The organism is Cupriavidus necator N-1, assembly GCF_000219215.1.
Taxonomy (GTDB): domain Bacteria; phylum Pseudomonadota; class Gammaproteobacteria; order Burkholderiales; family Burkholderiaceae; genus Cupriavidus; species Cupriavidus necator.
The window spans coordinates 670,232-782,344 of record NC_015726.1; the positions used below are offsets into that span (position 1 = coordinate 670,232).

General features: G+C 67.5%; 101 protein-coding genes and 1 pseudogene (2 of these 102 only partly in view). 37 read left to right on the forward strand and 65 right to left on the reverse strand.

What is annotated here, in order from left to right; translation table 11 throughout:
* Nucleotides 1-252, reverse strand: partial view of a phosphate acetyltransferase gene (locus CNE_RS03235; RefSeq protein WP_041228301.1) — the beginning only. It extends 711 nt beyond the left edge of the window; the window shows 252 of its 963 coding nt (coding positions 1-252); the start codon lies at nucleotides 250-252; its stop codon lies off the left edge, out of view.
* 355 nt (nucleotides 253-607) lie between these two features.
* Here CNE_RS03235 and CNE_RS03240 point away from each other — a divergent pair, with 355 nt between their 5' ends.
* The 5 genes from CNE_RS03240 (at nucleotide 608) to CNE_RS03260 (ending at nucleotide 5,949) form a co-directional block, all read left to right on the forward strand.
* Nucleotides 608-2,992: a DUF3141 domain-containing protein gene (locus CNE_RS03240; protein ID WP_013955710.1), complete on the forward strand. Its 2,385-nt coding sequence runs from the start codon at nucleotides 608-610 to the stop codon at nucleotides 2,990-2,992.
* Nucleotides 2,993-3,033: 41 nt separating this feature from the next.
* A complete protein-coding gene (gene fabI / locus CNE_RS03245; protein WP_013955711.1) occupies nucleotides 3,034-3,813 on the forward strand; it encodes an enoyl-ACP reductase FabI in 780 nt (259 codons plus the stop codon).
* A gap of 89 nt (nucleotides 3,814-3,902) precedes the next feature.
* Nucleotides 3,903-4,697 (forward strand): TOBE domain-containing protein, encoded by a 795-nt coding sequence (locus CNE_RS03250; protein ID WP_013955712.1) that lies wholly within the window; start codon nucleotides 3,903-3,905, stop codon nucleotides 4,695-4,697.
* Nucleotides 4,698-4,792: 95 nt separating this feature from the next.
* On the forward strand, nucleotides 4,793-5,392 hold the full coding sequence (locus CNE_RS03255) for a LysE/ArgO family amino acid transporter (RefSeq protein ID WP_013955713.1): 600 nt from the start codon (nucleotides 4,793-4,795) through the stop codon (nucleotides 5,390-5,392).
* 17 nt (nucleotides 5,393-5,409) lie between these two features.
* Nucleotides 5,410-5,949: a class IV adenylate cyclase gene (locus tag CNE_RS03260; RefSeq protein ID WP_013955714.1), complete on the forward strand. Its 540-nt coding sequence runs from the start codon at nucleotides 5,410-5,412 to the stop codon at nucleotides 5,947-5,949.
* On the opposite strand, the gene CNE_RS03265 is transcribed toward CNE_RS03260, so the two are convergent.
* The 5 genes from CNE_RS03265 to CNE_RS03285 all read right to left on the reverse strand — a co-directional run bounded on the left by CNE_RS03265 (nucleotide 5,919) and on the right by CNE_RS03285 (nucleotide 9,574).
* Complete coding sequence (locus CNE_RS03265) at nucleotides 5,919-6,641, reverse strand: ATP-binding cassette domain-containing protein (RefSeq protein WP_013955715.1); 723 nt, start codon at nucleotides 6,639-6,641, stop codon at nucleotides 5,919-5,921. The genes CNE_RS03260 and CNE_RS03265 overlap by 31 nt on opposite strands.
* Nucleotides 6,642-6,652: 11 nt before the next feature.
* Complete coding sequence (modB, locus tag CNE_RS03270) at nucleotides 6,653-7,363, reverse strand: molybdate ABC transporter permease subunit (RefSeq protein WP_013955716.1); 711 nt, start codon at nucleotides 7,361-7,363, stop codon at nucleotides 6,653-6,655.
* Nucleotides 7,364-7,381: 18 nt separating this feature from the next.
* Nucleotides 7,382-8,155 carry a molybdate ABC transporter substrate-binding protein gene (gene modA / locus CNE_RS03275; protein ID WP_013955717.1) on the reverse strand — a complete coding sequence of 258 codons (774 nt, stop codon included), beginning with the start codon at nucleotides 8,153-8,155 and terminating at the stop codon, nucleotides 7,382-7,384.
* A 211-nt stretch (nucleotides 8,156-8,366) separates the two neighbouring features.
* Nucleotides 8,367-8,561, reverse strand: a complete 195-nt coding sequence (locus CNE_RS03280; protein WP_013955718.1) for a DUF1059 domain-containing protein — start codon at nucleotides 8,559-8,561, stop codon at nucleotides 8,367-8,369.
* 71 nt (nucleotides 8,562-8,632) lie between these two features.
* Complete coding sequence (locus tag CNE_RS03285) at nucleotides 8,633-9,574, reverse strand: 2-hydroxyacid dehydrogenase (protein ID WP_013955719.1); 942 nt, start codon at nucleotides 9,572-9,574, stop codon at nucleotides 8,633-8,635.
* 177 nt (nucleotides 9,575-9,751) lie between these two features.
* Here CNE_RS03285 and CNE_RS03290 point away from each other — a divergent pair, with 177 nt between their 5' ends.
* Both CNE_RS03290 and CNE_RS40745 read left to right on the forward strand, forming a co-directional pair.
* Nucleotides 9,752-10,312: a nucleoside 2-deoxyribosyltransferase gene (locus CNE_RS03290; protein WP_193351047.1), complete on the forward strand. Its 561-nt coding sequence runs from the start codon at nucleotides 9,752-9,754 to the stop codon at nucleotides 10,310-10,312.
* Between the two features lie 7 nt (nucleotides 10,313-10,319).
* Nucleotides 10,320-10,496 (forward strand): annotated as a pseudogene (locus CNE_RS40745) (IS110 family transposase); the annotation flags it as partial.
* A 281-nt stretch (nucleotides 10,497-10,777) separates the two neighbouring features.
* Here the strand turns inward: CNE_RS40745 and CNE_RS03295 are convergent.
* From CNE_RS03295 to CNE_RS03320, 6 genes are all read right to left on the reverse strand, one after another.
* Nucleotides 10,778-11,383, reverse strand: a complete 606-nt coding sequence (locus CNE_RS03295) for a PqiC family protein (RefSeq protein WP_013955722.1) — start codon at nucleotides 11,381-11,383, stop codon at nucleotides 10,778-10,780.
* On the reverse strand, nucleotides 11,380-13,035 hold the full coding sequence (locus CNE_RS03300; RefSeq protein ID WP_013955723.1) for a PqiB family protein: 1,656 nt from the start codon (nucleotides 13,033-13,035) through the stop codon (nucleotides 11,380-11,382). Before CNE_RS03300 ends, CNE_RS03295 begins: the two co-directional genes overlap by 4 nt.
* Nucleotides 13,022-13,774 (reverse strand): paraquat-inducible protein A, encoded by a 753-nt coding sequence (locus CNE_RS03305; protein WP_013955724.1) that lies wholly within the window; start codon nucleotides 13,772-13,774, stop codon nucleotides 13,022-13,024. The genes CNE_RS03300 and CNE_RS03305 overlap by 14 nt, the downstream gene beginning before the upstream one ends.
* Nucleotides 13,771-14,460: a paraquat-inducible protein A gene (locus CNE_RS03310; protein WP_013955725.1), complete on the reverse strand. Its 690-nt coding sequence runs from the start codon at nucleotides 14,458-14,460 to the stop codon at nucleotides 13,771-13,773. The genes CNE_RS03305 and CNE_RS03310 overlap by 4 nt, the downstream gene beginning before the upstream one ends.
* Nucleotides 14,460-15,617, reverse strand: coding sequence for an AI-2E family transporter (locus tag CNE_RS03315; protein WP_013955726.1), 1,158 nt, complete (start codon nucleotides 15,615-15,617; stop codon nucleotides 14,460-14,462). The genes CNE_RS03310 and CNE_RS03315 overlap by 1 nt, the downstream gene beginning before the upstream one ends.
* Nucleotides 15,618-16,198: 581 nt before the next feature.
* On the reverse strand, nucleotides 16,199-17,338 hold the full coding sequence (locus CNE_RS03320; protein ID WP_013955727.1) for an HPP family protein: 1,140 nt from the start codon (nucleotides 17,336-17,338) through the stop codon (nucleotides 16,199-16,201).
* Between the two features lie 136 nt (nucleotides 17,339-17,474).
* On the opposite strand from CNE_RS03320, the gene CNE_RS03325 reads away from it, so the two are divergent.
* Nucleotides 17,475-19,232, forward strand: a complete 1,758-nt coding sequence (locus CNE_RS03325) for a chloride channel protein (RefSeq protein ID WP_013955728.1) — start codon at nucleotides 17,475-17,477, stop codon at nucleotides 19,230-19,232.
* Between the two features lie 8 nt (nucleotides 19,233-19,240).
* Here the strand turns inward: CNE_RS03325 and CNE_RS03330 are convergent, their stop codons facing one another.
* The gene (locus CNE_RS03330; protein ID WP_013955729.1) at nucleotides 19,241-19,660 is read right to left on the reverse strand and encodes an Lrp/AsnC family transcriptional regulator; all 420 of its coding nucleotides are present in this window, start codon (nucleotides 19,658-19,660) and stop codon (nucleotides 19,241-19,243) included.
* Between the two features lie 163 nt (nucleotides 19,661-19,823).
* Here CNE_RS03330 and CNE_RS03335 point away from each other — a divergent pair, with 163 nt between their 5' ends.
* Nucleotides 19,824-20,702 (forward strand): dimethylarginine dimethylaminohydrolase family protein, encoded by an 879-nt coding sequence (locus CNE_RS03335; protein WP_013955730.1) that lies wholly within the window; start codon nucleotides 19,824-19,826, stop codon nucleotides 20,700-20,702.
* On the opposite strand, the gene CNE_RS39055 is transcribed toward CNE_RS03335, so the two are convergent.
* Nucleotides 20,617-21,804: an RNA-guided endonuclease InsQ/TnpB family protein gene (locus CNE_RS39055; RefSeq protein ID WP_269148703.1), complete on the reverse strand. Its 1,188-nt coding sequence runs from the start codon at nucleotides 21,802-21,804 to the stop codon at nucleotides 20,617-20,619. The two genes, CNE_RS03335 and CNE_RS39055, sit on opposite strands and share 86 nt — an antisense overlap.
* Nucleotides 21,805-21,893: 89 nt before the next feature.
* Between CNE_RS39055 and CNE_RS03345 the strand changes: the two genes are divergently transcribed.
* A complete protein-coding gene (locus tag CNE_RS03345) occupies nucleotides 21,894-22,979 on the forward strand; it encodes an ornithine cyclodeaminase (RefSeq protein ID WP_013955732.1) in 1,086 nt (361 codons plus the stop codon).
* Between the two features lie 48 nt (nucleotides 22,980-23,027).
* Here the strand turns inward: CNE_RS03345 and CNE_RS03350 are convergent, their stop codons facing one another.
* The 9 genes from CNE_RS03350 to CNE_RS03385 form a co-directional block, all read right to left on the reverse strand.
* On the reverse strand, nucleotides 23,028-23,624 hold the full coding sequence (locus CNE_RS03350) for a helix-turn-helix domain-containing protein (RefSeq protein WP_013955733.1): 597 nt from the start codon (nucleotides 23,622-23,624) through the stop codon (nucleotides 23,028-23,030).
* Between the two features lie 139 nt (nucleotides 23,625-23,763).
* Complete coding sequence (locus tag CNE_RS40925) at nucleotides 23,764-24,069, reverse strand: hypothetical protein (protein WP_148271559.1); 306 nt, start codon at nucleotides 24,067-24,069, stop codon at nucleotides 23,764-23,766.
* A gap of 49 nt (nucleotides 24,070-24,118) precedes the next feature.
* On the reverse strand, nucleotides 24,119-25,438 hold the full coding sequence (locus CNE_RS03355) for a sigma-54-dependent transcriptional regulator (RefSeq protein WP_013955735.1): 1,320 nt from the start codon (nucleotides 25,436-25,438) through the stop codon (nucleotides 24,119-24,121).
* Nucleotides 25,428-27,377, reverse strand: a complete 1,950-nt coding sequence (locus CNE_RS03360; protein ID WP_013955736.1) for a sensor histidine kinase — start codon at nucleotides 27,375-27,377, stop codon at nucleotides 25,428-25,430. The genes CNE_RS03355 and CNE_RS03360 overlap by 11 nt, the downstream gene beginning before the upstream one ends.
* Nucleotides 27,378-27,543: 166 nt before the next feature.
* Nucleotides 27,544-28,854 carry a dicarboxylate/amino acid:cation symporter gene (locus tag CNE_RS03365; RefSeq protein ID WP_013955737.1) on the reverse strand — a complete coding sequence of 437 codons (1,311 nt, stop codon included), beginning with the start codon at nucleotides 28,852-28,854 and terminating at the stop codon, nucleotides 27,544-27,546.
* A gap of 543 nt (nucleotides 28,855-29,397) precedes the next feature.
* Entirely contained in the window at nucleotides 29,398-30,696 is a 1,299-nt protein-coding gene (locus CNE_RS03370) for an MFS transporter (protein WP_013955738.1), read from the reverse strand.
* Nucleotides 30,697-30,779: 83 nt separating this feature from the next.
* A complete protein-coding gene (gene hutU, locus CNE_RS03375) occupies nucleotides 30,780-32,474 on the reverse strand; it encodes a urocanate hydratase (protein WP_013955739.1) in 1,695 nt (564 codons plus the stop codon).
* A gap of 188 nt (nucleotides 32,475-32,662) precedes the next feature.
* Nucleotides 32,663-33,409: a histidine utilization repressor gene (hutC, locus tag CNE_RS03380; protein WP_013955740.1), complete on the reverse strand. Its 747-nt coding sequence runs from the start codon at nucleotides 33,407-33,409 to the stop codon at nucleotides 32,663-32,665.
* Nucleotides 33,410-33,455: 46 nt separating this feature from the next.
* Nucleotides 33,456-36,839 carry a diguanylate cyclase gene (locus CNE_RS03385; RefSeq protein WP_013955741.1) on the reverse strand — a complete coding sequence of 1,128 codons (3,384 nt, stop codon included), beginning with the start codon at nucleotides 36,837-36,839 and terminating at the stop codon, nucleotides 33,456-33,458.
* 405 nt (nucleotides 36,840-37,244) lie between these two features.
* On the opposite strand from CNE_RS03385, the gene CNE_RS03390 reads away from it, so the two are divergent.
* From CNE_RS03390 to CNE_RS03400, 3 genes are all read left to right on the forward strand, one after another.
* Nucleotides 37,245-37,493 carry a GNAT family N-acetyltransferase gene (locus CNE_RS03390; protein ID WP_041227771.1) on the forward strand — a complete coding sequence of 83 codons (249 nt, stop codon included), beginning with the start codon at nucleotides 37,245-37,247 and terminating at the stop codon, nucleotides 37,491-37,493.
* Between the two features lie 195 nt (nucleotides 37,494-37,688).
* On the forward strand, nucleotides 37,689-38,087 hold the full coding sequence (locus tag CNE_RS03395; protein ID WP_013955743.1) for a nuclear transport factor 2 family protein: 399 nt from the start codon (nucleotides 37,689-37,691) through the stop codon (nucleotides 38,085-38,087).
* Nucleotides 38,088-38,186: 99 nt separating this feature from the next.
* Nucleotides 38,187-39,074: a c-type cytochrome gene (locus CNE_RS03400; RefSeq protein WP_013955744.1), complete on the forward strand. Its 888-nt coding sequence runs from the start codon at nucleotides 38,187-38,189 to the stop codon at nucleotides 39,072-39,074.
* A gap of 9 nt (nucleotides 39,075-39,083) precedes the next feature.
* On the opposite strand, the gene CNE_RS03405 is transcribed toward CNE_RS03400, so the two are convergent.
* Entirely contained in the window at nucleotides 39,084-40,172 is a 1,089-nt protein-coding gene (locus tag CNE_RS03405; RefSeq protein WP_013955745.1) for an acyltransferase family protein, read from the reverse strand.
* 333 nt (nucleotides 40,173-40,505) lie between these two features.
* Here CNE_RS03405 and CNE_RS03410 point away from each other — a divergent pair, with 333 nt between their 5' ends.
* Complete coding sequence (locus tag CNE_RS03410) at nucleotides 40,506-40,970, forward strand: (2Fe-2S)-binding protein (protein WP_010813052.1); 465 nt, start codon at nucleotides 40,506-40,508, stop codon at nucleotides 40,968-40,970.
* Between the two features lie 16 nt (nucleotides 40,971-40,986).
* The gene (locus CNE_RS03415) at nucleotides 40,987-43,245 is read left to right on the forward strand and encodes a xanthine dehydrogenase family protein molybdopterin-binding subunit (RefSeq protein ID WP_013955746.1); all 2,259 of its coding nucleotides are present in this window, start codon (nucleotides 40,987-40,989) and stop codon (nucleotides 43,243-43,245) included.
* A 36-nt stretch (nucleotides 43,246-43,281) separates the two neighbouring features.
* On the opposite strand, the gene CNE_RS03420 is transcribed toward CNE_RS03415, so the two are convergent.
* The gene (locus tag CNE_RS03420; protein ID WP_013955747.1) at nucleotides 43,282-44,085 is read right to left on the reverse strand and encodes an anti-sigma factor family protein; all 804 of its coding nucleotides are present in this window, start codon (nucleotides 44,083-44,085) and stop codon (nucleotides 43,282-43,284) included.
* On the reverse strand, nucleotides 44,072-44,704 hold the full coding sequence (locus tag CNE_RS03425) for an RNA polymerase sigma factor (protein ID WP_013955748.1): 633 nt from the start codon (nucleotides 44,702-44,704) through the stop codon (nucleotides 44,072-44,074). The genes CNE_RS03420 and CNE_RS03425 overlap by 14 nt, the downstream gene beginning before the upstream one ends.
* A 174-nt stretch (nucleotides 44,705-44,878) precedes the next feature.
* On the opposite strand from CNE_RS03425, the gene CNE_RS03430 reads away from it, so the two are divergent.
* The 3 genes from CNE_RS03430 to CNE_RS03440 all read left to right on the forward strand — a co-directional run bounded on the left by CNE_RS03430 (nucleotide 44,879) and on the right by CNE_RS03440 (nucleotide 46,621).
* On the forward strand, nucleotides 44,879-45,757 hold the full coding sequence (locus CNE_RS03430; RefSeq protein WP_013955749.1) for a metallophosphoesterase family protein: 879 nt from the start codon (nucleotides 44,879-44,881) through the stop codon (nucleotides 45,755-45,757).
* Nucleotides 45,758-45,769: 12 nt separating this feature from the next.
* The gene (locus CNE_RS03435; protein WP_013955750.1) at nucleotides 45,770-46,144 is read left to right on the forward strand and encodes a cupredoxin domain-containing protein; all 375 of its coding nucleotides are present in this window, start codon (nucleotides 45,770-45,772) and stop codon (nucleotides 46,142-46,144) included.
* Between the two features lie 189 nt (nucleotides 46,145-46,333).
* A complete protein-coding gene (locus CNE_RS03440) occupies nucleotides 46,334-46,621 on the forward strand; it encodes a helix-turn-helix domain-containing protein (RefSeq protein ID WP_013955751.1) in 288 nt (95 codons plus the stop codon).
* Nucleotides 46,622-46,699: 78 nt separating this feature from the next.
* On the opposite strand, the gene CNE_RS03445 is transcribed toward CNE_RS03440, so the two are convergent.
* From CNE_RS03445 to CNE_RS03455, 3 genes are all read right to left on the reverse strand, one after another.
* Nucleotides 46,700-48,241 carry an MltF family protein gene (locus CNE_RS03445; protein ID WP_013955752.1) on the reverse strand — a complete coding sequence of 514 codons (1,542 nt, stop codon included), beginning with the start codon at nucleotides 48,239-48,241 and terminating at the stop codon, nucleotides 46,700-46,702.
* Nucleotides 48,242-48,423: 182 nt separating this feature from the next.
* Nucleotides 48,424-48,834: a hypothetical protein gene (locus tag CNE_RS03450; protein WP_013955753.1), complete on the reverse strand. Its 411-nt coding sequence runs from the start codon at nucleotides 48,832-48,834 to the stop codon at nucleotides 48,424-48,426.
* A gap of 297 nt (nucleotides 48,835-49,131) precedes the next feature.
* Nucleotides 49,132-50,883, reverse strand: a complete 1,752-nt coding sequence (locus CNE_RS03455) for a SulP family inorganic anion transporter (protein ID WP_013955755.1) — start codon at nucleotides 50,881-50,883, stop codon at nucleotides 49,132-49,134.
* Between the two features lie 347 nt (nucleotides 50,884-51,230).
* Here CNE_RS03455 and groES point away from each other — a divergent pair, with 347 nt between their 5' ends.
* Both groES and groL read left to right on the forward strand, forming a co-directional pair.
* Nucleotides 51,231-51,521, forward strand: a complete 291-nt coding sequence (gene groES / locus CNE_RS03460; protein ID WP_010813047.1) for a co-chaperone GroES — start codon at nucleotides 51,231-51,233, stop codon at nucleotides 51,519-51,521.
* Between the two features lie 45 nt (nucleotides 51,522-51,566).
* Nucleotides 51,567-53,210: a chaperonin GroEL gene (groL, locus tag CNE_RS03465; RefSeq protein WP_013955756.1), complete on the forward strand. Its 1,644-nt coding sequence runs from the start codon at nucleotides 51,567-51,569 to the stop codon at nucleotides 53,208-53,210.
* Nucleotides 53,211-53,326: 116 nt separating this feature from the next.
* Here the strand turns inward: groL and CNE_RS03470 are convergent, their stop codons facing one another.
* From CNE_RS03470 to CNE_RS03545, 16 genes are all read right to left on the reverse strand, one after another.
* The gene (locus CNE_RS03470; protein ID WP_013955757.1) at nucleotides 53,327-54,112 is read right to left on the reverse strand and encodes a metallophosphoesterase; all 786 of its coding nucleotides are present in this window, start codon (nucleotides 54,110-54,112) and stop codon (nucleotides 53,327-53,329) included.
* 210 nt (nucleotides 54,113-54,322) lie between these two features.
* Nucleotides 54,323-55,297, reverse strand: coding sequence for a type II secretion system F family protein (locus tag CNE_RS03475; RefSeq protein WP_013955758.1), 975 nt, complete (start codon nucleotides 55,295-55,297; stop codon nucleotides 54,323-54,325).
* Between the two features lie 77 nt (nucleotides 55,298-55,374).
* Nucleotides 55,375-56,352 (reverse strand): type II secretion system F family protein, encoded by a 978-nt coding sequence (locus CNE_RS03480; RefSeq protein ID WP_013955759.1) that lies wholly within the window; start codon nucleotides 56,350-56,352, stop codon nucleotides 55,375-55,377.
* A 45-nt stretch (nucleotides 56,353-56,397) separates the two neighbouring features.
* Nucleotides 56,398-57,768: a CpaF family protein gene (locus tag CNE_RS03485; RefSeq protein ID WP_013955760.1), complete on the reverse strand. Its 1,371-nt coding sequence runs from the start codon at nucleotides 57,766-57,768 to the stop codon at nucleotides 56,398-56,400.
* 61 nt (nucleotides 57,769-57,829) lie between these two features.
* Nucleotides 57,830-59,023, reverse strand: coding sequence for an AAA family ATPase (locus CNE_RS03490; protein WP_013955761.1), 1,194 nt, complete (start codon nucleotides 59,021-59,023; stop codon nucleotides 57,830-57,832).
* A gap of 23 nt (nucleotides 59,024-59,046) precedes the next feature.
* Nucleotides 59,047-59,505: a TadE/TadG family type IV pilus assembly protein gene (locus CNE_RS03495; protein ID WP_013955762.1), complete on the reverse strand. Its 459-nt coding sequence runs from the start codon at nucleotides 59,503-59,505 to the stop codon at nucleotides 59,047-59,049.
* Entirely contained in the window at nucleotides 59,502-60,011 is a 510-nt protein-coding gene (locus CNE_RS03500; RefSeq protein WP_013955763.1) for a TadE/TadG family type IV pilus assembly protein, read from the reverse strand. Before CNE_RS03500 ends, CNE_RS03495 begins: the two co-directional genes overlap by 4 nt.
* Nucleotides 60,012-60,020: 9 nt before the next feature.
* Nucleotides 60,021-61,283: a pilus assembly protein TadG-related protein gene (locus CNE_RS03505; RefSeq protein ID WP_013955764.1), complete on the reverse strand. Its 1,263-nt coding sequence runs from the start codon at nucleotides 61,281-61,283 to the stop codon at nucleotides 60,021-60,023.
* A 24-nt stretch (nucleotides 61,284-61,307) separates the two neighbouring features.
* On the reverse strand, nucleotides 61,308-61,643 hold the full coding sequence (locus CNE_RS03510) for a hypothetical protein (protein ID WP_013955765.1): 336 nt from the start codon (nucleotides 61,641-61,643) through the stop codon (nucleotides 61,308-61,310).
* 34 nt (nucleotides 61,644-61,677) lie between these two features.
* The gene (locus CNE_RS03515; RefSeq protein WP_013955766.1) at nucleotides 61,678-63,531 is read right to left on the reverse strand and encodes a type II and III secretion system protein family protein; all 1,854 of its coding nucleotides are present in this window, start codon (nucleotides 63,529-63,531) and stop codon (nucleotides 61,678-61,680) included.
* Between the two features lie 66 nt (nucleotides 63,532-63,597).
* Nucleotides 63,598-64,440, reverse strand: coding sequence for a Flp pilus assembly protein CpaB (cpaB, locus tag CNE_RS03520; protein ID WP_013955767.1), 843 nt, complete (start codon nucleotides 64,438-64,440; stop codon nucleotides 63,598-63,600).
* A gap of 44 nt (nucleotides 64,441-64,484) precedes the next feature.
* Nucleotides 64,485-65,903, reverse strand: coding sequence for an ATP-binding protein (locus tag CNE_RS03525; RefSeq protein ID WP_013955768.1), 1,419 nt, complete (start codon nucleotides 65,901-65,903; stop codon nucleotides 64,485-64,487).
* An 86-nt stretch (nucleotides 65,904-65,989) separates the two neighbouring features.
* Complete coding sequence (locus CNE_RS03530) at nucleotides 65,990-66,523, reverse strand: A24 family peptidase (RefSeq protein WP_013955769.1); 534 nt, start codon at nucleotides 66,521-66,523, stop codon at nucleotides 65,990-65,992.
* Nucleotides 66,524-66,578: 55 nt separating this feature from the next.
* On the reverse strand, nucleotides 66,579-66,752 hold the full coding sequence (locus CNE_RS03535) for a Flp family type IVb pilin (RefSeq protein WP_013955770.1): 174 nt from the start codon (nucleotides 66,750-66,752) through the stop codon (nucleotides 66,579-66,581).
* Between the two features lie 93 nt (nucleotides 66,753-66,845).
* Nucleotides 66,846-67,034: a Flp family type IVb pilin gene (locus CNE_RS03540; RefSeq protein ID WP_013955771.1), complete on the reverse strand. Its 189-nt coding sequence runs from the start codon at nucleotides 67,032-67,034 to the stop codon at nucleotides 66,846-66,848.
* A 1,370-nt stretch (nucleotides 67,035-68,404) separates the two neighbouring features.
* A complete protein-coding gene (locus CNE_RS03545; RefSeq protein WP_013955774.1) occupies nucleotides 68,405-69,874 on the reverse strand; it encodes a hypothetical protein in 1,470 nt (489 codons plus the stop codon).
* A 388-nt stretch (nucleotides 69,875-70,262) separates the two neighbouring features.
* Between CNE_RS03545 and CNE_RS03550 the strand changes: the two genes are divergently transcribed.
* The gene (locus tag CNE_RS03550; RefSeq protein ID WP_238553035.1) at nucleotides 70,263-71,801 is read left to right on the forward strand and encodes a glycosyltransferase family 87 protein; all 1,539 of its coding nucleotides are present in this window, start codon (nucleotides 70,263-70,265) and stop codon (nucleotides 71,799-71,801) included.
* Between the two features lie 64 nt (nucleotides 71,802-71,865).
* Complete coding sequence (locus CNE_RS03555; protein WP_013955776.1) at nucleotides 71,866-72,888, forward strand: glycosyltransferase family 2 protein; 1,023 nt, start codon at nucleotides 71,866-71,868, stop codon at nucleotides 72,886-72,888.
* An 18-nt stretch (nucleotides 72,889-72,906) separates the two neighbouring features.
* Here the strand turns inward: CNE_RS03555 and CNE_RS03560 are convergent, their stop codons facing one another.
* The 4 genes from CNE_RS03560 to CNE_RS03575 form a co-directional block, all read right to left on the reverse strand.
* Nucleotides 72,907-73,296, reverse strand: coding sequence for a GtrA family protein (locus tag CNE_RS03560; RefSeq protein ID WP_013955777.1), 390 nt, complete (start codon nucleotides 73,294-73,296; stop codon nucleotides 72,907-72,909).
* Complete coding sequence (locus CNE_RS03565; protein WP_013955778.1) at nucleotides 73,293-74,027, reverse strand: class I SAM-dependent methyltransferase; 735 nt, start codon at nucleotides 74,025-74,027, stop codon at nucleotides 73,293-73,295. The genes CNE_RS03560 and CNE_RS03565 overlap by 4 nt, the downstream gene beginning before the upstream one ends.
* A gap of 26 nt (nucleotides 74,028-74,053) precedes the next feature.
* Nucleotides 74,054-75,430: a sigma-54 dependent transcriptional regulator gene (locus CNE_RS03570; RefSeq protein ID WP_013955779.1), complete on the reverse strand. Its 1,377-nt coding sequence runs from the start codon at nucleotides 75,428-75,430 to the stop codon at nucleotides 74,054-74,056.
* 1,294 nt (nucleotides 75,431-76,724) lie between these two features.
* A complete protein-coding gene (locus CNE_RS03575) occupies nucleotides 76,725-77,699 on the reverse strand; it encodes a LysR substrate-binding domain-containing protein (protein ID WP_013955782.1) in 975 nt (324 codons plus the stop codon).
* A gap of 81 nt (nucleotides 77,700-77,780) precedes the next feature.
* On the opposite strand from CNE_RS03575, the gene CNE_RS03580 reads away from it, so the two are divergent.
* Nucleotides 77,781-79,049 (forward strand): MFS transporter, encoded by a 1,269-nt coding sequence (locus CNE_RS03580; protein ID WP_013955783.1) that lies wholly within the window; start codon nucleotides 77,781-77,783, stop codon nucleotides 79,047-79,049.
* 85 nt (nucleotides 79,050-79,134) lie between these two features.
* On the opposite strand, the gene CNE_RS03585 is transcribed toward CNE_RS03580, so the two are convergent.
* Entirely contained in the window at nucleotides 79,135-79,698 is a 564-nt protein-coding gene (locus CNE_RS03585) for a methyltransferase family protein (RefSeq protein WP_319609834.1), read from the reverse strand.
* A 178-nt stretch (nucleotides 79,699-79,876) separates the two neighbouring features.
* Here CNE_RS03585 and CNE_RS41470 point away from each other — a divergent pair, with 178 nt between their 5' ends.
* Nucleotides 79,877-80,053, forward strand: coding sequence for a hypothetical protein (locus CNE_RS41470; RefSeq protein WP_013955784.1), 177 nt, complete (start codon nucleotides 79,877-79,879; stop codon nucleotides 80,051-80,053).
* Between the two features lie 7 nt (nucleotides 80,054-80,060).
* Here the strand turns inward: CNE_RS41470 and CNE_RS03590 are convergent, their stop codons facing one another.
* From CNE_RS03590 to hemL, 4 genes are all read right to left on the reverse strand, one after another.
* Nucleotides 80,061-80,564, reverse strand: coding sequence for a TPM domain-containing protein (locus tag CNE_RS03590; protein ID WP_013955786.1), 504 nt, complete (start codon nucleotides 80,562-80,564; stop codon nucleotides 80,061-80,063).
* An 18-nt stretch (nucleotides 80,565-80,582) separates the two neighbouring features.
* Nucleotides 80,583-81,446, reverse strand: a complete 864-nt coding sequence (locus CNE_RS03595; RefSeq protein ID WP_013955787.1) for a TPM domain-containing protein — start codon at nucleotides 81,444-81,446, stop codon at nucleotides 80,583-80,585.
* Nucleotides 81,447-81,459: 13 nt separating this feature from the next.
* The gene (locus CNE_RS03600; protein WP_013955788.1) at nucleotides 81,460-82,086 is read right to left on the reverse strand and encodes a LemA family protein; all 627 of its coding nucleotides are present in this window, start codon (nucleotides 82,084-82,086) and stop codon (nucleotides 81,460-81,462) included.
* Nucleotides 82,087-82,186: 100 nt separating this feature from the next.
* A complete protein-coding gene (hemL, locus tag CNE_RS03605; RefSeq protein WP_013955789.1) occupies nucleotides 82,187-83,479 on the reverse strand; it encodes a glutamate-1-semialdehyde 2,1-aminomutase in 1,293 nt (430 codons plus the stop codon).
* Nucleotides 83,480-83,709: 230 nt separating this feature from the next.
* Here hemL and CNE_RS03610 point away from each other — a divergent pair, with 230 nt between their 5' ends.
* From CNE_RS03610 to CNE_RS03635, 6 genes are all read left to right on the forward strand, one after another.
* Nucleotides 83,710-83,880, forward strand: a complete 171-nt coding sequence (locus CNE_RS03610) for a rubredoxin (RefSeq protein ID WP_010813017.1) — start codon at nucleotides 83,710-83,712, stop codon at nucleotides 83,878-83,880.
* 331 nt (nucleotides 83,881-84,211) lie between these two features.
* On the forward strand, nucleotides 84,212-84,703 hold the full coding sequence (locus CNE_RS03615) for a response regulator (RefSeq protein ID WP_013955790.1): 492 nt from the start codon (nucleotides 84,212-84,214) through the stop codon (nucleotides 84,701-84,703).
* 43 nt (nucleotides 84,704-84,746) lie between these two features.
* The gene (locus tag CNE_RS03620; RefSeq protein ID WP_010813015.1) at nucleotides 84,747-85,118 is read left to right on the forward strand and encodes a response regulator; all 372 of its coding nucleotides are present in this window, start codon (nucleotides 84,747-84,749) and stop codon (nucleotides 85,116-85,118) included.
* A 55-nt stretch (nucleotides 85,119-85,173) separates the two neighbouring features.
* Nucleotides 85,174-85,731, forward strand: coding sequence for a chemotaxis protein CheW (locus tag CNE_RS03625; protein ID WP_013955791.1), 558 nt, complete (start codon nucleotides 85,174-85,176; stop codon nucleotides 85,729-85,731).
* Between the two features lie 106 nt (nucleotides 85,732-85,837).
* Complete coding sequence (locus CNE_RS03630; RefSeq protein ID WP_013955792.1) at nucleotides 85,838-88,051, forward strand: methyl-accepting chemotaxis protein; 2,214 nt, start codon at nucleotides 85,838-85,840, stop codon at nucleotides 88,049-88,051.
* 145 nt (nucleotides 88,052-88,196) lie between these two features.
* Nucleotides 88,197-94,064 carry a hybrid sensor histidine kinase/response regulator gene (locus CNE_RS03635; protein ID WP_013955793.1) on the forward strand — a complete coding sequence of 1,956 codons (5,868 nt, stop codon included), beginning with the start codon at nucleotides 88,197-88,199 and terminating at the stop codon, nucleotides 94,062-94,064.
* 148 nt (nucleotides 94,065-94,212) lie between these two features.
* On the opposite strand, the gene CNE_RS42845 is transcribed toward CNE_RS03635, so the two are convergent.
* From CNE_RS42845 to CNE_RS03660, 5 genes are all read right to left on the reverse strand, one after another.
* Nucleotides 94,213-94,656 carry a hypothetical protein gene (locus CNE_RS42845; RefSeq protein WP_404997191.1) on the reverse strand — a complete coding sequence of 148 codons (444 nt, stop codon included), beginning with the start codon at nucleotides 94,654-94,656 and terminating at the stop codon, nucleotides 94,213-94,215.
* 578 nt (nucleotides 94,657-95,234) lie between these two features.
* Nucleotides 95,235-96,542: an MFS transporter gene (locus tag CNE_RS03645; protein WP_013955795.1), complete on the reverse strand. Its 1,308-nt coding sequence runs from the start codon at nucleotides 96,540-96,542 to the stop codon at nucleotides 95,235-95,237.
* Between the two features lie 61 nt (nucleotides 96,543-96,603).
* The gene (locus tag CNE_RS03650) at nucleotides 96,604-97,362 is read right to left on the reverse strand and encodes an SDR family oxidoreductase (protein ID WP_013955796.1); all 759 of its coding nucleotides are present in this window, start codon (nucleotides 97,360-97,362) and stop codon (nucleotides 96,604-96,606) included.
* 61 nt (nucleotides 97,363-97,423) lie between these two features.
* On the reverse strand, nucleotides 97,424-97,666 hold the full coding sequence (locus CNE_RS03655) for a hypothetical protein (protein ID WP_013955797.1): 243 nt from the start codon (nucleotides 97,664-97,666) through the stop codon (nucleotides 97,424-97,426).
* Nucleotides 97,659-99,095, reverse strand: coding sequence for an aldehyde dehydrogenase family protein (locus CNE_RS03660; protein ID WP_013955798.1), 1,437 nt, complete (start codon nucleotides 99,093-99,095; stop codon nucleotides 97,659-97,661). The genes CNE_RS03655 and CNE_RS03660 overlap by 8 nt, the downstream gene beginning before the upstream one ends.
* 203 nt (nucleotides 99,096-99,298) lie before the next feature.
* Between CNE_RS03660 and ppa the strand changes: the two genes are divergently transcribed.
* Nucleotides 99,299-99,826: an inorganic diphosphatase gene (gene ppa, locus CNE_RS03665; protein WP_013955799.1), complete on the forward strand. Its 528-nt coding sequence runs from the start codon at nucleotides 99,299-99,301 to the stop codon at nucleotides 99,824-99,826.
* A gap of 124 nt (nucleotides 99,827-99,950) precedes the next feature.
* On the forward strand, nucleotides 99,951-100,523 hold the full coding sequence (locus CNE_RS03670; protein ID WP_013955800.1) for a cytochrome b: 573 nt from the start codon (nucleotides 99,951-99,953) through the stop codon (nucleotides 100,521-100,523).
* A 16-nt stretch (nucleotides 100,524-100,539) separates the two neighbouring features.
* Here the strand turns inward: CNE_RS03670 and CNE_RS03675 are convergent, their stop codons facing one another.
* The gene (locus tag CNE_RS03675) at nucleotides 100,540-101,787 is read right to left on the reverse strand and encodes a GNAT family N-acetyltransferase (RefSeq protein WP_013955801.1); all 1,248 of its coding nucleotides are present in this window, start codon (nucleotides 101,785-101,787) and stop codon (nucleotides 100,540-100,542) included.
* A 189-nt stretch (nucleotides 101,788-101,976) separates the two neighbouring features.
* Here CNE_RS03675 and CNE_RS03680 point away from each other — a divergent pair, with 189 nt between their 5' ends.
* Nucleotides 101,977-104,025, forward strand: a complete 2,049-nt coding sequence (locus CNE_RS03680; protein WP_013955802.1) for an NAD(+) synthase — start codon at nucleotides 101,977-101,979, stop codon at nucleotides 104,023-104,025.
* Nucleotides 104,026-104,092: 67 nt separating this feature from the next.
* On the opposite strand, the gene CNE_RS03685 is transcribed toward CNE_RS03680, so the two are convergent.
* On the reverse strand, nucleotides 104,093-104,419 hold the full coding sequence (locus tag CNE_RS03685; protein ID WP_013955803.1) for a DMT family transporter: 327 nt from the start codon (nucleotides 104,417-104,419) through the stop codon (nucleotides 104,093-104,095).
* 3 nt (nucleotides 104,420-104,422) lie between these two features.
* Nucleotides 104,423-105,412, reverse strand: a complete 990-nt coding sequence (locus CNE_RS03690; protein ID WP_013955804.1) for an SLAC1 anion channel family protein — start codon at nucleotides 105,410-105,412, stop codon at nucleotides 104,423-104,425.
* Nucleotides 105,413-105,660: 248 nt separating this feature from the next.
* On the opposite strand from CNE_RS03690, the gene CNE_RS03695 reads away from it, so the two are divergent.
* The 3 genes from CNE_RS03695 (at nucleotide 105,661) to glnK (ending at nucleotide 107,715) form a co-directional block, all read left to right on the forward strand.
* Nucleotides 105,661-106,074 carry a hypothetical protein gene (locus tag CNE_RS03695; protein ID WP_013955805.1) on the forward strand — a complete coding sequence of 138 codons (414 nt, stop codon included), beginning with the start codon at nucleotides 105,661-105,663 and terminating at the stop codon, nucleotides 106,072-106,074.
* A 92-nt stretch (nucleotides 106,075-106,166) separates the two neighbouring features.
* Nucleotides 106,167-107,126: a GlxA family transcriptional regulator gene (locus CNE_RS03700; RefSeq protein ID WP_013955806.1), complete on the forward strand. Its 960-nt coding sequence runs from the start codon at nucleotides 106,167-106,169 to the stop codon at nucleotides 107,124-107,126.
* A gap of 250 nt (nucleotides 107,127-107,376) precedes the next feature.
* Nucleotides 107,377-107,715: a P-II family nitrogen regulator gene (gene glnK, locus CNE_RS03705; protein WP_006162803.1), complete on the forward strand. Its 339-nt coding sequence runs from the start codon at nucleotides 107,377-107,379 to the stop codon at nucleotides 107,713-107,715.
* 64 nt (nucleotides 107,716-107,779) lie between these two features.
* Here glnK and CNE_RS03710 read toward each other — a convergent pair whose 3' ends face one another.
* The 3 genes from CNE_RS03710 to trxB all read right to left on the reverse strand — a co-directional run bounded on the left by CNE_RS03710 (nucleotide 107,780) and on the right by trxB (nucleotide 110,198).
* Entirely contained in the window at nucleotides 107,780-108,421 is a 642-nt protein-coding gene (locus CNE_RS03710; protein ID WP_013955807.1) for a trimeric intracellular cation channel family protein, read from the reverse strand.
* Nucleotides 108,422-108,434: 13 nt separating this feature from the next.
* Nucleotides 108,435-109,109 carry a Smr/MutS family protein gene (locus tag CNE_RS03715; protein WP_013955808.1) on the reverse strand — a complete coding sequence of 225 codons (675 nt, stop codon included), beginning with the start codon at nucleotides 109,107-109,109 and terminating at the stop codon, nucleotides 108,435-108,437.
* A 123-nt stretch (nucleotides 109,110-109,232) separates the two neighbouring features.
* Entirely contained in the window at nucleotides 109,233-110,198 is a 966-nt protein-coding gene (trxB, locus tag CNE_RS03720; RefSeq protein WP_010813000.1) for a thioredoxin-disulfide reductase, read from the reverse strand.
* Nucleotides 110,199-110,432: 234 nt separating this feature from the next.
* On the opposite strand from trxB, the gene CNE_RS03725 reads away from it, so the two are divergent.
* On the forward strand, nucleotides 110,433-112,113 hold the 5' portion of the coding sequence (locus tag CNE_RS03725) for a DNA translocase FtsK (RefSeq protein ID WP_013955809.1). Its footprint extends 656 nt past the window's final position; the window shows 1,681 of its 2,337 coding nt (coding positions 1-1,681); it begins with the start codon at nucleotides 110,433-110,435; its stop codon lies off the right edge, out of view.

Sequence of the window (112,113 nt, forward strand, 5' to 3'; positions counted from 1 at the left end):
CGCGGTGTCGATGATCCGGGTGTCGCCCAGCGCAAGTCCATGCTCGGCGGCGACCTGCCGGATGCGCGCGGCGGGCCCGACCAGGATCGGTACGATCAGGCCCAGCTTCGCGGCCTCGAGCGCGCCGCTCAGCGATGAGACATCGCATGGGTGCGCCACCGCGGTGGGGATGGGCGGCAGCCCAGCGCAGCGCGCGAGCAGCGCGGCGTACTTGTCCGGCGCCTCGGCGGCGGGCGCGGCAAGTCCGGACATGGCAGACGTGGCAGTCGAGGCATCGGTCATGGCGATGTTCCGAGAGCGGATGCTGGGCGAGGATACTGGTCCGGCGCGGTGGCGTCGAGGGATGGCCGTCGGTCTCGCACCGGGTGCTCCGCGCACCGCCTTGCTGCAGTGCGCAAGCGCACTGCGCCAGTATAGGCGACGAATTTGTCGGGTTGATGACCGATGGATGCTGCGCGCGGCGAGGCTTTGGGGGGTGCCGGTCAGCGGGTTGCACGGCATCGCCGCGGCTGCTAGGCTTGTTTTAGCTGCAATGCAACAAGCGTCACTCCAGTGGCGCTGACAGTGCGCCAGCGCCCGGCAGCGGCGCCAATCAGGGGAAAGTGGAATGACCGCACGCATACCCGCCAGGCCGCCGCAAGGCAGTTCCGGCCCATCACCCTCCACCACGCAGGCCCCAGAAGCAGCCAATCCGTTCGCGGCGCTCGGCCAGCCGGCGTTGGAATACTTCACCGACGCCTGGCAGCGCACCGTGCTGCTGTTCGACATCCTGCGCGAGCGCGGCAACGAGACCGCCGAGCATGAGCGCGAGGGCATGCCGCCTGTGCTCGTGTTCGAGCAGGAACTGCTGGCCGACGGCCGCGAACTGCCCGAACCCGTCAACTACGCGCTGCTGCGCATCGTGCCGCCGGCCAACAGCCCGACCGACCCTGCCAAGCGCCCCTTCGTGGTGATTGACCCGCGCGCGGGCCACGGCCCCGGCATCGGTGGCTTCAAGGCCGACAGCGAGATCGGCATCGCGCTGCGCACCGGGCATCCGTGCTATTTCGTCACCTTCTTCCAGGAGCCCTGCCCGGGGCAGACGATCGAATCGGTGGCGCGCGCCGAGGCCGACTTCCTCAAGATCGTCGGCGAGCGGCACCCGGACGCACCCGGCAAGCCCTTTGTCATCGGCAACTGCCAGGCCGGCTGGGCACTGATGATCCTGGCCGCGGTCGCGCCCGAGCGCACCGGGCCGCTGCTGGTGGCCGGCGCACCGCTGGCGTACTGGTCGGGCGTGCGCGGGCGCAACCCGATGCGCTACAGCGGCGGGCTGCTGGGCGGCTCGTTTCTGGCCTCGCTGACCGCCGACATGGGCAATGGCCGCTTCGACGGTGCCTGGCTGGTGCAGAACTTCGAGCAGCTCAATCCGGCCAACACGCTGTGGAAGAAGCTCTACGACGTCTACGCCAAGGCGGACACGGAAGGCCCGCGCTTCCTGGAGTTCGAGCGCTGGTGGGGCGGCCACTTCCTGATGAACCGCGCGGAGATCGACTGGATTGTGCAGAACCTGTTCGTCGGCAACCGGCTGACCGCGGGCGAGGTGCGCAGCAGCGACGGCAAGACCGTGGTGGACCTGCGCAACATCCGTTCGCCGGTGGTCGTCTTCGCGTCCTGGGGGGACAACATCACGCCGCCGCAGCAGGCGCTGAACTGGATCCCGGACCTGTACTCCACCGATGAGGAACTGGTCGCCAACGACCAGGTGATCGTCTACTGCCTGCACGAGACCGTGGGGCACCTGGGCATCTTTGTTTCCGCCGGCGTCGCCAACCGCGAACACAGCGAACTGTTCTGCGCGCTGGACCTGATCGATGTGCTGCCGCCGGGCCTGTACGAGGCCAAGATCGAGGACGTGGCGCCTGACCTGCCACACCGGGACCTGATCGAAGGGCGCTACCTAGTGCGCTTCGAGCGCCGCAGCGTCAACGACATCCTGGCGCTGGACGACGGCCGCGAGGACGAACGCCCGTTCGAGGTGGTGCGGCGCGTGGCCGAGATCAACCAGCACATGTACGACACCTTCGTCTCGCCATGGGTGCGCGCGATGTCCAATGAACTGGGCGCGCAGTGGATGCGCACGCTGCACCCGGCGCGGCTGGAGCGCTCGCTGGCGACCGACATGAATCCGTGGATGGCGTGGATCGGGGCGATGGCGCCGATGGTGCGCGCGCATCGCGCGCCGGTGGCGCCGGACAATCCGTTCCTGACCATGGAAAAGGCCGCGTCGGCGCAGATCGTCAGCGCGCTCGACCAGTATCGCGATGTACGCGACGCGTGGTACGAGCGGACCTTCGAGGCAATCTACGGCTCGCCGGCGATGGCGGCACTGGTGGGCATGAGCGGGCAGGCGCCGCCGGCCAACGTGGAGTCGCCCGTCACCGTGGCGTTGCGCAAGGAGCTGGCGCAGCGGCGCCTGCACGATGCCGAGGCGGCGATCGGGCAGGGCGGCACGCTGGAGGCGTTTGTGCGCGTGCTGGCCTACGTGGCCGATCGCCCCAGCGCCATCGAGGAGCGGCCGTTCAACCTGCTGCGCCGCATTGCGCGCGAACAGCAGCAAGCCACCGAGCAATCCGGCGGCCAGGCCGACCTGGCCGCCTTCAAGACCGCAGTGCGCCAGCAGAGCTTTATCGTCAGGCTGGATCCGCAGCGCGCGATCCGGGCGCTGCCGGCCCTGGTGCCGGCCCGCGAGACCCGCCGCAAGCTGATGGTGGCGGCGCATCGCGTGATGACGGTCGGCGGCCCGCTGTCAGGCGAGCGGCTGGGGCGCTATCGCGAAGTCGCCGAAGTAATGGGCACGGGTCATCCGCCCGAGGCTGCCGACGCAGTTGCGCCGGTGGACGCGGCCGATACCGCGTCTGCCCTCAGCCATGCCGGGAACGGCAAGCCGCAGGCCGCGCGCGCCACCGGCAAGCGCAAGGCCGCGCCGCGCGCCACGCGGCCGCGCAGCTGAGGCTTGCGCACCGCATCGGGTTTGGTCCAACAGGAGCCGCCATGGTCAACGTATCCAATCCGCCGCTTGCCGGCGCCCGTGTGCTGGTGGCCGGCGTGGCCAATGCCGATTCGATTGCGTGGGGCTGTGCCAGGGCGTTCCATGAACTGGGCGCACAGGTCGCCATGACCTACCTGAACGACAAGGCTTACCCGCACGTGGCGCCGCTGGCCGAAGCCATTCAGGCGCCCATCCTGATGCCGCTGGACGTGGAAGACGCGCAGCAGATGACGGCGCTCTTTGCGCGTATCGAGAGCGTGTGGGGCGGTCTCGATTCGATAGTCCATTCGATTGCGTTCGCGCCCAAGGCCGACCTGCAGGGCGGCCTGCTCAATTCGTCGGCAGAGGGGTTTGGGCGCGCCATGGACATCTCATGCCACTCCTTCGTGCGCATGGCGCGCCTGGCCGTGCCGCTGATGCCGCAGGGCGGCACGCTGTTCGCGATGAGCTATGAGGGCGCCAACCGCGTCGTGCCCAACTATGACCTGATGGGCCCGGTCAAGGCGGCGCTGGAAGCCAGCTGCCGCTACCTGGCGCACGAGCTGGGGCCGCTGGGTATCCGCGTCCACGCGATCTCGCCCGGGCCGCTGAAGACGCGCGCGGCCTCGGGCCTGAAGGACTTCGACCTGCTGCTGGCCGACGCCGCCGGGCGCGCGCCGCTGGGCGAGGTGGTCGACATCATGGACGTGGGCTTTGCCACCGCCTACCTTGCCACGCCGTATGCGCGGCGCATCTCGGGCAATACGGTCTATGTGGATGGCGGCGTGCACATTATGGCCTAGTTGTCATGTGCTGGACCGATCCGCAATTCGGATTACCATAGCCGCGTCTCGAACTCCATTGCGGTGCCGGCCACCGGCACCCGACATCCATGCTTGAACTCCAGGGAGCCATCTGGTTCCGCTCCGGCTCACAAGACTGGGGCGGCAAGGACCGCATCGCGCTGCTCGCCGCCATCGGCGAACACGGCTCGATCACCGCGGCCGCGCGCGCGGTCGGCATCAGCTACAAGGCCGCGTGGGACGCCATCGATGCCATGAACAACAGCGCGGGCGAGCCGCTGGTGGTGCGCGCCGCCGGCGGCAAGGGCGGCGGCGGCACGCACCTGACTGCGCGCGGCGAGCAACTGATCCGCACCTATCGTGCGCTGGAAGACGAACACCAGCGCTTTGTCGCGCAGCTGTCGCGCCTGGGCGAGGGGGCGGCCGACGATATCCACCTGATGAGGCGAATGATGATCAAGACCAGTGCACGCAACAAGCTGTTCGGGCGCGTGGCCAGTGTGCGCGGCGGCGCGGTCAATGACGAGGTCGTGCTGGCACTGCCCGGCGGGCAGCAGATCGTGGCCACCATCACGCATGAAAGCGTCGAAACGCTGGCGTTGGCCGAGGGCACCGAGGCGTTTGCGCTGATCAAGGCATCGTCGGTGCTGGTGGGGCTGCCCGATCCGGGGATGCGGCTGTCGGCGCGCAACCAGTTGCCGGGGGTGGTGTCGCGCGTGATGCCTGGCGCGGTGAACGCCGAAGTGGTGATCGAACTCGACGGCGGCGGTACGGTTGCGGCGATCGTGACCAATGGGAGTGTGGAAGCGCTGGGGCTGGAAGTGGGGGTGGCTGCGGTGGCGGTGTTCAAGGCGTCAAGTGTAATCCTGGGTGTAGTGGCGTGAGGTAGTCCTGCGGCAGGAATGGGAAGATGGGCGGGCATCGGCTGCCCCCGGCGTGCAATAATAGCCACCCAAAAAAAACAGCCGTTCCACAACAAATGCACGCCGCTCTCGCCGGCTTCTCCCTCGGTCTTTCCCTGATTCTTGCCATCGGTTCCCAGAATGCTTTCGTGCTGCGACAAGGGTTGCGGCGCGAGCATGTGTTCTGGGTCTGCCTGGTGTGCGCGCTTTCCGATGCGCTGCTGATCCTGCTGGGTGTTTCCGGCTTTGCCGTGATGATCCGCGAGCTGCCCTGGCTGGGTGCGGCGATGCGCTATGGCGGCGCGGCTTTCCTGATCTGGTATGGCGCACGCAGCTTCCTGGCCGCGTGGCGCTCGAACGCGGTGCTGGATCCCAGCGACGCCGCGCCGCGGCCGCTTGGAGCCACGCTGGCGGTGTGCCTGGCGTTCACCTGGCTCAATCCGCATGTGTATCTCGATACGGTGATGCTGATCGGTTCGGTGTCGACGCAGTTCGCAGGGAACGCGCGCGAGTTCGCCGCGGGTGCCATGACCGCGTCGTTCCTGTTCTTCTTTTCGCTGGGCTATGGCGCGGCGCTGCTGCGGCCGGTGTTTGCGCGGCCGCGCGCGTGGCAGGTGCTGGAAGTGGTGATCGGCATCACCATGTGGGTGATTGCCGCGCGGCTGCTGCTGGGCTGAGCGCAGGAGAGAGACGCATGCCAAGAAACATCGAGATCAAGGCTCGCATTGACAGTATAGAAGCCTTGCTGCCGCATGCGGCAGCACTGGCCGACAGCGGTCCCGAATACATCCGCCAGGACGATACCTTCTTCCCCTGCGCCAACGGCCGGCTCAAGCTGCGCGAGTTCGCCCCCGACCGCGGCGAGCTGATCTTCTATGCGCGTGCCGACGAGGCGGGGCCGAAGGAGAGCTTCTACATCCTGTCGCCGACGCAATCGCCGGATACCTTGCGCGCGGCGCTGGCCGCGGCGCATGGCGAGGGCGGGCGGGTGCGCAAGCTGCGCACGCTGTACCTGGCTGGCCGCACGCGCGTGCACCTGGACCGGGTCGAGGCGCTGGGCGATTTCCTGGAACTGGAAGTGGTGCTGGCCGACGGCGAGCGCCTGGAGGACGGCGTGGCCGAAGCCCACGCATTGCTGGCGCGGCTGGGCATTCCCGCGTCGAACCTGATTGAAGGCGCCTACGTCGACCTGCTGCGCTCGGCTCAGGCCACCCGCGCCGACACCGGCGCGTAGACCGGCGGATGGTGGCGGCTGGTGCCGCTGCCGAAGATGCGGCCCTCGCGGATTTCCAGCACGTGGTCGCCCAGTGCCTCGACATCGGCGGGATCGTGCGAGATTACCAACATCGGCACATCCAGGCTGGCCTGCAGCGCGCGCAACTCCGCGCGCATGCGCGCGCGCAGCGCGGGATCCAGCGCGGAGAAGGGTTCATCCAGCAAGACGATGTCGGGCTGCGCCACCAGCGCGCGCGCCAGTGCCACGCGCTGCTTCTGGCCACCGGAGATCTCGGCCGGGTAGTTGCCGACGATGTCGGCCAGGCCGAAGGCGTCGATCCAGCGCTGCGCTTCCGGATGCACGGCACCGCGGCGCGGGTTGCGCCAGCCGCGCGACAGGCCGAAGCCGATGTTCTGGCCCACGTTCAGGTGCGGGAACAGCGCGTATTCCTGGAACAGGTAGGCCACACGGCGCTCTTGCGGGCGCACGTCGATACCGGCGTCGGCATTGAACAGCGTGCGGCCGTTCAGCACGATGCGGCCGCTGTCTGGCGCGAGCAGGCCGGCGATGGCGCGCAGCGTCAGGCTCTTGCCGGCGCCCGAGGGCCCGAACAGCGCAATGCGCCGGCTGGCCGAATCGAAATCGATATCCAGTGCAAAGTGGCGGTCGGCCGAGACCATCTGCTTGCGGATGCTGACGTGCATGCTCATGGCGACTCGGCTTAGCGGATGCGCGGGCGCAGGCGCCGGCGTTCATAGAGTTCAGCGGGGTTGCGCGTGGCGGCCGGCACAAGGCGCCCGGCGACCACCAGCAGCAGCACGCAGGTGACGGAGGTCACCAATACCAGCAGGTTGGCGGTGTTGTCGTCGCCGGCCTGCACCGCCTCATAGATGGCGACTGACAGCGTCTGCGTGCGCCCTGGCAGGTTGCCGGCGATCATCAGCGTGGCGCCGAACTCGCCCAGTGCGCGGGCAAAGGCCAGCAGCACGCCGGCGATGATGCCGCGCGCGGCCAGCGGCAGCGTGACGCGGAAGAAGATGCCGGCTTCTGGCACGCCCAGCACGCGGGCGGCGTTTTCCAGTTGATGATCCACGCCTTCAAAGGCGGCGCGCGCGGACTTGAGCACCAGCGGGAAGGCGACGATGGTGGAGGCCAGCACTGCGCCCTGCCAGGTAAAGACCAGTTCGATGCCCAGGCGCGCCAGCCACTCGCCGAATACGCCACGGCGCCCGACCAGCACCAGCAGGTAGTAGCCCAGCACCGTGGGCGGCAGCACCAGCGGCAGCGTCAGCACCGCATCGACCACGTCGCGCAGGGGCGAGCGCCAGCGCGCCAGCGCCCAGGCCGCGCCGACGCCGAGCACGGCATTCAGCGCGGTGGCCCAGCCGGCCACCTTCAGCGACAGCAGCAGCGGTACCCAGACGGCGTCCATGGTGCGCGCAACGCTCCGTCAGGGCTTCTGGAAGCCGAATCGTGACAGGACCGCCTGGCCTTCCGGCGAGGCGACGTAGTCGACGAACTGCGCCGCTTCCTTCTGCTGGCGCGTCAGGCTGGTGATGGCGATGGGGTAGGTCACCGGCGTGCGGCTTGGCACGCGCACGGCCACCTTGACCTTATCCGGCATCACCGCGGCATCGGTGGCAAAGACGAAGCCGGCCTCGACCTCGCCGCGCGCGACGTAGTCTAGGCTCTGGCGCACGTTCTGCGCCGGCACGCCCTTGGCGGCGACGGCGTCCCACAGCCCGGCCGCTTCCAGCGCGCCGCGGGTGTAGCGGCCCACCGGCACCGAGGCCGGGTTGCCGTAGGCGATGCGCTTCACTTCCGGGCGCGTCAGGTCCTGCAGCGAGGCGATGGCCAGCTTGCTGTCCGCGGGTACGATCAGCACCACCTGGTTGGCGGCGAAGTTGCGGCGCGAGGCCGGCGCGATCACCTTCTCGGCCTCGGCCTTGTTCATCGCTTCCTGGTCGGCCGAGGCGAACACGTCGGCCGGCGCGCCCTTGATGATCTGCTGCATCAGCACGTCGGACGCGCCGAAGTTCAGCACCACGTGCGTGCCAGGATGGGCGCGCTCGAACGACTCGGCCAGCGACTTGAAGGCGTTGGTCAGGCTGGATGCCGCGGACACCACCAGGTCGGCGGCAAAGGCGGGCGGCGCGGCCAGCGCCAGCGTGGCGACGGAGGCGGCCAGCAGGAACCCGCGGCGGCAGGAACGGAGGGCAGACATCGGAATCCTCGGGATTCGGCCAGCCGGCGTGTGCGGCAAGGCCTGTGCGGGTGGGCTGTCAGGCGCAATATACGTCTGTATATAGCGCTGCGTCAATGATGTGCCATGACGGCCGTCATGGGTATTCGAAGTGGTTTAAGTGCTGTATCAGGGACTGCGAATGAGCCCCAGGGGTGGGGGCCGGCGCCCCCGGGCGCCAGCCGTGCCGGTTTCACGCCGGCGGCATGCCTTCCTTGAACAATGACTTCAACTGGGTGCGCAACTCAGGGGTGTCCTGATGCTGGTGCACCGCTACCGCGTGCTGGACCGCGGCTTCGAGCAGTTCGTCTTCGCTGTCGGCGCTCATTGCCACCGTGCAGTGGGTGTCGCTCGGGAACTCGCGGCAATCGATAAACTTGCGTGCCATGATGCCTCCTGACGCCGGCCCGCAGAGTGGGCTGGGGCCGGTGCATCCAGTATAGGCACGCGGGTAGCCTTCTACAGCACTGGCGTCAGTACCCTGCCGTCAGCCAGGAACGCATCCAGGTTCTGCAGCGTCAGCGCGGTCATCGCGGCGCGCGTTTCATGCGTGCCGCTGGCCATGTGCGGCGCCAGCACGACATTGTCCAGCGCCAGCAGCGCGGGCGGCACGTTGGGCTCGTCCTGGAACACATCCAGGCCGGCGCCGCCCAGGCGCCCGTCAACCAGCGCCGCGACCATTGCCGCCTCGTCGATCACGCTGCCGCGCGACACATTGACCAGGATGCCCCTGGGGCCGAGGGCGTCGATGACCTCGCGCGATACCAGCCCGGCCGTCGACGGCCCGCCGACGGTGGCCACCACCAGGAAGTCGGCCCACGTCGCCAGCGCCTTCAGGTCAGGCTCGAAGCGCCACGGCGCGCCCTCGCGCAGGCGGCGGTTGTTGTACGCGATCTCCATGTCGAAGCCCTGCGCGCGGCGCGCGACGATCTCGCCGATGCGGCCCAGCCCCAGGATGCCGAGCTTCTTGCCCGACACGCGCGTGGTCAGCGGGAAGCCGCCCTGCGGCCAGCGCCCGGCGCGCACGAAGCGGTCGCCATGGGCGATGCCACGCGCCGCATCCAGCAGCAGCCCGAAGGCCAGGTCGGCAACACAGTCGTTGAGCACGTCGGGCGTGTTGCTGACCTGGATGCCGCGCGCGCGGGCCGCGTCCAGCGCGATCGCGTCATAGCCGACGCCGAAGCTGACGATGGCTTCCAGGCGCGGCAGCGCATCGATCAGCGCCACGCTGCAGCCGTGGCGCGCCGAGGTCACCACCACGCGCACCTGCTGGCCCTCGCTGCGCGCCCACGCGATCGGATCGGCCTGCTGCCACAGCGCGGCGGCGCCGTATTGTTGCTGCAGGGTGGCGTTGGTCTGCGGCGCGAGCGGGCCGACCTGGAGGATCTGGGGAGCAGGCATGGGATGCGGGATGCAAGGAGGGGACGGGCAATGGTAGCGCAAGGGTCCCCCATGCGCAGGAAGCGGGTAAATCGTGCGCGCGCAAGTTGTGCGATGTTCGTGCAGGCCGGTGGTATCGCGCCCGCGGGCGGCGGGTTATGCTGCGATCCTGATCCCTGTTGCACTACTTCACGTGCCATGAAAACCATCTACCTGGCTGGCTTCGATGTCTTTCGCAAGGATGCGCGCGCCTGGGGCGAGCACCTCAAGGCGCTATGCGCAGCGCATGGCTTCAGTGGCCTGTATCCACTCGACAAATCCGCGCCCGAAGGCCTGTCGGGTGCCGACACCGCGCGCTGGATCTATGACGCCAATCTCGCGCTGCTGCGGCGCGCCGACATGGTGATGGCCAACCTTGACGATTTCCGCGGACCGGGCGAGCCGGATTCCGGCACGGCGTTCGAGGTGGGCTTTGCGGTGGCGCTGCAGAAGCCGGTCTGGGCCTACAGCGCGGACGCGGGAACGCTGCGCGCGCGCGTCACCGTGGCCACCGACGAGGATGGCACGCCGCTGGATGCGCGCGGCTTCGTGGTGGAGGATTTCGGGCTGGGCAAGAACCTGATGCTGGCGTGTGCGGCGAAGCTGGTGCACGGTGGTGCGGCCGAGTGCCTGGCGGCGATGGCCGAGGCGATTCACCGGCGCGCCGCTGAAGCCGCCGCGCGCCGCGAGCGCGACACCGCGGTGTGGGGCGACGACTAGAGCCTGTGAACAGGCCTGGGACGCGCAGGTCCGGCTATGCCGGCGCTATCGCAAGCTGGCCGCGCGAGGCAAAAACGCGAACATCGCGGTAGTCGCGACGGCTCGCGAGCTGGCCGGCTTCATCTGGGACATCAGCCGGCTGTCCATGTCGTTGGCCGTATCGGAAGAGGCGCCCGCCGTGTAACACAGCGCTTCGTCAACCACCCGGCAACCCACTGGAAGAGTTTCCTGAAGGCGGCGTAGCCCGGGCATCCGAGTAACCCGCGAAGATACTACGCAAGGAATGTCATCCGATTTGCGACCATAGGTAGCGGCAGGCTCGTTGGACGGACCTCTGTAATGCGGTAGCCAACCCGCGAATATCAGTGTGATCCACCGTCGAGAATTACTGCTACGTCGCCCTCAGGAAATTCAGATCAAATGCACTGACCAGAAACCGAACCAATCCGATTGACAACGGAGTATCTAGGGCCGCAGCGACTGCACCCCGGCCGCGATATCGGCCGCCGTGCTGGCGACGATCTCGCGGTACGCCGCCACGACGCCATCGACCGCGCCGGGCGCGGGCAGCTCTGCCTGGGTGCGGCCGCTGACAACCTTGCCGTCTGGCAGCCGCCGCACGGTCCAGTTGATGGTGGCGCCGGCACGCTGGCCCAGGTCGGCATCCAGGCGCAGCACTTCCGTGGTGATCCGGTACAGCGGCTGCACGTCCGACATCCCCTGCTGATAGGTGTCGACCGCGCCCAGCGTGGCCTGCAGGCGTTGCGACAGCGCGTCGCGCAGCTCGTCGGGCAGCGGCGCGGACCAGCGCGCTAGGTCCAGCAGGCGCAGGCCCGCGTCGCCGCCATCGCGCACCACCAGTTGCGGGCGGTTGAGCCGCTCCGGCACGCGCACCGGCGCGACTTCCAGCCATAGCGTGTTGGTCGATGCCGGTGTCGTCGTGGCCGGCAGCGGCGCGACCGCGCCCTGCGCCAGCGTGTAGTAGCGCGGCTCGGGCGAGGCGCACCCGGCCAGCACGGCCGCGACCAGCGCGCCGGCGAGGAGGCTGGTGAGAGTAAGGCGCTTCATCATTCTTGCTCCGGCTTGCCGCGCAGCAGCGCTTCAGGGTGGCGTTCGAGGTAATCGGTCAGCGTGCGCAGCGACGTGGCGGTGCGCGTCAGCTCCTGCAGCATGCGGCGCGTGTCCTGCTGCAGCGGCGCGTCCGAGGCCAGCGTGCCGTTGGCCGCGGTCAGCGTCTTGCGCGCGTCCTGCAGCGCGGCCAGCACCTGTGGTGCAACGTCGCCGTTGAGCTGCTGCACCAGCTTGTCGGCGGTTGCCAGCGTCTTGTTCAGGCTAGCCACCGTGCTGCGCAGGTCCTGGCCGATCTGATCGAATGGCACCTTGTCGATGCGGTTGACGATGTCGCCGACCTGCGCCTGTATCTGATCGAAGGTGCCTGGGGTAGTGGCGAACTCAGGAATCGGCGCGTCCAGGTCGACCTTGGCCGGCGGCGCCTTCGGGAAGAAGTCGAGCGCCACGTAGAGCTGGCCGGTGAGCAGGTTGCCGGTGCGCAGCTGCGCGCGCATGCCACGCTGCAGCAGCCCCTGGATGATCTTGCGCGCGCGCTCGCGGTCTTCGACATCGCGTTCGCGGAAGCCCATGCGCGACGGGTACAGCTCCACCACCACGGGCATGCGGAACGCCTTCTTGTCGCGCTGGTATTCGATGCCGATCGAACGCACCTGGCCCACGATCACGCCGCGGAAGTCCACCGGCGCACCCGGCGACAGCCCGCGCACGGACTGGTCGAAATTGAGCACCGCCAGCGTGGGCGCCAGTTCCTCCGGCTCCTTCATCGCCTCGGCCTGGTCGTTGGCCAGTAGGAACTGCGTGTTCTCGGCCGCGGCGTCGGTGGCGGTGGTGTGGTCCGGCGCCTGGAAGGCGACGCCGCCCAGCAGCACCGTCACCAGCGACTGCGTCGACAGCTTGAGCCCGCCGGCATCGAGCTTCAGGTCGACGCCGCTGGCATGCCAGAAGCGCGTGTCGGCGGTGACCAGCTTGTCATAGGGTTTGTTGACGAACACGCGCAGCGTGAGGTCGCGCCCGTTGGGATCAAGCTGGTAAGCCACCACCTGGCCCACCAGCACGCGCCGGTAGTAGACCGGCGAACCGATATCGAGCGAGCCCAGCTCGGAGGCGCGCAGCACGAACTGCTTGCCGGAGGCATCGGTGGTGACCGCCGGCGGCACTTCCAGCCCCTTGAAGTCGCGCGCGGATTCCTGCGACTTGCCCGCGTCCACGCCGATATAGGCGCCCGACAGCAGCGTCTCCAGCCCGGACACGCCACTGGCCGCAAAGCGCGGACGCACCACCCAGAAGCGGGTGTCGGCCACGGCGAAGTTCTCGGCGTCCTTGGTCAGGTCAATCGACGCCACCACGTGCGAGCGGTCGCGCGCCAGCCGCACTGACTTGACCAGCCCGATGTCGACGTCCTTGTAGCGCACCGCCGTCTTGCCGGGCGTCAGGCCTTCGGCGGTGCGGAAGGTGACGGTGATCTCCGGCCCGCGCGAGGTCAGCGTATGCACCAGCAGCGAGATGCCGACCACCGCGGCCACGATCGGGATTAGCCACACCAGCGAGGGCAGCCAGCGCGCGCGGCGCCGGCGTTCGGGCCGCGGCAGGCCCGGCGGTGCCGGCGGGGGCGAACCCGCCGGCGTGGTGGCTTGGTTGTCAGTGTCGGGCATTGTCGTCTTCCAGCGAATCCCACAGCAGGCGCGGATCGAAGCTGAGCGAGGCCAGCATGGTCATGACCACGACCGCGCCGAAGGCCATGGCGCCGCCGCCGGGGATGATGGTGGCCAGCGCCCCGGCCCGCACCAGCGAGGCCAGCAGCGCCACCACGAAAATATCGAGCATCGACCAGCGGCCGATCACCTCTACCAGCCCGTACAGCCGGGTCTGCTGCCGGATCCGCCAGGTCGAGCGGAAATGCACGGACAGCAGCAGGAAGGTGAGGATCACCATCTTCAGCAGCGGCACGATGATGCTGGCGATCAGCACCAGCCCGGCGAGCATGTGCGAGCCGGACAGCCACAGGTAGATCACGCCGGACAGGATGGTGTCCTGCTGCGTGCCGAGGATGGACTGAGTCACCATCACCGGCAGCACATTGGCCGGAATATAGAGGATAAAGGCGGCGAGCAGGAAGGCCCAGGTACGCGCCAGGCTGTCGGGCTTGCGATGGTGCAGGGTGGCGCCGCAGCGCGGGCAGGGCTCGCCCTCCAGTGTGCGCGGGCTGACCAGGTCACAGGCGTGGCACGACAGCAGGCCCAGCCGGCTGGCGGTCGGGACCTGCGGCAGCGGGTTGCGCTCGTCGTCGTCGGTGAGTTCGGCCACCACCTCGCGCGCCAGCTGGCGCGGGCGGGCCAGGCGGCCGCCCGGCTGGCGGGGACGCTGCGTCGGCCGTTGCGTCTGGTCTGTCATCGGCCTTCCTCGCTCGCGGCCGTGGCATTGTCATCGGGTGTTTCCAGCTGGCGCCACAGGTCGCGCGGATCGAACGACAGCATTGCCGCCAGCACGATCACCAGCGCCGCGAACGACCACAGCGCGATGCCGGGCAGCACGCGCGCCATGCTGGACAGCTTCACCAGCGTCACCAGCACGCCGATCATGAAGACTTCGATCATGCCCCAGGGCCGGGTCTGGCGGATGCCGCGCACGATGCGGTCGAAGCCTGCGGGCATGCGGTGCTGCGCCATCGGCACCAGCAGGTAGGCCATCATCAGCATTTCAGCCAGCGGGAACAGGATGGTGGTGGCGAACACCAGTGCCGCCACCAGCCCCATCTTGTCGGTGTACAGGGCCTGCACGGCGCCCAGCAGCGTGGTCTGGGTGCGGACCCCCTGCAGGTCCATCTCGACGATCGGGTAGGCGTTGGAGACCAGGAACAGGATCAGCGCGGTGATCACCAGCGGCAGCAGCCGTTGATACTGGCGGCGGCTTTCGCGGTAGAGCTCGCCGCCGCAGCGCAGGCACAGCGCGCGCTCGCCGGGCGAGATCGGCGTGCGTTCGTAGACCGCGTCACAGTATTCGCACGCCACCAGCCGGTGCAGCATGGCCGGCGATAGGTCGGGGGTGGCGGGCGCGCCTGGCGCGTCGTGTCCTGCCATCAGCCGGGGTGCTTGCCGGTCGAGGCCGGCGGGACGTCGGGGTTGTCGACCACGGCCGGCGCCGGCGGCGGGGCCGCCACTGCCTCGCCCTGCTTCAGGTCCTGCTTTAGCTCTGCCTGCGAGCCGATGGTCCAGTCGCGCAGCAGCGCATAGGCCACGGCCAGCAGCGTCGGGCCGATGAACACGCCCAGGAAGCCGAACGCCAGCGCGCCGCCGAGTACCCCCAGCATGATCCAGATCAGCGGCATGCCGGTGCCCTTGCTGATCAGCAGCGGCTTGACGATGTTGTCAGCCATGCTGACCACGCCCACGCCCCATATCACCAGGAAGACGGCCCAGCCGGTGGCGCCGGTGTGGTACAGCCACAGCGCGGCCGGCAGCCACACCAGCGGCGGGCCGACCGGGATCACCGACAGGAAGAAGGTCACGAAGCCCAGGATGGCCGCGCCCGGCACGCCCGCAATCCACAGGCCGACGCCGGCCAGCACCGCCTGGATGAAGGCGGTGCCCAGCACGCCGTAGACCACACCCTTGACGGTGCTGCCGGCCAGCTCCAGCAGGTGGTCGGCGCGCTCGCCGGCGATGCGGTGCATGCCCGCGCGCAGCCAGGCAATGGCGAACTCGCCGCCGGTGTAGAAGAAGAACGCCAGGATGATGGACAGCGCCAGCTGGCCCAGCCCGGCGCCGATCGACAGCCCGGCGCCCAGCACCACGTGGCCAACCGGGGCGATCAGCTTGCGCAGGTTGGCGACCATCTCGGAATCGGCATTGATGACGCTGTTCCAGGAATTCTGCAGGTAGGAGCCGACATAGGGCAGGCTGCTCAGCCAGGCGGGTAACTGCGGGATGCCGTGTTCCATATAGCGGTCGACCAGCGCGGACAGCTCGTCCAGGTGCGCCGAGAAGCTGGCGCCGGCGTAGACGAACGGACCCAGCACCACCACGGTGGCGAGCAGCACGCAGATCAGCGCCGCCAGGCTGCGCCGGTTGCCCAGCCAGCGCGACAGTACCGTGTAGGGGTACCACGAGCTGAAGGCCAGGATCGCGCCCCACAGCAGCGCGGTGGTGAACGGCGCCAGCACCAGCAGTGAGCCGCCGATCAGCACGATCAGCGCGAAGACGGCTGCGATTTTCTCAATTAACTGGCCTGAACTCATGGATGGCTCTCCCTTGGACCCGCCGGTGTGACGGGAACGGCGTAAATATAGCTTACGTTGGGTGGGGCGATGCGGAAGGGGGAAGGTGGGTTAGTCGTCACTATGGCGGTGGGCCGCTGGGTGCGGCGTGTTCCCCCTGATGGGGGCACAGTGCCATAGGTTTGTGAAGGTGGATAGCGGGTGGGGTGTTTGGCTTTTCGACAGGGGGCGGTATGTGGCGCTTGGTGGGCGTGGGCTGTTTCGCCGGCGTAGCCGGGAGTCACTTCTTGTCCGAGCGACAAAAAGTAACCAAAAAACGCGTCGCCTATGCGGCTGGCAATCAATTCCACGGCGCTGGTGGTTCGAGCGGTGGTGCTTGCCGTTTGGGCGTGAGTGCCCGTTCGACCCTGCTACGCCATGTGAGTGTGGGGCAGTGCCTGCGTTAACCCACTATTGAACGATCCCCATGCAGGGCATAGGCCGCCTGCTGCAAACGGCATCGCGGGGACGCCTACGACTGCTGCGCAGGCTCAAAGTGCGCTGGCGGTCATTGGGTGCTTGCGCGGCAGCGGAGGTGTTGATGCGATGTCCGTGGAATGCCATCAATCTGGCACCGCCATCACCCCACTCTTGAGCAGTGCAGCAACAAGATCAGACTGCGTCACCATCCCCACCACGCGCCGCTGATCATCAATCACCGGCGCGTGGTGCAACCCGCCGTCGGAAAAGGCCTGTGCCAGTTCCACCATCGGCTGGTCGGCACGGGCTGTCACTACCGCCCGTGTCATCAGGTTGCGCACGGTACCAGCCAGCCGGCGCGCACCGGTATCACGCTGCGCCGCGAAAAAGTCGCTCTGGGTAACGATCCCCACCAGCCGCCGGGTGGCGTCCACCACCGGCAGGGCCTTGATGCGGTGCCGCGACAGCAGGTGTCCGGCCTCATGCGCAGGCTGGTCCGGGGTCACCATGATCACGTCGCGCGACATGATCTCGCCGCACAGCACGTTGCCGAAGTGGCGCCGGTAGGCGCGCAACTGCGCGGCCACCAGGATCTGTTCGAGGTCGTCTTCTTCAATATCCAGGAATTCGCCGCGCACCTTCAGCGCAGCATCGAGGTCGGCGCGGGTGACGCCCACGCGCTGGGATGGCGGCACGTCCTTGGTCCCGTGCTGCATGGCAGGCTCGGGCGGGCGGTGCGGGTAGCGCCGCCGCGACAGGTTGTTGAAGGCAAGCGCCATCATCAGCAGCAGCATCGAATTAAACAGCACCGGCACCGCAACAAAGCCGAAGCCCAGCGCACTGACCGCCGGCCCGCCGAATACGGCGGTGATGGCCACGGCGCCGCTGGGCGGGTGCACGCAGTGGAACTGGAACATCAGGGCGATGGCGACGGCCACGGCGACCGCTGCGGCCAGGCCAGGATCTGGGATCCAGCGCGCGCACGCCACGCCGATCACCGCGGCAATCAGGTTGCCGCCAATGATTGACCAGGGCTGTGCCAGCGGCGATGACGGCACGGCGAACAGCAGCACCGCGGAGGCACCCATCGGCGCGACAAACCAGGGATTGAAGCCGCCCAGGGTCTGGTGGCTGATCCATTCAGTGCAGATCAGGCCCAGCAGGGCGCCCAGGCAGCTTTTGAAGCGCTCCTTGCGGCTGGCGGGGACGGGCAGCGGAACGAATGTGCGCAGCCATGCACGGGCATTCTGCGCCAGGGCGGAGACGGCGGGGGCGGTTGGCATTCTTGTGACGGGGGCGCTTTGGAATGGTGCGCGTAATATATCACGGGGTGATATATTTGGCCGCCTTTGGTGCAGTGCATCCCAATCGTGGGGCATGGCGCACCGCACAAGAGCGCATAAGAGCAAGGAGCCCCCAATGTCGTCTGTTTTGCCGGTCGAGAAACGCGACTATGCCGTCAATCGTCGCCTGCTGATGCTGTCCGTGATCGCGCTGGGCATCGGTGCGCTCAGCACCGTGGCGGCGGATGTGCTGGTGAACCTGATCCGTTTCTTCACCAACCTGTTTTTCTACCAGACACTGTCGCTGGCCGAGCGCTCGCCTGCCAATCATGCATTGGGTGCGTGGGTGATCGCGATGCCGGTCATCGGGGGGCTGATCGTCGGATTGATGGCGCGCTACGGCAGCGACAAGATCCGTGGCCATGGCATTCCCGAGGCGATCGAGGCGGTGCTGTTCGGCAAGAGCACGATGTCGCCGCGAGTGGCGGTGCTCAAGCCGCTGTCGTCGGGCATCGTGATCGGCAGCGGCGGGCCGTTTGGCGCCGAGGGGCCGATCATCATGACCGGCGGCTCGCTGGCGTCGCTGCTGGCGCAGTACCTGCACCTGACCGCGGGCGAGCGCAAGGCGCTGCTGGTGGCGGGCGCGTGCGCGGGCATGACCGCGATCTTCGGCACGCCGGTGGCGGCGGTGCTGCTAGCGGTCGAGCTGCTGCTGTTCGAGCTGCGCCCGCGCAGCCTGCTGCCGGTAGCGCTGGCCTGCGCGGTGGCGGGGTTCCTGCGGCCGCTGTTCTTCGAGGCCGGTCCGCTGTTTCCGCTGCAGACGGCCGCGGCGGGCACGCCGGCGCTGCTGTCCTGCGTGCTGGCCGGCCTGCTCTGTGGCGTGCTGGGAGCAGGGCTGACGCTGGCGCTGTACCGCACCGAAGACGCGTTCTCGCGCCTGCCGCTGCACTGGATGTGGTGGCCGGCGCTGGGCGGGCTGGTGGTCGGCATCGGCGGCTACTTCGAGCCGCGCGCGCTGGGGGTGGGCTATGACGTGATCGGCGACCTGCTGAACAACCGCATCGCCATCGAGATTGCGCTGGCGCTGCTGGCGGTCAAGGCCGTGATCTGGATTGCGGCGCTGGGTTCGGGCACCTCGGGCGGCGTGCTGGCGCCGCTGCTGATGCTGGGCGCGGGCCTGGGCGTGGTGCTGGCGCCGTGGCTGCCGGGCGGCTCGCCGCAGTTGTGGTCGCTGGTGTGCATGGCCGGCGTGCTGGGCAGCGTGCTGGGCGCGCCGCTGACGGCGATCGTATTTGCCTTCGGGCTCACGCACGACACGCAGGCGCTGCTGCCGTTGCTGCTGACCACGGCAGTGGCCTATGGCTTTTCGGTGCTGACCATGAAGCGTTCGATCATGACCGAGAAGATCGCCCGGCGCGGCCTGCATATCTATCGCGAATACGGTGTGGATCCGCTCGAGCGCGCCCATGTGGACGAGCTGATGACACGCGAGGTGGTTGCCATCGACGCCGAGCTGCCGGTGGCCGAGGCAATGGTGCGCTACTTTGGCGAGCATGCGGCCCATCGCGCCTACCCGGTGGTAGCCGAAGGGCGCGTGCTGGGCATGCTGGAGCGCGCTGCGATCCGGGGCCTGGCAGCTGGTGAGATCCCGCCCGGCATGCGTTGCCGCGACCTGTTGAATGCGCCGGCGCATGTGCTGTTGCCTGGCCAGACCGCACGCGCCGCCGCGGGCCGCATGGCCGCGCTGAGCGTGGCGCGCCTGCCGGTGGTGGAAAGCGCCGAGACCATGCGCCTGGCCGGCATCCTGTCGCTGCGCGACCTGCTGCGTCCCAGCGGCAGCGTGTTCCACGAGGAATCGCGGCGCGAGCGCCTGCGCGGCCGCGCCGCAGCCTGAACGGATTCCTATTTGTAGGTCGACAGCAGGATGCTGGTCTCGGTGGCGCTGATGCCGTCGATCAGCCGGATCCGGTCCAGCGTGCGGTCGAACGCTTCCAGCGTATCGGCGCGCAGCTCGGCAATGATGTCCCAGCGGCCATTGGTGGTGTGCAGCGCCTGCACATTGGGTTCGCCGCGCAGCGCCTGCAGCACGGCGCGGGCCTTGTTGCCTTCCACGGCAATCGTCATCCAGGCGCGGATGCGGTGCGCTTCGGCCTCGGGCCGCAGGCGCACCGTGTAGCCAACGATCACGCCTTCCTGTTCCAGCTTGTCGATGCGGTTCTGCACGGTCGCGCGCGACACGCGCAGCGCCTGCGCCAGCGCCGTGACCGGCATGCGCGCGTTGTCGCGCAGGAGGGAAATCAGCTGGTGATCGGTGGCATCCATGGGGTGGGCAAAAGGCCTTTGCAAAGCGCCAGCATAGGCTGGCATTTTGATAAATGGCTCGCGCAAATTGTGCAAGTTGCTGGCTATTAGTTAACACCAGCTTGCCCGAGAATTCAATCAACCGATTGCTTTCCCAACGCCTGCCATTAAAAAAGGAGCCCCCGTGACCCACACCCCCACGATCCTGCTGGTCGAGCCGACCTTCTACGACGTGTCGTACAGCATCAATCCGTGGATGGATCCGGCTGCCTGGGCGCGCGACCCGCGCGGCATGCACCGCAGCGCCATGCAGTCTTTCGACGCGCTGCGCGAGGCGCTGGGCCGGGCCGGCTTTGCGGTGGAGGTGGCCCCCGGCGCGCCGGGGCTGCCCGACATGGTGTTCCCGGCCAACGCCGCGGTGGTGCTCGATGGCCGCGCGCTGCTGGCGCGCTTCCGCTACCCGCAACGCCGTGGTGAAGAGGCGCCGTTCGCCGACATCTTCGGCACGCTGCGCGAGCGCGGCCTGCTCGACGAAGTCGCGCTGCTGCCCGAGGGCTGCTTCCAGGAAGGCGCGGGCGACTGCATCTGGGATGCGGGCCGCGGCCACTTCTGGGCCGGGTTCGGTCCGCGCTCGTCGCATGAGGCGGCCGTGGCGGTGTCGGACTACTTCGGCAAGGACGTGGTGGCGCTGGAGCTGGCCACCGAGCAGAGCTACCACCTCGACGTCTGCTTCTGCCCGCTTTCCGGCGGCGAGGTGCTGTACTACCCGCCGGCCTTCAGCGAGGCGGCGCTGCGCGAGCTGCGCGCGCGTGTGCCGGCGCGGCTGCGTATCGAGGCCAGCGCCGACGATCTGCGCCACTTCAGCGTCAATGCCGTCAATCTCGACGACCAGGTGGTAATGACCCGCACCACGCCGCACCTGCGCACCGAGCTGGGCCGGCGCGGCTACCAGCTGCATGAGGTCGACCTGTCGCCCTTCATGCTGTCCGGCGGCGGCGCCTATTGCATGACGCTGCGCCTGGATCGCCGCAGCGGGCCGGGCATCGCCGCGGTGGCGGCCTGAGCGCAGGCACCGCACCGACAACAAAGGAGACGGTCTTGACATCCGCCCCTCCCTGAAGGGAGGGGATTCCCTCTGCAGGCGATCGATGTCCCGATCGGGCAAGGATATTTAGCGCAGCGTTCACATCGCGATCATGTACAGCACCGCATTCACTGCATACCCACTGCCTTATTCCAAGGTCTGCGATACCTTTCGGCCTCTCCGGCGGCATCGCGTCGCACGAAGAACAAACCTGGGTGGTGAAACGTTCGTCGATTTCCTCATACCACGCGCCATGCGCAATCGCCTTGTACGCGAGCATTGTGCGGAAGGACGACCAGCCCGCATCGAGGACGGACTTCGCCATGCTGGTCCTGGCGAGGCCGGCGGCATTCACATTACCCACCGCGATGTAGTCGAAGTCCCGCACGATGCGATGCGAGAGCTTGTGCAGGAAGTCGCGCCGCGCATTGGCGATGCGCGCGTGGAGGTTCGTGGCCTGTCGTTTCTTGCGCGCCCGTTGCGCCTTGGCAAGGGCTTGCTCGAGTTGGCCAAGGTGACGCGGATTCTCGATCTTCTCGCCCGTGGAAAGCGTGGCAAGGTCCTTCAAGCCCAGATCGATGCCGACACCGCGGGCCGGGGACCGGGCGTGAGTATCGGCAACTTCGATCACGATGTTCAGGAACCAGTTGCCTCGCGCGTCGCGAGAGAAATTCGTGCCGTCCTTGATCTTGCCTTCGGGAAGAGACCTGCAGTTGAACACGCGAAACGTGTTGCCGGCAAAGCGGAATGCGTCGCCCGAGCGCTTGAGATCCCGCCCCTTGAGCGGCACCCAGCCGAGGGATCTGCGGCCGCGATAGCGCAGGTACGGCCGGCGATGCTGGCTACGCGACTTGGCGTACTGCTCGCAAACCGCGTTGACGGTGCCGGAATGGATACGGAGTTCCTTGCTGCTGCCGGTGGTCAACACGTTCAGATCGAAACCCGTGGGCCATTTCTTGCCCCATTTCAGCGCGTGCTTCTGTGTGTCATTGCAGAAGTTCCAAACGTAGTTCACCGCGCGGCTCTGCTGATTGAGCAGGCCGTTCAGCGACTTTACCCGGTAGCGATAGACGAGAAGCATGCCGGTCATTCTAAATTGGGATTGCTTGCTGCCGGCAGCACTCCTTTCACTCCCCGCCCTGAAGGTCGGGGTTTCTCGGAGCAAGTCTGATGAAAAGCACCGCCCGATCCCTGTTCCTGGACGCCAGCGACGTGGCCCGCCTGGTGGCCGCCATCGGCCCGCAGGCCGCTATCGTGGATCTGGCCGGGCAGGTCCGGCAGGCCTTCCTGCGCTGGCACGATTTCGACAAGTCCGCGCGGCTGGCCAGCCATTCCGCGCGTGGCGTGATCGAGCTGATGCCGGTCAGCGACGGCGTCCAGTATGCATTCAAGTATGTGAACGGCCATCCGCGCAATGCGCTGCACGGCATGCCGACGGTGATGGCCTGCGGCTTGCTGGCCGAAGTGGAAACCGGCTTCCCGCTGATGCTGGCCGACCTGACGCTGGCCACCGCGCTGCGCACCGCGGCCACCTCGGCGCTGGCGGCACGCGCCATGGCGCGGCCCGGTGCGGCGACCATGGCGCTGATCGGCAACGGCGCGCAGGCCGAGTTCCAGGTGCTGGCCTTTCAGGCGATGCTGGGCGTGCGCGAGATCGCCGCCTATGACATCGATCCGGCCGCCACCACCCGGCTGATGCGCAACCTTGCTGGCGTACCCGGTCTTTCGATCCGCCGCGCCGGATCGATCGAGGCCGCCCTGGCCGGGGCGGACATTGTCTCAACGGTCACCGCCGACAAGACTCGCGCCACCATCCTCACGCCGGAAATGGTGCGGCCTGGCATGCACCTTAATGCGGTAGGCGGCGACTGCCCCGGTAAGACTGAACTGCATCCCGATATCCTGCGCCGCGCGCGCATCGTGGTGGAGTACGAAGCCCAGACGCGCATCGAAGGCGAGATCCAGCAGTTGCCCGCCGACGCGCCGGTGACCGAGCTGTGGCAGGTGCTGGCCGGCCACGCGCCCGGCCGCGCGGCGGCGGACGAGGTGACCGTATTCGATTCGGTTGGGTTTGCGCTGGAAGACTACGCCGCGCTGCGCTGGCTCTACGCCGCAGCGCAGGCGCACCGGGCGGGCAGGGCGGTTGAACTGGTGGCGATGCCGCCGGATCCGCGCAACCTGTACGGGTGGATGATGGCGCAGGCCGACGGCGACGAAGCCGGGCTGGCAACGCCCCGGCAGGCGGCAGTGGCCTGAGGCCGCAGGCGATACCGGGGCCGGCATGGCCCCGGTATGCAGCCGTGCTCAGGCGGTGCGGCCCATCATCAGCTGGGCGCGCAGGAAGCCCTTGACCTCTTCCAGCGACGGCGTCTTCAGGAACACCATGATGCCCCAGTGCTGCAGGGCATCGGCCACGCCTTCATAGGCCTGGCGGTTGGTGATCACGGCAAAGATCACGTGCTGGCTGGCAAAGAAATTCTGCAGCTTCTCGATGGTGGCCGACTCGGCGTCGTTCAGTTCGTCGACGTAGTACAGCACCACGCGCGGATGCTCGCTGACCGAGGTGATGACGGTATCCAGCACATCGTCGACCACCACGCTCTTGAGCGGCAGCCCCCACTTGGCAAGCTGGGCGTGGATGCGCTGCGCTTCCTGGTGGTTGGGGTGGAACACCACCAGGTCCAGGCCGTGCGGCGACGCCGATTCCGGCCCGATGCGCGTCGCCAGCAGGCGGTGCACGGTTTCCTTGTGGATGCGCCGATGGCCGCCGTTGGTCTTCCAGGCGCCAAGTTCGCCGCGTTCGACCATCTTCTGGACGGTGCCCAGAGAGACGTTAAGCAGTTTTGCCGCTGTACGCGTGCTGTAATAAGGCTTTTCAGCCAGTGCCGGATCCAGTTTCATCCCATCACCCGTGGTCCTGAAGGCAGCCGCGCCGGGACGGCGCCCGCGGCGCCAGGCACAAGCGCCGCGCGGTAGTCACTGCCAATGGTTGACTGACCCTGTGTCCTGGCCCGCTCCCCCGCCGGCCGGACGGCTTTCGTTATAAATTTGTTATTTCTTTCATTTCCAGCCGATCAGCGACTTTCTGGACATATTGAATGTCTGGGACTCTGATCTGCTGGAAGCCAATAATATGCCGCAAACGCCAATCGATCTGTAAGAAAAAACATAATTCCATCGCGTATTGGTTGTTTAACGCACATTGGTGCTTGCAGGCAGACACGACAGTAACGCAGACATGGATTTGCAGGGGTGGTTCCCCATGGCTGGACACAGCGTCTGAAGCATCCGCTGAATACAGCGGCCGCTTCAGAGTCCTGTCGTGACGTGACAGATCGCGTGGCATGGCCCGCGCTGCTGCCCTCGGTTCACGGTCCGCGCTTCACCGCGGCACTTCACAGCCCGTGCTTGCGCACCTTGTCGAACAGCGTGGTCTTGGCCACGCCCAGGGCTTCGCTGGCGCGGCTCAGGTTGCCGTCGTGGCGGCGCATGGCATCGGCAATCAGTGCGCGCTCGAATTGCTCGACTGCCTGCGCCAGCGGCAGGGCTTCTGGCGCGGTGGTGCCGTGGCCGGGGATGCAGCCCAGCCCCAGCACGTGGCGCTCGGCCAGGTTGCGCAACTCGCGCACATTGCCGGGCCATGGGTAGGCTACCAGCGCGGCCAGCTCGGCCGGGGTGGCGGGAACAGCCTCGCGGCTGAAGCGCAACGCGGCCTGCGCGACGAAATGTTCGAACAATGCCGGCACGTCTTCGCGCCGCTCGCGCAGCGGCGGCAGCTCCAGCGTGATCACGTTCAGGCGGTAGTACAGGTCAGCGCGGAACTGCCCGGCATCGGAGAGCGCGCGCAGGTCGGCCTTGGTGGCGGCCACCACGCGCGTGTTGACCGGCACCGGCAGGTTGGAGCCAAGCCGTTCCACCACGCGTTCCTGCAGCACCCGCAGCAGCTTGATCTGCAGCGGCATCGGCATGCTCTCGATCTCGTCGAGAAACAGCGTGCCGCCTTCGGCGTGCTCGATCTTTCCGATGCGGCGGCGCGCGGCACCGGTGAACGAGCCGGCTTCATGGCCGAAGATCTCGCTCTCGAACAACTGCTCTGGCAGGCCCCCGCAGTTGATGGCAACAAAGTTGCGCGCGTGGCGCTGGCTGGCCTCATGCAGGCAGCGCGCCACCAGCTCCTTGCCGGTGCCGGTCTCGCCGTGGATCAGCACATTGGCGTCGGTGTCGCCCAGGTCGGCGATCAGGCGGCGCAGCCGCTCGACCGTGGGCGAATGGCCGATCAGGTGGGCTTCCAGCTTCTGGCGTCCCGCCAGCCGTTCTCGCAGTTCTGACACTTCCAGCGCCAGCCGGCGCTGCTCCAGCGCGCGGCGCGTGGCGTCTACCAGTTGCTCGGGCGAGAACGGCTTTTCCAGGAAGTCGTAGGCGCCTTGCTTCATCGCCTGCACCGCCAGCCCCACGTCGCCGTGGCCGGTGATCATGATCACCGGCAGGGCCGGGTCGCGCTCGCGCAGTTGCGCGAGCAGCGCCATGCCGTCCTGGCCCGGCAGGCGAATGTCGCTGACGACCACGCCCGCATAGCCCGGTCCGGCCTCGCGCAGCGCGGCCTCAGCGCTGCCCACGCCGCGCGTGGCGATGCCCTCCAGGCGCAGCGCCTGCTCGCAGCCCAGGCGCACATCGGCATCGTCCTCGACGATCAGTACGGTCAGGTCAGCCGGCATGCTTTGCATCCTGTGGGTTGGCGTCGTGCCGTGCCAGCGGCAGCACCAGCGTGAAGCAGGCGCCGCCGTCCGGGTGGTTGGCGGCGGACAGGCTGCCGCCGTTTTCATTGAGGATGCCGGCCGACAGCGTGAGGCCGAGCCCCAGGCCTTGCCCGGCGGGCTTGGTGGTGAAGAAGGGCTCGAACAGCCGTGCGAAGGCTTCCTCGGACAAGCCGGCGCCGTTGTCGCGCACGGTCAGGTGGACCATGGCGCCCGCCACGTGCGCGTGCAGCGCAATGCGCGGCGCGGACTGGCCGGCGACGGCATCGAGCGCGTTGCCGAGCAGGTTCACCAGCACCTGTTCCAGGCGGTTGGGATCGCACACCACCGCCAGCGTCGGATCGATATCGCGCTGGAGCGCGGGCTGGACCGCGTCCACGCGTGTCTGCAGCAGGAACAGCGCGTTGTCCACCGCTTCGGCCAGCCTGGCCTGGCGGCGGCCGTTGCCGGACTTGCGTGCAAACGACTTGAGCGCGCCGGTGATGCGGCCCATGCGCTCGACCAGCCCGATGATGGTGTCGAGGTTGGTGCGCACGGTGGCGTAGTCGCCGCGCTCGAGGAACTTGCCGGTGTTGCCGGAGATGGTGCGCAGCGCCGCCAGCGGCTGGTTCAGTTCATGCGCGATGCCGGTCGACATCTGGCCCACGGCGGCCAGCTTGCCTGCCTGCAGCAGCCCGTCCTGGGCCTGGCGCAGCACGGTCTCGGCACGGATGCGTTCGGCTACCTCGGCCTGCAGGCGCTGGTTGGAGGTGGACAGGTCGGCGGTGCGATCGGCCACCTTGCGCTCCAGCTCGCTGTTGGCCGCCTCCAGCGCGGCGCGCGCCGCCAGGCGCTCGTTGACGATGCGCCGGCGCACGTTCCACGCCGCCCCCAGCAGCAGCACGAAGGCGCTCAGCACGCCGGCCAGCGCCGCCGTGTTGAGCGCGGCCACGCGCGCCTGCGAGGTATTGGTCAGCAGCGTCAGCTGCCAGTCGGTGCCGGGCAGCGCGGCATGCTGCGCCAGCATCGGCGGGCCGCTGCGCAGGCGCACCAGTTCGTCGCTGCTGCCGCCGTTGCCGTTGTTCAGCTTGCGCACCAGGGTCAGCGGCAACTGCGGCAGCGGGGCGCGATTGTACTGCAGGCTGCGCGTCAGCCGCTCGCGCGCCTCGGGTGACAGGGGGCGCAGCGCAGCCAGCTTCCACGACGGGTCCGAGGCCAGGATCACCACGCCGTTCTCGTCGGTCAGCAGCATCTGGCTGTCGGCGCCCTGCCAGCGGTTCTCCAGCGGCTCCAGACCGATCTTGACCACCGCCACGCCGACCGGGTTGTCGCGCTCGCCCAGCGGCGCCGACAGGTAGTAGCCCGATTCGCTGCGGGTGGTGCCCACGCCGTAGAAGCGGCCCAGCTGGCCGTCCATGGCCGACTGGAAGTACGGGCGGAAACTCAGCGCTTCGCCCAGGTAGCTGTCCGGGCGCTGCCAGTTGCTGCTGGCCAGCACCTTGCCGTGCGCATCCAGCACATAGATCACGCGCGTGCCGGCGCGGGTATTGAGGGCGCTCAGGTAGTCATTGGCGCGTGCCGCGCGGGCGGCGTCGTCCGGGCGCAGCAGCAGCGCGGCGATGCGCTCGTCCAGCGACAGCAGGCCGGGCACGTAGTCGTAGTGGGCCAGCTCGCTTTCCAGTGCCTGCGTGTACAGCCGCAACTGCACCTGGCCGCGTTCGGCCTGGCGCGCCAGCGCGGTGTCGTAGCTGTAGCGGTAGCCGAGCGAGCCGGCCAGGCCCACCAGCACGGCCAGCGCCAGCAGTGCGAGCAGCGGCGCAAGGCCGCGCAGGCCGTGGGGCAGGCGCGAGCTGGCGGGTGCGGCGGACGCAGGTGCGGTGGCGCGGGTGGTATCGCCGGGAGGATGTAGCGGACCGGTCATCAGGTGTTGGGTGAGGCAGGTGGCAAAGCCGCCGCGCGGGCAGGACGGGCGGGGGCCGGCGCGGGTGCCTACTTTTACCACACCAGGGGGGCAGTGCCGCGCCAGAATGCAAAAAGGCCCGGTTGCCGTATCGGCAACCGGGCCCTGGCACGCCTGGCGGACGGTATTACTTGCCCGCGAGGACCTGGGCAGGTGCCAGGCCGGTGGTGGTATCCGCGGCGGGTTCATCCTCCTCGGACGGTACCGGCGCGCCAATGGCGCCTTCGCTTTTGGCGACGACGGCGGTGGCAATCGCATTGCCAAGCACATTGGTCACGGTGCGACCCATGTCGAGTACGTGGTCGATGCCCAGCACCAGCAGGATGCCGGCCTCCGGCAGGCCGAACATCGGCAGCACGGCGGCGACCACCACCAGCGAGGCGCGCGGCACGCCCGCGATGCCCTTGCTGGTGACAAGCAGGACCAGCAGCATGGTGATCTGCTGGGTCAGCGACAGCTGGATGCCGTACACCTGCGCCACGAACAGCGCGGCAAACGAGGTGTACATGATCGAGCCATCCAGGTTGAACGAGTAGCCCAGCGGCAGCACGAAGTTGGTGATGCGCTCCTTGACGCCGAAGTGGGTCAGCTGGTCGATCACCTTCGGGTAGGCCGATTCGCTGCTGGCGGTGGCGAAGCCGATCATCAGCGGCGCGCGCATCATCTTGAGCAGGCGGAACACGTCGCGGCCCAGGAAGAAGTAGCCGCCGGCGATCAGCGCCACCCACAGCAGCGACAGCGCCAGGTACAGGCTGCCCAGCAGCTTGGCGTACACCACCAGCACGCCCAGGCCCTGCGCGGTGATCACCGCGGCGATCGCGCCGAACACGCCCACCGGGGCAAATGCCATCACGTAGTTGGTGACCTTCAGCATCACCGTGGCGAGGCCTTCGATGCCTTGCAGCACGGGCTTGCCCACGCCGTCCTTGACCGTGCCCAGCGCAAAGCCGAAGAACAGCGAGAACACCACGATCTGCAGGATCTCGTTGTTCGCCATGGCCTCGACAAAGCTCTTGGGGAACATGTGGGCGATGAAGTCGCGCAGGTTCAGCGCGCCGGTCTTCAGGTTCGAGGCGGCGTCAGCCGGCGGCAGCGGCAGGTTCATGCCGTGGCCGGGCTCCAGCAGGTTGGCCATCACCAGGCCCAGCAGCAGCGAGGTGATCGAGGCGCCAACGAACCACATCATCGCCTTCAGGCCGATGCGGCCCACGGCGCGGCCATCGCCCATGCTGGCGATGCCGGCCACCAGCGTGGCGAACACCAGCGGGCCGATGATCATCTTGATCATCCGCAGGAATACATCGGTCAGGATGGACAGGTGGTCCGCAATCGATTTGGCGGTGGCGGCGTCCGGCGCCATGTTGTGCGCGGCGGTGCCGACCAGCACGCCTAGCAGCATCGCAATGAAGATCAGGGTGGGCAGTCGATTCAGTTTCATCGTGGATCAGGCCTCTGCGTCCGTCTCCTGTGGCAGGGACGGGCGTCTGTGTATTGCGGGAAGGCTGGGCGGCGATGTCGGGGCGCCGGGCCGGCCTTGTCGTGGTTCAGCGCGGCAACAGGTGCCGGGGGCTCGCCGGGGTGGCGTAGGGGGTGGGCAAGGCGGGGTCGGTCATGTGTGTCCTCCTTTGTTTTTGGCATCGGCCGGGACGCCGGGCGGCGTGCCGGCATACCCGTCTGGCGCTGTGGGCGGCGGCCTATATTGCACGCGCCGTGCCAGGCCGAAGGGGCTGCAGGCGTTGCACAACTTATTGAATACAAAGGGGAAAAGGATGTGATTCCGGCGCACGGTTCGGGAATCCGGACCGGAATGCGACAACGCCGTTCGGGAATCCGAACGGCGTTGTAGGTGTTAACCCGCGGTTTTAAGGGGCTGGCGGCAGGCTCCCCGCTCCCGCACGCGGGACAGGGAGAGCAAGGCCCAGACAAGCTTGGGTGGCGTTGGCGCACCCTGCGCGAGCGGTCTGCGCCGGCGCCAGGGAACTCATTTCAGCCGCCGTCCCAACGTTTCCGGCACCATCGCCAGGCCGATCAGCGACACCAGGCCGCAGCCGATCACGTACAGCGCGGGCGCATTGACATTACCGGTGACCTGGATCAGCCGGGTCGAAAAATACTGCGCAAAGCCGCCGAAGATCGCGATCGCCACGCAATAGGCGATCGACAGCCCGGTGGCGCGCAGCCGCTGCGGCAGCACTTCGCTGACCAGCACCATCGAGGCCGGCGCGGTCATCGACATCGGCACCGACAGGCAGCCCACCACCACCAGCAGGCGCGTGAGCGACGGCTCGGCGTTGATCAGCACGAAGGCCGGGTAGACCATTGCCAGCAGCGCCACGCGCGACCACAGCACCACGGTCTTGCGGCCGATGCGGTCAGCCAGCCAGCCCGCGAACGGCGACAGCGCCACCTGCACCAGCGCCGCCACGCACGCGGCCCAGATCCCCAGCGACAGCGGCATCTTCAGCACGCTGACCGCGTAGTTGCTGAGGTAGTACACGACGATATAGGTCGACGAAGCCAGGCCGATCATCAGCAGGATGCTGGCGATCACCTCGCGGCCATGGCGGCGCAGCAGCGGCCATTGCGCGGCGTGCTCGCCATGGCGCACGGGCGTGGCGGTTTCTTCCAGCCGGCGGCGGATCACCAGGCCGACCGGGATCACCAGGATGCCGATCATGAAGGCGAGGCGCCAGCCCCAGGCTTCCAGGTCTGACGGCGCCAGCACGTTGCTTAGCACCAGGCCGGTGATCGCGCCTAGCAGCGCCGCCAGGCCCTGGCTGAACGGCTGCCATGCAGTATAGAAGCCGCGCGTGCGGTCATCGGCGTATTCCAGCAGCAGCGCGGTCGATGCGCCCATCTCGCCGCCGATGGCAAAGCCCTGCACCAGCCGCGCCACCACCACCAGCACCGGCGCCAGGATGCCGATCTGCGCGTACGGCGGCGTCACCACGAAGATCAGCGAGCTCAGCCCCATCAGCCACAGCGTCAGCGCCACCGCCGGCTTGCGCCCGGCGCGGTCGGCGTACATGCCGATCAGCAGGCCGCCCAGCGGGCGCATCAGGAAGCCGACGCCAAAGGTGGCGAACGACATCAGCAGTTGCCCGGTAGGGTTGTCGACCGGGAAATAGAGCCGGCCGATCAGCGTGGCAAAGAAGCTGTAGACGACGAAATCGTAGAACTCCAGGCCATTGCCGATGGTGATGGCGGCAATGGCGCGCGTGCGTGACAGCTGCGCCTGGGGCGCAGCGACCGCCACGCCGGCGGTGGTGTCGATGGACATGGGTGTCTCCGTAAAACGATAAGGCGCCGACCGGGGCGCACGTGGCGGCCCCGGCGGCAGAACGGCTCTTGCTGGCCGCGGGGTTAGTCGCGCGATGCGTGGTTCAGCATCGGCAGGTCCAGGCCCTGCTCGCGCGCGCAGTCGACGGCGATCTGGTAGCCGGCGTCGGCATGGCGCATCACGCCGGTGGCGGGGTCGTTGTGCAGCACGCGGGCGATGCGGGCGGCGGCTTCATCGGTGCCGTCGCACACGATCACCACGCCGGAATGCTGCGAGAAGCCCATGCCCACGCCGCCGCCGTGGTGCAGCGAGACCCAGGTGGCGCCGCTGGCGGTGTTGAGCAGCGCGTTCAGCAGCGGCCAGTCCGACACCGCATCCGAGCCGTCCTGCATGGCTTCGGTCTCGCGGTTGGGGCTGGCGACCGAGCCCGAGTCCAGGTGGTCGCGGCCGATCACGACCGGCGCCGACAGCTCGCCGCTGCGCACCATCTCGTTGAAGGCCAGGCCAAGCTTGGCGCGCAGGCCCAGGCCCACCCAGCAGATCCGCGCCGGCAGGCCCTGGAAGCTGATGCGCTCGCGCGCCATGTCGAGCCAGCGGTGCAGGTGCTCGTCATCGGGGATCAGTTCCTTGACCTTGGCGTCGGTCTTGTAGATGTCCTGCGGGTCGCCCGACAGCGCGGCCCAGCGGAACGGCCCGATGCCGCGGCAGAACAGCGGACGGATATAGGCGGGCACGAAGCCGGGGAAGTCGAAGGCGTTGGCCACGCCTTCTTCCTTGGCCATCTGGCGGATATTGTTGCCGTAGTCGAAGGTCGGCACGCCCATCTGCTGGAACGCCAGCATGGCGCGCACATGCGCGGCCATCGAGGCCTTGGCGGCCTTGACCACCACCGCCGGCTCGCGCTGCGCGCGTTCGCGGTATTCGTCCCAGCTCCAGCCGGCCGGCAGGTAGCCGTTGAGCGGGTCATGCGCGCTGGTCTGGTCGGTGACCATGTCCGGGCGCACGCCGCGGCGCACCAGCTCGGGCAGCACCTCGGCGGCGTTGGCGCACAGCGCGATCGAGATGGCCTTGCCTTGCGAGGTATAGCGGTCGATGCGGGCCAGCGCGTCGTCCAGGTCGGTGGCCTGCTCGTCGACGTAGCGGGTCTTCAGGCGGAAGTCGATGCGGCTCTGCTGGCATTCGATATTGAGCGAACAGGCGCCGGCCAGCGTGGCGGCCAGCGGCTGCGCGCCGCCCATGCCGCCCAGGCCGGCGGTCAGCACCCAGCGGCCCTTCAGGTTGCCGCCGAAGTGCTGGCGGCCGGCCTCGACGAAGGTCTCATAGGTGCCCTGCACGATGCCCTGGCTGCCGATGTAGATCCAGCTGCCGGCGGTCATCTGGCCGTACATGGCCAGGCCCTTGGCGTCGAGTTCGTTGAAGTGTTCCCAGTTGGCCCAGTGCGGCACCAGGTTGGAGTTGGCGATCAGCACGCGCGGCGCGTCGCGATGGGTGCGGAACACGCCCACGGGCTTGCCCGACTGCACCAGCAGGGTCTGGTCGTCTTCCAGGCGGGTCAGGGCCTCGACGATGCGGTCATAGCATTCCCAGTTCCGGGCGGCGCGGCCGATGCCGCCATAGACCACCAGCTCCTTCGGGTTCTCCGCCACCTCGGGGTCGAGGTTGTTCATCAGCATGCGCAGCGGGGCTTCCGTGAGCCAGCTCTTGGCCGTCAGCGTGGTGCCGCGGGGGGCGCGGATTTCGGTGTCGCGGAAACGCGTGGTGGTGGTGGTCTTGGTCACGGGAACTCCTTCGGTCGTGCTGGTCTGGAACGCTCGCTTTTTCGGGCGACGCATAGGCATGTATATTCCTGTATATACAAGTACGTATAAATCGGGGTAATCCCGTAGATTGGTCAGCGCCAGCGCGGCGCTTTAATCACAAATGATGTCGGAGTCCCTTGTGCCCTCGCGGGCGGCCAGCTCCGGGCCTAGGACGTGAACCGGCCTTCCAGGCGATGCAGCGAGCCGGGATGCACCAGCCGCACCGACGTCACCACCCGGCCCGCGGACCAGGTGCGGCGCCGGATCAGCAGGCACGGCTCGCCCCGCTGGATGGCCAGCAGCCCGCACTCTTCCGGCAGCGCCAGCACGGCCTCGACCACGTGCTCGCCTTCGGTCAGCGGCGCGATGCGGGACAGGTATTGGTAGGGGGTTTCGCTGGTGAAGTCCTGCGCCAGGTAGTCCGGCGCCACCGCGGCATTGACATAGCGGTCCTCAAGCTGGATCGCCACATCGTCCTCGTAATGCACGATCACGGAATGGAAGACCCGTTCCTCCAGCGCCACCTCCAGTGCCGCGGCCTGTGCCGGGCCGGCGCGTTCCGCCTCCAGGCTGATGACCTGCGCGTGATGCCGGTGTCCGCGTGAAGCGATGTCTTCGGCAATATTGTTGACCGCATACAGCGCGGTCCGCCGTTTGGGTTCGGCGACGAAGGTGCCGACGCCCTGCAGCCGCACCAGCATGCCTTCCGCGGTCAGCTCGCGCAGCGCGCGATGCACGGTCATGCGGCTCACGCCCAGAGACTCGACCAGTTCGGTCTCGGACGGCACGCGGTGATGCGGCGGCCAGCTGCCGTCAGCGATCCTGCTGCTGATGTGCTGCTTGACGCGCGCATAGAGCGGCGCCGGCATAGAGTCGGACACGAGCGACAACGGGTTCCCCTTGGGTTTGGCCATTCGGCCATGCGACAGGCGCCGAATTTATCATGGCCCGGCACCCTGGCTACGATGCCTGCGCGTCGCGCTGCTGGCATCCGGCCAGGAACACGTCCAGCGCCACCGGCCGCCCGATCACATACCCCTGTGCATAGTCCACCCCGATCGCGCGCAGCGCGTCGAGGGTGCGTTCATCCTCCACCCACTCCGCCACCGTGCGCACCCCCAGCCGGTGCCCGATGTCGTTGATCGAACTGACGATCTCGCGGTCGACCGCGTTGTCGGCTAGTTGCCGGATAAAGCTGCCGTCAATCTTCAGGAAGTCCACCGGGAACTGCTTCAGGTAGGCGAACGACGACAGGCCCGAGCCAAAGTCGTCCAGCGACACGGTGCAGCCGGCGCGCCGCATCTCCGCCACCAGCCGGTTGGCCGCGGCCATGTTGTTGATCAGCGCGGTTTCCGTGATCTCCAGCCGGATGCGGCTGGCGGGCAGGGCGCTGGCCTCCAGCTCGGCATGCAGGAAGGGCAGCAGGAAGGGCTCGCCGAGCGAGTTGGCCGACAGGTTGATCGATACCGATAGCCCGGGCACGGCGCCCAGGCGTTCGCCGTAGCCGCGCAGCACGTTGCGGATGACCCAGCGGTCGACGTGGCCCATCAGGTCGTAGCGCTCGGCGGCGGGAATGAAGGCGCCGGGCATGATCAGCTCGCCGTGCTCATCGACCATGCGCACCAGGATCTCGATATGGCGGTGTTCGGCGCCGTCTTCGTTCTGCTCGGGCTGCAGTGCGCGGATCTCCTGCGCGAACAAGCGGAAGCGGTTGGCTTCAAGCGCCGAATGGATGCCGGCGGCAACTTCCAGTTCGCGGTGGTGGCGGCGGGCATCGCTCTCGTCGCGGCGGTAGACCGAGACGCGGCTGCGGCCGGCGGCCTTGGCGGCGTAGCAGGCCACGTCGGCACGGCTCATCAGTTCGCTGACCGGAGGCACGTCCAGGTCGATGGCGGCGATGCCGATGCTGGCGCCGACGTCGTACACGCGTCCTTCCCACGGGAAGCGGCGGCCGCGGATGGCATCGATCACGCCCTGGCAGACCTGCTCGGCCTGGTCGACGGTGCAGTCCTTGAGCAGTAGCGCGAACTCGTCGCCGCCCAGGCGCGCCAGCACGTCGTCGGGGCGCACGTGGTTGCGGATCATATAGCCCAGTTCGCGCAGCAGCACGTCGCCGGCGCCGTGGCCGGCGGTGTCGTTGACGATCTTGAAGCGGTCCAGGTCGATGAAGCAGAGCGCGGCGCGGTGGCCGTGCAGCCGCGCCGCGTCGCAGGCTTCGCGCAGGCGCTTCTCGAACCAGGTGCGGTTGGGCAGCCCGGTCAAGGCATCGTGCATGGCTGAACGCGCCAGCTCGCGCTGCAGCGCGCGCGCGGTGGTGATGTCCTGGAACACCAGCACCGCGCCCAGCACCTCGCCGCGCGCGGTCAGCACGGGCGCGGCCGAGTCTTGCACGTCGTGGCGCTCGCCGGTCAGGCTCTGCAGTACCGCACCGTCCTGCAGGTAGGCGGGCGCGAGCGTGCGCAGGCAGGCTTCGACCGGGCTGGGGATGGGGTCGCCGGTGGCTTCGTCGACGATGCGGAAGACCCGCTCCAGCGGCAGGCCGTTGGCGCTGGCCATGGTCCAGCCGGTCAGCTGTTCGGCAATCGGGTTCATGAAGGTCACGTGCATGGCCGCATCGGTGCAGATCACGGCATCGCCGATCGAACGCAGCGTGATGTGCAGGCGTTCCTTCTCTTCGAACAGTGCCTCGGTCAGGCGCCGCTGCTCGGTGATGTCCCAGTTGGTGCCGACCAGGGCCTTCGCGGTGCCATCGTCGGTGCGCGTGACCATGGCCATCGCGCGCACGTGGCGCACATTGCCGTCGGGACGCGCGATGCGGTATTCGGTATCGAACCGCGCCTCGCCGCGGATGGCCTGGCGCATCTCGCCGCTGACACGGCTGACGTCGTCCGGATGCAGCATCGCGATCCATTGCTCCACCACTGGCGCACCGCCCGCGGGGTCGGTGCTGTGCAGCGCGTGCATGCGCGCGTCCCAGGTGATGCCGGCGCTGGTGAAGTCCCACTCCCAGATGCCCACGCCGCCGGCTTCAGCCGCCAGCTGGATGCGGCGCGACAGCCGTTCCAGCTCTTGCTGCGCCAGCTTGCGCGCGTGGACGTCTTCCACCTGGGTGATGAAGTGCTGCGGCTCGCCGGTCTGTTCGTCGCGCACCAGCGATACCGCCAGCAGGACCCAGCGGTAATGGCCGTCCTTGTGGCGGTAGCGCTTTTCCAGGCGGTAGGACTCGATCTTGCCGGACAGCAGGTTGTCGACCTGGAACAGGTCGCCGGTCAGGTCGTCGGGATGGGTCAGCTGCTGGTAGCTCAACTCGCGCAGCTCGGCCGCGCCGTAGCCCAGCAGCTCGGTCATGGCACGGTTCACCGTCTGCCAGCGGCCGTCCATGCTGACCAGCGCCATGCCGATGGCCGAATGCTCCATGGCCTGGCGAAAGCGCTTGTCGCTGCTGCGCAGGCTGGCGCGGCCGTGCCGGTTCTGCTCGGTCAGGTAGGCGATGCAGACCGGGAACACCATGATTACCGCCGCCGACAGCGGCACCGCTTCATGGCGGTGCGCGAGCAGCATCAGCGCCTGCAGGCAGAGCGTGGCAACCAGCGTCAGCAGCGCGGTGGCAAACGGATTGCCGGCCAGTGCCACCAGCACCAGCGGCAGCGACATCGCGGCAAACGGGTCATGGCCCTGCCACTGCGCGAAGGCGCCGATGGCCAAGCACAGCGCCAGCGCGCCCGCCTGCGGCGCCAGCAGCGGCCGCGCGATGGCAGCGCGCACGCGCACCGCCGTCATCGACAACATCATCGGCAGCAACAGCGCCACGCCGAGCGCGTCGGCCTGCCACCACGTCCACCAGACCGAGGCGAAGCTGGTGCCATGGGTCGTGGCGATGGCCATGGCGCCGGCAGTGGCCCCCAGTGCCGGCGCCAGGATGCCGCCCACCGCCAGCATCACCGCGAACGCGGCCAGCGGACCGTGCCGCCCCAGGACGGCATGCCGGTCCAGCAGGCGCAGGAGCCCGAGCGCGAACAGCATCTCGGCAAGGTTGGCGCCGGTCAGCATCAGCGCGGTGGCGACGCTGTCGCCGGCCGCGTAGTTGGCCAGCACGCTGGCGCCCATCATGCCCGCCAGCAACCATGGCCCCTCCGCGCGCGGTCGGTGCAGCAGCAGGCCCAGCCCGAAGGCGTTGGGCAGCCACACCGCCTCCACGGTACCGGGCAGCCGCGCCAGCCACAGCGCAGCCGCCGCCAGCACGAAATAGCCGGCGCCGGCCAGCAGCAAGGGCAGCCAGCGGCGCTGCGGGGCGGAAGGGCCTGGAGCGGCCTGGTGGCTCGGCGGGGCCGTGTCGGGCGTCATGGACGAGAACGATGCAAAAAAGGCGGTGCGTCTGGGTGGGAAGGAGGCGGCTTGCCCGGCGCGCCCGGGGCGGCACGGCCCCGGAAGCGCGGACGGACTGCCGCCCAGCGTAGAGGGCACTGTAGGGGGGATGGCGGGCCGGCCATCGGCAGGACAGCGGGCAGGTTCGGGGCCTTGTTGCCACTGGTGTTTGGGGCGATTTTTTGGTAGGAGGTGGAAGCGGAGCCTGGCAGCTGTCCGACGCAAGAGGCAGTGCGGGCTACTCGATGAGGGAAGGACAAACGGCCATGCGTGCCAGCATTCAATCAACAGACAAGTCCGCAGAACCTCTTTGGGAACGCGCTTGCGCCAGGCTCGATCCTGGATCTTGCGATCTTCCGGTACGAGGTTTCTTGACATCCTTATATGAACACCGCTCAGCTGGCCGGGACGGTTCTAGCCACGGATTTTCTTCTGTACAAGGCTCCCGTCATCGCGTTGATCGCGGTTGCCCCGGGCGCACAGCAAAGGGGTTTGGGCTTCTACTTGTTGTGCCGCTGCATCCGAGCGCCGGCGCTTGAGGGTTTTTCCATTTGCCGGGCCAGGATTTCCCCAGGCAACGATGTCTCGCAGCAGCTATTCCGAAAGCTCGGCTTCGAGCTTTGCTGCAACTGAGCAAAACGCCTCCACCGCGTGCAAGCGGTTAGGAGGCACCCTTCGCCTGCTTAGGGGCGGCAGTTCCAGCACAGCCCCGATAACCCCGCCGATAACCTCCCCGGTAATCGCGCCGCGGCCCCGCCGCGCCCATCATGCAGACATGGCCTGACCCCAGGCCCTTCTCGGATTCCCAACCAAGACCAGGAGTACGCCATGTCTGCCGCCATCCAAGCCCAAGTCACTGCCGATCCCGCCGCCCTTGCCGACCGCTACCTTGCCGCCTGGAACGAGACCGACGCCGCGCGCCGGCGCGAGCTGATCGCGCTGGCGTGGACGGAATCGGCAAGCTATGCCGATCCGCTGATGCGCGGCGACGGCCATGCTGGCATTGACGCAATGATCGCCGCGGTACAGGGGAAATTCCCCGGGTTCCGCTTTACCCGCGTGAGCCCGGTCGATGCGCACGGCGAACACCTGCGCTTTACCTGGGAACTGGGCCCGGCGGGAGAGCCGGCGCTGGTGGTCGGCACCGACTTCGCCACGATTTCCGCCGATGGCCGGCTCGCGCGCATGACCGGCTTCATCGACCGGGCCCCGGCCGGGCTGGCCTGACCGGGGCGCGCGCCGCCGCTATGTGGCCTGCCCCACCGACAGCCCCCCGCCCACTGGCCGCAAGCTGCTGCATCCAGTGCGGCGGACAGGGGAGAGCAAATGGCGCGATTTCTGCGGGTGGCGGCATGGGGGCTGGCCGGCACGGTTGTTGTCGTGGCCGTGGCGGCCTATGCCGCGGTATGGGTTGGCGAGCGCAAGGCGGCGCGCATTGTCGCGGTCAAGGTTTCACCCATCGCCATCCGTGAAGACGCCGCCGGCATTGCCCACGGCAAGTACCTGTTCGAATCGCGCGGCTGCATGGAGTGCCACGGCGCCGGCGCCGGCGGCAAGCAGGTGATCGACGATCCCGGCGGCCTGCGCGTGCGCGCGCCGGACCTGACGCAAGCCAATCCGGCCATTGCCGCCTACCAGCCGGTTGACTGGGTGCGGAGCATCCGCCATGGCGTGGCGCCCTCGCACCGGCCGCTGCTGATCATGCCCAGCGAGGATTACAACCGCCTGAGCGACGAGGACCTGGGCGCGCTGGTGGGCTACCTGCGCAGCCTGCCGCCGGCGATGGGGGCGCCCGCGGAGATCCGCATGCCATGGCTGGTGCGGGCGTTGTACGGTGTGGGCATCGTGCAGGACGCGGCCGCCAAGATCGACCACAGCTTGCCGGTGCAGCCTGCAATGGTGCCGGCGCCCACGGCCAGCTATGGCGGCTACGTCGCCAATGCCTGCCTGGGGTGTCACGGGCCGGACTTCCGCGGCGGCAAGATCCCGGGCGGGCCGCCCGACTGGCCGCCCGCGGCGGACCTGCGCCCCGTGCCGGGCGGCGCCATGTCGCGCTACGGCCAGGCTTCGGCCTTTATCGCGATGATGCGCAGCGGCAAGCGGCCCGATGGCAGCGCAGTGAGCCGCGTGATGCCGTTCGATTCGTTCGGACGCATGAACGATACCGACCTGACCGCGCTCTATCTGTTCCTGACCGGCATGCCGCAGCGCTGAGCGCGCGCGTCAGCGCCGCGCCAGCCGCCGGCCGGCGGCGATGCCGGGCAGCTCGACCCAGCGGTGCAGCAGCAGGGCCAGCGCCAGCGCCAGGCCGGCATCGATGGCAAAGCGCAGCAGCTGCAGCGCAGTCTGGTCGGGCGCCAGTTCAGGCATCAGGCGCTTGACGCCCTCGATCACGGTGGGGTGCGTCAGGTAGAGCGCATACGACAGCTCGCCCAGCCAGACCAGCGCGCGCGGCACGCGCAGCACGCCGGTGTGCTCGGCCGCCACGGCGCCGGCCAGCAGCAGCGCCGCGGGCAGCCCGCGCCCGGCCAGGCTGAAGTCGGGCCCGACCAGCGGCAGCGACAGCGCGAACGCGGCGCAACCGGTTGCCAGCATGCCCACTGCCATGGCCGGCGTCAGCAGGTGGCGCCAGCGCGCGTAGGCCCACGCCAGCCCGCAACCCAGCAGGAATTCCAGCACCAGTGGATTGCTGGCCATGGCCAGCCACGGCGTGGCGAACGGGTAGCTCTGCGCGGGATCGGCCGCCAGCGCGCCGAAGCGCCACCACGGCAGCACCAGCGTGGTCAACGCAAAGGCCGCCAGCACCACCAGCAGCGCGCGCCGCCCGGCCAGCAGCAGGCCCAGCGCGAAGGCGGCGTAGAACGCCAGCTCATAGTTGAGCGACCAGCCCACGTACAGCGCCGGATAGCCGTAGTACGGCGCGTGGCCGGTGGCAGTCGGCAGGAATGCCAGCGACGCCGCGAACACCGCTGGTGTGACCGGATTGAGCAGCAGTGCATGGATGGCCGACATGGTCCAGTACGGCGGTGCCAGCCGGCAGCAGCGCCGGATCATGAAGCTGAGCGGGCGTTCGGGCTGGGGCCGGGCCAGCACCGCGACCCAGGCGATGATGAAGCCGCTGATGACAAAGAACACGTCCACGCCGACATGGCCGCGCTTGATCACGTTGTCGGTCAGCCAACTGAGCGCCGGCGCATCGGCGCCGCCCAGCGCCAGGCCGGAGTGGTAGACCACCACGAACGCGGCGGCCAGCCCGCGCAGGGCCTGGATGCTGTCGAGCCGCGCGACTGACGGGGACTGGGCCGCCGGCACGCGCGTGGCAGCGGTGGCGTGCGGGACCGGTGCCGCGGAGGCGCCGGGATAAGTGTGATCTGGAATAGTCGATGGCACTGTTTCAGCGACAGGAATCTGAAAGCGAAGGGATTCATGAGGGACAGCCGCCGCATGCCCAAAGTTCGTGCAAAGTCGATCCGGGGGCAGGCTAGTGCGCATGGTGTTCGGCAAGGTGACCGAAATTGCACTATCCTCACTTGTCCCTTGCGCCAGGCTGCGGCGCATGGGCAGTGCCCGCGCGCCGCACGATTGCGCCCGGCGGGGGGGCACTGGAAAGAACCAGCGGGCAACGTACCCAAGGAGTGTCCCCCCATGACCACCCTCAATATCAACGTCAACGGCAAGACCCGTGAAGTCGACGTGGACCCGTCCACGCCGCTGCTGTGGGCGCTGCGTGACAACCTTGAAATGACCGGCACCAAGTTCGGCTGCGGCATGGCCGCATGCGGTGCCTGCACCGTGCACGTCAACGGCCAGGCCACGCGCAGCTGCGTGACGCCGGTATCCGCCGCTGCCGGCGCGCGCATCACCACCATCGAAGGCATCGGCACTGACAAGGTCGGGCGCGCGGTGATGGACGCCTGGCTCAAGCACGACGTGGCGCAATGCGGTTACTGCCAGAACGGCCAGGTGATGAGCGCCATCGGCCTGCTGCGCACCAAGCCGCGGCCTACCGACGCCGACATCGACCAGGCCATGGCCGGCAACCTGTGCCGCTGCGGCACCTACCAGCGCATCCGCGCGGCGATCAAAGACGCCGCCCGCGCGCTGGCCTGAGCGGGAGGAAACCAATATGCGTATCCGAGGCATCGAAGCCCTGGCGGGCGGCCAGGCCGGCAATAGCGGCGAAGCCCGCCCGAACACCGGCGTGGCCACGCTGGACCGCCGCAGTTTCCTGAAGCTGACCGGCCTGGCCGGCGGCGGCCTGGCGCTGGGCGTGGCCCCGCTGGCGCAGGCACAGGAGGGCGCCAAGCCCAAGGCGCCGCCGCCGGCGCCGCAAGCATTCCTGATCATCGCGCCGGACAACACCGTAACCGTGGCCGTGAACCGGCTCGAGTTCGGCCAGGGCGTGCACACCGCGCTGCCGATGGCGCTGGCCGAAGAGCTGGACGCCGACTGGCGCAACGTGCGCGCCACGCTGGCGCCGGCTGGCGACCCGTACAAGGACCCCGCCTTCGGCATGCAGATGACCGGCGGCTCCACGGCGCTGAACCACTCGTTCGAGCAATACCGTGAACTGGGCGCGCGCGCCCGCGCGATGCTGGTGGCGGCGGCCGCGCAGCAGTGGAAGGTCGATCCGGCCAGCTGCAAGGTGGAGCAGGGCGTGATCACGTCCGGCAGCCATCGTGCCACCTTCGGCGAACTGGCGCCCGCGGCGATGGAGCTGCCCGTGCCGCAGCGGGTCACTCTGAAAGACCCGTCGCAGTTCCGCATCGTCGGCAAGCCCACGCCGCGGCTGGATGCGCGCGGCAAGATGGAAGCGACCACGCCGTTCGGCATCGACACGCACCTGAAGGGCATGGTGGTGGCCGTGGTGGCGCGCCCGCCGCGCTTTGGCGGCAAGGTCAAGAGCTTCAGCGCCGACAAGGCGCGCGCGGTGCAGGGCGTGCGCGGCGTGCTGCAGGTGCCGGTCGACCGCGGCGGCAGCGGCGTGGCGGTGATTGCCAGCGGCTACTGGCCGGCCAAGATGGGCCGCGATGCGCTCGACATCCAGTGGGAAGACGCGGGCTCGAAGGTGTCGTCGCAGGCGTTGTTCGATGAGTACGCAAAGCTGGCCGGCCAGCCCGGCACGGTGGCGCGCGCGGGGAGCGGGGATATCGGCTCGGCCATCAACGGTGCCGCGCGCAAGATCGATGCCGACTTCCGCTTCCCGTACCTGGCGCACGCGCCGATGGAGCCGCTGAACTGCACGCTGCAGCCGGAAGTGGCCGGCGGCAAGGTGCAGTCGGTCAAGGTCTGGGTGGGCTCGCAGTTCCAGACCGTGGACCAGGCCGCGGTGGCGCGCACGCTGGGGCTGGCGCCGGACAAGGTGGTGCTCAACACCATGATGGCCGGCGGCGGCTTCGGCCGGCGCGCGGTGCCGACCTCGGACTACATCGTGGAGGCGGCCAATGTGCTCAAGGCCTGGGTGGCCGCCGGCCACACCGAGCCGCTCAAGGTGGTCTGGAGCCGCGAGGACGATATCCGCGGCGGCTACTACCGCCCGCTGCACCTGCACCGCGCCCGCATCGGGCTGGATGCGCAGGGCAAGGTGGTGGGCTGGCAGCACACCATCGTCGGCCAGTCGATCCTGAAGGGCACGCCATTCGAGCCCTTCATGGTCAAGAACGGCGTGGACGCTACCATGACCGAGGGCATCGTCGAGAACGACTATGACCTGCCGCTGCAGATGTCTGTGCACCATCCGCAGGTGGACGTGCCGGTGCTGTGGTGGCGCTCGGTGGGCAATACGCATACCGCCTTCGTCAAGGAAACCCTGGCCGATGAAATGGCCGCGGCCTCGAAGCAGGACCCGGTGGCATTCCGCCTGGCCCGGCTCGACGAGAAGAAGCACGCGCGCCACCGCGCCGCGCTGCAGCTGGCGGTGGACAAGTCCGGCTACGGCAAGCGCAAGCTGCCCAAGGGCCATGCCTGGGGCGTGGCCGTGCACGAGTCGTTCAACACCGTGGTGGCGTATGTGGTCGACGTCTCGGTGGTGAAGGGCGAGCCGCGCGTGCATCGCGTCACCGCCGGCGTGCATGCCAACCGCGTGGTCAATCCGATGTCGGCCGAGGCCCAGATCCAGGGCGCGTGCATCTTCGGGCTAGCGATGACGAAGCCGGGGTTTGCCATCGAGATCGAGAACGGCGCCGTGAAGAACAGCAACTTTACGGACTTCCCGCCGCCGCGCATCACCGATGCGCCGGTCGTGGACGTGTTCTTCGTGCCCTCGCAGGAGAACCCCACCGGCCTGGGTGAGCCGGGCGTGCCGCCGATCGCGCCGGCGGTAGCCAATGCGCTGTTCACGCTGACCGGCAAGCGCCAGCGGCAGTTGCCGTTCGTGATGGCGTAGACGGGCCTGGCACGATGACCGGCGGCGGCGCGAGCGCTATGGCGTGCCGCCGCCGGCCATGCGCCATGCCTTGCTGAAGCGTTGCAGGTCGGCCGCCGAGGCATCGGTCACGGCCCAGTAGTCCATGCCGCCTGCCTGCCAGTGCGTGATCTGGTAGCCCTGCCGGGTCAGGGTGCTGTCGAAGCCCGGCGCCGCCTTGCGCGCGCCCGCGCCGCGCAGCACGAACACATCGATCGGATGTTGGTTGCGTCGATAGACCAGCACCGCCACCCGCTGCCCGTGCAGGTAGTCGAGCCGTCCGCCGACGAGAGGGAAGCCTTCAGCCGCCATATCATGGACCGGCGGCGCGTAGTCGAGCCGCCCGTTGAACCACGGCTTGACCGTGTGCCGATCCGTCGATGCCACGTCGATGGCGTGGTCGGCGATCAGCGCACGCACGTGACTGCTGACCACCTCCCGCGCCATGGCGTCTTGCGGGGAATCCCGCAACATGAACAACGTCAACCCGAACGCCATCGAGGCCACGGTCAGTGCCGCTAGCGCGGCGTTGACGGCCGGGCGCCAGGCAAACCACTCGATCCAGCGCGGGTGCGATGCCTCACCGCCTGCCGGCATGCGGGCCGCGGGCAGCGCGGCAGCGATCCGCGCGCGCAGGGCGGGACTTGCGCGATGATAAGTCGCGCCTTCCCGTACCGCCGTGCGCAGCGCGCGCAGGCGTCCCAGTTCGGCCGTGCACGCGGCACATTGCGCCAGGTGCTGCTCCAGGCGCAGGCTTTCCGCCGCGCCGAGTTCGTCGTCGGCGCAGGCGGGAAGCAGTTCGCAAACCTCATTGCAGTCCATGACCTGTCTCCCCGGCGGGGTGCGGTGCCGGCGCCAGCGCGCCGGATGGCGGGCGAGCGTGTGCCGGCTCTTGCGCCGTGCCCTGCTGCTGCAGCGCCGTCACCGCCGCCGCCAGCATGCGCCGCCCGCGCGCGAGCCGCGACATGACCGTGCCAATGGCGATATCCGCGACACGGGCAATGTCGCGGTAGGGCAGTTCCTCCAGTTCACGCAGCACCAGCACTTCCCGATAGGCCACCGGAAGCTGCTCCAGCGCACGGTGCACCAGACGCACGTCTTCCTGCCGCAGCAACCACTGCTCGGGGCTGTCCTGGCCATCGTGCCAGGCCGGCAGTGGCTGGTTCTCGTGCAAGTCGTCATAGCTGCACACCTCGCCGGCCGATTTGCGCTTCTGGCAGGTGGTGAACCACGTATTGCGCACGATGGCGAGCAGCCACGGCCGCGGCTGCTCGCCGTGGAAACTGCCAAAGTGCCGGTAAGCGCGCAGGAAGGCTTCCTGGACCACGTCGTCGGCCTCGCTGGCGCTGCCCGACAACCAGCGCGCGAGGTTGTAGGCGGCGTCCAGTTGCGGGAGCACCAGCTCATCGAAGCGGCGGCGTTCGTCGGATGCGTGATCCATGCGTGCCTTGGTCGGTTTGTGCGCCGGCGCCGGTGGCGCACGTCCTGTGTATACCGGCGTTCCATGCAGTCTATTCCCGCTGCGCGCGGATTTTCTGCGGTTCCGCATTGCCGGGAATAAAGCTTCCCGCAAGCCGGTATGACAGGCACATCCCTGCAACCAGACGGAGGCACCATGGACACACTGAAGCGACGCGATTTCCTGAGGCTGGCGGGCGCCGCCGGCGGCGCGGTATTTGCCTCCGGGCTGCCGGGCTGGGCCTTCGGGCGCGATGAGGACTTCTATTTTGTGCAGTTGTCGGACGCACACTGGGGCTTCCAGGGGCCGGCCAATCCCGATGCGCGCGGCACGCTGCCCAAGGCCATCGCCGCCGTCAATGCGCTGCGGCAGCCGCCCGACTTCATCATGTTCACCGGCGATCTCACCCACACCACCGACGATCCGCAGGAGCGGCGCCGGCGCCTGCGCGAGTTCCAGTCCGTGATTGCCGGCCTGGGCGTCAGGACGATCCACCTGATGCCGGGCGAGCACGACGCCAGCCTCGACGCGGGCGCGGCCTACCAGGAGCTGTTCGGGCCGACGCACTACACCTTCGATCACAAAGGCGTGCATTTTGTCGTGCTCGACAACGTGTCCGATCCGGCGGGGCGGGTCGGGGATGCGCAGCGCGCATGGCTGGGCGCGGACCTCGCGCGGCAACCAAAGGGCGCGCGCATCGTGGTGTTCACGCACCGCCCGCTGTTCGACCTGTATCCGCAATGGGACTGGGCCACGCGCGACGGCGCGCAGGTGATCGACACCCTGATGCCCTATCCAAACGTGACCGTGTTCTACGGCCACATCCACCAGGAGCATCACCACACGACCGGCCACATTGCGCATCACGCCGCACGCTCGCTGATGTTCCCGCTGCCGCCGCCGGGCTCGCAGCCGCAGCGCCTGCCGGTGCCGTGGGATGCCGCGCAGCCCTATCGCGGGCTGGGCTGGCGCGAGGTCGAAGCGAAAGCGGCGCCCGGCGCGTTCGCGCTGGCCGAGCAGCCGATCGCGACCTGACCGGAGCCAGCCATGAGAATGTCATCGATGGTCGGGCGGCGCACGGCGCTGGCCTGGATGCTTGGCCTCGGGGCGGCGGTGCTGGCCGGCACCGGCCGGGGCGATGCGGCGGCGCCGCGCGTCATTCGCGTCCACGCGCGCAAGTTCGTCTTTACCCCGAATCACATCCCGCTGCGTGCCGGCGAGTCGGTCGTATTCGAACTGACGGCACAGGACGTGATCATGGGCTTCAGCGTGCCGGATTTCGGTGTGCGTGCCGACGTGCCGCCAGGCGCGACCGTGCGTTTGCCTGCAACGGCGCGCGGCAGCGGCAACTACGGCTTCCTGTGCGACATCTTCTGCGGATCGGGGCACGAGACCATGAACGGCGTGATCGAGGTCATGTAGGCGCCGCCCGCCGGATCCCTGGCGAGCCCGCGGGCGTGACGGCTGGTGTTGTAATCGCGCAGCCCGTGGGCGGCCCTATTGCCTTTGCCCTGCGAGCCGCGTAGAACGTTGGGAAACGGCACCCGGAGAGGGCCGGCAGCCGCTCGTGGTGGGCGGCGGAGCACAACGCCAGAGGATCGAGGTGTGGCCATGGAGACCCAAGAGAGCGCGCTGACGCTTGCCCTGATGACCGAACCCGCGCGGGCCAGGATCTGCCGCGCGCTGCTGGAAGCCGGCGAGGACGGGCTGCCCGCCCCCGCTCTGGCGCAACTGGCCGGGCTGAGCCTGCCGCGTGCCGCACACATGTTCCAGGAACTGCTGCAGGCGGAAGTGGTGGCACTGTCCATCCGCGAGCGCCAGGTCTGCTATGTGCTCAAGGCCCGGCGCGCGGTGCGTGATGCGCTGGGCTATATCGACAGCAGCGGCCTGGCCGACTGATCCTTGCTGTGTGGCCGGGCGCAGGTCGGCGCGGCCCGGTTCCACCGCCGTCCCGCCAGCGCGGGCGCCGGCGGCAGGCTACTTCCGGACTTCCTTCAGTGCCCGCTCACGCGCGGCTTCCCTGTCCTCCATGAGCCGGTAGGCCGCGTAGTACTTGAAGATGTTGCGCACATAAGTGGTGGTTTCGATGCCGATCTTCTCCGCCACCACGATCTCGACATTGTTGAACCACTTGTCGGGGTCCAGCCCGCGCGCCGCAGCCTCCTTGCGCATCTTGGCGATATTGCCGGGCCCGGCGTTGTAGCTGGCGAAGGCGAACAGCGGCCGGTTCGATTCCGAGAAGTGCGCGTCGGGGAAGTACTTGGTCATCAGCCGGTCCATGTACTTGGCGCCGGCGTGGATGTTGGACTCGACCATCTTGATATTGCCCACATTCAGTTCCTTGCCGGTGGCGGGCATGATCTGCATGATGCCGACGGCGCCCACGCGGCTGCGCGCCTGCTGGTTGAGCTGCGACTCCTGGAAGCCCTGTGCCGCCAGCATCAGCGGGTCGAAGCCATAGTCCTTGCCGTACTTCTCGAAGAAGGCAACGGTCTGCTGGAAGCGCTTGTATTCGGCGTCCTCGGTGTTGTTCTTGATCTGCTTGACCCGGCGCATGGATTGCTTGATCAGGTATTCCGCCACGCCCTGCTTCTTGACGTGGTTGATATAGAAATCGTCGATTGCCTGCCGCAACTGCGGGCTGTTCTTGCGGAAGGCCCAGCCGATATAGCCGCCTTCGCGCACCGCCAGGTCCTGCCGCACCTTGATGTCAGGCAGGATCTGCGCCCACATCGCCGCCTTCCAGTCATCGACCACCACGATCGCCAGCAGGCCCGCATTGACCATCTCGAGCACGTCTTCGTCTTCGAGGGCATCGGGCAGCAGCACCAGGTGCATCGGCGCCTTGCCGGACTGGCGCAGGCGCTCGTTCAGCGCGGTCAGGCTTTCGTAGTAGCTGCTTGCGCGGCGCACGTGGACGGTCTTGCCTGCCAGGTCGTCCAGGCTCTTCAGCGCCGGCGACTTGGGGCCGGTCACGATCAGCTCGCGCACTGGCTTGCGGTCGCGCGGCGCGGCAAAGTCGACCATCTTCAGCCGTGCCTCGGTCTCGGTCAGGTTGCCGGCGGCGATATCGCCCAGGCCCGCCGCCAGGTCGGGCAGCAGGCGGTCGCGCGTGGTGGGGATGATGATGATGGTGAGCGGGCGCTTGCCAAGTCGACTGGTGTAGGTCTTGTTCAGGTAGCGCTCGAATTCCCGCACCAGTTCCGCGGTAATTCCGCGCTCGTGGCCCTTGTCGCTGAAGTAGAGGGTGCGGCTGTAAGGCACCAGCACGCGGATGACGCGACTGTTGACCATCACGTCGAAGTCGCCGGTGCGCGGCTTGTTGGCCAGGTTCAGCCCGCGCGGCTTCGCGGGCGCTGCCGTGCCGGCCGCGGCTTTCGCAGCCGGCGCCGCCGCGGGTGCCGACGCCGGCGCCGGCTTCTGCTGTGCTACGGCAAACGTGCTGCCCAGGCTGAACGCGGCCATCAGGCCTGACAGGAGCAGGCCTGTAAACCAGTGGTGCGGACGGAGAGCGGGCATGGCGCAGATGGCAAGCCGGGCGAAAAAGCGCGCGACTTGCTCTTATCGAGTCTAGGCGCGATCCGGCTTGTTACAAGCCGCCAACCCCCGATGTTCCCGCGGGCAAAAGGAGGGAAGACGACAGGCAAAAAAAATGAAGGTGGCCGGCTGATCCCGGCCACCTCGTTCTGCGCCGGCTGGCGCTATTGCTTAGGCGCGGCCATCTGGTCCTTGGCCACTGCGTCCGCAGCCTTGTTCTCGACCTTGCGCTCCTGCTTGGCAGCGCCGACGTCCTGCTTGTACTCGCCCTTGGCCGCCTTCTTCTTGGCCTTGTACTCGGCCGAGGCCTTCTGGCGTGCCTCTCGGCGCTCGACCAGTGGATCCTTGGGTGGTTGAACCTGGGTCATGCCAGGCGATGCGCTTTGGGAGCCTGCCGCGGCGGCAGGGACGGCTGGGGTTGCCGGGGTGGCCGGCATGCCCTCGGCGGCCGGAGTTGCCGGCGTGGCCGGGCTGGCCGGTGTCTGGGCAATCGCCGTGGCGCAAGTGAGGCCTGCCAGTCCTGCGGCAATCGCGCCGACGATCTTGGGAAGGCGAGCGGGCTGTTTCAGATCCATGGAGAACCTCCGGAGTCGTTGTCCGAGACGCCGGCGACGGATGCGCCGGCGCGGCGTAGGCCGCACATCCCTGCCGAAACGGGAATGCAACGGTGCCCTCAGTCTAGGCAGCGAGGCGGTGTTGCGCTGTCGGGCAAGCGCCGAAGCGGGGGCGGAATACTCCTACAAGCGCGCAGTGACGAAGATGTTGCGCACTTGCGACAGCGGAGCCAACGCCGCACGCCATCCGTCGCCACGGTTCGCGCTCGGCGATGTCGCCTTGCGCCAGTACGATGGCTGGCCCAGCGCCATCGCGCTTCAGGTGGGCGTAGCGGTCTGGTTTGCAAGGTAGTGGTCGACCGCAAGATCCATGCTTTGGAACAAGCGCTCGCGCCCGAGTGTGTCCCCAAGGGACGACCGCCGAACCATCTCCAGCACATTGGGATTCAGTTCCACCAGCCAGAGCATCACGCCGCCTTCGCGCATCTTCTTTTCGGCTTCCGTTAGCATCCGCAGCGCCGTGTACTCGAGGTCAAAGACGCCGACAAGGTCGAGCACCACCACCCGGGGATTCGCTGCAGCAATGATGGGCCGCATCTTGTGCCCGATGTGTCTCGCATTGGCGAAGTAAACGCGGCCCTCCGGCCTCAGCATCACCATGCCGGGATAGGTCACGTCGGCGGGATGCTCGGCGGACTGCGGCCGGAATACATTGGTGCCGGGCTTGCGTGCCAGGACATAGACTGGCGGATCGGAAGTCTGGTAGGCCAGCGCCAGCAGCGAAACAATGATGGCGGCGGCAATGCCGTTCAACGTCCCTAGCAGCACGACGCCGGCACAGGCTACCACTGCCCAGAGGAACTCCGTGCGCCGGATGCCAAGGATGGCGCGAAACTCCGCCGGCTGGATCAGTCCCACCGAATAGGCGATGACCACTGCCGCCAGCGCGGCCTCCGGCATCAGGCCGATCAGCGGTGCCAGCACCAGCATCGCGCCCAGCGCGACGGCCGCGGTGATCAGTCCCGCCAGCTGCGATCTGGCGCCGCAGCGGCGGTTCACCGCGGTCTGCGTGGTTCCGCCGCCGGCAGCCATCGCGCCGAGGAATGCGCCACCCAGGCAGGCGAACCCCGTGGCCAGCAGCTCGCGGTTCGGGTCCGGCGCGGGTTCGCCGCTCTGCACGAAGGCGCGTCCGGCTGCGATGGTTTCCGTAAAGCTCATCAGGGCAATGCCCATGGCCGGCACCAGGAGCTGCATAATCAGATCGGGATCCGGCAGCGTGAGGGGCGGCAGGCCAGTCGGGACATGGCCAACGGTTTCAACGCCATGGGACTGCAACCCGAGCAGGCCGACTGCCGCAATCCCGATCCCCACCGCGATCAGCGGTGCCGGCGCGCGCGGCACCAGGCGTTCCATGCCGATCAGCAGCGCCAGGACCGTGACCCCAACGGCCATGGTTGCCAGCGAAGCGTGGGGAACGCCCTGGACCATGGCTGCGAGGTTGTGGAAAAACGCGCCCTTCTGGAAATGGATGCCGAGCAGCTTCGGAAGCTGGTCCACCACGATCACCAGCCCGATCCCGGCCTTGAAGCCGACCAGGACGGGCTCGGAGATGAAATCGGCAACAAAGCCCAGGCGCAGCAAGCGCGCGGCGACCAGGATGATGCCCACGAGGCAGGTGAGCGTGGCCGAAGCCGTCAGCAAGCTCGCGGTACCGCCTGCCGTCGTCGTATCGCTAAGCGCGGCTGCTGCCAGGATCGCCAGCGTGGTCGTGGTGCTGACGCTGAGCGGGCGCGAGGTTCCCAGCATGGCGTAGATCAGCATCGGCGCGAATACCGTATAGAGTCCGACCTCGACCGGCAGGCCCGCGATGGTGGCGTAGGCGAGAGCCTTTGGGATGACGACTGCCGCAACGGTCAGCCCGGCCATGACATCGGGCTTCAGCCAGTCGCGGTGGTAGTGACGCAGCCACTCGGGCCACGGCAATGCAAGCACGCCGGCCGAGTTGCGCAAGGTGCGGCAGGGATCGCCACCGGCGCGGTTGCGGCGACGGGAGTGGGATTCCACGTTCATGGAGGGTGATCCGGGCGGCGGGCTTGATGTTTGTCGTTGTCGTGCGGCGACCCATGTACAGTTTGGTCGAAATTACACGGAGCGGCAAATGCACATTAAGTGGCTAAAGCTCCTCTTTCAGGAGTTCTCCAAGGCCATATCCCACGAGAATTTCACGTCCGAGGGAAAACCCGTATTAAGTCCCTGTCTTGAAATGACCATACCCCGTCCCTATAATTAGCACTCGCCGGGGGTGAGTGCTAACAGCATGAAAGCGCCCCTTGCGGCACCTGAACATTTCAGACGGCCGTCGCCTCGGTAGCCGGCCGATTTGTGATTAAAAACTCACTTTGCATCTAGGAGTCCGTATGAATCTGCGTCCTTTGCACGACCGCGTGATCGTGAAGCGTCTGGACAACGAAACCAAGACCGCGTCCGGTATCGTGATTCCCGACAACGCTGCCGAGAAGCCCGATCAAGGCGAAGTACTGGCAATCGGTCCTGGCAAGAAGGATGACAAGGGCAACAACATCGCCCTCGACGTCAAGGTCGGCGACCGCGTGCTGTTCGGCAAGTACGCCGGCCAGGCAGTGAAGGTGGAAGGCCAGGAACTGCTGGTCATGCGCGAAGAAGACATCATGGCCGTGGTGAACAAGTAATTCACCGACTGACCGCCACCCGTACAGATTTCAGGAGATTCAAGAATGGCAGCTAAAGACGTAGTGTTCGGCGACGCCGCACGTGCCAAGATGGTCGAAGGCGTGAACATCCTCGCCAACGCAGTCAAGGTGACCCTGGGCCCGAAGGGCCGCAATGTGGTGCTGGAGCGCAGCTTCGGCGGCCCGACCGTGACCAAGGACGGCGTGTCCGTGGCCAAGGAAATCGAGCTGAAGGACAAGCTGCAGAACATGGGCGCCCAGATGGTCAAGGAAGTCGCTTCCAAGACCAGCGACAACGCCGGTGACGGTACCACCACCGCAACCGTGCTGGCCCAGTCGATCGTGCGCGAAGGCATGAAGTTCGTTGCCGCCGGCATGAACCCGATGGACCTGAAGCGCGGCATCGACAAGGCTGTTGCCGCCGCCGTGGAAGAGCTGAAGAAGGTCAGCAAGCCCACCACCACCAGCAAGGAAATCGCCCAGGTTGGCGCGATCTCGGCCAACAGCGACACCTCGATCGGTGAGCGCATTGCCGAAGCCATGGACAAGGTCGGCAAGGAAGGCGTGATCACGGTTGAAGACGGCAAGTCGCTGGCCGACGAGCTGGAAGTCGTGGAAGGCATGCAGTTCGACCGCGGCTACCTGTCGCCGTACTTCATCAACAACCCGGAAAAGCAGGTTGTCCAGCTGGACAACCCGTTCGTGCTGCTGTTCGACAAGAAGGTCTCGAACATCCGCGACCTGCTGCCGGTGCTGGAGCAAGTGGCCAAGGCCGGCCGCCCGCTGCTGATCATCGCTGAAGACGTCGAGGGCGAAGCCCTGGCGACCCTGGTGGTGAACAACATCCGTGGCATCCTGAAGACCGCCGCCGTCAAGGCCCCGGGCTTCGGCGACCGCCGCAAGGCCATGCTGGAAGACATCGCCATCCTGACCGGCGGCACCGTCATCGCTGAAGAAATCGGCCTGACGCTGGAAAAGGCTGGCCTGAACGACCTGGGCCAGGCCAAGCGCATCGAGATCGGCAAGGAAAACACCATCATCATCGACGGCGCCGGCGACGCAGGTGCGATCGAAGGCCGCGTCAAGCAAATCCGCGCCCAGATCGAAGAAGCGACCTCGGACTACGACCGTGAGAAGCTGCAAGAGCGCGTGGCCAAGCTGGCCGGCGGTGTTGCCGTGATCAAGGTTGGCGCTGCCACCGAAGTCGAAATGAAGGAAAAGAAGGCCCGCGTGGAAGACGCCCTGCACGCCACCCGCGCTGCGGTGGAAGAAGGCATCGTCCCCGGCGGTGGTGTGGCCCTGCTGCGTGCCCGCGCTGCGATCTCGGCACTGACCGGCGAAAACGCCGACCAGAACGCCGGTATCAAGATCGTGCTGCGTGCCATGGAAGAGCCGCTGCGCCAGATCGTGCTGAACGCCGGTGAAGAAGCTTCGGTGGTCGTTGCCAAGGTTATCGAAGGCAAGGGCAACTACGGCTACAACGCGGCTTCGGGCGAGTACGGCGACCTGGTGGAAATGGGCGTGCTGGACCCGACCAAGGTCACCCGCACCGCACTGCAGAACGCCGCTTCGGTGGCTTCGCTGATGCTGACCACGGACTGCGCAGTTGCCGAATCGCCGAAGGAAGAGTCGGCTCCGGCAATGCCGGGCGGCATGGGCGGCATGGGCGGCATGGAAGGCATGATGTAAATCATTGCCGACCGACTGCCCTCACGGGCAGGCTGTCTTGAAAAACCCCCGCGGGCGCGAGCCCGCGGGGGTTTTTCTTTGGGGCGCCGCAGCGGTCTCGCGCTCGAGCCGCCAGGTCAGACCTCGACCACGCAGCACCAGTCGAAGCGCTTGTTTTCCAGCTCGCCGGTGCGGCGGCTGACGTAGCCGCGGGGGTTGCAGACCACGCGCGAATCGTCGATGCAGTAGTCGAAGCTGGTGTGGGTATGTCCGTGGATCCACAGGTCCGCCTTTGCTACCAGGTCGGGCCGGCGCGACAGGAAGCCGCCGGAGACCAGGTCGTGCGAGTAGCGCGGGTCCAGGCTGCCCAGGTCAGGGCCGTGGTGCGTAACCACCACGGTCTTGCCATCGTAGGGCAGCGCCAGCTGCGCCGCCAGCCAGGCCGACGCGGCCTGGTGGCGCGCCAGCGCGTCCTGGGGTGTGAAATGGCGCGCACGGCCGTCGTCGCCGTGGAGTTCGATCAGCCGGTGGTCCAGCATCACCGCCGCGCAAGCCTGCATCGCGTCATCGCGCCGGTCAGTCCCGAACAGGGTGTAGTCAGTCCACCAGGTGGTGCCGATGATGCGTACCCGTCCGTGGGCGCCGTTGAATTCGGCCACTGTGCCATTGAGCACCTGTATGCCTGGGTGCGCCTCGGTGGCTTCGGCCATCAGGCGATCCACGGTATCGAAGTTGCTTTCGTAGTATTCGTGATTGCCGGGCACGTAGACCACCGGCTGGCTGAAGGTGCGCGCGGCCCAGTCGATGCCGTCGCGCCCGTTGGCGATGTCGCCGGCCAGCACCACGACGTCGGCATCGCAGGCGGGCACGGCCTGCGGCATGTTGTGCTCGATGTGGAGGTCGCTCAGGATGCGTAGCTTCATGGAGACTCCGGAGGCGCATGGGGCTCGCTGCATGGGCCGCTACGGCGGCGGGCGGTTGCCTGCATTCTTAAGAAGCCAGCCCGTCTGGTCAAGTCCCGCGGATCCCGCCGAAAAGCAAAAAAGCCCGGAACCAGGTCCGGGCAAGTGACTGTCTAGCCGGCATTGCACCGGGAGACAGCCGGGGGAAACGATCGCGGTTTCCCGGAAGTATTACCCTCCTTGTCCGGCCATGGTCGGCAGGAGAACGCGATAGATCTGGATAAAGGCTGGCCCGAGCAGCACCAGCAGCAGCGACGGGAAGATGGTGAAGATCAGCGGGAACAGCAGCTTGAGCGCGATCTTGGCGGCTTGCTCCTCGGCCCGCATGCGGCGCTTGGTGCGCAGCATGTCGGACAACACGCGCAGGGACTCGCCCAGGCTGGTGCCGAAGCGGTCGGCCTGGATCAGCATGGAGGCGAACTTGTCCACGTCGTCCACGCCGGTGCGCAGCGACAGGTTCGACAGCGCCTTTTCCTTTGAGAAGCCCGAGCGCAGCTCCAGCAGCATCAGCTGGAGCTCATCGGCCAGCACGGGGCAGCGCAGCGCCAGCTCGTCGGCCACACGCATCAATGCCGCATCGAGCCCGAGGCCGGCTTCCACGCAGACGGTCAGCAGGTCGATCACGTCCGGGAACTCTTCAAACACCGTACGCTGGCGTTGCGCGACCTTGCGTGCGAGAACGACGTTGGGCAGGTAGTAGCCGATTGCACCAAGTACTGCCAACAACGCGAACATGATGTTCCGGTCTTGCAGCCCCGACTGGCCGGCGGCTGCCAGCAGCCCGATCATCGGCAGGGCGACGGCCAGAGCGGTCTTGGCCGCAAAGTACAGCGGTGCGGCACTGGCATTGCGCCAGCCGGCGTTCATGAAGCGCACGCGCAGCTGCGAGCCCTCCCAGCCTTCCTTGGGCAGTGACAGTCGCGATACCGGTTGCGCCCATTGCACCAGCTTTTCGAGTAGCGCATTCCGCTTGCCAGGATCAGCCCCGAGCTGGCCCGCCTGGCCTGCGATCTGCTCCGCCCGCCCGCGCAGGCGGTTGGGCGAGAACACGTAGAGCACCCCGAACACCGTGCCGAACGCCGCCACGAAGATCAGCGCGAGCACGACAAACTGGTCTGCCTGAAACCCCTGGATAATGCCTTGCATGATGGACTCCCGTCAGGATGGCTGTCCAAGCCCTGCTTCTTCGAGCACTGCATGTACCGGTACCGTGCGTTGCGCCTTCAGACCCGGATTCGGATGATCTTGCGCATCCACAGCACGCCGAAGGTCATCGATACCACTGCGCCGCCGATCATGCGCAAGCCGAGCGGGTCCTCCCACAGCACGTTCATGAAGCCCGGATTGACCACCAGGATCAGTCCGGCAGTGCAAAAGGGCAGCAGGCCCAGCACCCACGCGGACAGCTTGCCTTCCGCCGAAAGCACGCGGATCTTGTCGAACAGCTTCAGCCGTTCGCGCACCATCGTGCCGATGGTGTCGAGGATCTCCGCCAGGTTGCCGCCGCTTTCACGCTGGATCAGCACCGCGATGACGAAATAGCGCAGGTCGCCCACCGGTACCCGGATGGCAAGGTTGGTCATGGCCTCGTCCAGCGCCACGCCGTAATTGATTTCCTCGAAGGTGGTGCGGAACTCCGGCCCGATCGGGGCCTTCATTTCCTGCCCGACCATGCCGAGCGCGCCACTGAACGAGTGCCCGGCGCGCAGGGCACGGCTGATCATGTCGACGGCATCAGCCAGCTGTGCCTCCATCTGCTTGATCCGCTTGCCGCGCAGGCGCATCACATGCAGCACCGGCAGCATGGCGGCCAGCGCCGCGCCGGCGAGCACCAGCGGTACCGGTATCGGCAGCAGCGGAATCAGTGCCACCGTGCACAGCGCCACCATCGCGCAGTAGCCCAGCAGCTGCGCCACCGACCAGGTGCTGCCGGATTGCTCCAGCCACCGGTCCAGCCTGCCCACGCGGGGCACGCTCATCAGCCACTTCTGCAAGCGCGGCGAGCCCGCCAGCATGCGCTTCTTCAGGATCGACAGCTGTTCCGCGCTGACATGTCCGCCTGCCGACAGCGCCCGCAGCCGCGCCTCGATGCGCCTGGCCGCGGGGCCATGGGCGTTGCTCCACCACAGGTAGATGCCCTCGACGCAGAGCACCACGGCCACGAACAGCAGGATGCCGAAGGCGTAGAAGATCGTGCTCATGTGTAGCTCCCCGGGATTGCTTGTTGTTGTATCGCGCCAGGCGGATCAGACTTCGAAGCGTTTGGCCGGGTCATAGGTCTCGTCCGGCAGCCCCACGCCGAACACGCGCAGCCGCTCGGCGAACTTGGGATACACCCCGGTGGCCCGGAAATTGCCGCGGACCGTGCCATCCTTGTCCACGCCCGTGCGCTGGAAGGTGAAGATCTCCTGCATGTTGATGATGTCGCCCTCCATGCCGGTGATCTCCTGGATGCTGATGATCTTGCGCCGGCCGTCGGTCATGCGCGCCGCCTGCACGATCACCGTGATGGCCGAGGAGATCTGCTGGCGCATGGCCTTGGCCGGCATGGTCAGGCCGGCCATGCTGACCATGTTCTCCAGGCGCGTCAGCGCGTCGCGCGGGGTGTTGGCGTGAATGGTGGTGAGCGAGCCCTCGTGGCCGGTGTTCATCGCGTTGAGCATGTCCAGCGCCTCGCCGCCGCGCACTTCGCCCAGGATGATGCGGTCGGGGCGCATGCGCAGCGCGTTGCGCACCAGGGCGCGCTGGGTGATCTCGCCCTTGCCTTCGATATTGGGCGGGCGCGTTTCCAGCCGCAGCACATGGGGCTGGCGCAGCTGCAGTTCGGCCGCATCCTCGATGGTAACCACGCGCTCGTCTTCCGGGATAAAGCCCGACAGGATGTTCAGCAGCGTGGTCTTGCCGCTGCCGGTGCCGCCCGACACCAGCACGTTGACCTTGGCCTGCGAGAGCGCCTGCAACAGCTGCGCCATCGGCGGCGTCAGGCTGCGCAGGTTCACCAGGTCGGACACCTGCAGCGGATTCACGGAAAAGCGGCGGATCGACAGCAGCGGCCCGTCGATGGCAGAGGGCGGGATGATGGCGTTGACGCGCGAGCCGTCGGGCAGGCGTGCGTCGACCATCGGGCTGGTCTCGTCGATGCGGCGCCCCACGCGCGACACGATCTTCTCGATCACCTTCATCAGGTGTGCGTCGTCGTAGAACACCACGTCGGTCAGTTCCAGCTTGCCGCGCCGCTCCACATAAGTCTGGCGTGCGGTGTTGACCAGGATGTCCGACACGGTGGGGTCCTGCAGCAGGGGCTCGAGCGGGCCGAAACCGAACATCTCGTCGTAGATTTCCACCGTCAGCTGGCGCCGCTCGTTGTCGTTGAGCAACACTTTCTGTTCGTCGATGATCAGGTTGACCAGCGCGGCGATCTCCTGCCGCACCTGCTCCTGCGGATAGCGCGCCAGCCGCTCCAGCTCCACGCGGTCCAGCACGGTCTCGTGCACGTCGCGCTTGAGCTGGTGGTAGCCACCCGACACGGAGGCTGCCGAGGTCGCAAACTGGATTGCGGCGTGGCCGTTGGCAGTGAAGGCGGGCCCGGCATTGGCCAGCTGTTCGCGAATGGACATGATCAACTCCTCGTTATCGGCTTCGGTTGGCCGCCGCCCTGGCTGGCCGTCGTCAGGGTATTCAGGTGCTCCGCGCGCGCAGCATCAGCCTGCGCAGCGGTGATACCGCTTCGGCGCGGTTGCGCCGCTCGGCTTCCGGTGTGGTGCACAGCTGCGTGGCCATGGCCTGCAGCGCGCGCGCCATGGCGCTGCGCCGGCTCAGCTTGGCGACTGGCTCGCCGTGGCTGACGGCCTCATCCACGGCGGCGGGGTCGTCGGGCAGGGTAAAGGCGACCTTCATGCCGAAGATCTCCTCCATCGTTGCGCGCGGCATCTCGTTCTTGCGGCCGGTGCGGTTCAGCACCAGGCGGACCTTGTCGGTGGGGTAGTGCAGCGCACGCAGGATATCGAGCAGACGACGGCCCGGCCGCCCGAAAGAGATGGTTGGTTCGGCCACCACGCAGATGCGGTCGCTGTGGTCCAGCATGCCGATCGACAAGGGGTCGATGCTCTGGCCCAGGTCGAAGATCACGAAGTCATAGGCCGGCTGCACCACCGACAGGATCCACTCCAGCTTGTCCTTCTGGATCTGGCTGGCCTTGATGGGATCGGCCGCACCCGCCAGCACGTCGAAGCCGTTGTCCACATGCACCAGGCAGGCTTCCAGGAAGGCGGCATCCATGCGGTCGATCTGGCTGCAGATATCGGGCAGCGTGGAGGGCGGGGTCTTGTCGCTGACGATATAGGTCAGGTCGCCGAAGTGCCGGTTCAGGTCCACCACCAGCACGCGCTTGTCAAGGTGCCGGGCCAGTGCGTCGCCCAGGTTGGCCGCCACGAAGCTGGTGCCCGCGCCGCCCTTGCACGAGATCACCGAAATTACCTGTGCGGTCTCTTGCGCACGCGGCACGTGGCCGGATTCCACGCGCTTGAGCGCCTCGGCCAGTTGCCCCTTGTCCAGCGGCCACGACAGCACATCGCGGATGCCGGCACGCATGGCCTTGATCAGCACCTCGGAACTGGGCGCCTGCGTGATCAGGATGCAGGGCAGTTCAGGGTGCTGCTGGCGTAGGCTCTCGATGGCCTGCATCTGCGGGGCATTGATGGTAGGCAGTTCCAGGATGAGCAGGTCGGCCATGCGCAGCCGGCTGGCATGGAACGGGAAACGCGCCAGGCCCTCCTGCAGCGTCATGGCCTGGAAGTTGCCGACCACGGTGCTGAGCCGGTTGATCTCGGCCAGCCGCTCGGCGTCTTCGGAAACGATCAGAATTCTGAGCATGGTGTGCTCCTGGTTCATGCGCGCTAGTTGCAGATCGGGCCGCTGGTGGAAGAGTCCAGGCTCTCCCGCGGCAGCGTGGTGGAGAACGAAGGCATCGACACCGTTATCGGAACGACCGGAATAAAGGTCTTGACCGAGACGTTGGCCACGCTGACGGTGACCGAGCGGCAGGAATTGCGCGCGCTGTCGGGGTCGGCGTCGCAGCCGCTTGGTTCGTAGGCGACCTGAATATTGGTGTCCTGCAGAAGGGGCATCAGTTTGGTCATCTTGGTCTTGATGGCGGTGTCCGTGGTGTCGCACACCACCGCGATGCGTGCACCCAGCCGGGTGGCCTCACCGGCGGTGTTCCAGTAAAACAGCACGCGGGAGAACTCGGCAATGCCGATCAGCAGCATGAAGAAGATGCTGGCAACCAGGGCGAATTCGACGGCGGTTGCGCCGACCTGGCGTGAACGCGGGCGCATGGCACGGATCGGAGTCATAGCACCTGCCTCATTACCGTTGCGATATCGGAGAACGCCAGGGCTCCCACATTGAGGTAGGACTGCATGGGCGAGTAGGTAAAGCCCGAGATCTTCACCTCAACCAGATTGATGGTGCCTGCCGGCGGGTTTGAACTGTTGCCGCCCTCGTAGATGGCGACGTTGCCAAACTGCTTGCTGCCGCAGCCGCTCGAGTCAACGCGGTCACAGACGACTACCATTGACGGGCTGAGGCCGTTCACGATTGCCGCGCCGCCGCAGGTGGTCTTGCCATAGACGGCGATGCATTTGGCCTTATCCACTGGGTAATTCGGCTCGCTGGGCGCATATTGCGACAGGAAGCGTGCCGCATCGCGCGTGGCCTTGGTCAGGGCGTTGTACTGGTAGATGGCGCGCCCGTACTCAGCCACCCCGGTCACCAGCATCAGCAAGGGCACCAGGACCAGTGCGAACTCCACCGCGACCGCCCCGCGCGCCCTGCTCCTGCGCTGCCTGCATTGCGCCATGATTCGCTCCTATTGCACCAGCACCGGCACACGAGGGCCCACACCCGTACTGGACCCGGGCACACCCTGGGTCGCGCACGGACTGGTGGGGTCCTTCGAGTCCCCCAGATATTCGAGACTGGTTGCAGCCTTTGCGCTCTGTTCCTGCATTGGCTCGACCATCAGCATGCAGGCCCAGGAGACCACCGCAGCTTGTTTGGCCGTGGCGAGCTCAGTGCAGTCCACTATCGGCACCTGTACCAGCCTGCGGTCGGCGCCGGCCTGATGCACTGCCTTGGTTGATGGCGTGCCCTTGGTTTGCAAGCCACTGTTCGCATCAGTCTGGTAGGGATTGTTGGTGCCCCGCTTCTGAATGAAGTCAGCGTAGGCGTTGCCACCGTTCGGCGCATTCCATGTGGTCAGGGTGTAGGCATAGCCAGTAAAGTCGGGTGCCCCATCGTTCGGTCCCTTGTAAGAGCCGGTATAGATCCCGAAGCGGGTATTCCACGCTGCGATCAGCGATGCGATGCTGCCTGGCTCGCCCACCTTGGAGCCCACTACCGGCAGGTCGCACTGTCCGCTGCCGGCAAGCAGGTCGGCCAGCTCGGAAGCGCCGCCTCCCGGAGGCGAAAGGTCGGCCCAGCCAAAGCTGCCGGGACCGTATGGGTCGCTGCTCGGATCGACCCTGGACTTGATCCAGTCGCCCCGGTTGTACGCGGTTTTCGCCGGATTCGCCGTTGACGGCGTGCAGACATAGACCGGGATGGCACAGGCGGTCTGCGCGCTGGTGGTGGTGGCGACGGCCATGGCATTGACGGTACTGGCCTTGATATCGATCCCTGGCAGCATGTTGAGCATCTGGATGAACCAGTGGGCAATATCCTTGCGCTCGGCGGTGCATTTCACGTACTTCACTTTGTCGAGCGAGAACGGAACGTTGTTCTTGGTGTAGAAGGTGCTGCCAGATGTATCGCTATATGAGACGTTGAGGTTCTCGAACATTTCCACTGGCTTGCCCTGGAACAGGGCAGCGTTGCTCGTGCCGGTGGCCAGGCCGGCCGCCTCGGACACGAGCAGCGGCGTGGCCCCGGTGACATCGCGCGCGGCAGCCAGCGCGCAGGCATCGACGCTGTTCTGCAGCTCGCTCTTGGTGACATAGAGCTTGCCCAGATCGAGCGCCAGCCCGACAAAGCCGATCAGCACAGCCAGCGACAGTCCCACGATGATGGCAACCGCGCCACGCTGATGCGCGCGCCGCGTCAGCCTGGATCGTGTGAAGCCCGATGTAGACATGATGGTCTCCCGCGGTTCTGGTGCTCAGCGGCCGTTGCCACCCATGCCCACGCCGCCATAGCCGCCGGCGCCGAAGTCGATCGTCATGGAGGGTGCGCCGCCTTGCTGGCTCCCTGACAGCGAACGGTCGAAGTTCTTCATCGCTGCCACAGCCGTCTTGCCATCGGTACCGGTGACAGTGGGCAGCCCGGCAGGCGCGTCGGGATTGATGATCTGCAGCTGCATGACGGTGGCCAGCGCTACGCCGCGCTGGCCGTCCCACACCGGCGTCGAGGTCATGCAGGCCGATAGTCCCAGGCAGGTCAGGCTGCCGAGCACCAGGACGGCGGCGCCGCGCGAAAGCTTCAGTGTCTTGTTCATGGTCGTTCTCCAGTTCTGCTGGTGGCGCGGCGGATCAGTTGCCGCCCGATGCGGTGCGGCCGGCCGTAGCCGCGGCCCTGGCCTGGGCCAGGCGGGCGGCGGTGGCCTCGATGCGGGCGATGCGCGCGGTGGTGTCCTCGGCCGGCGGCGCGGCCGCCGTGTTGCGGGCGGGTGCCGGGGCTGGCAGGGCAGGGCGCTTGCTGGCGCCGGCAACTGGTTCCCGCGTACCCGGCGCAGGCTCATCCAGCGGTTTGCCATTCGGCACGGCCGAGACCGAGGTGTTGGGCGTGCCCTCGCTGCGCGGTGCCGAGGGCGGCGTGGCGGGCGCCGCGGCCGGTGCGGCGGGCTGCGACGGTGCCGGCGCGGGTTGCGGCACACGCTTGCCGTCGCCTTCCATATTGCCCATGAAGTACACCGACAGCGGGTTGGGCGTGGAGAAGCTGTCGGTCGGCAGCGGATAGTTGTTGTTCTGCATCGGCTTGACCAGGCGCGGCGTGATGATGAATACCAGTTCGGTCAGGTCCTGCTGGTACTGCGTGCTGCGGAACAGCGTGCCCAGCACCGGCACCTCGCCGGCACCCGGCACCGCCTTGAGCGAGCCGCGCGCGCTGTCCGTCAGCAGGCCGCCAATGGCAAAGCTCTCGCCGTCGCGCATCTGCACGGTGGTGGAGGCGCGGCGAGTGGTGATCACCGGCAGCACGGTCTGTCCCGCCAGGGAGCCGCCGCGCACGGTGGCGCCGGTGGGCGACAGTTCGGACACTTCCGGCGCTACCTTCAGGTGGATGCGGCCGTTGGCCAACACTGTGGGCGTGAACTTCAGCCCGACACCGAACTCTTCCTCCTGCAGGGTGACCGTGCCAGCCCCGTTCAGCACATTGGCTTGCGCCACCGGGATATAGATCTTGCCGCCGGCGAGGAAGCTGGCTTCCTGGCCGCTGATGGTGACCAGGTTCGGCTCGGCCAGGATCTTGACCAGGCTGTCGTTCTTCTGGGCATCGATGGCGATGTCGAACGGCCGGTTGTTGGCCTTGCTGCCGAAGAACGCCGCCGAGGCGCCGGTCAGCAGTGATGTCACCAGCCCGCCGGTCCAGGAGCCGAAGCCGCCCTGCAGGTTCACCGCTGAGCCGAGCTGGTTCAGCAGCGTCTTGGAAACTTCTGCCACCTTCACTTCCAGCATGACCTGCTGCGGCGTATCCACCGACAGCATGTTCAGCACGCCGCCCTTCTTGGCGGCGTCGCCCTGTGCGGCGTTGGCGTATGCCTGGGCGATATCCATGGCCTGCTGCGCCGCCTGGGCGTTGGTGACGCTGCCGGTTAGCACCAGGTTGTCCGCCGCCGTCATCACGCGGATGCCGGGCTCGCCGGGCAACAGCTGCCCTAGCGAAGTCTGCAGCCCGCCAGCGTCGGCATTCACCACCACGTTGATGATGCTGCAAGAGCCGCTGCGGCCCTGCACGATCATGTTGGTGGTGCCCACCGCGCGGCCCAGTACGTAGAGCGTCTGCGGCGACACCATGGTGGCCTGCACGACGTTGGGATTGCCCAGCGTGCGGTTGCGCACCGGCTCCTGCAGCGTGATCAGCTGTGACTTGCCGACTGCCACCATCACGCTGGATTCGCTGCGGATCGCGCCGGTGCAGTTGGGCCCGCGTGCGTCCCCGGACGTCACGGGCGGCGCCGACGGGGCCGGCGCGGCGGCTCCGGGCGTCATGCTGATGGTCATCTGCATCGGACCCTGCGGGGCCTTGGCGGCAGCCGGTGCGGTCGCCTTGGTCAGGTTGCCCGCCTCGATGGCGGCCTGTGCTGCGGCGGCCAGCGGTGTGCAGAGGATGGCGGCAAGCACCAGGATGCGGGTGCCGCCAGCAGCGTCGGATCGTTTCTGGTTCATTTTGAATCTCCCCCCGGAGAGGCTGTGTTGCAGCTCAGAATTCGTTGGATGCCTGGCGTAGGTTTCTCAGAAGCACTCGACGCCGCCCTGCATGCCTGCCAGCACGCCGATGCAGTTGCCCGAGCGTGCGGGCGCCGCCGCCACCGTGCGAGTCTTGACTACGGTGCGCGTCTCGGTCTTGGTCACCACCTTGGCCGGTGCCTCCGGTGTCTTGCCAAGCAGTGTTCCCTTGGTGGCGCCGCCGGTGTTGATGTCGGCCACATCCAGCTGGTTGCGCAGCACCAGCGACAGGGTGCCCACGCTGCGTGCCACGTCGAGCTTCTCGGCCTGTTCGGGCGTGACTTCCAGCGTCACCGCATTGACCACCTTGGGCTGGGTGTCGTCGCGGCTGACCTGTTGCGCTACCGCCAGCACCAGGATCTTCTCGAGCACGATCTTCGAGATGCTGCCGCTCTGCGCGGTCTTGGCTTCTTCGTTGGTATTGACGATCACGTCGACATAGTTGCCCGGCAGCGCGAAGCCGGCCACGCCTACCACGTCGTTGACGCGGACCGTGATGGCACGCTTGCCGTCATTGATCACGGCGGACAAGCCACCCTTGGTGCCCACCGGCGCCAGCTTGGCGTCGATGACGGGCTCGCCGCGCTGGAGGCTGGTGCGGACCACGCGGCCCTCCAGCGCCTTCATGTCTTCAAACGCGCCGGGCGGCACGCTGCCGGTCGGCCAGCTGACCATGCGCAGCTGGCTGCCGTTGAGCGGCTGGCCGAGGTTGAGGTCGTTGGCGGCGACGACCACCTGCCTGACCGAGCTGGACGACTGCTGGACCAGCCATCGCGACGCTGATACCACTGCCGCCACGCCGGCGACGAGGGCAATCAGCAGCATCAGGATTGCGCGTGTGTTTTTCATGATGATTCTCCCCCTACAGTGGTCCGATGATTCGGTGGTGCAGCTCAGCTTGCGGCGCGATGGTCATCCGCCCATCGATGGCCAGCGCCCAGTGTTGGCATGGCTTCGGCCGAAGCGCGCAGCCCGTAGTAGCCTTGCCATGCAGACAGCAGGCCTGCCTCGGTAACCTGTGCGGCATGGCCGTGGTAGCGCACGCCCGAGTCCACCAGGCGCAGCAGGTCGCGCGGGATGCAGGCCAGCAGCGGCGTATCGCTGGCGTAGTGCAGGCTGTCGACCAGGAAATCGAACATCGCATCCGTGCTGGCCAGCCCGAAGTCAGCGGCGGTGCGCTGGTAGACCTCGCGGTAGTCGTCCACCGACAGCGGGCCCACATAGAGCTTGCTGCCGAGCCGGCGCAGGAAGGCGTCGTCGCCCAGCTCCGACGGCTCCAGGTTGGTCGAGAACACTGGCCAGACATCGAACGGAACCGAGAAGCGCACGCCGGTCTGCAGCGTGAACATGTCAATGCTGCGATCCAGCGGCACGATCCAGCGGTTCAGCAGGTCGCTGACGCCGACCAGCTGGCGGCCCAGGTCATCGATGATGTAGATGCCGTTGTTGGCCTTCATGTGAGGGGGCGCCTGGTAGAAGCCCGAGATGCGGTCATAGCGCAGGTCCAGCATGGACAGCGTCAGCTCGCCGCCAGACAGCACTACCGGGCGATGGCACAGGACCCAGCGGCGGTCCAGCGAGCGGCGCGCCAGCGATGCTTCGCTGTCGTCGAACGGCACATGGACCAGCGGATCGAACACCTGGATGATTTCGCCGGCCACGGTGATGGCATGCGGCACCGGTACCGCGCCAGGCAGCAGCGTGCCCAGGCGCTGAGCCAGGAAAGTCTTGCCACTGCCGGGCGGGCCGTAGATCATCAGCGCGCGGCAGGTGTTCAGCGCCATGCCGATGGCGTCGAGCAGATGGACCGGGATCACCAGGTCATGGAAGGCGGCGGTAACGTCCGCCTTGGTCACGGAAGCGTGGTTGACCGAGTGGCGCTTGACGGCATCGAGGTACGCATCCAGCGTGACCGGCGCCGTGCCGACATAGCTGCAGCGTGCCGAGGCTTCCGCCGCGCGGGTATAGCCGGCGTCAGTGAGCCGGAAGCGCACATCCAGGTCGCTGGCGCCGCGGTGCGCGATCTCCAGCAGGCGCTCGCGCACGGCGACGGCCGCAATGTCATTGACCACCAGTGCCGGCAGCTTGAGCGTTTCGGTCAGTACTGCCAGCGTGACGGTGCGGTGCTGGTAGGCGGCCTTCATCAGAAGCCCGAGCAACTGTGCGATCTCCAGGCCGGTATCGGCAATCGTGCGCGGCAGCACGTGCCAGGGCGGCATCGGCAGCGTGCCATGCTCGGCATGGCCATTCCTGCCGGTCGCGACGGGCTCGAGGAGCCGTGGTGCGTGGCCTGAGTCGTGATGCTCGTTCATTGCCGTCCCCTGTTCGCTGTTCAGTGTGTTCTCGTTCCTGCAGGCGCCCGTGACTGGTCGGCGCGTTGTGTCGCTTGTGGCTTGCGTCATGTGCTGGCAAAGAGCATGGTCAGCGTCCCGGCGGCAATCGCCACGCCGTAAGGCATGGAGCCGGCGGAGGCCCCGGCTTCAGGTTGCACCGGCCGTGAACCAGGCACCAGGGCGGCGATCAGCATGTGGCCCACTCGGGCGAGGGTCGAGCGCCCCTGCCCTGTGACAAGCACCTGTATCAGTGCCCAGATCCCGCCAATCACGCAGGTTGCCAACGCGATCTTCAGCACCATGCTGACGCCGAGCCAGGCGCCCACGGCTGCCATCAGCTTGACGTCGCCGGCCGCCATGCCGCGCATCAGGTAGAAGGGCAAAAACAGCGTCAGGCCCACCGTCCAGCCATAGAGCCACGCCAGCGAGCCGGCGGCCAGGCCATGAATGGCAGCCATTGCGGGCAGCGCAGCAATCCACGCGCCGAAGGTCAGCCAGTTGGGAATGCGGCGCCGATCCAGGTCGATGGCCGCGGCTGTCAGCACGATGCCGATCGTGGCGGGGCCGACGAGGGGGGCGAGGGCGGAGGCGGCTTGCATGGCGTTAGTGGCTGGTGGCTTGGGTGGTGTCCGGGGCGTGCGCTGGCCGGATGGATCAAGGCAACTTGGAGGCAACCAACTCGTACAAGGCCTCCACGGCATCGCCGAGCGTGGCCACGGAAAAGACAATTGCCATGGCGATCAGACTGCCGAGCAAGGCGTATTCGATAGCGGAAACACCCTGGTCGTCGCGCAGAAAATCTCTTGACCTGGCGAAGAGCTTTGGCATTTGGCGTCTCCGGTGTCTGTGTTTGTTTGTCGGGCGGGAGTGCGTGCCGCATGGCCGACCCGGAACAGGGCGGCCATGCGTGCGGGGCGACTATCAGGCCGGTGCGGCGTTGGTGAGGGTGTCGCCGATGTACTTGAAGATGATGTTCAGCTTCGTGCCGATCGTCTGAACCGACACGATGATGACAACCGCGATGAGCGCGGCAATGAGGCCGTATTCAATGGCGGTCACACCGTCTTCATCACGGATGAATTGCTTCAGCATGGTGGTCAGGTTTTGCATGACTAACTCCTTGGGTTGGGAACAGGCACTGCAGGACTACGAACTGCGGATAAGGCAACACTGGCACCGGATATCAATGCCTGGAAGTCCGGAAGCAGGGCGGTGCGCAGATAGCGCATGCATGGAACGGCCACTGGCCGGGCCCGCCGTGCACACCGCGCGGGTTGCGTGACTGCAGCCGGCGTTGTGCCGACGCATGCATGCACCGCGCGGCGTGCTGCACATGGCCTGCGCGAGCCATGCAACGGAACGGCGCGCTGCTGGTGCCCCTGGCAGCAGCAGCGTGGCCGATATTCCGGTGTGGCATCGCAGGTTGGCGTGCGACTGGCATGGTGAGGCTCCCCGTATTTTTGAATCTGATGCCGGCGAACGTTGCGCCAGCATCGCGGCAGTCAGGACTGCGGTGCCGCGTGCCTGACATAGGCAAACGCCAGGCCAGGCCAGCGAAAATCGTTGTGCCACAAGGGTTTGCGGGTAGCGATGCGCGCTGGCCGCAGACTCGGCGGGCCTGCAGGCGGCTTTTCGGCCACGCTTCGTTGCTGGGTGGAAACGCGGGTCTTGCAAGCCATTCCGGACCCCGCTACGGATGTTCTAGATCGCGGGACGTGCTCACGTGGGCCGCGCTGGCGAAACAGGGCAAAAACTTCATCCAAAAGCATGAGGCAGCGTTCGCGCCGAGGTTCGGCATTCGTCGCAGTCGGTAGTCCTCCTGGCTGCTTCGCTCCCTTTTTCCGGTGACGGCCAGACTGACGGATGAGAGCGTCTTCTGCCGAGGCGACGTTTCCGGATCGAAACATTGCGAAGTACGCCAGGGCCGCGGGAGTGCCGGCAGGTTCCACAGGGAGTCCCTGCAAACCCTTGTGTGCAGGGGGCTGCAGGCTCGCGCGGCCGCGTGATTCACCTTCGAAACATGGCATGTGAGATGGCCGTTCTTCGCTGCAATCGCAGACGTGTGCGCGCAACTGACTTGCGAAGGGGAGCTGCGCGACGAGGCTTGCGGTTCACGCAGGCTTCGCGTCTTGTCGACGGCCTGCGGGGGGGGGCGACGCTGCGGGGATTGGGTGTGCATCGCGATTGGAGTTCGCGAGGATGAGAGCCGTGGCAGGTGTGGGGGGATCAGGGCAGCTCTCGCTGCCGATGGCCGCTGGGGCTGCGCTATAGGTTGTGTAGCGACGCGCCCTGCGGACCGGGGCATTGCATGAGCACGGAAGTTCAGGCCAACGCTGCCTGCGGCCATGCAGCGCGCCATGGCGTGGCCCGCCACGGCCAGGCAGGGCACCGGGACGCCTGCCATGCCGCAAGGTGCGGCGCGCGCTGCCTGCTAGCCGGGCACGGGCACGGGAACGGGCACGGGCGTGCGGGTGACGGCCCTATTGTTCGCGGACGTAGGCGACGGCATTGGCATCCTCATGCACTTTTCGCCAGCTCGGTAAGCCATTGATCAGCTTTGATGCAGGGCTTGTGGGCTCAAGAACGGCCCATCGGACCTTGTACTCCTGCATCAGGGCCTGCAGGATCTTGGCATCGCCGGAATAGGCTGCCATATACCTTCGCACGAAATCGTCCCCATAGAGGTCGGCGCGGCCGTCGATGAGCGGCGCAATGCCGGAGAATATGAGGTAGCCCCCGAAGTTGTAGCTATTGAAGACCGGCCCGGCGGCACCTGCCGCCATGGCCGCGTCGACGGCCTCACGGGGCTGTATCCGGCCCTGGTCGTGCTGGATGCCTTTGGCAAGGAAGGCGATGCTGGCCATGAACAGTGCCATGCACAACGCGGTAATGATTCGAATACTTCGTGATGACAGGCGCGGCTTGATTTCCGGACGGATGGCTGCGCGTAGCTGGGGGCCGACGCTGGGCATCAGCAACAGCGGGGCCAGCAGCCCCGGCAGTTCGGCATAGCGCGCGAAGGCCAGGGCAAGGTGAACCAGCCCGAAGCACATCAGGATCCGGGTCGCAGGCAGGCGGAACCCGAAGTAGAGCGCGCCGAACAGCACAAAGCCAAGCCACAGCTCGATTGGCTGGATCAGGCGGAAGTCCGGTGCCTTCCATTCGCTGATGATGCTGAGCGAAAAGCCCATGCCGGAAACGTGGAAGGGGAAGAGCAGGCCGTCCACGCCGTTCGGTGTCAGCAGGCCCGCGAGCACGGTCAGTGCCAGGAACGGTGCCCATGCCTGCGCGCTCCGGCGTGGATGCCCTTCAGCCAGGATGGCCTCGACGGCCAGTGCGCCGGCCAGCCCGATACCGAGCAGGAAGCTGCCATGCAGGTTGGCCCAGGCCAGCATGACGACCGGCAGCCACAGGCTGGGTCGCTTGCCTTGCTCACGCGCCAGCACAAGCTGGGCGGCCCAGATCACCATCAGCGGCCAGGCCAGCGCATGCGGGCGGGCGAGCAGATGCTGGGCCAGCGTCAGGAAGGCCAGGGCGGTCCCGGCGAACGCATGCAGCGGCTCGATATAGCGCAGCAGGAACCGCAACAGCATGGTCAGCGCGACGGCGGTCGCCAGCGCGGTGACCAGCACCGGCCCGGTCCAGCCGAGCCAGGCATGGGATGCGCCAAGGATGACTTCGGCCAGCCACTCATGCGGAACCCATTTCGCGCCATGAAAAGAGAACGAGAAGGGATCGGTCGCTGGCACTGCATGGTTGGCAAGGATCCATTTGCCGGCGGCGATGTGCCAGAAGGTGTCGGCATCCACCAGCAACCGGCCACCGATAAATGAGAGGATCGAGAACAGGCTGAGTCCGAAGAGGGCGAGCCAGAACCACTGCTTCGCGGCGAGCCGCTGGAGCAGGCTTTCCCTGCTGGTCGTCTCCACCCAGGTCGTGATGGTTTTCATGGCGTCTCGCGGTGGCTGTAGTGGTTACCCATCCGGATCAGGCAGGAAAGGCGCGCGGCTGGCCTGGCGCCGCCGGGGGCGCAGTTGACGGGCAGTCGCAATAACCGCGCCATTGCCGAAAATGCCCTTGTTCCCCGGGGAGATGGCGCCGGCTGGGTGCGCGCCTTGCCGGGCTGGCGACAACGTGCCGGTGCTCCCGTTTCCACGACGAATCGTGCTTAATTCTCTGAAGCTCGCGCTTGCATGCGAGGCAGCGCGCACGTGCGGCCATCCTTGCGCCAAAAGTATGAGTCGGAGCGCGCGGCACACAGTGCATTTGGCTGAGACCGACACGCAATGCCGCCGCCGGGCCTCCGCGCGCGAGGCGTCGCAGGGAGTAAGCCATCCGATGGCCAACGTTTCAGCGGGGAAACGCGCGCCGTCGCCGCGGACCAGCTGCGCCGGTGTCAATGCAGGGAGAACCGGAATGGCACGCGGGATTGCGGTCGAAGCGGGTCGTGATTCAGTTTGGAAACGCTTGCACAAGCCAGATTCCAGCGCCTCGCCCTGGGCCGTGGTTCTGCTTGTACATCGGTGGGCGCCTGACCAGAATGGAGCCAGTACATCGATGCATCGCCGCTGCATTGCCAAGAAGAACACAGGCCGGCGCTGCCACAGAATATCAGGGGGTTGGGGAGCGATGAGCCTGGACCATAGCCCGGCAGCAACGCCGGGGTCAGTGATGTCGCGGCATTGGCTGGACCTGGAGCGTCTCAGGGCCTACAGCGTTGCCATGCTGATCGTATACGGCGCGCTGATCGTGATATGGGCCTTCAGGACGCACGGCTTCACCACGGATGCGATGGGCCGCCCCGGCGTGGATTTCTCGGCGTTCTGGAGTGCGTCGTACCTGGCCATCAAGGGGCAGGCCGCCGCGGTCTATGACTACCACAAGCTGGCACCTGTCATTGCGGCTTTCGGCGCAGTTGAGAGAGAGGGGCAGTTCTTCCTGCCATGGGTCTATCCCCCGACTTTCCTGTTGTTTGTGATGCCACTGTCCTTGCTGCCGTTTGCAGCGAGCTATCTGCTCTTCATCGGCGGCACGGCCGTCATGTATATCGCCGCGGTGCTCAGGATCCTGTCCTTGCCAGGCGTGCCGCGCCATGTGGTGTGGCTGCCCGTGCTGGCTTTTCCGGGAATCCACGAGGCTGCCATGATCGGGCAGAACTCATTGCTGACCGCGGGCGTGGCGGCGTGGGCGCTGATCCAGTTGAAAACCCGGCCAGTCCTGTCTGGCCTGCTGATCGGCTTGCTGTGCATCAAGCCGCAGCTGGCGCTGATGCTGCCGCTGGCATTGGTGGCAGACCGTGCATGGAAGACCTTCTTTACCGCTGCCGCGACCGCTGCGGCAATGGCTGCCTGCAGCATCGCCCTATGGGGATGGCAGATCGTACCCACGTTCCTGGATATCGGCACGCACTTCAGGCAGACGGTGCTGGAGCAGGGGGAGTTTGGATGGCGCTATTGCCCGACGCTCTTTGCCATGATGCGCCGCGCCGGGGCGCCGGTGGCGATTGCGTACCTGGCCCACGGCCTGGGCGCGGGCTTCGCGATCTGGGCTCTGATCAAGGTCTGGCGCGGCCGGAATTCGACTGCGCTGCGTATTGCCGCAGTGGCGGCGGCCACCCTGCTTGTGAGCCCATACGTCTGGTACTACGAGCTTACCTGGATGGGGCTCGCGATTGCGGGTCTGGCGGTCGAGGGGGTGACGCGTGGCTGGAGGGAATGGGAGCGGGAGATCCTGGTGGTGGCATGGCTGCTGCCGATTGTCCTGAGCGCGAATCACGCGGGCCATTTCCCGCAGGTCGGGCCGCTGGTGACGCTGTTGCTGCTGATGGCAATCCTGCGCCGGGTGCGGACCGGGGAGCGGTTCGCACCCGGTAAATAACAAGGCGCATGACAGCGCAATCATGGCGGTGTGCGCACAAGCCACCCCGTCTCGGGAGGGGATCATGTCAGGCCCATACGACGTCAGGCTGCTTTCTCTGGTTGTGCCCTGCTACAACGAGTCAGAAGGCATTGGCCACTTCTTCGATAGCGTCATTCCCGTGCTCGAGTCCATCGATGCGATCCGCTTCGAGATCGTGCTGGTGAACGACGGCAGCTCGGACGACACGCTGGACAAGCTCATTGCGTATTCACGCCGGGACGCACGCGTGCGAGTCGTGGACCTGACGCGGAATTTTGGCAAGGAAGCTGCCTTGACCGCGGGACTCGACGAGGCCCTTGGCGACGCGGTGATTCCCATGGACGCCGATTTGCAGGACCCGCCCTCACTGATCCCCGAGCTGGTCATGCGCTGGCGGGAAGGGGCAGAGGTGGTGCTTGCCCAGCGCAGCAGCCGCGTGTGCGACTCGTGGCTCAAGCGCGTGACCGCGGGCGCGTACTACCGCATCCACAACAAGCTGTCCGACCAGAAGCTGCCCGTGAACGTCGGGGATTTCCGGCTGATGGACCGAGTGGTGATCAATGCGCTCAAGCAGATGCCGGAGCGACGCCGCTTCATGAAGGGGTTGTTCGCGTGGGTGGGCTACAAGACCGCGATCGTCCGCTATGAGCGCGAGATGCGCAGTGCCGGTCGTTCCAAGTTTTCCGGCTGGCGTCTGTGGAACCTCGCGCTTGAGGGTATTACCAGCTTCAGCACCATCCCGCTGCGCAGCTGGACATATATCGGCGTCCTGATCGCGCTTGGCGCGTTCTGCTACGGCACCTTCATCGTGGCGCGAACCCTGGTCCTGGGGATCGATGTCCCCGGCTATGCGTCGCTGCTGTCGGTGCTGCTGTTCCTGGGGGGCATCCAGCTGATCGGGCTGGGGGTGGTCGGCGAGTATGTCGGCCGCATCTATGATGAAGCCAAGGGGCGGCCGATCTATCTGGTGCGGCGCCGTTACCAGGAGACCGGCCAGGACAAGCTCATCGCCTCGGGAAGGCGCGTGATCCGGATCGACCGCGGGCATGTGAGCGGTGGCCGCTGATGCGTGCCCGGCCTGGCCCTAGTCCCGATAGGTCCAGGCCCGGTGCGCAAGGTAGGTGAAGACCGGCACCGTCAGGACCACGCCGGCCAGGCCCGCCCAATAGCTGGCCCCCAGAAATTGGGCCGTCCAGGAAATGCCCATGGTCAGGCCCAGTCCCAGCAGGGATACGCCGGCAAAGCGGCCCAGGGTCCGGTGGCGCAGCCGCGACGAGAAGCTCCACAAGGTGTTGAGCAGATAGGAGCAGGCGGTCGCGCACACGAAGGCCGCGCAGTTCGCCGCGACCGGTGAGGCCGCCAGCGTGGTGATCAGCGTCGCGGTGATGGCGACATGCACGCCCGTCGAGGTGGCGCCCGATACCAGAAAGCGCGTGACCCGGCGAAGTTCGGGCGTGGTGATGCCGGCGTTCACGATGCGCGCACGATCGCCATCAGGGAAATGCCGAACGGCAGCGATCCGTGTGCCAGCCAATGGCGTTCCGTGCTGAACAGGCGGTGCAATGCCTGGTTGAGGGGTTGGGGCGGGAGCCCCGCTCCCGTTGCCTTCTGGCTGCCGCTCAGCCGGTCGCTGATGCGGGCCGCCACCGCAAGCGGAAACAGCAGCGTGTTGAAATAGGACATCCGTTCCACGCGCATGTGACACCGGGTGACGAGCGCATGCAGCGACCGCTTGCTATAGCGGCGCTGGTGATGCAGGAAGACGTCGTGGGAACTCCATAGCCATTGGTAGGCGGGCACGGTAATGAGTGCGGCGCCGCCGGCTTTCAGCATCCTTGCCGTACAGGCCAGTGCCCCGGCATCGTCGGCGATGTGTTCCAGGCAATCGAGCAGGCAGACCAGGTCGAAGCTGTGGTCCGGGAACGGCATGTCGTCGGGGCACCTGCCACTGCGGATATCGTAGGCCCCCAGGGTCTTCTCCCGCGCCAGCCGCAGGGCGGTGCCATCCATTTCCACGGCGCTGACGTTGCCGAACCGCGAGAGCATCTCAAGGTTTCCGCCGGTGCCCGCGCCGATCTCCAGGATGGATGCGTCGCGCGGCAACGCCAGGCCGGACAGGATCGTGCCGACGATTTCGCGCCGCCCCCGGAACCACCAGTGGCAGGCTTCCATTTCTGCCATTTCAAGGTAGGCATCAGGTGACATCGGTCGGTTCCTCCGCGATGGATCGGCTAGCCCTGCACGCAGATCAACCCCAGATCCCCCTTCTTCACCTGCAGCTTGTAATCCCGCATCAACCTGAACAACGTCACCCGCGAAATCCCCAGCTCTGCGGCCACGTCAATCAGCCGTTCATGATGCCGCTGCAGCGCCTCGACGATCGCGGTCTGCTCGGCCGCTTCGCGGATGGCCGCGAGCGTGAGCGGGCGGTCGTCGGCGGGGGTGGCCAGCTCCAGGTCGTCGGGCTGGATCACGCCGTCTTCGCACATGGCGGCGGCGTGGCGGATGCGGTTGATCAGCTCGCGCACGTTGCCGGGCCAGTTGTGCTGCTGGATCGCGCGCAGCGCCATCGGCGAGAAGCCGCGGATGCGTGCCGGCGACTGCTTGCGCACGTTGTCCAGCACGTGTTCGGCGATCAGCAGGATGTCGCTGCCGCGTTCGCGCAGCGGTGGCTGGCGCACGCGCAGCACGCACAGCCGGTGGTAGAGGTCGCCGCGGAAGCGTTCGGCGGCGATCGCGGCTTCCAGGTCGACGTGGGTGGCGGAGATGATGCGCACATCCACCTCCACCGATTCGGTGCCGCCCAGCCGCTCGATGCGGCCGGTTTCCAGGAAGCGCAGCAGGCTGGTCTGGCTTTCGATCGGCATGTCGCCGATTTCATCGAGGAACAGGGTGCCGCCCTGTGCCATCTCGATGCGGCCGGGCTTGCGCTTGGTTGCGCCGGTGAAGGCGCCGCGCTCATAGCCGAACAGCTCTGACATCAGCAGCGTGGGCGGGATGGCGGCGCAGTTGACCGCGACGAAGGGGCGCGGGGCCCGCTCCGAGGAGCGGTGGATGGCATGAGCGGCCAGTTCCTTGCCGGTGCCGGACTCGCCGGAGATCAGCACGGGCGTGTCCCAGCGCGACACCTTCTCGATGCCGCGGAAGAGTGATTGCATGGCCGGGCAGCTGCCGATCATGCCGTCCGGGCGTGCGGTGCCGGGGCGGGCATGCTGCGCGCCCGGGCGCAGTTGCGCCATGCCGAGCGCGTGGCCGAGCGATTCCGCCAGGCGAGAGTGCTCGATCGGTGCGGTGTAATAGTCGACGAAGTACAGGCCCAGCAGCCGGCGCGCGGATTCGGTCAGGGACTCCTGGCCGGCGATGATGCCGATCCAGCCGATATGCGGCAGCGAGAGCCAGGACTCGAACGATTCCAGGTCGGCGTCGCTGAAGCCGCCTTGCAGGTCGAGCATCGCCGCAAGCGGCTGGTTGCCCGGGGGCAGCGCGTGGAGGTCTTGCAGGTTGGAGGCGAAGCTGATCTTCCAGCCACGCTGTGCGAGCATCCTGCAGAGCATGGCGTCGTGGTGCTGCGACAGGTACAGCAGCGGGCGGTTGGTGTACGCGCTCATAAAATTTCCCCGGATCTTTTGTTTTTACAAAGCCGGCGGCCTGCTGTCGCGGGTCACTGGTTTCGTTGGCGCTAAGGCTTGCGCCTGCCGCAGCATGTCAATGCCGCGGCCTGGCGCTCTCCCAAAATTGCTGCCTGCGGCGCTGCGTTGCGCTGGCCGGTGGACCCGTTTTCGCCGCCGCCGTGACCTTACCCCCCTGGTATCGGTCACGGCGGCTGCCGCTTCGCTTCGCCTGCAAGGCAGACTGTTGCTTCACCCCGTTTCTTGTCTGGATGCGCCGGTTCGGCCGATGCGTCCGTTGTTGTCTGCGTGCCGCCCCGTTTAGCCGTGGCGTGCCGCATAGTCCAGGTACCACGGGCCGCTTTTCGTCCGCTTGCGGCCCGTGTTCCTGAACGACCTCCGCTAATCTTGTCGACGACCCCTGCAACCTGGCCTGCCGATGCGGGCCAGTTCCTGCCGCGTGGCCCACGCTTACAGCGCCAGTGCGATTCCCGCCCTGGGATGCGGGGTCGTCCTGAAACTGATCTTCGGCGAACGCGTGCCAGTGTGTTGCCGCTTCGGTTTCAGACGTCCCCCTGTTCCGGGCTTCTGTTCGCGCGGACATATGTGCGACGAACGTGCCAGATATGGTTAACTCTTTGATAACAAAAGGAAAGGGGAATTTTCGGCTGGCATTTGCCCGTTATTGGCGATCAATAATGTTCCGCGTCTGATACATGCGGCCGGATTTTTATGCTGCGATGCAATATTTGGTGAGCTGGTAATGAGACACAGGCATCACGCCGCGCGGCAGAAGGGTGGCGAAAGACCTACTTTTTGGCGGCAATTCCCATCCGAAGGAGGGAGAGCGAAATTTCAAATGGACAGGCGTCAGGGCTCGGATGCAGCACGCGAGTGAAGCTGCCAGGTAGTTTCATTTCCGTTACAACGATTTGAACTCTGTACATCGGTAGCCACCCCGGCGCGCCGTGGCTGGCCTCAGCCTTTTGGCGCTGCGCGCGCCGTGCGGGAGCGCTTGGGTGGAGGGAATCGACGCGTTGACAAGCGTTTGCCCGATGCTGGCCAAGGCCGGCCCGGCCGTTTCTCATCTCTTTGGATGGGCCGGGTAGATTTTTCACGGTTGCTGGCACCGTGCGCCGATTGGTTGCATTGGTGAAACTCGGGCAGTTCCGGCAAGGCCGCGGCGCACACGTATGGCGGGTCATCGGACGGCTTGCGCCATTCGCCAAGCCCTTGATTTCACTGGCCTAGACGAAAATGATTCGTATTGCCAACATCCACGCTTCAAACGATTTCATGCATGAAACCGCTCGGCGGGCGTGCCGCCGTCGGCGGCAGGGTGGACGTGGCCGGCTTCCTGCCGGACCTGGTCCTGCAGCCATGCATGGAACTGCTGGATGGCCTTCTCGCGCGGATTGCCTTCGCGCCAGGTGACCCAGTAGTGGAGGCTGGACGGGATGCGGGCGGGCCCGATCTGCACCAGTTCGCCGCTGGCCAGGTAGTCGTGCGCCAGCTGGGCGCGCGCAGTGGCTACGCCCAGCCCGGCGACGGCGGACTGCAGCATCAGGCCGGCATCCTGGAAGATCGGGCCGCGTTCGGGCTCGTCGCCGGGCAGGCCGGCGGCGTCGAGCCAGTCGCGCCAGGGGCGCAGCGCAAAGCGCAGCATCGGCATGCGCGGCACGTCGGCCAGCGTGAAGCCGGGGTAGCGCGCCAGCAGCGCCGGGCTGGCCACCGCGATCACATGGTCCTCGATCAGGTTGTGGCATTCAAAGCCGGGCAGGTCGATGCGCTGGTGCCAGATGCCGACATCGACGCTGTACGGGTCGGGCGGCGTGATTTCTGCATGCAGCCGCAGGTGCAGGTCCAGCGACGGCACCTGGGCGTGCAGGCTGGGCAGGCGCCGGATCAGCCAGGCATTGGCCAGGTCGGCCATCACGCTGACCTGCAGCTGGACGACCGGCGGCCCGGCGCTGTTGCCGGCCTCACGCAGCGCGCTTTCGATGCTGTCGAGCGCGCCGCGCACCTGTTCGGCCAGCCGCGCGCCCACGCTGGTGGGGATCATCTGGCTGCCGCTGCGCTGGAACAGCTTGGTGCCCAGGCTGGTCTCCAGCGCGCGGATATGGTGGCTGATGGCGCTGTGCGTCAGGGCCAGTTCCTCGGCCGCGCGCGAGAAGCTACGGTGGCGCGTGGCGGCCTCGAGCGCACGCAGCGCTTGCAGCGGCGGCAGGTGGACCGGGCGTTGGGCGGGTTTGGCGGGGGATTTGGCCATGGCCGTCAAATTCTACTCACAATTGCGGCGGGTATCTTTCGTTGGCCTTGAATTGCCTGAGGAACGACAATTCGGGCCATCATGACGACTACGACTTCAAACTTGTCTTCTGCGCCCTCGCAAGCGCGACTCGCCACTGGTGCTGCTGCCGGCGCCCGCTGGCGCGTGCTGGCGGTATTCTCGCTGGGCTTCCTGGTGTCCTATCTGTTCCGCGGCGTCAACCTGGGCTTTGCGCCGCACCTGACGCGCGAACTCGGGCTCAATGCCGGCGACCTGGGCCTGCTCACCAGCTTCTACTTCCTTGGCTTTGCCTGCGCCCAGCTGCCGGCGGGCATCCTGCTGGACCGCTACGGCCCGCGCCGCACCGAGGCGGTGATGCTGCTGGTGGCCGTGGCCGGTTCGATGGTGTTCGCGCTGGCGCCCGGCATGGCCGGGCTGGCCGCCGGCCGGCTGCTGATCGGGGTGGGCGTGTCGGTGTGCCTGGGCGCCACCATCCAGGCGCTGTCGATGTGGTTCCCGCTGTCGCGCATGCCATTGCTCAACGGCGTGGTGATGGCCATCGGCGGCCTGGGCGCGGTGCTGGTCGGCGCGCCGCTGTCGTGGCTGCTGTCATTGACTGACTGGCGCACGGTCAGCATGGGGCTGACCTGCATATCGCTGGCGATGGCGGTGCTGCTGTGGTTCGGCGTGCCCGACAAGCCACGCGCCGGCAAGGAAAGCCTGCGCGAACAACTGCGCGGCACGCGCCAGATCCTGGCCAGCGAACGTTTCTGGCGCGTGGTACCGCTGACACTGCTCAACCAGGGCGTGTTCATGGCGGTGCAGACGCTATGGGTGGGTGCTTTCCTGCGCGACGTGGCCGGCTTCGATCCGGCCAGCAGCGCACAACTGGTCTCGGTGATCGGCTTTGCCATGATGGCCGGCTGCGTCGGCGCGGGCTGGGCCGCGCGCCACCTGGAGCGTATCGGCGTGAGCCTGTATGCCTTTGCCGGCACTGGCATGACCGCCTTTATTGTGGTCCAGCTGCTGCTGATGGCGCAGGTCCCGCTGCCGCCGGTGCTGCTGTGGGTGGCTTATGGCGTGTTCGGCTCCAGCGGCATCCTGACCTATGCGGTGCTGGCGCGCAGCTTCCCGGATGCGCTGATCGGAAGGGCTACCACGGCGCTGACGCTGACGGTGTTCCTGTCCACCTTTGCCTGCCAGGTGGGTGTGGGACTGGTGCTGGATCTGTGGCCTGCCACGGCCGGACACTATCCCAAGGCTGCACACCTGACGGCGTGGGGCGGACTGGTGGCGCTGCAAATATTCGCGGCCGTGTGGTACCTGATGGGTGCGCGCCGCCCGCGCTGACGATGACTGGCCCGACCTGAATTTCCCTCGCGTCGTCGCCCCCGGTTGGCGGGCTATCCCAATCCCAATGACGGGTTCGGCACGCTCAGTAAACACCTGGCAACGCGCGGAATCGCACTTTTTCGCGATACCGACAGTATTCGGGGTCGTCGGAGAGCAGCTTTTCTTCGCGATTTATCCGCACAGCCTGCAGCGCGTACAGCCCGGCATAGACCAGCAAGTTCTGCGGCCCGAAATTTGTGAGCAGGAAGCCGACGTCGGTGATGAGGTAGCCAAGGTAGATCGGATGCCGCACGAATCGGTAAGCCCCGCTCGACACGATTCCGCGATTGGCAGGCAGTATTCCGAACGAGAACCGGAGCGAGATCTTTGCGTAGATCTGCCAGGTGATTCCTATGACCTGGAGGCCAGCGCCAAGTATTTCCGGTACCAGATGCTCCCCTGGCGCCAGCTGAATTGCCACGAAATAGTATGAGGCGCCCAACGAGCAGATGACTGTGACCGGATTCCAGTCTCGTCGCTTCGGAACCCGGACAAACAGGGACAGGCCAAGGGTCAGGCAGTTTGCCAGCACGAGCAGCAGCAAGGTGATTCGCGTCGGGTCCGCGAGCCAGTGCCGAATTGCCGCGTAAGCGAACGCAGCAAACATGATGGCGCTGGCACTTCTGAGACTTGCCTCCAAAAGGAATTCCCGAAGGTCTGTTCTGGGCGCAGGGCCCCCTCGATCCTCGTCCGTTGGGCATTCTGGCATGGCTTCCCCTTGTCCTGGCGGAGTCTTGGCGCTCCGCCTCACTGGCTGTCGTGCAGTTGTTGACCAAGCGTAGCCCGTGAACGCCAGACGTCATATCGGGCAAAAGGATGTTTCGCCGATGAAAGCCGCGCATTGCCTGGTCGATGGCGCAGGCCAAGGGGAAGGCCAGAAGGAAACCGGCAACGAGCTTGCGCATCGCTATCTGGCCGTTACGTCGTTGGCCATTGCGATGGAGCCAGACCTGGCGATGTGAACAGACCTTAGAGCATGACCGGACGGTCGTCCAGCTCGTTCGGGTTGGGCCCGCCGTCAGACGGGAAGTGCGTGGCCAACAATGCATGGATGCGCGCCACCGTGGCCAGCACCGGCCGTACCGACAGGTCCTGCCTGAGTCCCCGCGCCAGTTCGTCGCACAGCTCGCGCCAGGTGGCGGGCCCCACGCAGGCGTCGATGCCGCGGTCGGCCAGCAGCTCGACCGCATGGTCGGCCAGGTTGATATAGAGCAGCACGCCGGTATGGTCCGCGGTGTTCCAGACCTCGAGCGCGCTAAACAGGAAGCGGGCGCGCTCGCGCGGCGTGACGCCGGCCCAGGCATGGCCCACCGGCAGGCTGGCTTCGATCACCACGCGGATCTCGCCGCGGTGGCTGGCTTCGCCGGCGTGCACGGCTTCATGCAGCTGTTGCTGGGCTTCGGCCGGAAAGTGCTTGCGGGCTGCGCCGGCCGTGGTGGCGATATGGTGCAGGGCACGTCGGAGATTCGGCATTGTCGTCGTTCCTTGCTGTCACCAGTTGCCCGAGGCGCCGCCGCCGTCGAAGCCGCCGCCGCCCCCGCCACCAAAGCCGCCGCCGCTGTCACCGCCGCCTCCGCCAAAGCCGCCACCACCCCAGCCGCCGCTGCGCCGGCCCCAGTCCTGCCCCATGGTGTAGCCACCCAGGCCGCCCAGCCCACCGGCGATCACGTCGCGACCGCGCCGGGTGGTGACGATCTGCGGGCCGCGTCGGCGCAGGATGGCACTCAGGAAGAAGAACACGATGATCGCCAGCGGCAGCAGTGCCGGCAGCCACTCGGCCAGCCCGGACGATTGCTGCGCCTTGCGCTGCGGTGCCGCCAGGCCTTCCTTGTCGATGGTGGCCTGGATGGCCGAGATTCCCGCCGCCAGCCCGCCGTAGAAGTCGTTCTGGCGGAAGTGGGGGGCCATCACGTCCTGCAAGATGCGCTTGGACATGGCATCGGTCAGCGACCCCTGCACGCCGCGCCCGACCTCCAGCCGCATCTTGCGCAGCCCGGGCGGGTTGTCCTTGGCGATCAGCACGATCACGCCGTCGTCGATGCCCTTGCGCCCGGCGCGCCAGGCGTCGGCCACGCGGATGCTGTAGGCATCGATCGGCTCGGGATCGGTGGTGGGCACCATCAGCACGAAGATCTGGCTGCCGCGCTGCTGCTCGTATTCCGCCAGCACGTTCTCGAGCGCGCCGCGCTGCTGCGGCGTCAGCGTGCCGGTCAGGTCGGTGACGCGCTGGGTCAGCGGCGGCACCGCGACAAAGCCGTCTGCCGCCAGCGCGGGGCCGGCCAGCAACGCCGCCAGCCATAGCAGGGCGGCCGCCAGCCAGGCGTGCCGCCAGGGCGAGCGCAGGGTGTGGCCCATGGTGTGGTCCGTCTCAGAACTTGACTGCGGGCGGCGTGGAGATGGCTTTCTCGTTGTCCACCGTGAACGACGGCTTGACCGGGTACTTGAAGACCATCGCCGTCAGGTTGGTCGGGAAGCTGCGCGCCAGCACGTTGTACTGCTGCACGGCGGCGATATAGCGCTGGCGGGCCACGGTGATGCGGTTCTCGGTGCCCTCAAGCTGCGACTGCAGGTCGCGGAACGAGGCGTCGGCCTTCAGTTGCGGGTAGTTCTCGGACACCGCCAGCAGGCGCGACAGCGCGCCGGACAGCTCGCCCTGGGCCTGCTGGAAGCGCTTGAAGGCTTCGGGGTCGTTCAGGGTTTCGGGCGAGACCTGGATGCTGGTGGCGGCGGCGCGCGCCTTGGTCACGGCCTCAAGCGTCTCACGCTCGTGCGTGGCGTAGCCCTTGACCGTGTTGACCAGGTTGGGGATCAGGTCGGCGCGGCGCTGGTACTGGTTGATGACTTCGCTCCAGGCTGCCTTGACCGCCTCGTCCTTGGTCTGGAAGTCGTTGTAGCCGCAGGCGGACAGCAGGCTGGCCATAACCGCCAGCAGCAGCCAGCGCAAGACAGGCATCGGCGAGCTGCTGGACAAGGAGGGGGACGAAGAAGCGCGCATCAGAGACTCCGCGGGTTGGACGAAAACCCAAGTGTAGCGCACCGCCCCTGTCGCCAGAGGGGCAGGCGGCGCACCGGGGCGCCGCCTGCCTGGCATGGCCTCAGCCCGCCGCGAACGCCTTGCGCGCGGCGTCGAGCGTGGCCGCCAGGATGGCGTCGTCGTGCTGCGCCGAGACAAAGCCGGCCTCGAAGGCCGACGGCGCCAGGTAGACGCCGTGATCCAGCATGGCGTGGAAGAAGCGGTTGAAGCGCGCGGTGTCGCTCCTGGTTACCTCGGCGAAGCTGCACGGCACGCCGTCGCGGAAGTAGATCCCGAACATGCCGCCGATGGCATCCGCCGCGAACGGCACGCCCGCGGCCTTGGCGGCCTCGGCCAGGCCGTCGGCCAGCTTGCGGGTCTGGGTGGCCAGGCGCTCATAGAAGCCGGGTGCCTGGATCAGCTTGAGCGTGGCCAGGCCCGCGGCCACCGCCAGCGGGTTGCCCGAGAGCGTGCCGGCCTGGTAGACGCCGCCCAGCGGCGCCAGCTTGGCCATGATGTCGCGGCGCCCGCCAAAGGCCGCCGCCGGCATGCCGCCGCCGATCACCTTGCCCAGGCAGGTCAGGTCGGGCCGGATGCCGTAGTGCGCCTGCGCGCCGCCCAGCGCCACGCGGAAGCCGGTCATGACCTCGTCCAGGATCAGCACCGCGCCGTCGCGGGTGCACAGGTCGCGCATGGCCTTCAGGAAGGCATCGGTGGCGCGCACCAGGTTCATGTTGCCGGCCACCGGCTCGACGATCACCGCGGCGATCTCGCCGGCATGCCTGGCGAAGGCCTGTTCCAGCTGCTCGACGTTGTTGTACTCCAGCACCATGGTGTGGCGCGTCACGTCGGCCGGCACGCCGGCTGACGACGGCGCGTTCTGGGTGGTGTCGGCAAAGGTCAGCAGGCCGGAGCCGGCCTTGACCAGCAGGCTGTCGGCGTGGCCGTGGTAGCAGCCTTCGAACTTGATGATCAGGTCGCGGCCGGTGAAGCCGCGCGCCAGCCGCAGTGCGCTCATGGTGGCTTCGGTGCCAGAGGAGACCAGCCGCACCTGCTCGATCGACGGCACCAGCTTGCAGATTTCCTCGGCCATGGTGATCTCGGCCTCGGTCGGGGCGCCGAACGAGAAGCTGTGCGCGGCGGTTTCCTGTACCGCACGCACCACTTCCGGGTGGGCGTGGCCCACGATCATCGGGCCCCAGGAGCCGATGTAGTCGATATAGCGCTGCCCGTCGGCGTCCCACATATAGGCGCCTTCGGCACGCGTGATGAAGCGCGGCGTGCCGCCCACCGAGCGGAAGGCGCGCACGGGCGAGTTGACGCCCCCGGGAATGGTCTGCTGGGCGCGGTCGAAGAGCTGCTGATTACGGGACATGGCGTTGAGGTGAGGACAAGGACTGCAGGGATCGTGTGCGGCGGGCCCGGGCCTTATCGTTGACATGCAGCAAAAACAGCGGAAATTCGCTGCAATTGCCGGCCAATCAGGCGCTAACATGCGCGAACACGGCGGATCTGGCACGATTCTGGCGGCCGCCGGCTGGCGCCGGCGGCACGGTTTCGGTACCATCTGCGCTGAATTTTAATGGAGAGTGGCCAGAGCCTGTTATGGAATACAAGACTTGGATGTGCCTGATCTGCGGCTGGATCTACGATGAAGCCGCAGGCGCGCCGGAAGACGGCATCGCCCCCGGAACCCGGTGGGAAGACGTGCCCATCAACTGGACCTGCCCGGAATGCGGTGCGCGCAAGGAAGATTTCGAGATGGTTGCCATCTGAGGCAGCGTCCCCCAGAAGAACAATTACCGGGCGCGCGTCGCGCCGATGCGACAGAACGCCGGCCGGCCGCGGCCGGACCGGATTGACGGCCCCCCGGCGTCTTGTCACACTCTGTTGCAAAATGACTGCCCGTCCCTCTGCCTCTGGCTGGGAGGACGGTAGGCAGGTGCGGGTTCCACGCACCGCCGCTGCCGGGCACAGCCCGGCCTTGGAAGGGAAACAAAAATTGTCGGGGGTCCGTCGGGGCGCGCATGGGGTCGCGCTGCTCCGCACGGGTGTTCTCTAGTGCTTGCCGGCGCTCCACAAGGGGCAGCCGGTCGCGGGAACAACAATGCGGGTCGCTCAAACAGAAGAAAACCAGCGGGTCAATACCGCCGGCGCCCAGGGTGTGGCGCCTGGCGTTTCCATTCCGGACACCACGGCGCCGCCGCGCCACAAGGTGCTGGTCATCGATGATTCCAGCACCATCCGCCGCACCGCGGAGATCTTCCTGTCGCAGGCGGGATACCAGGTGGTGCTGGCCGAAGACGGCTTCGAGGCGCTGGCCAAGGTGGGCGAGCTGCACCCGGACCTGGTCTTCTGCGACATCCTGATGCCCCGCCTGGACGGGTACCAGACCTGCTCCCTGATCAAGAAGAGTCCGCGCTTTCACGCCATCCCCGTGATCATGCTGTCCTCGCGCGACGGCGTGTTCGACCGCTCGCGCGGCCGCCTGGTCGGCGCGCACGACCATCTAGCCAAGCCTTTTACCCGCGAAGCGCTGCTGCACGCCGTGCAGGCCTGCCTGCCATGCCAGGCCGCGGGCCACGTGCTGCCTGCCTGAAGCGCATGCACGCGACGCCATGTACGAATCGAAGGAAAACCTCATGACTGCCATCAACAAGATCCTGATCGTCGACGACTCCCCCACCGAAGCCCTGTTCATGTCCGACCTGCTCGGCAAGCGCGGCTTCAAGGTCTCGGTTGCCAGCAACAGCGACCAGGCCTTCGCGCGCCTGCAGGCCGAGAGCTTCGACCTGATCCTGATGGACGTGGTGATGCCCGGCCAGAACGGCTACCAGGCCACCCGCGCGATCAAGCGCGACGACCGCTTCAAGGACATCCCCGTGATCATGTGCACCAGCAAGGGCCTGGACACCGACCGCATCTGGGGCATGCGCCAGGGCGCGTCTGACTACATCGTCAAGCCCGTCGACGGCGAAGAGCTGCTGGGCAAGATCGCCGCGCTGGCGCACTGAGCTGCCAGCGCAGGCCGTACGGGAAGCCACTGCCACCTGTTCCGGGGACCGCCAGATGAATGCGCCACGCCAAGACCTCCGCGCCCGCCAGACCCGCCTGCAGGACTACCAGGCCATGCTGGCCCGGCGCCTGCGCGAGGCGCGCAGCCTGCCCGCGGCCGACAGCTACCTGGCGCTGCAGGTGGGCGCGCGCAACTGGCTGCTGCCGCTGGCCGATACCGGTGAGGTGCTCGACATGCGCCCGCCCAGCCCGGTGCCGCTGACGCAGCCGTGGTACAGCGGCCTGGTCAATGCGCGCGGCAGCCTGCTGGGCGTGATCGATTTCAGCCTGTTCTGCGGCGGCGCGCCAACGCCGCTGCAGCCCGGCAGCAAGATCGTGGTGCTGTCGCGCCAGGTGGAGCGCGCCTGCGCAATCCTGGCCACGCGCGTGGCGGGTTTGCGCCATGCCGCCGACCTGAGCCTGCCGCACGGCGATGCGCCACCACCGGCCGGCACGCCGGCATGGGAAGGGCAACGCTTTGCCGACCGCGACGGGCGTGACTGGCAGGTGCTGGACGTGCGCGCGCTGCTGGACGCGCCGGCCTTCCTGCAGGTGGGACGGGTTGCGGCCTGAGGCCCGCCGCCAATTACAAGATACAAGAATGACGCGCAGGCCACGGCCTGCGGCACCCGGCACGAGCCGCCGGGCATGACAACGAAAAAAAACGGAAGAGGGTGCCATGGGTTTCAAGAAATTCAGCCTGGGCCGGCGCACGCCGGCAGCCGAAGCAGCCAGCGGCCTGGCGGGCGGGCCCGGCATGGCCTATGCCGGCGGCCCGGAATCCGCACCGGCACCCCCATCCGCCGACGGCCTGGGCGCCACGCCAATGGAGCATGTCACGCGCTGGCTTGGGCGCATGCCGTTCTCGTCGCAGCAGCGGCTGCTGACGGTGGGCGTGGTGGTGTCGCTGGTGGCACTGCTTGGCTCGGTGTACCTGGACAACCGCATCGCCAACAACGCCGCCGCGCAGATCGAGATCGCCGGCGACATGCTGATGCACTCGCAGCGCCTGGGCAAGGCGGTGCCGGTGGCGCTGCTAGGCAATGCGCAGGCCTTCACGCAGCTGCGCCAGTCGAAAGACGCGCTGGCAGGCGACCTGAAGGCGCTGCAGGAAGGCAGCGACGAGAAGCGCGTGCGCGCCACCAGCGGCGCGGCCGAACCGCTGCTCGAGACCGCGATGCAATCGTGGAAGCGCTCCGAGAAAAGCGCCGCCGACGTGCTGGCGCAGCAGCCGGTGCTGAACACCATTGGCCAGACGCTGCAGATCTTCAACGCCTCCAACCCTGAGCTGCTGGAATCCGCCGAACAGGTCGCGGCAATCAAGCTGCAGTCCGGCGCCAACGCGCGCGAGGTGGCGGCCTCGGCGCAGCTGGTGATGCTGACGCAGCGCCTGGGCAAGAACCTGAACGAGTTCCTGGCCGGCGAAGGCGTCAACCCCGAAACCGCGTTCCTGCTGGGCAAGGACACCAACACCTTCCGCGAAACGCTGGACGGCCTGCTCAACGGCAGCGAGGCGCTGCGCCTGTCGGCGGCCGCCGACGAAGAAACGCGCGGCTACCTGAAGCAGCTGTCGCAGCGCTTTGAAGCGGTGCAGAAGACCACGCAGACCATCCTGCAGAATCTGCCGGGCCTGATTGCCGCCAAGCGCGCGCAACAGCAGATCTTCAACGACAACGAGGCGCTGCGCGGCGAGCTCTCGGCGCTGCAGCGTGCCTACGCGCAGTCGGCGCGCGTCCGCCCGGTGACGCTGGGCGCGACCGTGGTGTCGGCGGCCATGACGCTGCTGTGCCTGGTGGGCCTGGCGGCCCTGTACCTGCGCGATTCACGCATGCGCGCGCTGGAAGCCGAGGCGCGCGAGCGCGAGGCCGAGTCCCGCCGCCTGGACGAAAAGCGCAACAACGACAACACCCAGAAGGCGATTCTGCAGCTGATGAACGAGCTGCAGGACATCGCCGACGGCGACCTGACGCGCCAGGCCACGGTGACCGAGGACATCACCGGCGCCATTGCCGACTCGGTCAACTACACCGTGGAAGAACTGCGCGAGCTGGTCGGCCGGGTGCAGCAGACCGCCGGCGAGGTGACGCAGGCGTCGGGGCAGGTGCAGTCCACCTCGACCCAGCTGGTGTCAACCACCGAAGAGCAGTCGCGCCAGATCCGGCAGACCGGCGAATCGGTGGTGGACATGGCCGACCGCATCACGCAGGTGTCGCGCGGCGCGGCCGAGTCCGCCAACGTGGCGCGCGCCTCGCTGTCTGCCGCGGAGCAGGGCCAGCAGGCGGTGCAAAACGCCATCGCCGGCATGAACGATATCCGCGAGCAGATCCAGGAAACCTCCAAGCGCATCAAGCGCCTGGGCGAGTCGTCGCAGGAGATCGGTGAAATCGTCGAGCTGATCTCGGACATTACCGAGCAGACCAACGTGCTGGCACTGAACGCCGCCATCCAGGCCGCGTCCGCGGGCGAAGCCGGGCGCGGCTTCTCGGTGGTGGCCGAAGAAGTGCAGCGGCTGGCCGAACGCTCCGGCGAGGCCACCAAGCAGATCGGCGCGCTGATCCGCACCATCCAGACCGATACCCAGGACGCGGTGCACGCCATGGAGCGCAGCACGCAGGGCGTGGTGGAGGGGGCGCGGCTGTCGGACAACGCCGGTGCCGCACTGGTCGAGATTGGGCGCGTGTCGCGCCAGCTGGCCGAGCTGATCGAGCAGATCTCGCAGTCCACCTCACACGAGGCTGACCTGGCCACCACCGTGGCCCGCCATATCGAGCGCATCCTGCAGGTTACCGAGCAGACCACCACCGGCACGCGCCAGACCGCGCAGTCGGTGCGCCAGCTGACGCTGCTGACCGAAGAGCTGCGCAACTCCGTGTCGCGATTCAAGATCGCCTGAGTGGCCGGATGACGCCTGCGACCGCTTCCGCGCACCGCGGCCTTACCGGGCTTAGCGGCCACGCGCTCCATGCCAACTCCGCGCCTGCCGCCTGTTGCGGCAGGTCGCCCGCGGCCGCCTTCCGGGCGCCGCACTGGAAGCCGTCATGTCCCTGAATTTCCCTGTCCCGCGCGATGGCGCCGCAGCCGGCGCACCGGCTGACGCCTGCGCCGTGCCTGAGCCGGCTCCCGCGCCGCCGTCCGCGAGCGCGCCAGCTGTTTCCGATCCAGGCGCCCCCGCGCGCGACCTGTCCGGCCTGGCGTGGCTTGCGCCGAGCCTGCGCAGCGCGCTGGAAGACGCCGCCGCCGAGCTTGGCCACTATGTCGACGAGGTCCGCCAGGCGCCCGAAGCGCTGGGCGCGCGCGATACCACCTCACTGCGGCTGGCCGGCCAGCACCTGCACCAGGCCGCCGGCGCGGTGCATATCGTCGGGCTGCGCGGCACCGACCCGTATTGCCAGGCCCTGCGCCGCCTGCTCGAAGCCATCGACGCCGGCACCGTTGCCGCCGGCCCCGAGGCGCTGGCGGTATTCCGCGCCGGCGTGCAGGCGCTGGCCGAGTATGTCGACGACCTGATGGCCGGCGACGATGAAGCGCCGTTGCGCCTGTTCCAGCCCTATGCGGGCGTGCTGGCGCACCTGGGCGAAGAGCGCGTGCATCCGGCCGACCTGTGGCTCGATGAGCTGCAGATGCTGCCTGGCATGCTGCTGCCGGCGAGAGGTCCGGCGGCGGTCATGCGTGCGCGCCAGCAGTTTGAGTCAGCCTTGCTCAAGGCATTGCGCCTGCCTGCGCCGTGCCCCGACGCGGCGCTGCTGCGCGAAGCCTGGCTGCCGCTGTGCGCGGCGCTGGACGAGGTGCGCGCCAATGAGCAGGAGGCGCGCCGCGCGGCGGATCATCCGGATCGCGGGGTCTGGCATGTGCTGGGGCTGGCGTTCCGCGCACTGGGCCTTGGCCTGTTGCCTTCCGACCTGCTGGCCAAGCGCTTTGCCGGCCGCGCCAACCTGCTGCTGCGCCAGTACCTGCAGGGCCATGTGCGCGTGCCGCAGGCGCTGCTCAACGACGCGGTGTTCCTGCTGGTCTGCACCGGCCTGGCCCGCGACGGGGCCGGTGACGGCGATGGCCTGGCTGCGCCGCGTGCCGTATTGCGTGCCGATATTGCGCGCACGCTCGCGGCGTTCCGCCTCGACCCGGCACACGCGCTTGCCAATGCGGACTTCCGCCAGCGCTATTACGGCTGGCTCGACCCGATCGACACGCGCAACCTGCAGCAGGCCGCCGCCGGGCTGGAGCACGCCGCCGCCGGCGAACCGACCGGCTGGGAAACCGCGCTGGCCGCGCTGGCCGAAGCCGCGCAGCCGCTTGGGCAGCCGGCGCTGCAGCGCTGCCTGGCGCAGGCGGCCATGCACGGCGGGCAGCATCACCGTGGCGAGGCACTCGGCGCCTCCGGCATCGCGTTGTTTCTGGCGCGCGCGCTGGCGTTGCCGTGGCGCGTGCACGGGCAATCCGCCCATCCGGCGGCGGCGCGTTTTGCCGCGCAGTGCGAGGCGCTGGCGACATGCCTGGCCGATCCCGCCGCGAGCGCGCCCGCGTGGCTTGCGGGCATGGTCGACGAGGCGCGCGCCCAGGCGCTGCGCAGCGAGGCCGTGACGCAGCTGCGGGCGCAGCTGGACAGCGGCGAATCGTGGCTGGACAGCTTCGACCGCAACGCGGCCCGCGCCGAAGGCGTCGGCCACCTGCGCGATGCGTGCCAGGCCTTTGCCGCGCTTGGCGCCACGCTGGCGCACTTGCAGTCGTCCGCCGCGCTGCCTGCAGCGCTGGTGGACGATGCCGCGCAGGCCGCCGCCGCGGTGCATTCCGTCAATGCGCGGCTGGCCGATCCGGGCGAACTCGCCGATGCCAGTGCGCGCGCCGCGCTGCTGGGCGAAGTCGCGGCAGAGCTGGGCGCGGTCCATGCCTTTGCGGATGCGCTGGAATTCGGCCGCGTGCGGCGGGCCGATACGCTTGCCGACGCCGGCGAGCCCGATGCGCCGCGCGCCGCGCAGCATCCGCTGGCCGCCGCGCGCGCCGCCGCGGCCGAGGCGATCCAGGCCGGCCCCGTGCCCGATGCGCCGCCCGTGCAGCGCCTGCGTGCCGCGCTGCAGGCGCTGGCCGACCAGGCCACCATCGACGACGATGCCGCGCTGCGCCGCCAGGCCGCCGAAGCCACCATGCAATGCAATGCCTGGCTGGCCGGCAGCGATGATGCCGCAGGCAGGCTGGCACTGGCACTGGCCGAGCCGGCAGGGGCTGCGGCACCCGCGGCCGCGCCGGCCGCAGCGCAAGGCCTGCCGGCTGCCGGTGACAAGGCGGCGCTGGACGCCGAACTGCTCGACATCTTCCTGAACGAAGCCGACGAGGTGCTGAGTGGCATCGCAGGCGACCTCGGCTCGGGCGTAGAGGCGCTGCACGATGCCGATACGCTCAGCCGCGTGCGGCGCGCCTTCCATACGCTCAAGGGCTCCAGCCGCATGGTCGGCCTGCATCGCTATGGCGAAGCGGCCTGGGCGGTCGAGCAGGTCATGAACCTATGGATTGCCGAGGCGCGCGAGCCGGTGCCGGCGCTGCTGTCGCTGCTGCGCCGCGCGCATGCCGAGCTGTCGGCGTGGGTCGCACAGCTGCATCGCGATGCGGCGACCTGGCACGACATCGCGCCGCTGGTGGCAGCCGCCGAGGCGGTGCGCGACCCGGCCGCCGCGCAGGCCGCGGACGAACTGCCAGTGTTGCCCGGAGCGGCTGCTGAAGCGCTGCCCGAGCCGGCCGCCGAGACTGCCGATCACACCGGCGCCGATGCCGTCGGGCACGGCGAAGACAATGTGATCCCGTTCCGCCTGTCCGGCGGCCTGTCGGACGAGGACGACCACTACAAGGTCATCGGACCGGTGCGCATCGGCCTGGCGCTCTACAACGTCTACCTGCAGGAGGCCGACGACCTGCTGCGCCAGTTCGCCACCGATATCTCCGAATGGCGGCATGAAGGCCATCCGTGCCCGAGCGAACTGGGGCTGCGCGTCGCCCACACGCTGCAGGGCAGTGCGTCCACCGTCGGACTGGAACCCGTGCGTGAGATCGCCGAGGCGCTGGAGGCCCTGCTGCTGCAGCTGGGCTCGCACCCGGTGGCGATGCACCCGGGCGATTTCCGCCTGCTGGAGCAGGCGGTCGAGCGCCTGCGTGGCATGCTGCACCAGTTTGCCGCGGGCGTCTGGCCGGATGCCGATGCCGGCCTGCGCCGCAGCCTGGTTGAGTTTGGCGAGCGCGCGCTGCTGCGTCCGCGCGTGGCGGTGCCCGCGCCGCAGGCGCCGGCCGAGCCGGATGGCTCGGTGGCGCAGCTGCTGGGCCAGTTGTCGCCGGCGCAGGAAGACCAGCCGGAGCCGCCGGCATTGCCCGGGCCGGAGGCCGCACAGCCACTGGCCACGCCGCATGACGCGGTCGTTATCGCGCTGCCGACCCCGCACCGGGCGCCCCTTGCGCCGGTATCGGACGAGGGCGGCGCGCCGGATCCGGCGCTGGTCCAGATCTTCCTGGAAGAGGCACAAGGCACGCTGCCCGAGCTGGGCAAGCTGCTGCGCGGCTGGGAAGCCGCGCCGGAAGACTCGCGCCACGGCGGCCTGGTGCTGCGCGCGCTGCATACGCTCAAGGGCAGTGCGCGCATGGCAGGTGCCATGGCACTGGGCCAGGCCGCGCATGAAATGGAGACGCTGCTCGACGCCAGCCTGCGCGGGCAGGGACAGCAGGCCGTCGGGCCGAAGCTGTTCGAGCGGCTCTACGCTTGGTACGACCGCATCCTGGCGCATGTCGAGGCGCTGCCGTCCGGCCGCCTGCTGCCCGCGGACGACCCGGACGTGGTCAACGGCCTGGCCGAGGTGCCGGAGGACGCGCAGGCCGATGCGCCGCTGCCGCAGGCAGATGCCGTGGTCGAGGCGGTGCCCGCCGCCAGCCTGCCCGCCATGCCGGGGCCGGCAGACGTGATGGTGGCGATGCCGCCGGCCGTGCCTGCCGAGCCGCAACGCGCGCTGGTGCGTGTGCAGGCGCGCGCGCTCGACACGCTGATCAATGAAGCCGGCGAGGTCGGCGCCACGCGCGCACGCCTGGACAGCGAACTGGAGGCGATGCGCGCCTACCTGGGCGAACTGAACGACAACGTCGCGCGCCTGCGCGGGCAGTTGCGCGAAATCGAGATCCAGGCGGAATCGCAGATGGCATCGCGCATTGCCGACGCGCAGCACAAGCAGGAATTCGATCCGCTCGAGTTCGACCGCTTCACGCGCTTCCAGGAGCTGACGCGGATGATGGCTGAGTCGGTCAACGACGTGGCCACCGTCGAGCAGAACCTGCAGCGCGGCTTTGACCGCGCCGCCGGCGACTTGGCCGCGCAGGCGCGCCTGACGCGCGGCATGCAGCGCGGGCTGATGCAGGCGCGCATGGTGCAGTTCGACGCGCTGGCCGAGCGCCTCTATCGCGTGGCACGCCAGGCCGCGGCCGAGACCGGCAAGGAAGTGCGCCTGTTGATCAAGGGCGGCACCGTGGAAATCGACCGCTCGGTGCTGGACCGCATGGCCGGCCCGATCGAGCACCTGATCCGCAATGCGGTGGTGCACGGCATCGAAGCCGCCGCGCCGCGCCGCGCCGCGGGCAAGGCCGCCACCGGCGCGCTGACGCTGGAGGTGCAGCAGGAAGGCAACGAGGTGGTGCTGCATTTCGTCGATGACGGCGGCGGGCTGGACCTGGCGCGCATCCGCGCGCGCGCGGTCGAGCGCTGCCTGCTGGCGCCGGACGACGACGCCAGCGAAGCGCGCCTGACCGAGCTGATCTTTGCGCCGGGCTTCTCCACTGCCGACGCGGTGTCGGAGCTGGCCGGCCGCGGCGTGGGCATGGACGTGGTGCGCGCCGAGACCGTGGCGCTGGGCGGACGCATCACGCTGGAGTCGAAGCCGGGGCAGGGCACCACCTTCACCGTACACCTGCCGCTGACCACGGCAATCACGCAGGTGCTGGTGATCTCGCTGGGCGCACGGCGCTATGCCGTGCCCAGTGGCATGATCGACCAGGTCCAGCAGCTGCGCGCCCCGGCGCTGCTGGATGCCTACAACCAGGGCCGCCTCACTGTGGCTGGCGCCGAGGTGCCGTTCTTCTACTTCGGCGCGCTGCTGGAGGAAGGCAACGCGGTCGCGGCCGGGCGCAAGTATTCGCCGGTGGTGTTGGTGCGCAGCGGCGCCGAGCGCGTGGCGGTGCATGTGGACGATGTGGTCGGCAACCGCGAAGTGGTGGTCAAGCACATCGGCCCGCACCTGGCGCGGCTGGAAGGCATTGCCGGCGCGACCACGCTGGGCGATGGCGAGATCGTGCTGATCTACAACCCGGTGGTGCTGGCGCAGCGCTTGGTGCGCGAACGCGGCCAGCTGGTGCCGCAGGCCTTGCCGCAGACGCCGGCGCTACCTGCCGTGCAGGCGCAGATGGGCGCGGTCGCGGAACTGGCGAGCGACGGCACCACCGAGCCGGTGCGTGGCCTGGCCGTGCAGCCGACCGTGATGGTGGTGGATGACTCGCTGACCGTGCGCAAGGCCACCCAGCGCCTGCTGGGCCGCGCCGGATACCAGGTGGTGCTGGCGCGCGACGGTGTGGATGCGCTCAAGCAACTGCAGGATGTCATGCCGGACGCCATGCTGGTCGACATCGAGATGCCGCACATGGACGGCTTCGACCTGACGCGCAACGTGCGCTCCGACGCGCGCACCGCGCATATGCCGCTGGTGATGATCACCTCGCGCACGGCCGACAAGCACCGCCGCTATGCCGAGGAGATCGGCGTCAACGTGTACCTGGGCAAGCCGTACAACGAGGATGAACTGCTGGGCACGCTGCATCGGTTGCTGGGTGAGCGGGCGGCCGGTACGGCAGGGTCGGTGGCGCAGATGCTGGGGGACGGCCAGGCGGGCTGACGGTTTGCTCCCCTTTACCGCTTGCGGGAGAGGGAGCATGCAGTTGGCATGCAAAGGGCAGCGGCGCGCTCAAGGGTCTGCCATGCAAAAGGCTCGACATCGCAAGATGCCGAGCCTTTTTTCCCTCCACCGGCGCCGTCCCGGCTGATTACCAGCGCATCTGCGCGTTCTTGCCGCCGGTGCTGACCGTCGCGGTCTTGGTCCGGCCCTGGTAAGTCGCCCGCACGTTGTACGTGCCCGACGGCGCCTTCAGCAAGCAGCGCGGACCGTCGGCGATAAAGCTGGCGACCTCCTTGCCGCCGCGCATCAGCTTGACGTCCACGTCGGACAGGTACTCGCCGCGCGCGCCCTGCGTGAACAGCAGGCTCATGTTGTACTTGCGCGCCTGCGATTGCAGCGCGACCTGCTCGTCTTCGGCGACACCGCCACAGATATAGGCGACCGAGCCGGCCGTACGCTGGACCATGGCTTCACGCGGCGGCGGCGGGGGCGGCGTGGTCAGCGGCGGGCGTGGCTGCGCGGGCGCTGCCATCGGCGGTGGCGCCGGCGCAGTTGGTGGCGTGCCGGTGGGTGCGGGTGCCGGGGATGCCATCGGCGGCGGTGCTGCCGTGGCAGGGGCCGCTATGCCCGGTGCGGGCTGTGTGGCAGGGGGCATGGTGTCGGCCGGCGGCGCGGCCGGCATCGTGGCACCCGGGGTCGGGGCCATGGTGCTGCCCGGGGCAACTGGCGCCAGGGCGGCAGGTGCAGGGTTGGTGTCTACCACCGGCGCCTGCGCATGGCTGGCAGCCGGCACCAGGGCCAGCAGCGCGACCACGCCGGCGCTGAGCGCGATCACCAGGCGCTTGACGCGCGAGCGGCGTGCCAGGCGCGCTTCGACAATTTCCAGCGAACGGGTAGGGGCAAACGGGAGCAGTTGCGGCATCGTGGCCTCCTTGGGCGAGCTTCGGAATCAGATGCCCCGGAGGACCCCGTGGGATCACTTCGGGTCTCTCTTTTCTATCCTAGGGCTCAAGGGTGGGCGACAGTGCCGGGGTTGGTCCTACATCCGCGTCAGCCGACGGCGCATTGTGGCCCGCAGGCGGCGTGCGAGCGACTTCGCAGGTACCGGAAGAAAAACGGCCCTTCCCGCAGGGGAAGGGCCGTTGACGGCGCGTGATCCTGGCGGGCGGGTTATTTCTGGCTCACCAGCCGCTTGGGCACCGACAGCGTCAGCGCCGCGCCCACCACCAGGCACGCGGCCAGCAGGTACATGCCCGAATCGGTGCTGTGGGTCAGGTCCTTGAGCCAGCCCACCGCATAGGGGCTGAGGAAACCAGCAAGGTTGCCCAGCGAGTTGATCAGCGCGATGCCCGCGGCCGCGCCAGTGCCGGCCAGAAAGGAAGTCGGCAGGCTCCAGAACAGCGGCAGCGTGGTCAGGATGCCGATGGTGGCCAGCGTCAGCGCCACCATTGCCAGCGTGGTGTCGCTATGCCATTGCACCGACAGCAGCAGGCCCAGCGAACCGGCCAGCGCGGGCAGCGCGATATGCCAGCGGCGCTCGCCGCTGCGGTCTGCGCTGTAGGCCACCAGCACCATGCCGACCACCGCGCAGCCATAGGGGATGGCGGTCAGCAGGCCGATATCGAGCGCGCCCTTGACGCCGGTCTGCTTGATGATGGTCGGCAGCCAGAAGCTGACGCCGTACAGGCCCATCACGAAGCAGAAGTAGATCGCGCTCATCAGCCAGACGCGCGGGCTGGACATCACGGTGCGGATCGGCGGGTCTTCCTTGTGCGCATCCTCGCTGGCGATATTGCGCTCCAGCAGCGCCTTCTCTTCCGGCGACAGCCACTTGGCGTGGGCGATGCGGTCGTCCAGGTAGGCCAGCACCCACAGGCCCACCAGGATCGACGGAATGCCCTCGAGCAGGAACATCCATTGCCAGCCGGACCAGCCGTTGTGGCCGTGGAAGGACTGCATGATCCAGCCTGACAGCGGCCCGCCGATTACGCCTGCCAGCGCGACCGCGGTCATGAAGTAGGTGGTGGTGCGCCCGCGCCGGTTGGCCGGGTACCAGTAGGTCAGGTACAGGATGATGCCGGGGAAGAAGCCTGCCTCGGCAATGCCCAGCAGGAAGCGCAGCACGTAGAACATGGTCGGCGTGGTGACGAACATCATCGCCGCCGAGATCGCGCCCCAGGTGATCATGATGCGCGCGATCCAGATGCGCGCGCCCACCTTGTGCAGGATCACGTTGCTGGGCACTTCGAACAGGAAGTAGCCGATAAAGAAGATGCCGGCGCCCAAGCCATAGATGGTCTCGCTGAACTGCAGGTCGTTGAGCATCTGCAGCTTGGCAAAGCCCACGTTGACGCGGTCCAGGTAGGCCACCACGTAGCACATCAAGAGGAAGGGCACCAGGCGCCAGCTGACCTTGCGGTAGGTGGCGTCTTCAAAGGCGGCGTCGCTGACGCCGGGGCTCACTGCGGTCGTTGTCATGCTGTCTCCTGAGGATATGGCGCTTCTGTGTGACGCGTTTTACAGCTACGGTACGACCGGCTCAGACGCAGCGGCCGCCGTCCACTTCGATGCAGGTGCCGGTGATAAAGGCCGCTTCGTCCGAGGCCAGGTACAGGCAGGCGTTGGCCACGTCCTGCGGGGTCGACATGCGGCCCATCGGGATGGTGGCAAGGAACTTGGCGCGGTTCTCGGGCGTATCGGGCATGCCCATGAATTCTTCGAGCAGTGCGGTGGCGCCGATCACCGGGTTGACGCAGTTGACGCGGATATTGTCCTTGCCGAGTTCCGCGGCCATGGCCTTGCTGGCGGTGATCACCGCGCCCTTGCTGCCGTTGTACCAGACCAGGCCTGGGCGCGGCCGGATGCCGGCGGTGGAGGCGATATTGACGAACACGCCGCCGCCGCGCTGGCGGAAGTGCGGGATAAAGGCGCGCGCCGACCAGTAGATGCTCTTGAGGTTGACGGCGTAGACGCGGTCGAACTCCTCCTCGGTGACTTCGAGGATGGGCTTGTTGCGATGGGTCGTGCCGGCGTTGTTGACCACGATATGCACGTCGCCGAAGGTGGCCAGCGCGGCTTCGCGCATGGCTTCGGTGTCGGCTTCGCGCGAGACGTCGGCGCGCACCGCGCGGGCCCGGCCGCCGGCGTCGCGGATCGCGGCGGCGACGCGTTCGGCGGCTTCCTCGCGCAGGTCGGCGACCACCACGTTGGCGCCTTCGCGCGCGAAGGTGTGGGCAATGCCTTCGCCGAACCCGGAACCGCCGCCGGTGACGATCGCTACCTTGTTGGCCAGTCTCATGGCTTGTCTCCTGGTGTTGTGGTTATGTTCTGGTGATCAGTGCTGCGAGGGGTCTCAATGCCTAATGCGAGAACGGCCCCTGGCCGCGCAGTGCATTGGCAACCATCATCAGTGCCAGCAGGAAGGGCAGTGCCACATACAGGCACCAGTGCACGCGGTCGCCGACGACGTCGCCCCACTTGCGCTTGAAGACCTGCAGCCGCGGCATGCCGGAAGGATTGGTGGCGCGCTTGTTCCGCACATGCCACGCCATCCAGAAGAAGAAGATGGCAAAGGCGACGGACAGGAAATTGATGTTACCCATGTTGGATGGCGATGGTTTTCAGGGTGGTGAATCCGTACAGGGCCTCGAAGCCCTTCTCGCGGCCGTAGCCGGACTGGCCGGTGCCGCCGAAGGGCAGCTCCACGCCGCCGCCGGCACCGTAGTTGTTGATAAAGACCTGGCCCGCGCGCAACTTGTGCGCCAGGCGCAGCTGGCGCCCGCCGTCGCGCGTCCAGACCCCGGCCACGAGCCCGTAGGGCGTGCCGTTGGCCAGTGCGATGGCTTCGGCCTCGGTGTCGAACGGCATGGCGGCCAGCAGCGGGCCGAACACTTCTTCCTGCGCCAGCCGGTGCGCCGGCGGCACGTCGCGGAACAGCATCGGCACCTGGTAGTAGCCGGCCTCCGGCGCCTCGGCCACGATCTGGCCCTGAGCCATCACCGACACGCCGGCGTGCTGCGCATCGGAAACGAAATCCCACACGCGCTGCTGCTGCTTGCGGCTGATCAGCGGGCCGCATTCCAGGTCCAGCTCTGACGGGCCCACGCGCAGCGACTCGAACACCGACGCCAGTCGGTCGAGCAGTGCGTCATAGACTGGCCGCTCCACCAGCAGGCGGCTGCCGGCCGAGCAGGTCTGGCCGGCATTCTGCACGATGCCGTTGACTACCACCGGCACCAGCGTATCCAGGTCGGCATCGGCAAAGACGAGCTGCGGCGACTTGCCGCCCAGCTCCAGCGTGACCGGCACGTGGTTCTCGGCGGCCAGCTGGGCCACCTGCTTGCCGGTCTGGGGCGAGCCGGTGAACGAGATATGGTTGATGCCCGGGTGGCGCGCCAGCGCGGCGCCGGCTTCATGGCCGTAGCCGGTGATGATATTGAGCGCACCTTCGGGCAGACCGGCCTCGGCGGCGATCTCGGCCACGCGCAGCAGCGACAGGCAGGCGTCCTCGGCCGGCTTGACCACGCAGGCGTTGCCGGTGGCCAGCGCCGCGCCCACGCTGCGCCCGAAGATCTGCAGCGGGTAGTTCCAAGGGATGATGTGGCCGGTCACACCGTGCGGCTCGCGCACGGTCAGCACGGTGTAGCCGGGGTTGTAGGGGATGGTCTGGCCGTGCAGCTTGTCGACCGCGCCGGCGTAGAACTCGAAATAGCGGGCCACGGCGCGGGCATCGGCGCGCGCCTGGCGCAGCGGCTTGCCGGTGTCGCGGGCCTCGAGCGCGGCCAGCTCGTCCTCGTGGGCGATCAGCGCCACGGCGACGCGGTTGAGCAGGCGCACCCGCTCGGCTGGCGCCATCTGGCCCCAGGCGCCTTCGGCGGCCTGGCGGGCCGCATGGACGGCGACGTTGATATCGGTGGCGTTGCCGCGTGCGATCTCGGCGAACGGCTCGCCGTTGGACGGATCGAAGACCTTGATGCGCAGGCCGTTGTCGGGCGCGATCAGGCGGTTGGCGACGAAGTGCTGGGCGTGCATGGGTGGCTCCGGGGCAGCAGGTGCAACAGGGGGGGCAGCACGGCGGCTGCACTATTCAGTGACGGCTGAAGAATGCGCCATTATCGCCGACACCGGCCAGCGTGCAATGCGCCGTGCCTGGCCCAGTTGTCAGCCTGCGGTCAGGCACGAGCCGCTATAATGCCCGCCATCCAACAACACACCGCAGGCATCTGGAGAATCGCATGAGCTTCAATCTCGTGTCCCCGGGCAAGGACATCCCCAACGATTTCAACGTCATCATCGAGATCTCGGCCCAGAGCGATCCGGTGAAGTACGAGGCAGACAAGGAAACCGGCCTGCTGTTCGTCGACCGCTTTATCGGCACCGGCATGCGCTATCCGGCCAACTATGGCTACATCCCGCAGACGCTGTCGGGCGATGGCGACCCGGTGGATGTGCTGGTGCTGTCGCCGTTCCCGATCCTGGCCGGCGCCGTGGTGCGCTGCCGTGCACTCGGGATGCTGAAGATGACCGACGAGTCGGGCGTGGACGCCAAGCTGGTGGCTGTACCCCTGGATAAGCTGTCGCCGGCCACCGCCTACATGAAGGGCCTGTCGGACGTGCCGCAGAATCAGCTGGACCAGATCAAGCACTTCTTTGAGCACTACAAGGCACTGGAAGCCGGCAAGTGGGTCAAGGTCGAAGGCTGGGCCGGCATCGAGGAAGCCCACAAGGAAATCACCGACGGCGTGGCCAACTACAAGAAGTAAGCTGAACCGCCGCTGAAGAAGCCCCGCTCCGGCGGGGTTTTTTGTTGCCGCGCGCTTGACGCACCGCAGTACCTGGGCAAGTGCCTTGCGCTACGCTGTGCGGGTGCTGACAAGAGGAGTCCCCATGCATTCCATCACCGAAATCCAGGCATCGCCGCAGGCCTTGTCGCCGTCGCGCCGCTATGACCGGCTGGCGGTGTGCTTCCACTGGGCGGTATTCCTGCTGGTGGCGCTGGCCTATGCCGCGATCGAGCTGAAGGGCAGTTTTGCCAAGGGCACGCCGCCGCGCGCGCTGGCGATGACGGTCCATGAATGGGCAGGCGCTCTGGTGCTGGTGCTGGCGGTGCCGCGCCTGCTGTGGCGCCTGGTGCACGGCGCGCCCGCGCCGGAGCCGGGCGCGCGCTGGATGCAGTTGGTCGGCGAGGCCATGCACTGGGTGTTTTACCTGTATATCCTGGCCCAGCCGCTGCTGGGGCTGCTGGCGATGAACGCTGGCGGCCACCTGCTGGTGCTGCCTTCGCTGGGGATAGAAGTGCCAGCGCTGGTGGCAGCCGACCCGGCGCTGAAGGACACCGTCAAGGCAATCCACGAGACCCTGGGCACCGCCTTCTACCTGGTGATCGGGCTGCATGCGATGGCGTCGCTGTTCCACCACTACATGCTGGGCGACAATACGCTACGGCGGATGTGGCGCTGAGCGCCGGCTCGCGTGTTCAGGCGCGGGCGAACGGGTTGCGCTCGCCCAGCTCGTCCAGGTAGGCGTCGATGCCCTGGCGCTCGCGTTCCAGGAAGCGCTCGACGGCATCGGCAAAAGCGGGATGCGCCAGCCAGTGGGCCGAGCGCGTGGCCACCGGCAGGAAGCCGCGCGCCATCTTGTGCTCGCCCTGGGCGCCGCCTTCGAAGGTGCGTATGCCTTGCTCGATGCAGAATTCCAGCGGCTGGTAGTACGCGGTTTCGAAGTGCAGGCAGGCGTGGTACTCCAGCGCGCCCCAGTAGCGCCCGTAGAGCGTGCTGACTTCGGGCGTATCGTCATAGACCAGCAGCGAGCTGGCGATGGGCTGGCCCTCGCGCTCGGCGATCACCAGCAGCAGGTGCTGCGGCATGGCGGCGCCGATGCGCCGGAAGAAATCCAGGTTCAGGTAGGGCGTGGAATGGTGCTCGCGGTAGGTCTGGCGATAGCACCGGTTGAAGAACTTCCACGCATCGTCGTCGATCTGCGCGCCACGCAAACGCCGGAAAGTGATGCCGGCCTGCGCCACCTGGCGGCGCTCGGCGCGGATGTTCTTGCGCTTTTTCTGCGACAGCGTGGCGAGGAAGTCGTCGAAGCTGCCGTAGCCGTCGTTGGTCCAGTGGAACTGCACGCCGTGCCGCATCAGCATGCCGGCCTGCTGCATCAGGGCGGCCTCGGCCTCGTCGGGGAACAGGATGTGCAGCGACGACATCTGGCTTTCGGCGGCCAGCGCCAGCGCCATCTGCAGCAGCAGGCGGCGCGCATGGGCGTCTTCGGCCAGCAGCCGCGCGCCGCGCACCGGCGTGAAGGGAATTGCCGCCAGCCATTTGGGGTAGTACTCGAGCCCGTTGCGGGCATAGGCGTCGGCCCAGGCCCAGTCGAAGACATACTCGCCATAGGAATGCGCCTTGGCGTAGAGCGGCATGGCCGCGGCCAGCCGTTCCGGGTGGCCGTCCTTGGCCGGAGCCCATAACGTCAGGTAGCGCGGGTTCCACCCGGTTTCGGCGCAGGCGCTGCCGCTGGCGTGCAGGGCATGCAGGAAGGCGTGCTTCAGGAACGGCGTGGCATCCGCGTGGTGCGCCACCAGGGCGTCCCAGGCGGCGGCATCGATCTCGCCCAGGTCGGAGATGATCTCGGTACGGTATTCCTGCGCAGGGTCGCCCGCCGCCTTGCGCTTGTGCTGTGCCGGCTGGCGCTGGTCCTTGCCAGGCACGCATGATTCAGACTGCATTGCACCAGTTTCCGTCTGTGGATCGAGCGAGTCTACCGGAAACGATGCGCCGTTGCTGTGCCCGCGGCAGGCGCGGGGCGGCCGTCGTAAAATGGAGCATCCTCGTCACCAGTGCTGCCGAGGCATCCCGGGATGCTTCAGGCGGCCCGCCTGCGCGCGGCATGGTCCGTCCGATAACCAAGGCCCGATATGAAGAACCCGTTTTTCAACCTGTATTCCCACGGCTTTGCGCGTGTCGCGGTGGGCGTGCCCGTCTGCCGGGTGGCCGACCCGGCCTTCAACGCGGCCGAGACCATTGCCCTGGCGGCGCAGGCGGCACAGCAGGGCGCCGTGCTGGTGGCGTTCCCGGAACTGGGCATCTCCGCCTATACCTGCGACGACCTGTTCCACCAGCGCGCGCTGCTGGACGCCTGCGAGGCGGCGCTGGCCACCATCGTCGAGGCCTCGCGCAAGCTGCCGGCGGCGCTGATCGTCGGCATGCCGCTGCGGGTCGAGCACCAGTTGTTCAACTGCGCCGTGGTGGTGGCGCGCGGGCGTATCCAGGGCGTGGTGCCCAAGTCCTACCTGCCGAACTACTGGGAGTTCTATGAGGCGCGCCAGTTCAGCGCCGCCGACAACGCCGCGGTCGAGTCCATCCGGCTGCTGGGCCAGGACGTGCCGTTCGGCGCCGGGTTGCTGTTCGATGTCGAAGACATCCCCGACTTCCGCTTCCATGCGGAAATCTGCGAAGACGTCTGGGTGCCGATCCCGCCGTCGTCGTTCGCGGCGCTGGCCGGGGCCACGGTGCTGGTCAACCTGTCGGCCTCGAATATCGTGGTCGGCAAGGCCGGCTACCGGCACCAGCTGGTCTCGCAGCAGTCGGCGCGATGCCTGGCGGCCTACCTGTACACCTCGGCCGGCAAGGGCGAGTCCTCCACCGACCTGGCCTGGGACGGCCAGGCGCTGATCTGCGAGAACGGCGAGCTGCTGGCCGAATCCGAGCGCTTTGCCGATACCTCGCACCTGCTCTGCGCCGATATCGACGTCGAGCGGCTGTCGCGCGAGCGCATGCACCAGGTGACCTTCGGCCACTCGGTGCGCCGGCACAAGGCAGAAGTGGACAAGTTCCGTGTGGTGCGCTTCCCGCTCGACCTGACCCTGGAAAAATCGCTGCCGCTGGCGCGCAACGTGGCGCGCTTCCCGTACGTGCCGGCCGATCCGCGCCAGCGCGACGAACGCTGCATGGAGGTCTACAACATTCAGGTGCAGGCGCTGGTGCAGCGCCTGTCGGCGAGCAAGATCAGCAAGGTGGTGATCGGCGTCTCGGGCGGGCTGGATTCCACTCACGCGTTGCTGGTCTGCGCCAAGGCGATGGACCGCCTGGGCCTGCCGCGCGCCAATATCCTGGCCTACACCATGCCGGGCTTTGCCACCAGCGACCGCACGCTGCTGCAGGCGCGCCAGCTGATGCAGATGGTGGGCTGCACCGCGACCGAGATCGATATCCGCCCGTCGTGCCTGGCCATGCTGAAGGACCTGGGCCACCCGTACGCCGCCGGCGAGAAGGTCTATGACGTGACCTTCGAGAACGTGCAGGCCGGCGAGCGCACCAACCACCTGTTCCGGCTGGCCAACTTCCACCATGCCATCGTGATCGGCACCGGCGACCTGAGTGAACTGGCGCTGGGCTGGTGCACCTATGGCGTGGGCGACCACATGTCGCACTACAACGTCAACGCCAGCGTGCCCAAGACGCTGATCTCGCACCTGGTGCGCTGGGTGGCTGAGACCGGGCAGGTGGGCGAGGGCGGTTCCGACGTGCTGCTGGCCGTGCTCGACACCGACATCAGCCCCGAGCTGGTTCCGGGCGACAGCAACCACGGCCCCGAGCAGAAGACCGAGAGCACCATCGGCCCGTATGAGCTGCAGGACTTCAACCTCTACTACACGCTGCGCTTCGGCTTCACGCCGTCCAAGATCGCCTTCCTGGCGCTGCACGCCTGGGGCGACCGCGAGCGCGGCGTATGGCCCAACGGCCCGCATGTGGTGCGCAACCAGTACGGGCTGCCGGAGATCAAGCGCAACCTGGCGATCTTCCTGGACCGCTTCTTCCGCACCAGCCAGTTCAAGCGCTCGTGCATCCCGAACGCGCCCAAGGTGGGCTCGGGCGGATCGCTGTCGCCGCGCGGTGACTGGCGTGCGCCGAGCGATTCAGAGTCGGTGGTGTGGCTGGCGGACCTGGAGAAGGTGCCGGATTGATGACCGTTTCTTGCCGATAAGAAAAATGGCCCGCATCGTGCGGGCCATTTTTCTGACTGCGTGATTGTCATGGCGCCGGGCCGGAAACCAGTTTCAGCCCCACCACGCCACCCAGGATCAGCGCGATGCAGCCCATGCGCGCCAGCGACGCGGGCTCGCCCAGCCAAAGCATCCCGAGCATCGCGGTGCCCGCCGCGCCGATACCGGTCCACACCGCATAGGCCGTGCCCACCGGCAGCACGCGCAGCGACAGCGTCAGAAGCAGGATGCTGGCCATCCCGGTGGCGACCGCATAGACGCTGGGCCAGAACCGGCTGAAGCCGGCCGACCATTTCATGCCGAAGGCGAAGGCGATTTCAAGCAGGCCGGCAACGGCCAACAGGGTCCAGGACATCTCTCAGGCGGCCAGCAGGCGATGCGTGAACAGGCTGTGCAGCGTGCGCACGAACAGCACCACGATCGCGGTCGTCAGCACCAGCAGGATCAGTCCCGCCAGCCAGGCCAGCACGGCGGACTGCTCGTGCCCGGCGTACTTCAGCGCCGCGTTCGATAGCGCCGCCATCGGGAAGCTGATGGCCCACCACGACGGCGCGAACGGCGCCGGGCGGCGGAACACGCGCCACGACAACAGCAGGAACAGGAACAGGCCGAAGTAGAACAGCATGCCGGCGAACATGTCGACGCTGCCGGTCATATTGACGTAGGCCAGGAAGCCCACCTCGAACGGCGCGATCAGGATGATCAGCGACGGCACCATGCCGGCCGGTAGCGGATCGTGGTGGATCAGGCGCGAGATGATCATGGTGAAGAACACCAGCGCGATCACGGTGCCGACGCCGACGGCGAGCAGGTTGACTTCATGCGCCCAGGCCATCGGCATGGTGCCGCCGGCCACGGCGATGTCCAGCGTGGCCACGCCGGGGATCAGCCACGCCGGCACCACGTTCGCCGCCTCGGTCCGGCCGTGCAGCAGCCGCCCGGCGATGACAAAAGTCAGCCCCACGGTGATCACGGTACCGAGCGTCCAGATCATCTGGCCCAGAGTCTCGTGATGCGCGCTGACCACCGACGACAGCAGCAGGATCGCAATCGCGATGGTGCCGAAGAAGTTGCCGGCGACGGGGTGGCTGAACTCGGCCCTGACCGCGTCCGGGTAGCGCAGCCACTTGGCCAGGTAGCCGGCGGCCAGCGCCAGGAAGGCGAGCACCGCGACCACGCCAACCGCGTTGCCAATGACGGGGCTGACGCCGAATGCGGAGCCGGCGCCGCGCCATGCCATGGACAGGCCAGACAGGCCCATGACGGCGCCAAACAGGTTGACCGGAAGGTGTTTCACAGAGCTGCGCGGCGCCGGCAGGGTGGCCGCGGGATGGGCTGCAAGAGTCATAGGGGTGGGTCTGCTTTTCAGTGGGGGCGCCGGCTTGGCGTGCCTGGCGGGAGGGTTGCCGGGGCCGCGTCCTGGATCGGACGGGGCCTGGTGAAAGGAATTATGGTTGCCGCTCTTGCTGGCCGAAAGGCGCTAGACACGTCAAATCCAGCCAAACCAATCGCGATGTCTGCCAGCGCCCGCGCAGCGCCGGAATTCCTGCCTAGACTGCGCCCCGGTTCTGATCCGGAGTGAGAGGAAAGACAGGAATGACTAGACGAAACATGAAAAGAGCCAGCATGGCTGGATTGCTGCTGGCGTGCTGCCTGGGCCTCGCGGCCTGCATCCAGGCGCCGATCCGGCGCCACGAAGGCGAACCCGTGCTGCGGCACGGGCAGGGCGGCGCACGCGAGCATGTCGACGGGGTTGATATCTGGATGCGCGGCGAACCGCCGCGGCCCTACGAGGTGCTGGCCTACACCAGCGTGGAAACGCCGGAAGGCTGGATCGGCGAACGCTTCCTGCTGAAGCGGGTGGCCAGCCGCGTGCGCGAAGCGGGCGGCGACGCTGCGCTGCTCGGCGACCAGCGCAGCCGAGTGGTCGCGCTGCAGCGCGCCGGCAGTCACACCGCGCTGGCGGAGTCGCAGCGCATCGTCGAGATCACCATCGTGCGTTACCGCTGACCCTCCGCGCTGGCGGAATCTGCCTAGACTGCCAATATCAGCCACGCGCCAGCCAACCGCCGGCCACCGCCCCGGTCCCCTGCCTTGCTGCCATGAAGATTGCCGTCGTTGCCTTCCCCGGCTTCCAGATGCTGGACCTCGCCGGCCCCATTGACGTGTTCCACGAAGGTGCCCGCCAGGCCGGGCAGCCTGACGCCTACCAGTTCGAGATCATCGCGCCGGTCCCGGGCCTGCTGACTGCCTCCAACGGCATGCGCGTCGAGCCGGACGCGACGCTCGATACTTGCAGTGACGATATCGACACGCTGCTGGTCGCAGGCGGCCCGGGGTTGCGGCAGCAGCAGCAGGACGAGACCGTCAGCGCCTGGCTGGCACGGCAGGCCCGGACCGTGCGGCGGATGGGGTCGGTCTGCTCCGGCGCGATGGTGCTGGCGCATGCGGGCCTGCTTGACGGGCGCAGCGTCACCACGCACTGGAACACCACCGACCGCCTGGCGCGCTTGTTTCCGGGCGTCCAGGTCGAACCGGACCGGATCTATGTCAAGGACGGCAACCTGTACACCTCGGCCGGCGTGACCGCGGGCCTGGACCTGGCGCTGGCTCTGGTCGAGGAGGATTTCGGCCGCGCCGTGGCGCTGCGCGTGGCGCGCGAGCTGGTGATGTTCCTCAAGCGTCCGGGCGGGCAGTCGCAGTTCAGTGCCCACCTGGCGGCGCAGACCGCCGAGCGCAACGCGATCCGTGAGGTGCAGGGCTGGGTGGTCGAGAACCTGGCGGGCAACCTGTCGGTGGAGGCGCTGGCGGTGCATGCCGGCATGAGCGCGCGCAACTTTGCCCGCATCTTCAAGCAGGAATGCCAGGTGACGCCGGCGGATTTTGTCGAGGCCGCGCGCATCGATGCCGCGCGTCGGCTGCTGGAGGGCTCGCGCCATCCGCTCAAGCGCGTGGCGGCGCTGGCCGGCTTCAGCGATCCGAACAACCTGCGCCGCGCCTTTTTGCGCCGGGTCGGGGTGGCACCGTCGGACTACCGGCGCCGCTTTCGCGGCGAGACCTGAGCAAGTGCTGTGCACAGGGCTTGCACAGGCTTTGCACAGGTTTTCCGGTCTGGTATCCACAGGGTTGTCCACAGCCTTGGGCGCCGGCGGGCCGCCACGCGGTGCGCGCTGGCGAACGTTCTGGCCGCGCCGGGCGAGGGATAGCGGGGAATACGTGGCGCCAATGACTGGTAAAATGCCAGCCGGAGAGCGCCGCGACCGCGGCGATGCGCCGCCAGGCGTGTGAACAAACGATAAACAGGGGCCAGTCATGAAGCAGATTACCGCCATCATCAAACCGTTCAAGCTCGACGAGGTGCGTGAAGCCCTGGCCGACGTCGGCGTGACCGGGCTGACGGTGACCGAAGTGAAGGGATTTGGCCGCCAGAAAGGGCATACCGAGCTCTACCGTGGCGCCGAGTATGTGGTCGACTTCCTGCCCAAGATCAAGATCGAAGTGGTGGTGGCCGAGAACCAGCTGGACACCGTGCTGGACGCCATCGTCAAGGCCGCCCACACCGGCAAGATCGGCGACGGCAAGATCTTCGTCACCGAGATCGAGCGCGTGATCCGCATCCGCACCGGCGAGCAGGACGAAGCCGCGGTCTGAGCCACGGGGCCAGGACAGAAAGACGCCGCCTTGCGAGGCGGCGTTTTTGTTGGCGGGGTGGCGTTCAGCTGGGCAGCTTCCACCCGTAGCGCACCGACACCAGCCGCATGGCGATGATCGCCACTGCCCCGGTCAGCAGCGCCGCTTCCTGCTGCACCGCCAGCCAGCTCATGCCGACATAGATCCAGCAGCCGATAAAGGAGCAGGTGGCGTAGGGCGAGCGGTCGCGCAGGATCATCGGCACCTCATTGCACAGCACGTCGCGCACCACGCCGCCGAACACGGCCGAGATGATGCCCATCATCACCGCCACGGTGGGCGTCATCTGCGCCACCAGCGCCAGCGAGGCGCCGGTCACCGAGAACAGCCCCAGCCCGATCGCGTCGGCCACGATCATGGCCCGGTCCGAGGCCACGCGGCTGACCACGCGCAGCACGAACGAGGCGCCGAACGACATCACGAAGATCAGCAGCACGTAGCCTTCGTGGTCGACCCAGTAGAACGGGCGCCGGTCCAGCAGCACGTCGCGCACGGTGCCGCCGCCAAAGGCGGTGGCAAACGCCACCACGAAGGTGCCGACCACGTCCAGGCGCTGCTTGCGCGCGTCAACCACGCCCGAAACCGCAAAGGCGAGCACGCCGATCACCTCCATGATGTGGAGGATCAGGGGCAGCCGCCCCATCAGCAAATCAAGCGGAACGTGCATCCGTGGCGAGGCGTCAGGTGCGCGGCTGGCGCAGCAGCACCATCAGTGCGCCGGCGCCGCCTTCGGCCTCGCGCGCCTGCACGAAGGCGAGCACTTCTTCCTTCTGCACCAGCCAGCTGCGCACCTTGCCCTTGAGCACCGGCTGCTTGTCGGGCGAGCCCAGGCCCTTGCCGTGGATCACGCGCACGCAGCGCACGCCGTTGCGCACCGAGCGGCGCAGGAACTCGGCCAGCGCCTCGCGCGCCTCGTCGCTGCGCAGGCCGTGCAGGTCGACCTTGTCCTGCGGCACCCATTCGCCGCGGCGCAGCTTGCGGATCACGTCCATGCCGATGCCGGGCCGACGGAACGACAGGGTCTCGTCGGTTTCCAGCAGGCTTTCCACGTCGAAATCATCGGACAGCGAGGCCGCCAGCACCGCTTCGTCGTTGCGGCGCGACTGCACCGGCACCGGGGCGGGCTTGCTGGCGGGCACGGGGGCGCGGTTGCGGTCGCGCAGCTGGCTGACCTGGCCCACGCTGGTGCGGAAGACGTCGGCCTCCTCGCGGGCGCGCTGGGCGGCCTGCTCGGCGGCCACGCGCTCGGTTTCTCGGCGCTCGGTATCGGCCTTGAGGGTGTCGCGCAGCCTGGCAAGGTCGTTCAGGCCGAATCGTTGGGGCGGTCGGTCGGGTTTGCGGGCGCCGTGCGTCATTGAGAATCTCCGGGGGCTCGGCGCCGATTATATCGACTGGCGGGGCAGCAGGAGGGCGGCACGAGGTGCCGAGGGGGACGCGCCGGCGGGCCGTGACGGCCCGGCCGGCGGAGGGAGCTGTGCTTACTTCAGAGCTTCGACAAAGCGCTGGGCGTCCAGCGCGGCCATGCAGCCCGTGCCGGCGCTGGTGATGGCCTGGCGGTAGACATGGTCCTGCACGTCGCCGGCGGCAAACACGCCCGGCACGCTGGTGGCGGTGGCGTCGCCCTGCAGGCCTGATTTGGTCACCAGGTAGCCGTTCTCCATGGCCAGCTGGCCTTCGAACAGGTCGGTGTTGGGCTTGTGGCCGATGGCGATGAACACGCCGGCCAGCTTCAGGTCCTCGGCCTGGCCGGTCTTGGTGCCGCGGACGCGGATGCCGGTCACGCCCGATTCATCGCCCAGCACCTCGTCCAGCACGCTGTCGTAGCGGATCACCACGCGGCCTTCCTTTTCACGCTGCAGCAGGCGGTCGACCAGGATCGGCTCGGCGCGGAAGCTGTCGCGGCGGTGGATCACGGTGACCTTGCTGGCGATATGCGACAGGTACAGCGCCTCTTCCACGGCGGTGTTGCCGCCGCCGACCACGGCCACTTCCTGGTTCTTGTAGAAGAAGCCGTCGCAGGTGGCGCAGGCCGACACGCCGCGGCCCATAAAGGACTCTTCGGACGGCAGGCCCAGGTACTGCGCCGAGGCGCCGGTGGCGATGATCAGCGCGTCGCACGTATATTCACCGGCGTCGCCGATCAGGCGGAAGGGGCGGGCCGGCTGGCCGTTGTCGTCCACCAGCTTGGCGGTGTGGATGTGATCGAAGATGATTTCGGTCTTGAATTCCTCGGCGTGCGCCAGCAGGCGCTGCATCAGTTCAGGACCCTGGACGCCCTTGGCATCGCCCGGCCAGTTCTCGACGTCCGTGGTGGTCATCAGCTGGCCGCCCTGTGCCAGGCCGGTGATCAGCACCGGCTCCAGGTTAGCGCGGGCCGCGTAGACCGCGGCGGTGTAGCCGGCGGGACCAGAACCGAGAATCAGCACTTTTGCGTGTTTTGCCATGATGCGTTCCTGTGGCCGGTGCGGCATGCTGCCCACCGGCATTGCTCGAAAGCGACATTATAAGAGGAGCCGCATTTGCTCACTGTTGCAAATTCCAATGAGTGCGATAGTCTCGGGCCACGTTAAAATGGCCGCCACGATGACCGTCAGTCACCCGGTGAGTGACCACTGACCGATGCCGGCATCGGCCCGAAACGCATCCGGAATCACCTTACACGCGAGTCTTAACCAGGCATGGCCCGAGCTACCACGACCACCCGCACCGATCCCTCAGCCTTGCCATCCCGCATCGGCAAACTGCTGGGCGAGGTCCGCTGGTTCCTGCTGCTGGCCGTCACGCTGGGCTTCCTGTGCGTGCTGGCCAGCTACAGCAAGACCGATCCCGGCTGGTCACATGCCAACCAGGTTGCCGATATCCACAACCTGGGCGGCCGCGTCGGCGCCTGGGTGGCCGACGTGCTGTTTTTTATCTTCGGCTTTTCCGCCTACTGGCTGGCGGTGCTGCTGGTGCGCCGCTGCTGGCGCGGCTGGCGCACGCTGACCGCCGAGCTGCCCGAGCGAGCGGACCACGGCCTGCACCGTCAGGGCGTGACCGTCAGCTGGATCGGCTTCGGGCTGACCCTGTTCTCCAGCATGGGCCTGGAGGCGATCCGCATGTACCCGCTGCGCGCCGCGCTGCCGCGCGCGCCGGGCGGGGTGCTGGGCGACCTGCTGGGCGGCTGGCTGCAGGTGGCGCTGGGTTTCACCGGCGCGACCCTGCTGCTGTTGCTGCTGCTGGCGATCGGGCTGTCACTGTTCTTCCATTTCTCCTGGCTGACCGTGGCCGAGCACGTCGGCGGCTTTGTCGAGACCCTGTTCCTGGGCTTCAAGGCCCGCCGCGAGAGCAAGCAGGACCGCATTATCGGCGAGGCCGCCAAGACCGAGCGCAAGGAAACCGTCGAGGTGCAACGCGTGCGCATCGAAGAAGCAGCGCCGGTGCAGATCGTGCGCCCGCAGGCGGTGCCCAAGCATGAGCGAGTCGAGCGCGAGAAGCAGCAGCCGCTGTTCGCCGATATTCAGGACTCTGACCTGCCGCCGCTGTCGCTGCTGGACCCGATCCCGCCGCACCAGGAAACCGTCAGCGCCGAGACCCTGGAATTCACCTCGCGCCTGATCGAGAAGAAGCTCAAGGACTTCGGCGTCGAGGTCAAGGTGGTGGCGGCCTACCCGGGCCCGGTCATCACACGGTATGAGATCGAGCCCGCCACCGGCGTCAAGGGCAGCCAGGTGGTGAACCTGGCGCGCGACCTGGCGCGCTCGCTGTCGCTGGTGTCGATCCGCGTGGTTGAGACCATCCCGGGCAAGAACTACATGGGGCTGGAGCTGCCCAACCCGAAGCGCCAGACCGTGCGCCTGTCGGAAATCCTTGGTTCGCAGGTCTACAACGAGAGCGCGTCCAGCCTGACCATGGCGTTGGGCAAGGACATCGCCGGCAAGCCGATGGTGGCCGACCTGGCCCGCATGCCGCACTGCATGGTGGCCGGCACCACCGGCTCGGGCAAGTCGGTCGGCATCAACGCGATGATCCTGTCGCTGCTGTACAAGGCCAAGGCGGAAAGCGTACGCCTGATCCTGATCGACCCGAAGATGCTTGAAATGAGCGTCTACGAGGGCATCCCGCACCTGCTGTGCCCGGTGGTGACCGACATGCGCCAGGCCGGCAATGCCCTGAACTGGGCCGTCGGCGAGATGGAGCGCCGCTACAAGCTGATGAGCAAGCTGGGCGTGCGCAACCTGGCCGGCTACAACAAGAAGATCGACGAGGCCGCGGCCCGCGAAGAGAAGATCCCCAACCCGTTCAGCCTGACCCCGGACGCCCCGGAGCCGCTGGACCGGCTGCCCACCATCGTCATCGTCATCGACGAGCTGGCCGACC

Bases quoted from the DNA above. Each gene is read 5' to 3' on its own strand.
- CNE_RS03240 (WP_013955710.1), top strand. From the start codon at position 608: ATGACCGCACGCATACCCGCCAGGCCGCCGCAAGGCAGTTCCGGCCCA.
- fabI (WP_013955711.1), top strand. From the start codon at position 3,034: ATGGTCAACGTATCCAATCCGCCGCTTGCCGGCGCCCGTGTGCTGGTG.
- CNE_RS03250 (WP_013955712.1), top strand. From the start codon at position 3,903: ATGCTTGAACTCCAGGGAGCCATCTGGTTCCGCTCCGGCTCACAAGAC.
- CNE_RS03255 (WP_013955713.1), top strand. From the start codon at position 4,793: ATGCACGCCGCTCTCGCCGGCTTCTCCCTCGGTCTTTCCCTGATTCTT.
- CNE_RS03260 (WP_013955714.1), top strand. From the start codon at position 5,410: ATGCCAAGAAACATCGAGATCAAGGCTCGCATTGACAGTATAGAAGCC.
- CNE_RS03265 (WP_013955715.1), bottom strand. From the start codon at position 6,641: ATGAGCATGCACGTCAGCATCCGCAAGCAGATGGTCTCGGCCGACCGC.
- modB (WP_013955716.1), bottom strand. From the start codon at position 7,363: ATGGACGCCGTCTGGGTACCGCTGCTGCTGTCGCTGAAGGTGGCCGGC.
- modA (WP_013955717.1), bottom strand. From the start codon at position 8,155: ATGTCTGCCCTCCGTTCCTGCCGCCGCGGGTTCCTGCTGGCCGCCTCC.
- CNE_RS03280 (WP_013955718.1), bottom strand. From the start codon at position 8,561: ATGGCACGCAAGTTTATCGATTGCCGCGAGTTCCCGAGCGACACCCAC.
- CNE_RS03285 (WP_013955719.1), bottom strand. From the start codon at position 9,574: ATGCCTGCTCCCCAGATCCTCCAGGTCGGCCCGCTCGCGCCGCAGACC.
- CNE_RS03290 (WP_193351047.1), top strand. From the start codon at position 9,752: ATGAAAACCATCTACCTGGCTGGCTTCGATGTCTTTCGCAAGGATGCG.
- CNE_RS03295 (WP_013955722.1), bottom strand. From the start codon at position 11,383: ATGATGAAGCGCCTTACTCTCACCAGCCTCCTCGCCGGCGCGCTGGTC.
- CNE_RS03300 (WP_013955723.1), bottom strand. From the start codon at position 13,035: ATGCCCGACACTGACAACCAAGCCACCACGCCGGCGGGTTCGCCCCCG.
- CNE_RS03305 (WP_013955724.1), bottom strand. From the start codon at position 13,774: ATGACAGACCAGACGCAACGGCCGACGCAGCGTCCCCGCCAGCCGGGC.
- CNE_RS03310 (WP_013955725.1), bottom strand. From the start codon at position 14,460: ATGGCAGGACACGACGCGCCAGGCGCGCCCGCCACCCCCGACCTATCG.
- CNE_RS03315 (WP_013955726.1), bottom strand. From the start codon at position 15,617: ATGAGTTCAGGCCAGTTAATTGAGAAAATCGCAGCCGTCTTCGCGCTG.
- CNE_RS03320 (WP_013955727.1), bottom strand. From the start codon at position 17,338: ATGCCAACCGCCCCCGCCGTCTCCGCCCTGGCGCAGAATGCCCGTGCA.
- CNE_RS03325 (WP_013955728.1), top strand. From the start codon at position 17,475: ATGTCGTCTGTTTTGCCGGTCGAGAAACGCGACTATGCCGTCAATCGT.
- CNE_RS03330 (WP_013955729.1), bottom strand. From the start codon at position 19,660: ATGGATGCCACCGATCACCAGCTGATTTCCCTCCTGCGCGACAACGCG.
- CNE_RS39055 (WP_269148703.1), bottom strand. From the start codon at position 21,804: ATGCTTCTCGTCTATCGCTACCGGGTAAAGTCGCTGAACGGCCTGCTC.
- CNE_RS03345 (WP_013955732.1), top strand. From the start codon at position 21,894: ATGAAAAGCACCGCCCGATCCCTGTTCCTGGACGCCAGCGACGTGGCC.
- CNE_RS03350 (WP_013955733.1), bottom strand. From the start codon at position 23,624: ATGAAACTGGATCCGGCACTGGCTGAAAAGCCTTATTACAGCACGCGT.
- CNE_RS40925 (WP_148271559.1), bottom strand. From the start codon at position 24,069: ATGCCACGCGATCTGTCACGTCACGACAGGACTCTGAAGCGGCCGCTG.
- CNE_RS03355 (WP_013955735.1), bottom strand. From the start codon at position 25,438: ATGCCGGCTGACCTGACCGTACTGATCGTCGAGGACGATGCCGATGTG.
- CNE_RS03360 (WP_013955736.1), bottom strand. From the start codon at position 27,377: ATGACCGGTCCGCTACATCCTCCCGGCGATACCACCCGCGCCACCGCA.
- CNE_RS03365 (WP_013955737.1), bottom strand. From the start codon at position 28,854: ATGAAACTGAATCGACTGCCCACCCTGATCTTCATTGCGATGCTGCTA.
- CNE_RS03370 (WP_013955738.1), bottom strand. From the start codon at position 30,696: ATGTCCATCGACACCACCGCCGGCGTGGCGGTCGCTGCGCCCCAGGCG.
- hutC (WP_013955740.1), bottom strand. From the start codon at position 33,409: ATGGCCAAACCCAAGGGGAACCCGTTGTCGCTCGTGTCCGACTCTATG.
- CNE_RS03385 (WP_013955741.1), bottom strand. From the start codon at position 36,839: ATGACGCCCGACACGGCCCCGCCGAGCCACCAGGCCGCTCCAGGCCCT.
- CNE_RS03390 (WP_041227771.1), top strand. From the start codon at position 37,245: ATGAACACCGCTCAGCTGGCCGGGACGGTTCTAGCCACGGATTTTCTT.
- CNE_RS03395 (WP_013955743.1), top strand. From the start codon at position 37,689: ATGTCTGCCGCCATCCAAGCCCAAGTCACTGCCGATCCCGCCGCCCTT.
- CNE_RS03400 (WP_013955744.1), top strand. From the start codon at position 38,187: ATGGCGCGATTTCTGCGGGTGGCGGCATGGGGGCTGGCCGGCACGGTT.
- CNE_RS03410 (WP_010813052.1), top strand. From the start codon at position 40,506: ATGACCACCCTCAATATCAACGTCAACGGCAAGACCCGTGAAGTCGAC.
- CNE_RS03415 (WP_013955746.1), top strand. From the start codon at position 40,987: ATGCGTATCCGAGGCATCGAAGCCCTGGCGGGCGGCCAGGCCGGCAAT.
- CNE_RS03420 (WP_013955747.1), bottom strand. From the start codon at position 44,085: ATGGACTGCAATGAGGTTTGCGAACTGCTTCCCGCCTGCGCCGACGAC.
- CNE_RS03425 (WP_013955748.1), bottom strand. From the start codon at position 44,704: ATGGATCACGCATCCGACGAACGCCGCCGCTTCGATGAGCTGGTGCTC.
- CNE_RS03430 (WP_013955749.1), top strand. From the start codon at position 44,879: ATGGACACACTGAAGCGACGCGATTTCCTGAGGCTGGCGGGCGCCGCC.
- CNE_RS03435 (WP_013955750.1), top strand. From the start codon at position 45,770: ATGAGAATGTCATCGATGGTCGGGCGGCGCACGGCGCTGGCCTGGATG.
- CNE_RS03440 (WP_013955751.1), top strand. From the start codon at position 46,334: ATGGAGACCCAAGAGAGCGCGCTGACGCTTGCCCTGATGACCGAACCC.
- CNE_RS03445 (WP_013955752.1), bottom strand. From the start codon at position 48,241: ATGCCCGCTCTCCGTCCGCACCACTGGTTTACAGGCCTGCTCCTGTCA.
- CNE_RS03450 (WP_013955753.1), bottom strand. From the start codon at position 48,834: ATGGATCTGAAACAGCCCGCTCGCCTTCCCAAGATCGTCGGCGCGATT.
- CNE_RS03455 (WP_013955755.1), bottom strand. From the start codon at position 50,883: ATGAACGTGGAATCCCACTCCCGTCGCCGCAACCGCGCCGGTGGCGAT.
- groES (WP_010813047.1), top strand. From the start codon at position 51,231: ATGAATCTGCGTCCTTTGCACGACCGCGTGATCGTGAAGCGTCTGGAC.
- groL (WP_013955756.1), top strand. From the start codon at position 51,567: ATGGCAGCTAAAGACGTAGTGTTCGGCGACGCCGCACGTGCCAAGATG.
- CNE_RS03470 (WP_013955757.1), bottom strand. From the start codon at position 54,112: ATGAAGCTACGCATCCTGAGCGACCTCCACATCGAGCACAACATGCCG.
- CNE_RS03475 (WP_013955758.1), bottom strand. From the start codon at position 55,297: ATGCAAGGCATTATCCAGGGGTTTCAGGCAGACCAGTTTGTCGTGCTC.
- CNE_RS03480 (WP_013955759.1), bottom strand. From the start codon at position 56,352: ATGAGCACGATCTTCTACGCCTTCGGCATCCTGCTGTTCGTGGCCGTG.
- CNE_RS03485 (WP_013955760.1), bottom strand. From the start codon at position 57,768: ATGTCCATTCGCGAACAGCTGGCCAATGCCGGGCCCGCCTTCACTGCC.
- CNE_RS03490 (WP_013955761.1), bottom strand. From the start codon at position 59,023: ATGCTCAGAATTCTGATCGTTTCCGAAGACGCCGAGCGGCTGGCCGAG.
- CNE_RS03495 (WP_013955762.1), bottom strand. From the start codon at position 59,505: ATGACTCCGATCCGTGCCATGCGCCCGCGTTCACGCCAGGTCGGCGCA.
- CNE_RS03500 (WP_013955763.1), bottom strand. From the start codon at position 60,011: ATGGCGCAATGCAGGCAGCGCAGGAGCAGGGCGCGCGGGGCGGTCGCG.
- CNE_RS03505 (WP_013955764.1), bottom strand. From the start codon at position 61,283: ATGTCTACATCGGGCTTCACACGATCCAGGCTGACGCGGCGCGCGCAT.
- CNE_RS03510 (WP_013955765.1), bottom strand. From the start codon at position 61,643: ATGAACAAGACACTGAAGCTTTCGCGCGGCGCCGCCGTCCTGGTGCTC.
- CNE_RS03515 (WP_013955766.1), bottom strand. From the start codon at position 63,531: ATGAACCAGAAACGATCCGACGCTGCTGGCGGCACCCGCATCCTGGTG.
- cpaB (WP_013955767.1), bottom strand. From the start codon at position 64,440: ATGAAAAACACACGCGCAATCCTGATGCTGCTGATTGCCCTCGTCGCC.
- CNE_RS03525 (WP_013955768.1), bottom strand. From the start codon at position 65,903: ATGAACGAGCATCACGACTCAGGCCACGCACCACGGCTCCTCGAGCCC.
- CNE_RS03530 (WP_013955769.1), bottom strand. From the start codon at position 66,523: ATGCAAGCCGCCTCCGCCCTCGCCCCCCTCGTCGGCCCCGCCACGATC.
- CNE_RS03535 (WP_013955770.1), bottom strand. From the start codon at position 66,752: ATGCCAAAGCTCTTCGCCAGGTCAAGAGATTTTCTGCGCGACGACCAG.
- CNE_RS03540 (WP_013955771.1), bottom strand. From the start codon at position 67,034: ATGCAAAACCTGACCACCATGCTGAAGCAATTCATCCGTGATGAAGAC.
- CNE_RS03545 (WP_013955774.1), bottom strand. From the start codon at position 69,874: ATGAAAACCATCACGACCTGGGTGGAGACGACCAGCAGGGAAAGCCTG.
- CNE_RS03550 (WP_238553035.1), top strand. From the start codon at position 70,263: ATGGCCAACGTTTCAGCGGGGAAACGCGCGCCGTCGCCGCGGACCAGC.
- CNE_RS03555 (WP_013955776.1), top strand. From the start codon at position 71,866: ATGTCAGGCCCATACGACGTCAGGCTGCTTTCTCTGGTTGTGCCCTGC.
- CNE_RS03565 (WP_013955778.1), bottom strand. From the start codon at position 74,027: ATGTCACCTGATGCCTACCTTGAAATGGCAGAAATGGAAGCCTGCCAC.
- CNE_RS03570 (WP_013955779.1), bottom strand. From the start codon at position 75,430: ATGAGCGCGTACACCAACCGCCCGCTGCTGTACCTGTCGCAGCACCAC.
- CNE_RS03575 (WP_013955782.1), bottom strand. From the start codon at position 77,699: ATGGCCAAATCCCCCGCCAAACCCGCCCAACGCCCGGTCCACCTGCCG.
- CNE_RS03580 (WP_013955783.1), top strand. From the start codon at position 77,781: ATGACGACTACGACTTCAAACTTGTCTTCTGCGCCCTCGCAAGCGCGA.
- CNE_RS03585 (WP_319609834.1), bottom strand. From the start codon at position 79,698: ATGTTTGCTGCGTTCGCTTACGCGGCAATTCGGCACTGGCTCGCGGAC.
- CNE_RS03590 (WP_013955786.1), bottom strand. From the start codon at position 80,564: ATGCCGAATCTCCGACGTGCCCTGCACCATATCGCCACCACGGCCGGC.
- CNE_RS03595 (WP_013955787.1), bottom strand. From the start codon at position 81,446: ATGGGCCACACCCTGCGCTCGCCCTGGCGGCACGCCTGGCTGGCGGCC.
- CNE_RS03600 (WP_013955788.1), bottom strand. From the start codon at position 82,086: ATGCGCGCTTCTTCGTCCCCCTCCTTGTCCAGCAGCTCGCCGATGCCT.
- hemL (WP_013955789.1), bottom strand. From the start codon at position 83,479: ATGTCCCGTAATCAGCAGCTCTTCGACCGCGCCCAGCAGACCATTCCC.
- CNE_RS03610 (WP_010813017.1), top strand. From the start codon at position 83,710: ATGGAATACAAGACTTGGATGTGCCTGATCTGCGGCTGGATCTACGAT.
- CNE_RS03615 (WP_013955790.1), top strand. From the start codon at position 84,212: ATGCGGGTCGCTCAAACAGAAGAAAACCAGCGGGTCAATACCGCCGGC.
- CNE_RS03620 (WP_010813015.1), top strand. From the start codon at position 84,747: ATGACTGCCATCAACAAGATCCTGATCGTCGACGACTCCCCCACCGAA.
- CNE_RS03625 (WP_013955791.1), top strand. From the start codon at position 85,174: ATGAATGCGCCACGCCAAGACCTCCGCGCCCGCCAGACCCGCCTGCAG.
- CNE_RS03630 (WP_013955792.1), top strand. From the start codon at position 85,838: ATGGGTTTCAAGAAATTCAGCCTGGGCCGGCGCACGCCGGCAGCCGAA.
- CNE_RS03635 (WP_013955793.1), top strand. From the start codon at position 88,197: ATGTCCCTGAATTTCCCTGTCCCGCGCGATGGCGCCGCAGCCGGCGCA.
- CNE_RS42845 (WP_404997191.1), bottom strand. From the start codon at position 94,656: ATGGCATCCCCGGCACCCGCACCCACCGGCACGCCACCAACTGCGCCG.
- CNE_RS03645 (WP_013955795.1), bottom strand. From the start codon at position 96,542: ATGACAACGACCGCAGTGAGCCCCGGCGTCAGCGACGCCGCCTTTGAA.
- CNE_RS03650 (WP_013955796.1), bottom strand. From the start codon at position 97,362: ATGAGACTGGCCAACAAGGTAGCGATCGTCACCGGCGGCGGTTCCGGG.
- CNE_RS03655 (WP_013955797.1), bottom strand. From the start codon at position 97,666: ATGGGTAACATCAATTTCCTGTCCGTCGCCTTTGCCATCTTCTTCTTC.
- CNE_RS03660 (WP_013955798.1), bottom strand. From the start codon at position 99,095: ATGCACGCCCAGCACTTCGTCGCCAACCGCCTGATCGCGCCCGACAAC.
- ppa (WP_013955799.1), top strand. From the start codon at position 99,299: ATGAGCTTCAATCTCGTGTCCCCGGGCAAGGACATCCCCAACGATTTC.
- CNE_RS03670 (WP_013955800.1), top strand. From the start codon at position 99,951: ATGCATTCCATCACCGAAATCCAGGCATCGCCGCAGGCCTTGTCGCCG.
- CNE_RS03675 (WP_013955801.1), bottom strand. From the start codon at position 101,787: ATGCAGTCTGAATCATGCGTGCCTGGCAAGGACCAGCGCCAGCCGGCA.
- CNE_RS03680 (WP_013955802.1), top strand. From the start codon at position 101,977: ATGAAGAACCCGTTTTTCAACCTGTATTCCCACGGCTTTGCGCGTGTC.
- CNE_RS03685 (WP_013955803.1), bottom strand. From the start codon at position 104,419: ATGTCCTGGACCCTGTTGGCCGTTGCCGGCCTGCTTGAAATCGCCTTC.
- CNE_RS03690 (WP_013955804.1), bottom strand. From the start codon at position 105,412: ATGACTCTTGCAGCCCATCCCGCGGCCACCCTGCCGGCGCCGCGCAGC.
- CNE_RS03695 (WP_013955805.1), top strand. From the start codon at position 105,661: ATGACTAGACGAAACATGAAAAGAGCCAGCATGGCTGGATTGCTGCTG.
- CNE_RS03700 (WP_013955806.1), top strand. From the start codon at position 106,167: ATGAAGATTGCCGTCGTTGCCTTCCCCGGCTTCCAGATGCTGGACCTC.
- glnK (WP_006162803.1), top strand. From the start codon at position 107,377: ATGAAGCAGATTACCGCCATCATCAAACCGTTCAAGCTCGACGAGGTG.
- CNE_RS03710 (WP_013955807.1), bottom strand. From the start codon at position 108,421: ATGCACGTTCCGCTTGATTTGCTGATGGGGCGGCTGCCCCTGATCCTC.
- CNE_RS03715 (WP_013955808.1), bottom strand. From the start codon at position 109,109: ATGACGCACGGCGCCCGCAAACCCGACCGACCGCCCCAACGATTCGGC.
- trxB (WP_010813000.1), bottom strand. From the start codon at position 110,198: ATGGCAAAACACGCAAAAGTGCTGATTCTCGGTTCTGGTCCCGCCGGC.